The organism is Sphaerisporangium sp. TRM90804, assembly GCF_029846175.1.
Lineage (GTDB): Bacteria > Actinomycetota > Actinomycetes > Streptosporangiales > Streptosporangiaceae > Sphaerisporangium.
The window spans coordinates 1-113,277 of record NZ_JARWAC010000028.1; the positions used below are offsets into that span (position 1 = coordinate 1).

The 113,277-nt window shown below is 73.1% G+C and carries 105 protein-coding genes, 1 tRNA gene and 1 pseudogene (1 of these 107 only partly in view); 45 read left to right on the plus strand and 62 right to left on the minus strand.

Translation table 11 applies throughout. From position 1 onward, the window contains the following. Window positions 1-419 precede the first annotated feature (419 nt). Complete coding sequence (locus PYR91_RS30555; RefSeq protein ID WP_279785441.1) at window positions 420-821, plus strand: hypothetical protein; 402 nt, start codon at window positions 420-422, stop codon at window positions 819-821. Between the two features lie 80 nt (window positions 822-901). Further along, window positions 902-1,093: a hypothetical protein gene (locus PYR91_RS30560; protein WP_279785443.1), complete on the plus strand. Its 192-nt coding sequence runs from the start codon at window positions 902-904 to the stop codon at window positions 1,091-1,093. A gap of 31 nt (window positions 1,094-1,124) precedes the next feature. Here the strand turns inward: PYR91_RS30560 and PYR91_RS30565 are convergent, their stop codons facing one another. Then, window positions 1,125-2,711, minus strand: coding sequence for a bifunctional 3'-5' exonuclease/DNA polymerase (locus PYR91_RS30565; protein WP_279785445.1), 1,587 nt, complete (start codon window positions 2,709-2,711; stop codon window positions 1,125-1,127). Window positions 2,712-2,807: 96 nt separating this feature from the next. On the opposite strand from PYR91_RS30565, the gene PYR91_RS30570 reads away from it, so the two are divergent. Then, complete coding sequence (locus PYR91_RS30570; protein WP_279785447.1) at window positions 2,808-3,623, plus strand: UbiA family prenyltransferase; 816 nt, start codon at window positions 2,808-2,810, stop codon at window positions 3,621-3,623. Window positions 3,624-3,695: 72 nt separating this feature from the next. Here the strand turns inward: PYR91_RS30570 and PYR91_RS30575 are convergent. The 5 genes from PYR91_RS30575 to PYR91_RS30595 form a co-directional block, all read right to left on the minus strand. Next, window positions 3,696-3,769 (minus strand) — tRNA-Met (locus tag PYR91_RS30575). Between the two features lie 107 nt (window positions 3,770-3,876). Continuing rightward, window positions 3,877-6,816 (minus strand): UPF0182 family protein, encoded by a 2,940-nt coding sequence (locus PYR91_RS30580; RefSeq protein WP_279785449.1) that lies wholly within the window; start codon window positions 6,814-6,816, stop codon window positions 3,877-3,879. Between the two features lie 295 nt (window positions 6,817-7,111). Then, complete coding sequence (locus PYR91_RS30585; RefSeq protein ID WP_279785451.1) at window positions 7,112-8,155, minus strand: PDZ domain-containing protein; 1,044 nt, start codon at window positions 8,153-8,155, stop codon at window positions 7,112-7,114. Window positions 8,156-8,237: 82 nt separating this feature from the next. Further along, window positions 8,238-8,663: a molybdenum cofactor biosynthesis protein MoaE gene (locus PYR91_RS30590; RefSeq protein WP_279785453.1), complete on the minus strand. Its 426-nt coding sequence runs from the start codon at window positions 8,661-8,663 to the stop codon at window positions 8,238-8,240. 73 nt (window positions 8,664-8,736) lie between these two features. Next, the gene (locus PYR91_RS30595; RefSeq protein ID WP_279785455.1) at window positions 8,737-9,807 is read right to left on the minus strand and encodes an NAD-dependent epimerase/dehydratase family protein; all 1,071 of its coding nucleotides are present in this window, start codon (window positions 9,805-9,807) and stop codon (window positions 8,737-8,739) included. Window positions 9,808-9,889: 82 nt separating this feature from the next. Here PYR91_RS30595 and PYR91_RS30600 point away from each other — a divergent pair, with 82 nt between their 5' ends. The 3 genes from PYR91_RS30600 (at window position 9,890) to PYR91_RS30610 (ending at window position 12,831) form a co-directional block, all read left to right on the plus strand. Further along, the gene (locus PYR91_RS30600) at window positions 9,890-11,188 is read left to right on the plus strand and encodes a zinc-dependent metalloprotease (RefSeq protein WP_279785457.1); all 1,299 of its coding nucleotides are present in this window, start codon (window positions 9,890-9,892) and stop codon (window positions 11,186-11,188) included. Beyond that, window positions 11,185-11,727 (plus strand): NUDIX domain-containing protein, encoded by a 543-nt coding sequence (locus PYR91_RS30605; RefSeq protein ID WP_279785459.1) that lies wholly within the window; start codon window positions 11,185-11,187, stop codon window positions 11,725-11,727. Before PYR91_RS30600 ends, PYR91_RS30605 begins: the two co-directional genes overlap by 4 nt. 114 nt (window positions 11,728-11,841) lie before the next feature. After that, window positions 11,842-12,831 (plus strand): endonuclease/exonuclease/phosphatase family protein, encoded by a 990-nt coding sequence (locus PYR91_RS30610; protein ID WP_279785461.1) that lies wholly within the window; start codon window positions 11,842-11,844, stop codon window positions 12,829-12,831. Window positions 12,832-12,895: 64 nt separating this feature from the next. Here PYR91_RS30610 and PYR91_RS30615 read toward each other — a convergent pair whose 3' ends face one another. After that, window positions 12,896-13,486: a hypothetical protein gene (locus PYR91_RS30615; RefSeq protein ID WP_279785462.1), complete on the minus strand. Its 591-nt coding sequence runs from the start codon at window positions 13,484-13,486 to the stop codon at window positions 12,896-12,898. Then, on the minus strand, window positions 13,480-13,995 hold the full coding sequence (locus tag PYR91_RS30620) for a M48 family metallopeptidase (protein ID WP_279785464.1): 516 nt from the start codon (window positions 13,993-13,995) through the stop codon (window positions 13,480-13,482). The genes PYR91_RS30615 and PYR91_RS30620 overlap by 7 nt, the downstream gene beginning before the upstream one ends. 323 nt (window positions 13,996-14,318) lie before the next feature. Between PYR91_RS30620 and PYR91_RS30625 the strand changes: the two genes are divergently transcribed. Continuing rightward, window positions 14,319-15,521: a ThiF family adenylyltransferase gene (locus tag PYR91_RS30625; protein WP_279785466.1), complete on the plus strand. Its 1,203-nt coding sequence runs from the start codon at window positions 14,319-14,321 to the stop codon at window positions 15,519-15,521. Next, window positions 15,518-16,861, plus strand: coding sequence for an AarF/ABC1/UbiB kinase family protein (locus PYR91_RS30630; RefSeq protein WP_279785468.1), 1,344 nt, complete (start codon window positions 15,518-15,520; stop codon window positions 16,859-16,861). Before PYR91_RS30625 ends, PYR91_RS30630 begins: the two co-directional genes overlap by 4 nt. 5 nt (window positions 16,862-16,866) lie before the next feature. Here PYR91_RS30630 and PYR91_RS30635 read toward each other — a convergent pair whose 3' ends face one another. The 7 genes from PYR91_RS30635 to PYR91_RS30665 all read right to left on the minus strand — a co-directional run bounded on the left by PYR91_RS30635 (window position 16,867) and on the right by PYR91_RS30665 (window position 22,324). Continuing rightward, window positions 16,867-17,208, minus strand: a complete 342-nt coding sequence (locus PYR91_RS30635; RefSeq protein ID WP_279785470.1) for an AsnC family transcriptional regulator — start codon at window positions 17,206-17,208, stop codon at window positions 16,867-16,869. Window positions 17,209-17,310: 102 nt separating this feature from the next. Continuing rightward, entirely contained in the window at window positions 17,311-18,021 is a 711-nt protein-coding gene (locus PYR91_RS30640) for a hypothetical protein (RefSeq protein WP_279785472.1), read from the minus strand. A gap of 277 nt (window positions 18,022-18,298) precedes the next feature. After that, complete coding sequence (locus PYR91_RS30645; protein ID WP_279785473.1) at window positions 18,299-18,493, minus strand: hypothetical protein; 195 nt, start codon at window positions 18,491-18,493, stop codon at window positions 18,299-18,301. A gap of 43 nt (window positions 18,494-18,536) precedes the next feature. Further along, complete coding sequence (locus tag PYR91_RS30650; RefSeq protein ID WP_279785475.1) at window positions 18,537-18,806, minus strand: WhiB family transcriptional regulator; 270 nt, start codon at window positions 18,804-18,806, stop codon at window positions 18,537-18,539. Window positions 18,807-18,936: 130 nt separating this feature from the next. Continuing rightward, entirely contained in the window at window positions 18,937-19,275 is a 339-nt protein-coding gene (locus PYR91_RS30655) for a hypothetical protein (RefSeq protein WP_279785477.1), read from the minus strand. Window positions 19,276-19,391: 116 nt separating this feature from the next. Then, entirely contained in the window at window positions 19,392-20,264 is an 873-nt protein-coding gene (locus tag PYR91_RS30660; RefSeq protein ID WP_279785479.1) for an acyl-CoA thioesterase II, read from the minus strand. Further along, window positions 20,261-22,324, minus strand: coding sequence for an ATP-dependent DNA helicase UvrD2 (locus PYR91_RS30665; protein ID WP_279785481.1), 2,064 nt, complete (start codon window positions 22,322-22,324; stop codon window positions 20,261-20,263). Before PYR91_RS30665 ends, PYR91_RS30660 begins: the two co-directional genes overlap by 4 nt. A 137-nt stretch (window positions 22,325-22,461) precedes the next feature. On the opposite strand from PYR91_RS30665, the gene PYR91_RS30670 reads away from it, so the two are divergent. After that, complete coding sequence (locus PYR91_RS30670; protein WP_279785483.1) at window positions 22,462-23,466, plus strand: alpha/beta hydrolase; 1,005 nt, start codon at window positions 22,462-22,464, stop codon at window positions 23,464-23,466. Window positions 23,467-23,587: 121 nt separating this feature from the next. Next, window positions 23,588-23,833 (plus strand): mycoredoxin, encoded by a 246-nt coding sequence (locus PYR91_RS30675; protein WP_279785485.1) that lies wholly within the window; start codon window positions 23,588-23,590, stop codon window positions 23,831-23,833. A 67-nt stretch (window positions 23,834-23,900) separates the two neighbouring features. Here PYR91_RS30675 and nudC read toward each other — a convergent pair whose 3' ends face one another. Beyond that, on the minus strand, window positions 23,901-24,986 hold the full coding sequence (nudC, locus tag PYR91_RS30680) for an NAD(+) diphosphatase (protein ID WP_279785487.1): 1,086 nt from the start codon (window positions 24,984-24,986) through the stop codon (window positions 23,901-23,903). Window positions 24,987-25,191: 205 nt separating this feature from the next. Between nudC and PYR91_RS30685 the strand changes: the two genes are divergently transcribed. From PYR91_RS30685 to PYR91_RS30700, 4 genes are read left to right on the plus strand one after another with little or no spacing between them, the layout of a single operon-like run. Continuing rightward, window positions 25,192-26,469 carry an ATP-grasp domain-containing protein gene (locus PYR91_RS30685; RefSeq protein WP_279785489.1) on the plus strand — a complete coding sequence of 426 codons (1,278 nt, stop codon included), beginning with the start codon at window positions 25,192-25,194 and terminating at the stop codon, window positions 26,467-26,469. Then, on the plus strand, window positions 26,466-28,250 hold the full coding sequence (locus PYR91_RS30690; protein WP_279785491.1) for an IucA/IucC family protein: 1,785 nt from the start codon (window positions 26,466-26,468) through the stop codon (window positions 28,248-28,250). The genes PYR91_RS30685 and PYR91_RS30690 overlap by 4 nt, the downstream gene beginning before the upstream one ends. Then, window positions 28,250-29,914 carry an IucA/IucC family protein gene (locus PYR91_RS30695; protein WP_279785492.1) on the plus strand — a complete coding sequence of 555 codons (1,665 nt, stop codon included), beginning with the start codon at window positions 28,250-28,252 and terminating at the stop codon, window positions 29,912-29,914. Before PYR91_RS30690 ends, PYR91_RS30695 begins: the two co-directional genes overlap by 1 nt. After that, window positions 29,911-31,218 (plus strand): type III PLP-dependent enzyme, encoded by a 1,308-nt coding sequence (locus PYR91_RS30700; protein WP_279785494.1) that lies wholly within the window; start codon window positions 29,911-29,913, stop codon window positions 31,216-31,218. Before PYR91_RS30695 ends, PYR91_RS30700 begins: the two co-directional genes overlap by 4 nt. 338 nt (window positions 31,219-31,556) lie before the next feature. On the opposite strand, the gene PYR91_RS30705 is transcribed toward PYR91_RS30700, so the two are convergent. Both PYR91_RS30705 and PYR91_RS30710 read right to left on the minus strand, forming a co-directional pair. Then, window positions 31,557-34,841 (minus strand): UvrD-helicase domain-containing protein, encoded by a 3,285-nt coding sequence (locus PYR91_RS30705; RefSeq protein WP_279785626.1) that lies wholly within the window; start codon window positions 34,839-34,841, stop codon window positions 31,557-31,559. A 331-nt stretch (window positions 34,842-35,172) separates the two neighbouring features. Next, on the minus strand, window positions 35,173-38,373 hold the full coding sequence (locus PYR91_RS30710; protein ID WP_279785496.1) for an ATP-dependent DNA helicase: 3,201 nt from the start codon (window positions 38,371-38,373) through the stop codon (window positions 35,173-35,175). Between the two features lie 257 nt (window positions 38,374-38,630). Between PYR91_RS30710 and PYR91_RS30715 the strand changes: the two genes are divergently transcribed. After that, window positions 38,631-39,587: a DMT family transporter gene (locus PYR91_RS30715; RefSeq protein ID WP_279785499.1), complete on the plus strand. Its 957-nt coding sequence runs from the start codon at window positions 38,631-38,633 to the stop codon at window positions 39,585-39,587. Window positions 39,588-39,793: 206 nt separating this feature from the next. On the opposite strand, the gene PYR91_RS30720 is transcribed toward PYR91_RS30715, so the two are convergent. Then, window positions 39,794-41,251 (minus strand): PLP-dependent aminotransferase family protein, encoded by a 1,458-nt coding sequence (locus PYR91_RS30720; RefSeq protein WP_279785500.1) that lies wholly within the window; start codon window positions 41,249-41,251, stop codon window positions 39,794-39,796. A gap of 231 nt (window positions 41,252-41,482) precedes the next feature. Between PYR91_RS30720 and PYR91_RS30725 the strand changes: the two genes are divergently transcribed. Continuing rightward, window positions 41,483-41,629 (plus strand): hypothetical protein, encoded by a 147-nt coding sequence (locus PYR91_RS30725; protein WP_279785502.1) that lies wholly within the window; start codon window positions 41,483-41,485, stop codon window positions 41,627-41,629. On the opposite strand, the gene PYR91_RS30730 is transcribed toward PYR91_RS30725, so the two are convergent. The 8 genes from PYR91_RS30730 to PYR91_RS30765 form a co-directional block, all read right to left on the minus strand. Then, complete coding sequence (locus tag PYR91_RS30730) at window positions 41,601-42,470, minus strand: GNAT family N-acetyltransferase (protein WP_279785504.1); 870 nt, start codon at window positions 42,468-42,470, stop codon at window positions 41,601-41,603. The genes PYR91_RS30725 and PYR91_RS30730 overlap by 29 nt on opposite strands. A 155-nt stretch (window positions 42,471-42,625) precedes the next feature. After that, window positions 42,626-45,592 (minus strand): CDP-glycerol glycerophosphotransferase family protein, encoded by a 2,967-nt coding sequence (locus PYR91_RS30735; RefSeq protein ID WP_279785505.1) that lies wholly within the window; start codon window positions 45,590-45,592, stop codon window positions 42,626-42,628. Window positions 45,593-45,663: 71 nt separating this feature from the next. Continuing rightward, window positions 45,664-46,002 (minus strand): MGMT family protein, encoded by a 339-nt coding sequence (locus tag PYR91_RS30740; RefSeq protein ID WP_279785628.1) that lies wholly within the window; start codon window positions 46,000-46,002, stop codon window positions 45,664-45,666. Continuing rightward, window positions 45,999-46,361: a hypothetical protein gene (locus PYR91_RS30745; RefSeq protein WP_279785507.1), complete on the minus strand. Its 363-nt coding sequence runs from the start codon at window positions 46,359-46,361 to the stop codon at window positions 45,999-46,001. The genes PYR91_RS30740 and PYR91_RS30745 overlap by 4 nt, the downstream gene beginning before the upstream one ends. 374 nt (window positions 46,362-46,735) lie before the next feature. Continuing rightward, entirely contained in the window at window positions 46,736-47,929 is a 1,194-nt protein-coding gene (locus tag PYR91_RS30750; RefSeq protein ID WP_279785509.1) for a S8 family serine peptidase, read from the minus strand. Next, window positions 47,923-48,798 carry a hypothetical protein gene (locus PYR91_RS30755; RefSeq protein WP_279785511.1) on the minus strand — a complete coding sequence of 292 codons (876 nt, stop codon included), beginning with the start codon at window positions 48,796-48,798 and terminating at the stop codon, window positions 47,923-47,925. The genes PYR91_RS30750 and PYR91_RS30755 overlap by 7 nt, the downstream gene beginning before the upstream one ends. Before the next feature lie 90 nt (window positions 48,799-48,888). Beyond that, on the minus strand, window positions 48,889-50,178 hold the full coding sequence (locus tag PYR91_RS30760; RefSeq protein ID WP_279785513.1) for a S8 family serine peptidase: 1,290 nt from the start codon (window positions 50,176-50,178) through the stop codon (window positions 48,889-48,891). Continuing rightward, window positions 50,172-50,891 (minus strand): hypothetical protein, encoded by a 720-nt coding sequence (locus PYR91_RS30765; RefSeq protein WP_279785514.1) that lies wholly within the window; start codon window positions 50,889-50,891, stop codon window positions 50,172-50,174. Before PYR91_RS30765 ends, PYR91_RS30760 begins: the two co-directional genes overlap by 7 nt. Before the next feature lie 126 nt (window positions 50,892-51,017). Here PYR91_RS30765 and PYR91_RS30770 point away from each other — a divergent pair, with 126 nt between their 5' ends. Next, a complete protein-coding gene (locus PYR91_RS30770; protein ID WP_279785516.1) occupies window positions 51,018-51,515 on the plus strand; it encodes a hypothetical protein in 498 nt (165 codons plus the stop codon). A 41-nt stretch (window positions 51,516-51,556) separates the two neighbouring features. Continuing rightward, window positions 51,557-51,817 (plus strand): transcriptional regulator, encoded by a 261-nt coding sequence (locus PYR91_RS30775; RefSeq protein WP_279785630.1) that lies wholly within the window; start codon window positions 51,557-51,559, stop codon window positions 51,815-51,817. A gap of 84 nt (window positions 51,818-51,901) precedes the next feature. Here PYR91_RS30775 and moeZ read toward each other — a convergent pair whose 3' ends face one another. Continuing rightward, a complete protein-coding gene (gene moeZ, locus PYR91_RS30780) occupies window positions 51,902-53,080 on the minus strand; it encodes an adenylyltransferase/sulfurtransferase MoeZ (RefSeq protein ID WP_279785518.1) in 1,179 nt (392 codons plus the stop codon). Between the two features lie 128 nt (window positions 53,081-53,208). After that, window positions 53,209-54,201 (minus strand): alpha/beta fold hydrolase, encoded by a 993-nt coding sequence (locus PYR91_RS30785; RefSeq protein WP_279785520.1) that lies wholly within the window; start codon window positions 54,199-54,201, stop codon window positions 53,209-53,211. A 315-nt stretch (window positions 54,202-54,516) separates the two neighbouring features. Between PYR91_RS30785 and PYR91_RS30790 the strand changes: the two genes are divergently transcribed. Further along, on the plus strand, window positions 54,517-55,002 hold the full coding sequence (locus PYR91_RS30790; protein ID WP_279785521.1) for a hypothetical protein: 486 nt from the start codon (window positions 54,517-54,519) through the stop codon (window positions 55,000-55,002). A 353-nt stretch (window positions 55,003-55,355) separates the two neighbouring features. On the opposite strand, the gene PYR91_RS30795 is transcribed toward PYR91_RS30790, so the two are convergent. The 3 genes from PYR91_RS30795 to PYR91_RS30805 all read right to left on the minus strand — a co-directional run bounded on the left by PYR91_RS30795 (window position 55,356) and on the right by PYR91_RS30805 (window position 58,195). Next, the gene (locus tag PYR91_RS30795; protein WP_279785523.1) at window positions 55,356-56,105 is read right to left on the minus strand and encodes an SDR family oxidoreductase; all 750 of its coding nucleotides are present in this window, start codon (window positions 56,103-56,105) and stop codon (window positions 55,356-55,358) included. Window positions 56,106-56,324: 219 nt separating this feature from the next. Next, window positions 56,325-57,152 carry a helix-turn-helix transcriptional regulator gene (locus PYR91_RS30800; RefSeq protein WP_279785525.1) on the minus strand — a complete coding sequence of 276 codons (828 nt, stop codon included), beginning with the start codon at window positions 57,150-57,152 and terminating at the stop codon, window positions 56,325-56,327. A gap of 146 nt (window positions 57,153-57,298) precedes the next feature. Continuing rightward, complete coding sequence (locus PYR91_RS30805) at window positions 57,299-58,195, minus strand: Ku protein (RefSeq protein ID WP_279785527.1); 897 nt, start codon at window positions 58,193-58,195, stop codon at window positions 57,299-57,301. A 192-nt stretch (window positions 58,196-58,387) separates the two neighbouring features. Between PYR91_RS30805 and ligD the strand changes: the two genes are divergently transcribed. The 4 genes from ligD (at window position 58,388) to PYR91_RS30825 (ending at window position 60,731) form a co-directional block, all read left to right on the plus strand. Continuing rightward, complete coding sequence (gene ligD / locus PYR91_RS30810; RefSeq protein WP_279785529.1) at window positions 58,388-59,305, plus strand: non-homologous end-joining DNA ligase; 918 nt, start codon at window positions 58,388-58,390, stop codon at window positions 59,303-59,305. A 63-nt stretch (window positions 59,306-59,368) separates the two neighbouring features. Next, entirely contained in the window at window positions 59,369-59,599 is a 231-nt protein-coding gene (locus PYR91_RS30815) for a hypothetical protein (RefSeq protein WP_279785531.1), read from the plus strand. 165 nt (window positions 59,600-59,764) lie between these two features. Beyond that, window positions 59,765-60,385: a TetR/AcrR family transcriptional regulator gene (locus PYR91_RS30820; RefSeq protein WP_279785532.1), complete on the plus strand. Its 621-nt coding sequence runs from the start codon at window positions 59,765-59,767 to the stop codon at window positions 60,383-60,385. A 115-nt stretch (window positions 60,386-60,500) separates the two neighbouring features. Beyond that, window positions 60,501-60,731, plus strand: coding sequence for a DUF3107 domain-containing protein (locus PYR91_RS30825; RefSeq protein ID WP_279785533.1), 231 nt, complete (start codon window positions 60,501-60,503; stop codon window positions 60,729-60,731). A 329-nt stretch (window positions 60,732-61,060) separates the two neighbouring features. On the opposite strand, the gene PYR91_RS30830 is transcribed toward PYR91_RS30825, so the two are convergent. After that, complete coding sequence (locus PYR91_RS30830; protein WP_279785535.1) at window positions 61,061-61,798, minus strand: ferritin-like fold-containing protein; 738 nt, start codon at window positions 61,796-61,798, stop codon at window positions 61,061-61,063. 406 nt (window positions 61,799-62,204) lie between these two features. Here PYR91_RS30830 and PYR91_RS30835 point away from each other — a divergent pair, with 406 nt between their 5' ends. Both PYR91_RS30835 and PYR91_RS30840 read left to right on the plus strand, forming a co-directional pair. Beyond that, window positions 62,205-64,025: a DEAD/DEAH box helicase gene (locus PYR91_RS30835; protein WP_279785538.1), complete on the plus strand. Its 1,821-nt coding sequence runs from the start codon at window positions 62,205-62,207 to the stop codon at window positions 64,023-64,025. A 179-nt stretch (window positions 64,026-64,204) separates the two neighbouring features. Continuing rightward, window positions 64,205-65,083 (plus strand): alpha/beta fold hydrolase, encoded by an 879-nt coding sequence (locus PYR91_RS30840; protein WP_279785540.1) that lies wholly within the window; start codon window positions 64,205-64,207, stop codon window positions 65,081-65,083. Between the two features lie 30 nt (window positions 65,084-65,113). Here the strand turns inward: PYR91_RS30840 and PYR91_RS30845 are convergent, their stop codons facing one another. The 3 genes from PYR91_RS30845 to PYR91_RS30855 form a co-directional block, all read right to left on the minus strand. Next, entirely contained in the window at window positions 65,114-66,106 is a 993-nt protein-coding gene (locus PYR91_RS30845; protein ID WP_279785541.1) for a PD-(D/E)XK nuclease family protein, read from the minus strand. Window positions 66,107-66,245: 139 nt separating this feature from the next. Further along, window positions 66,246-66,962, minus strand: coding sequence for an MBL fold metallo-hydrolase (locus PYR91_RS30850; protein WP_279785543.1), 717 nt, complete (start codon window positions 66,960-66,962; stop codon window positions 66,246-66,248). Between the two features lie 100 nt (window positions 66,963-67,062). Continuing rightward, window positions 67,063-67,698 (minus strand): DUF6758 family protein, encoded by a 636-nt coding sequence (locus tag PYR91_RS30855; RefSeq protein ID WP_279785544.1) that lies wholly within the window; start codon window positions 67,696-67,698, stop codon window positions 67,063-67,065. A gap of 72 nt (window positions 67,699-67,770) precedes the next feature. Between PYR91_RS30855 and PYR91_RS30860 the strand changes: the two genes are divergently transcribed. After that, window positions 67,771-68,172, plus strand: coding sequence for an NUDIX hydrolase (locus tag PYR91_RS30860; protein ID WP_279785546.1), 402 nt, complete (start codon window positions 67,771-67,773; stop codon window positions 68,170-68,172). Window positions 68,173-68,182: 10 nt separating this feature from the next. On the opposite strand, the gene PYR91_RS30865 is transcribed toward PYR91_RS30860, so the two are convergent. Next, complete coding sequence (locus PYR91_RS30865) at window positions 68,183-71,557, minus strand: hypothetical protein (RefSeq protein WP_279785548.1); 3,375 nt, start codon at window positions 71,555-71,557, stop codon at window positions 68,183-68,185. Window positions 71,558-71,827: 270 nt separating this feature from the next. Then, a complete protein-coding gene (locus tag PYR91_RS30870; protein ID WP_279785549.1) occupies window positions 71,828-72,652 on the minus strand; it encodes a type II CAAX endopeptidase family protein in 825 nt (274 codons plus the stop codon). 503 nt (window positions 72,653-73,155) lie between these two features. Here PYR91_RS30870 and PYR91_RS30875 point away from each other — a divergent pair. Together PYR91_RS30875 and PYR91_RS30880 are read left to right on the plus strand one after the other, a co-directional pair. Next, the gene (locus tag PYR91_RS30875; RefSeq protein ID WP_279785551.1) at window positions 73,156-73,854 is read left to right on the plus strand and encodes a hypothetical protein; all 699 of its coding nucleotides are present in this window, start codon (window positions 73,156-73,158) and stop codon (window positions 73,852-73,854) included. Window positions 73,855-73,866: 12 nt separating this feature from the next. Beyond that, window positions 73,867-74,436 (plus strand): DUF6529 family protein, encoded by a 570-nt coding sequence (locus PYR91_RS30880; protein ID WP_279785552.1) that lies wholly within the window; start codon window positions 73,867-73,869, stop codon window positions 74,434-74,436. Window positions 74,437-74,521: 85 nt separating this feature from the next. Here the strand turns inward: PYR91_RS30880 and PYR91_RS30885 are convergent, their stop codons facing one another. Beyond that, complete coding sequence (locus tag PYR91_RS30885) at window positions 74,522-75,460, minus strand: CoA ester lyase (RefSeq protein ID WP_279785553.1); 939 nt, start codon at window positions 75,458-75,460, stop codon at window positions 74,522-74,524. Between the two features lie 150 nt (window positions 75,461-75,610). Here PYR91_RS30885 and PYR91_RS30890 point away from each other — a divergent pair, with 150 nt between their 5' ends. After that, window positions 75,611-76,174 carry a biotin transporter BioY gene (locus PYR91_RS30890; protein ID WP_279785554.1) on the plus strand — a complete coding sequence of 188 codons (564 nt, stop codon included), beginning with the start codon at window positions 75,611-75,613 and terminating at the stop codon, window positions 76,172-76,174. Between the two features lie 352 nt (window positions 76,175-76,526). On the opposite strand, the gene PYR91_RS30895 is transcribed toward PYR91_RS30890, so the two are convergent. Further along, window positions 76,527-77,540, minus strand: a complete 1,014-nt coding sequence (locus PYR91_RS30895; RefSeq protein ID WP_279785555.1) for a DMT family transporter — start codon at window positions 77,538-77,540, stop codon at window positions 76,527-76,529. Window positions 77,541-77,666: 126 nt separating this feature from the next. On the opposite strand from PYR91_RS30895, the gene PYR91_RS30900 reads away from it, so the two are divergent. Continuing rightward, window positions 77,667-78,941 (plus strand): CBS domain-containing protein, encoded by a 1,275-nt coding sequence (locus PYR91_RS30900; protein WP_279785632.1) that lies wholly within the window; start codon window positions 77,667-77,669, stop codon window positions 78,939-78,941. Continuing rightward, complete coding sequence (locus PYR91_RS30905) at window positions 78,931-79,425, plus strand: DUF1003 domain-containing protein (RefSeq protein WP_279785556.1); 495 nt, start codon at window positions 78,931-78,933, stop codon at window positions 79,423-79,425. Before PYR91_RS30900 ends, PYR91_RS30905 begins: the two co-directional genes overlap by 11 nt. 10 nt (window positions 79,426-79,435) lie before the next feature. Here the strand turns inward: PYR91_RS30905 and PYR91_RS30910 are convergent, their stop codons facing one another. Next, window positions 79,436-79,894, minus strand: coding sequence for a MarR family transcriptional regulator (locus PYR91_RS30910; RefSeq protein WP_279785558.1), 459 nt, complete (start codon window positions 79,892-79,894; stop codon window positions 79,436-79,438). Window positions 79,895-79,999: 105 nt separating this feature from the next. Between PYR91_RS30910 and PYR91_RS30915 the strand changes: the two genes are divergently transcribed. Beyond that, the gene (locus PYR91_RS30915) at window positions 80,000-81,148 is read left to right on the plus strand and encodes a P-loop NTPase (protein ID WP_279785560.1); all 1,149 of its coding nucleotides are present in this window, start codon (window positions 80,000-80,002) and stop codon (window positions 81,146-81,148) included. Between the two features lie 91 nt (window positions 81,149-81,239). On the opposite strand, the gene PYR91_RS30920 is transcribed toward PYR91_RS30915, so the two are convergent. From PYR91_RS30920 to sigE, 4 genes are all read right to left on the minus strand, one after another. Further along, window positions 81,240-81,608, minus strand: a complete 369-nt coding sequence (locus PYR91_RS30920; RefSeq protein WP_279785562.1) for a sec-independent translocase — start codon at window positions 81,606-81,608, stop codon at window positions 81,240-81,242. A 120-nt stretch (window positions 81,609-81,728) separates the two neighbouring features. Continuing rightward, window positions 81,729-83,558 (minus strand): trypsin-like peptidase domain-containing protein, encoded by a 1,830-nt coding sequence (locus PYR91_RS30925; protein WP_279785564.1) that lies wholly within the window; start codon window positions 83,556-83,558, stop codon window positions 81,729-81,731. Window positions 83,559-83,706: 148 nt separating this feature from the next. Beyond that, window positions 83,707-84,231: an anti-sigma factor gene (locus PYR91_RS30930; RefSeq protein WP_279785566.1), complete on the minus strand. Its 525-nt coding sequence runs from the start codon at window positions 84,229-84,231 to the stop codon at window positions 83,707-83,709. Continuing rightward, window positions 84,228-84,791, minus strand: a complete 564-nt coding sequence (gene sigE, locus PYR91_RS30935; protein WP_279785634.1) for an RNA polymerase sigma factor SigE — start codon at window positions 84,789-84,791, stop codon at window positions 84,228-84,230. Before sigE ends, PYR91_RS30930 begins: the two co-directional genes overlap by 4 nt. A gap of 289 nt (window positions 84,792-85,080) precedes the next feature. Between sigE and PYR91_RS30940 the strand changes: the two genes are divergently transcribed. Next, on the plus strand, window positions 85,081-85,731 hold the full coding sequence (locus tag PYR91_RS30940) for an O-methyltransferase (RefSeq protein ID WP_279785568.1): 651 nt from the start codon (window positions 85,081-85,083) through the stop codon (window positions 85,729-85,731). Between the two features lie 77 nt (window positions 85,732-85,808). Here the strand turns inward: PYR91_RS30940 and PYR91_RS30945 are convergent, their stop codons facing one another. Both PYR91_RS30945 and PYR91_RS30950 read right to left on the minus strand, forming a co-directional pair. Further along, entirely contained in the window at window positions 85,809-87,239 is a 1,431-nt protein-coding gene (locus PYR91_RS30945; protein ID WP_279785570.1) for a leucyl aminopeptidase, read from the minus strand. Between the two features lie 105 nt (window positions 87,240-87,344). Next, on the minus strand, window positions 87,345-87,512 hold the full coding sequence (locus PYR91_RS30950; RefSeq protein ID WP_114033903.1) for a DUF3117 domain-containing protein: 168 nt from the start codon (window positions 87,510-87,512) through the stop codon (window positions 87,345-87,347). A 418-nt stretch (window positions 87,513-87,930) separates the two neighbouring features. Between PYR91_RS30950 and PYR91_RS30955 the strand changes: the two genes are divergently transcribed. After that, entirely contained in the window at window positions 87,931-88,764 is an 834-nt protein-coding gene (locus PYR91_RS30955; protein WP_279785575.1) for an enoyl-CoA hydratase-related protein, read from the plus strand. Between the two features lie 97 nt (window positions 88,765-88,861). On the opposite strand, the gene PYR91_RS30960 is transcribed toward PYR91_RS30955, so the two are convergent. Next, window positions 88,862-89,449: a DNA-3-methyladenine glycosylase I gene (locus PYR91_RS30960; RefSeq protein WP_279785577.1), complete on the minus strand. Its 588-nt coding sequence runs from the start codon at window positions 89,447-89,449 to the stop codon at window positions 88,862-88,864. Window positions 89,450-89,462: 13 nt separating this feature from the next. After that, window positions 89,463-90,479 carry a hypothetical protein gene (locus PYR91_RS30965; RefSeq protein WP_279785579.1) on the minus strand — a complete coding sequence of 339 codons (1,017 nt, stop codon included), beginning with the start codon at window positions 90,477-90,479 and terminating at the stop codon, window positions 89,463-89,465. A 301-nt stretch (window positions 90,480-90,780) separates the two neighbouring features. Between PYR91_RS30965 and PYR91_RS30970 the strand changes: the two genes are divergently transcribed. Continuing rightward, window positions 90,781-91,065: a hypothetical protein gene (locus PYR91_RS30970; protein WP_279785581.1), complete on the plus strand. Its 285-nt coding sequence runs from the start codon at window positions 90,781-90,783 to the stop codon at window positions 91,063-91,065. Window positions 91,066-91,110: 45 nt separating this feature from the next. On the opposite strand, the gene PYR91_RS30975 is transcribed toward PYR91_RS30970, so the two are convergent. After that, window positions 91,111-91,698 (minus strand): TIGR00730 family Rossman fold protein, encoded by a 588-nt coding sequence (locus PYR91_RS30975; protein WP_279785636.1) that lies wholly within the window; start codon window positions 91,696-91,698, stop codon window positions 91,111-91,113. 225 nt (window positions 91,699-91,923) lie between these two features. On the opposite strand from PYR91_RS30975, the gene PYR91_RS30980 reads away from it, so the two are divergent. Beyond that, complete coding sequence (locus tag PYR91_RS30980) at window positions 91,924-92,763, plus strand: MOSC N-terminal beta barrel domain-containing protein (RefSeq protein WP_279785583.1); 840 nt, start codon at window positions 91,924-91,926, stop codon at window positions 92,761-92,763. A 22-nt stretch (window positions 92,764-92,785) separates the two neighbouring features. On the opposite strand, the gene PYR91_RS30985 is transcribed toward PYR91_RS30980, so the two are convergent. The 3 genes from PYR91_RS30985 to PYR91_RS30995 all read right to left on the minus strand — a co-directional run bounded on the left by PYR91_RS30985 (window position 92,786) and on the right by PYR91_RS30995 (window position 95,768). Beyond that, window positions 92,786-93,685, minus strand: coding sequence for an aldo/keto reductase (locus PYR91_RS30985; protein WP_279785585.1), 900 nt, complete (start codon window positions 93,683-93,685; stop codon window positions 92,786-92,788). A 170-nt stretch (window positions 93,686-93,855) separates the two neighbouring features. Then, window positions 93,856-95,166 (minus strand): aspartate aminotransferase family protein, encoded by a 1,311-nt coding sequence (locus PYR91_RS30990; protein WP_279785586.1) that lies wholly within the window; start codon window positions 95,164-95,166, stop codon window positions 93,856-93,858. 215 nt (window positions 95,167-95,381) lie between these two features. Beyond that, window positions 95,382-95,768: a nuclear transport factor 2 family protein gene (locus PYR91_RS30995; protein WP_279785588.1), complete on the minus strand. Its 387-nt coding sequence runs from the start codon at window positions 95,766-95,768 to the stop codon at window positions 95,382-95,384. Between the two features lie 124 nt (window positions 95,769-95,892). Here PYR91_RS30995 and PYR91_RS31000 point away from each other — a divergent pair, with 124 nt between their 5' ends. Beyond that, window positions 95,893-96,528, plus strand: a complete 636-nt coding sequence (locus PYR91_RS31000) for a helix-turn-helix domain containing protein (protein ID WP_279785590.1) — start codon at window positions 95,893-95,895, stop codon at window positions 96,526-96,528. Between the two features lie 50 nt (window positions 96,529-96,578). Here PYR91_RS31000 and PYR91_RS31005 read toward each other — a convergent pair whose 3' ends face one another. After that, complete coding sequence (locus PYR91_RS31005) at window positions 96,579-97,664, minus strand: hypothetical protein (protein WP_279785592.1); 1,086 nt, start codon at window positions 97,662-97,664, stop codon at window positions 96,579-96,581. 185 nt (window positions 97,665-97,849) lie between these two features. After that, window positions 97,850-98,806 carry a restriction endonuclease gene (locus PYR91_RS31010; RefSeq protein WP_279785594.1) on the minus strand — a complete coding sequence of 319 codons (957 nt, stop codon included), beginning with the start codon at window positions 98,804-98,806 and terminating at the stop codon, window positions 97,850-97,852. Window positions 98,807-98,860: 54 nt separating this feature from the next. Between PYR91_RS31010 and PYR91_RS31015 the strand changes: the two are divergent. Beyond that, window positions 98,861-99,058: pseudogene (locus tag PYR91_RS31015) on the plus strand (transposase); the annotation flags it as partial. A gap of 203 nt (window positions 99,059-99,261) precedes the next feature. Here the strand turns inward: PYR91_RS31015 and PYR91_RS31020 are convergent. Beyond that, window positions 99,262-100,554: a hypothetical protein gene (locus PYR91_RS31020; RefSeq protein WP_279785596.1), complete on the minus strand. Its 1,293-nt coding sequence runs from the start codon at window positions 100,552-100,554 to the stop codon at window positions 99,262-99,264. 451 nt (window positions 100,555-101,005) lie between these two features. On the opposite strand from PYR91_RS31020, the gene PYR91_RS31025 reads away from it, so the two are divergent. Together PYR91_RS31025 and PYR91_RS31030 are read left to right on the plus strand one after the other, a co-directional pair. Continuing rightward, window positions 101,006-101,644 (plus strand): HD domain-containing protein, encoded by a 639-nt coding sequence (locus tag PYR91_RS31025; protein ID WP_279785598.1) that lies wholly within the window; start codon window positions 101,006-101,008, stop codon window positions 101,642-101,644. Window positions 101,645-101,648: 4 nt separating this feature from the next. Further along, complete coding sequence (locus PYR91_RS31030) at window positions 101,649-102,572, plus strand: NADP-dependent oxidoreductase (protein ID WP_279785599.1); 924 nt, start codon at window positions 101,649-101,651, stop codon at window positions 102,570-102,572. 13 nt (window positions 102,573-102,585) lie between these two features. On the opposite strand, the gene PYR91_RS31035 is transcribed toward PYR91_RS31030, so the two are convergent. The 3 genes from PYR91_RS31035 to PYR91_RS31045 form a co-directional block, all read right to left on the minus strand. Further along, window positions 102,586-103,383, minus strand: a complete 798-nt coding sequence (locus PYR91_RS31035) for a TIGR00730 family Rossman fold protein (RefSeq protein ID WP_279785601.1) — start codon at window positions 103,381-103,383, stop codon at window positions 102,586-102,588. A 250-nt stretch (window positions 103,384-103,633) separates the two neighbouring features. Beyond that, window positions 103,634-104,701: a succinyl-diaminopimelate desuccinylase gene (gene dapE / locus PYR91_RS31040; protein ID WP_279785603.1), complete on the minus strand. Its 1,068-nt coding sequence runs from the start codon at window positions 104,699-104,701 to the stop codon at window positions 103,634-103,636. After that, complete coding sequence (locus PYR91_RS31045) at window positions 104,694-105,530, minus strand: 2,3,4,5-tetrahydropyridine-2,6-dicarboxylate N-succinyltransferase (RefSeq protein WP_279785605.1); 837 nt, start codon at window positions 105,528-105,530, stop codon at window positions 104,694-104,696. Before PYR91_RS31045 ends, dapE begins: the two co-directional genes overlap by 8 nt. Before the next feature lie 56 nt (window positions 105,531-105,586). On the opposite strand from PYR91_RS31045, the gene PYR91_RS31050 reads away from it, so the two are divergent. Next, window positions 105,587-106,417: a hypothetical protein gene (locus PYR91_RS31050; RefSeq protein ID WP_279785606.1), complete on the plus strand. Its 831-nt coding sequence runs from the start codon at window positions 105,587-105,589 to the stop codon at window positions 106,415-106,417. 112 nt (window positions 106,418-106,529) lie between these two features. Here the strand turns inward: PYR91_RS31050 and PYR91_RS31055 are convergent, their stop codons facing one another. The 3 genes from PYR91_RS31055 to fdxA all read right to left on the minus strand — a co-directional run bounded on the left by PYR91_RS31055 (window position 106,530) and on the right by fdxA (window position 108,718). After that, entirely contained in the window at window positions 106,530-107,195 is a 666-nt protein-coding gene (locus PYR91_RS31055; RefSeq protein ID WP_279785608.1) for a DUF4178 domain-containing protein, read from the minus strand. 11 nt (window positions 107,196-107,206) lie between these two features. Next, a complete protein-coding gene (gene dapC, locus PYR91_RS31060) occupies window positions 107,207-108,286 on the minus strand; it encodes a succinyldiaminopimelate transaminase (RefSeq protein ID WP_279785638.1) in 1,080 nt (359 codons plus the stop codon). Between the two features lie 105 nt (window positions 108,287-108,391). Then, window positions 108,392-108,718 carry a ferredoxin gene (gene fdxA / locus PYR91_RS31065; protein ID WP_279785640.1) on the minus strand — a complete coding sequence of 109 codons (327 nt, stop codon included), beginning with the start codon at window positions 108,716-108,718 and terminating at the stop codon, window positions 108,392-108,394. A gap of 197 nt (window positions 108,719-108,915) precedes the next feature. Here fdxA and PYR91_RS36435 point away from each other — a divergent pair, with 197 nt between their 5' ends. The 4 genes from PYR91_RS36435 to PYR91_RS31085 form a co-directional block, all read left to right on the plus strand. Further along, a complete protein-coding gene (locus tag PYR91_RS36435) occupies window positions 108,916-109,056 on the plus strand; it encodes a hypothetical protein (RefSeq protein ID WP_347943754.1) in 141 nt (46 codons plus the stop codon). A gap of 77 nt (window positions 109,057-109,133) precedes the next feature. Then, window positions 109,134-110,216 (plus strand): ABC transporter substrate-binding protein, encoded by a 1,083-nt coding sequence (locus PYR91_RS31075; RefSeq protein ID WP_279785612.1) that lies wholly within the window; start codon window positions 109,134-109,136, stop codon window positions 110,214-110,216. A gap of 117 nt (window positions 110,217-110,333) precedes the next feature. Then, the gene (locus tag PYR91_RS31080; protein WP_279785614.1) at window positions 110,334-111,116 is read left to right on the plus strand and encodes a class I SAM-dependent methyltransferase; all 783 of its coding nucleotides are present in this window, start codon (window positions 110,334-110,336) and stop codon (window positions 111,114-111,116) included. Between the two features lie 95 nt (window positions 111,117-111,211). After that, on the plus strand, window positions 111,212-113,277 hold the 5' portion of the coding sequence (locus PYR91_RS31085; protein WP_279785616.1) for a hypothetical protein. Its footprint extends 493 nt past the window's final position; 2,066 of the gene's 2,559 nt are visible here — the first part of the coding sequence; the start codon lies at window positions 111,212-111,214; the stop codon falls past the right edge of the window.

Consider the following 113,277-nt stretch of genomic DNA (forward strand, 5'->3'; position numbering starts at 1 on the left):
CCTGTCAAATCAAGTGATTTGACAACAACCCGGCCAATCCTCGCTCCTACAACACCCCGTCTCCAGGGCAACCCTGCGAGCTTACCAGCCGATCCGGACAGATGCAACATCTGGGGACCAACTAGGACAAGCAGGGCTTCAGGCAGGATCCAGGCACGCCGACAGCTCCCAAGATTCAGGATCTTTGAGGGCTGACGCGGCCCGACAAGGCAAAACTCTAGCAGTCCCCCAGAGTCACACACGCCACTTTGCCAAGCGGTAAACCTTCACCCCCTCTCAGCCATCCCAAACAGCAAGCGGTTTCGTGCCGGCGCAACCCACCGGCAAGTCATCCGCAATCGCGAGACGTTACGAAGAGGGTGCGGGACTCCGCAGGCGCCACCCCGGTGCCCGGAAGCCCGCCCGTGGAGGTGGTCATCATGACGCGCTCGGAGTTCGACGACATCCGTGCTCACATCGCGGCAGAGGAGAGCGACTCAGACGATCTCCTGCAGATCGCTCGTAGCCTGTTGGACGACCTGGAGCAGGCACGCCTGCGCGAGGCGACCCTGCGCGCCTCCTACCTGGGCCTGTTGACGGCCGCGCGGGCCTCGGTGGCCTCGGAGGACGCGGGGGACCCCAACCCGCTGACCTTCGTGCGCCACGAGCTCGACCGGAGGGGCCAGCTCCCCTCCGGCGAGCAGGACGCGCTGCGGATCCTGGCGGACGCCCGCACGGCGGCGCTGCTGATCGCCCACCTTGAGGAGCCATCCCCCGTGCGGCCCCGGCCGAGCGCGCGGATGCGCCGGTGCGTCGGCACCGGCCGCAGGTTGTCGCGCTAGTGACGACGCGGCGGAGTACCTCGCGGATCCAGATCACGGCCTTTGCCGTGACGTGAAAGTCGCCCTGGAAGACTTCCCCCATGTGGGATCGGGGCCTGAACTGGGCCGCTGTCGCGTTGGTCGGCGCGTTCGGACTGCTGTGGCTGGGCGTGGTGCTGTTCGCCGCGACGGCGACCTCGGGATGGCTGCGCGTCGTCCAGACCGTCTTCAGCCTGGGGTTGATCTGCTGGGCGGTCAGGAAATCGCTGACACTGCTCGTCCCGGCGCGCTGAGCCGCCCCGCGCGCCGCAGGCGCCCGCCGGACTACTTGGCGTCGCCGTAACAGGACACCGCCACCGCCTCCATCGGAATGCGTACGGGGGTCTCCCCGAACACCAACCGGGTGGCCTCCTCGGCCGCCCGGCCGACCGCCGCCGAGACCTCCCCGACGAGCTCCTCCGGGCAGTGCACCATCACCTCGTCGTGCTGGAAGAACACCAGCCGGGCCGGGGAGGGCAGCAGCCCTCGCAGTAACGCCATCTGCGTCAGCGCCCATTCGGCCGCCGTCGCCTGGACGACGAAGTTGCGAGTGAACCGCCCGCGGTCGCGGGCCGCCCGCGCGCCCTCCGGCCCCGAGACCAGGGCCAGCCACTGCGCCGAGGGCGGCGGCGAGGTGCGGCCCAGCCACGACCGCACCAGGCGCCCGTCCTCCCCGGCCTTCGCGGCGTCCTCGACGAACGCGTACGCCTGGGGGAAGCGCTGGCGCATGACGGCCAGCAGCTTCGGAGCGTCCCCACTCGTGCCGCCGTACATCGCGGACAGCATGGCGATCTTCGCGCTGTCGCGCGAGCCGCCGAACGGCTGGGCGAGCGCGGCGTAGAGGTCGATCTCGCCCGCGGCGCGGGCCAGGCCGCGGTCGCCGGCCATCGCGGCCAGCACCCGGGGTTCGAGCTGGGCGCCGTCGGCCACGACCAGGCGCCACCCGTCGTCGGCCACGACCACCTGGCGCATGACCTTGGGAATCTGCAGCGCGCCGCCCCCGCTGGTCGCCCAGCGGCCCGACACCACCCCGCCCACGACGTACTCGGGGTGGAACCGGTTGTCGCGCACCCACTGGTGCGCCCATGACCAGCCGTGGAAGCTGTGCAGCCTGGCCAGCTCCTTGTACGCCAGCAGCGGCGCGACGGCCGGGTGCTCCACCTGCTTGAGCACGTGGGACCGCGTCGAGCTCACGGCGAGCCCCGCGGCCTTGAAAGCCCGCACGATCTGCTGCGGGGAGTCGGGGTTGACCGGGGCGCCGAAGGCGGCGCTCACCTGGTCGGCGAGGGCCTGGAGCTTCGCCGGGCGCATTCCGTGGACCGGGCGGGGCCCGAGGATCTCGGTCAGCAGCTGGTCGTGGAGATCCTCCCGCCAGGGCATGCCGTCGTGGCTCATCTCGGCCGCGATGAGGGCTCCGGCCGACTCCGCCGCCACCAGCAGCCGGAACCGGCCCGGATCGTGCGTGGCCTCGACGCGGGCGAGCTGGTCGTCGAGCACCTCGGTGACGTCGACCTCGGCGGGCTCCGGCTCGAACAGGGTGTCCTGGACGGCGTGCGGGCCTGCGGCGTCGCCCGGGACGGGCAGGCCGCGCAGCCGCGCGTACGCCGCCCCGGCCGATCTCGGCTCGCCGTACCGCCCCTCGTGGGCCAGCAGCAGCGCCTCGGTGAGCGTGAGGTCGTGACACCGGGCCACCCGCACGCCCCGCGCGAGCAGGGCGGGGTAGACCGCGCGGGTGTCGGCCCAGACCCACCGGGGGCGCTCGGCCCGCTCATGGTCGCCGACGGCGCGGGCGAGATCGGCCACCCGCCGGGCGCTCTCGCCGAGCGGCCGGAGCGTGCCGCCCCGCGCGTCCGCCGTCACCGCGATCCGCATACCGGCCACGTTATCGGAGGCCGCCGACACACCTCGCTCACAGGTTCGAATCGCCCGGCGTTGCGCGGAGCGGGGCGCGGGGTCGAGGCTGATCACATGGTCATCCTGCTTCGCGCCAGCCACCCCGGCCCCACGGCCGTCGTCACAGCCGCCGGTGTCGCCCTGGCGGTCTCGGCCGGGCGGGGGGCGGGTGGCGCGCTGCTCGTCGGCGCGGCCGTGCTCAGCGGCCAGCTGTCGATCGGCTGGAGCAACGACTGGATCGACCGCGTCCGCGACCGCGCGATCGGCCGGGCCGACAAGCCGCTGGCCGGAGCGGCGGTCGCGCCGCGCACGGTCGCCGTGGCCGCGTTCGCCGCGCTGGCGGCCTGCGTGCCGCTGTCGCTGGCCAGCGGCGTGGCGGCCGGCGCCGTCCACCTGGCGGCGGTCGCCTGCGGATGGCTGTACAACCTGTGGCTCAAGAGCGGCCTCGCCTCGCCGCTGCCGTTCGCGGCGGCGTTCGGCCTGCTGCCGGCGTTCGTCACCCTGGGCCTGCCGGGGCACCCGTGGCCGGCGTGGTGGGCCCCGGCGGCCGGAGCGCTGCTCGGCATGGGCGCCCACTTCGCCAACGTGGTCCCCGACCTGCCCGACGATCTCGCGCTCGGCGTGCGGGGCCTTCCGCAGCGCCTCGGGGCCACCTGGGCCCGGGTGGGCGCCGCGCTGCTGCTGGTGGCGGCGTCGGTGGTGATCGCGCTGGCCCCGGAAGGCGGCGGCGGGCCGGTCGCGGCGGCGGGGCTGGGGGCCGTCGCGCTCGTCCTGCTCGCGGGCCTGGTGTGGGCCCGCCGGTCGGTGCGCCAGGCGGCGTTCGGCGTCACCGTCGCGGCGGCCGTGATCGACCTGACCATGTTCGTCGCCCAGGGCGGCCGCCTGGTGTGAGCGGCGTGGGCCGGAAACGAACGAAGGCCCGGCCTTCGTCTCCGAAGGCCGGGCCTGCGATCTAACTCTTTGTAGCGGGGGCAGGATTTGAACCTGCGACCTCTGGGTTATGAGCCCAGCGAGCTACCGAGCTGCTCCACCCCGCGTCGGCTTGCTTGGTAAAGGCTAGCGAGCCCCGGCCCCGGAGGCAAATCGAGCGCCTCGGGGCCGGTGGCCGGTACGGCCCGGGTGGGCCGTACCGGCGATGGCCGACCTAGGAGCCGGCCGCCTGTGACGGCGGCGTGGACGGCGACGGCGACGGTGCGGGCGTCGCGCCGCCGGACGCCGCCGAGGGCACCGGTGTCGGCGTGGCCGACGGCGACGGCGCCGTGCCGCCCTTCTGCTTGTTCAGCGCCGACTCGATGTCCTTCAGGGCCTGCGAGAGGCGTTTCTGCGCCTCGCCGTAGGCCGCGAAGTCACCCTTCTTGATCGCCTCCTGGCCTTCGTCGTACGCCTTCTGGGCGTTCTCGTAGGCCTTGGTGAGATCGGTGGTGAGCGGCGTCGTGTTCGGCTGGTCGGGCGTGGTGGGGCTCGTCGGCGTGGTGGGTGTGGTCGGCGCCTGTCCCCCCTGGCCGAAGACCTGTTCCAGGGCGTCCTGCAGCGTGGTGCCGATGCCGACGTCGGAGCCGAACATGACCAGCACTCGGGCCAGGGTCGGGTACCGGGCGGAGTTCTGCACCTTGGGCTGCACGTAGACGGGTTCCACGTACAGCAGGCCGCCGCCGAACGGCAGTGTGAGCAGGTTGCCGTTCAGGGTCTCGGTGGTGCCGCCGATGCGCAGGTCGTTCAGCACGCTCGCCGCCTTCGTGTCGAAGGTGTTCTGCGCCTGTTTCGGACCCGGGATCGTCGTGTCGCTCGGAAGCTGCAAGATCTGGATCTTCGTGGTGGCGTCGCCGGTGGCGTCCACGGCCATGAACGCCGCGAGGTTGTCGCGGTTGTTCGGCACCATCGTGGACGTCAGCGAGAAGCGCGGCTCCCGTTCGTTCGGCATCCTGAGCGTCACGTAGTACGGAGGCTGCTTGGTCTTGGAGCTGGCGGGGTCCTCGGGGACCTTCCAGAAGTCCTGACCGCCGTAGAACGCGTCGGCGTCGGTGACGTGGTACTCGCCCAGGATGTCGCGCTGCACCTTGAACAGGTCCTCGGGGAAGCGCAGGTGCTCCATGAGCTGCGGCGGGATGGCGGACTTCGGCTTGATCACGTCGCCGAAGGCCTTCTCCCAGGTGCGCAGCAGCGGGTCCTTCTCGTCCCAGGTGTACAGCTGGACGGTGCCGTCGTAGGCGTCGACCGTGGCCTTGACCGAGTTGCGGATGTAGTTGATGTGGTCGCGCGGCTGCTGGGGCGTGAGCAGCCTGTCGGTCGAGGTGTCGCGGGTCATGTCGCCGAAGCCGCGGCGCTGGGAGTACGGGTAGTCCTCCGACATCGTGTAACCGTCGACGATCCACAGGATGCGCCCGTTGACGATCGCCGGGTACGGGTCGCTGTCGAGCGTGAGGAACGGGGCGATCTGCTGGATGCGGTCGCGCGGGTCACGGTTGTACAGGATGCGGGACTTGCTGTTGACGTCCGAGGACAGCAGCAGGTTGGTCTCGCCGTACTTGGCGGCGTACAGCAGGCGGGTGAAGAAGTTGCCGATCGGCACTCCACCCTTGCCGGTGTAGGTGAAGTTCTCCTGGCCGCTTCCCTGGCCGTTGTTGCTCTGCTCGGGGAAGTCGAGCTCGATCTTCTTGTCGCCGCCGACGATGGAGTACTGCGGGGAGTTCTCCCCGAAGTAGATGCGCGGCTCGAAGGTGCCGAGGCCGTTGGTCGGCGGGATGTCCTTGACGATGAAGTCGGGCTTGCCCTGGGAGTCGGTGCGGCTGCCCGGGCCGGCGACGAAGCCGAAGCCGTGGGTGTAGACCAGGTGGTCGTTGATCCAGTTGCGGTCGGGCGGCTCACCGATCTCGCGGACCGCCACGACGGTGTCGCGCGACTCGCCGTCGATGGTGTAGCGGTCGACGTCGAGCTGCTCGGGGAACTGGTAGTAGCCCTTGATCTGCTGGAGCTGCTGGAACGTCGGCGAGAGCACCGTGGGGTCGAGCAGGCGCACGCCCGGGATGGTGGAGACCTCGCTCTGCAGCTCCTGCTGGGTGCCCTGGGTCTTGGCGCTGTAGGGGATCACTTCAGCGGATGCGACGTTGTAGGCGTCTCGTGTCGCCGTGATGTTCCGCGCGATGTAGTCGCGCTCCTTGCTCTGCTGGTTGGGCTTGACCTGGAACTGCTCGACGAGCGCGGGGTACACCGCGCCGACGAGCACGGCCGACAGGACCATGAGCCCGAAGCCGACGCCGGGCAGCATGCCGCCGGGGCGGACGACTCCGGCGAAGAACAGCAGGGCGCAGATGAGCGCGATGATCGCCAGGATGTTCTTGGCGGGCATGACGGCGTTGACGTCGGTGTAGGACGCGCCGAAGACCTTGCCCCGGGTGGAGAACACCAGCCCGTAGCGGTCGACCCAGTAGGCGACGGCCTTGAACAGGATGAACAGGCCGATCAGCACCGACAGGTGGACGCGGGCCGCCCGGGTGGCGTGCAGCCCCGGCGACTGCAGCCGGAAGCCGCCGTACAGGTAGTGGACGATCGCCGAGACGACGATCGAGATGATGACCGCCGTGAACAGGAAGCCCAGCACCATCCGGATGAACGGATAGGTGAACATGAAGAACGACTTGTCGATGCCGTGCAACGGGTCGACCGAGCCGAAGGGGGTCCTGTTGACGTACAGCAGCCAGGTGCTCCACTGGCCCGCCACCGAGGAGCCGGTGAACAGGCCGAGCACGGCGAGACCCACGATGAAGATCGTCTTGCGGTGCGGGTCGACCGCCGCGCGGTAGCGGTCGGCGCCCTGGGGCCCGTTGAACATGCCTATGCCGAACAGCGGCCGCGTGCGGTAGGCGATCACCATGTTGCCGCCGACGATGCCGCCCATGATGAGCGCCCCGAAGACGAACAGCAGCAGCTGGGTGGAGAGCATGGTCGAGAAGACCGACGTGTAGCCGACGGAGTCGAACCACAACCAGTCGGTGAAGATGCCGGCGAAGACGAAGAAGAAGATCACGAGCACGACCAGCGCGATCGCGACGGGAACGAGAAGCCGCGGCCGGCGGGGCATTCGCATCGCCCGACCCGCGCCGGGGTTCCGGAAGGTCAAGGCCCACCCCTAAGTTTCACGAGTAACGGTCCGTGTGTGTGGCAACCTACACCGGTGACGTGGCGGTCGGGCTCCGAGCCCGGGGCGCGGCGGAGCGGCCGGCCCTGGAAGCTCCTCGGGCGGAGGGCCCGGAAACGGGGTTCGGAGCGCGAACGACGCCAACAGGCAGGGAGCGCGCGTTCACGTGGCCCAACGCCCGGGCGTCCCCGCAGGTTCCCCGCCGCCGCGCCCGGCCGCGATCCGCCCGAGGGCGGCGCCGCGGTCACGTCGCCGGACAGCTCGGCACCTGGCCCGAACCGGTGCGCAGCGCCTCGATGGCCTGCACCGCCTCGTGCATCGTGCTGACCTTCACCAGGCGCAGCCCCTTGGGCACCGCCGGCACGGCGTCGTCGCAGTTGTCGGCCGGCGTCAGGAACACCGTGGCGCCGGCGTTGCGCGCGCCGATCATCTTCTGCTGGATGCCGCCGATGGCGCCCACCTTGCCGTCGGCCGTGATCGTGCCGGTGCCGGCGATCGAACGGCCGGCGGTGAGCGCGCCGGGGGTGAGCTTGTCGAAGATGCCGAGTGAGAACATCAGGCCGGCGCTGGGGCCGCCGACGTCGCCGACGTTGACCGTGACGGTGAACGGGAACTCGAAACGGGTTCCCATCATCACGCCGACGACGCTCCCGGAGTTGCCGGCGACCGTGGCGACCTGCACCTCCGAGGGCTTGGTGTCACGCAGCACCCTGAACCGCACCTGCTCGCCGGGCTTGTGACCGCGCACCAGCTCCGACACCTCTTCGATGGTGTGGACCGGCTTGCCGTCGACGTGGGTGATCTGGTCGCCGGGACGCAGCTTGCCGTCCGCGGGCCTGCCCTTCTGGGTGGTGACGACGGTGACGAGCATCTTGATCGGGATCTTGAGCTCGTTGAGCGCCGCCGCGGTGGCGTCCTGCTGGGAGCCGGTCATCTCCTGGGTGTTCTGCTGCTCGACCTCCTTGACCGACACGGTCTTGGGGAAGATCGTCTCTTCGGGTACGACCGCGACCGTGGGGTCCATCCAGCCGCGCAGCGCGGTGAGCAGGTCGATGCGGGCGGTGGGGCCGCCCTGGTAGGCCACCGTGACCAGGCTGAGCTTGCCCGTGGTCGGGTAGGTCTGGCGTCCGGCGATGGTGATGACGGGCTTGCCCTTGAAGTCGCCCAGGGTGTTCTCCGTGGGTCCCGGGCTGAGCGCGACGTACGGCACGGGAAGCAGGGCGCCGCCGAAGCCGAGCGCGAGCGTGAGCACGCCCGCGACCATCAGCGTCAGAGCTCGTCGGGACATGGGGAAACTCTATGCGCTCGCGCGGGCGGCGCCGGCGCGGACACTCGTCGGGCGGGCGTGGCCGGCGGCCGCGGCCCGGCCGTCAGTCACCGGCTCCGACCCACTCGGTGGAGCCGTCGGTGAACCCCTGGTGCTTCCAGATCGGCACCTCGCGCTTGAGGTCGTCGATCAGGCGCCGCGCGGCCTCGAACGCCTCGCCCCGGTGCGGGGCCGCCACCGCGACGATCACCGCGGCGTCACCGAGCTTCAGGTCGCCGGTGCGGTGGACGGCCGCCAGCGCGGTCACGGGGAAGTCGGCGGCGACCTTCTCGGCGACCCGGCGCAGCTCGGCCTCGGCGCTGGGGTGCGCCGAGTACGACAGCGTGGAGACGGGCTTGCCGTGGTCCTGGTCGCGCACGGTGCCGACGAAGAGCGTGGTGCCGCCGGCGGCGTGGTCACCGATGGCGCCGAGCACTTCCTCCACGGAGAGCGGCGTGTCACGTATGCCCAGCAATCGGATGGCGTTCACCCCACGAGGGTACTCCGAGGTTTACGAGATATCTGGCAGCCCATTTCGCATTTCGCCGGAGAGTCCGGGGCCCCTACGCGCGCCGCTTGCGGCGCGCCGCGCGGACGATGGCCGCGGTGCCGATCACCGCGACGGTGGCGCCCGCGGCGGTGATGGTGGCGTCCTTGCTCGACAGACGGCGGCCGACCACCGCGTGCCTGCCCTCGCGCAGCTCCATGAGCTGCCGCAAGGCGGCCTCGTTGGTCCACGCCGGCTTCCAGCCGGCGGCTCGCAGCGACGCGCAGTCGACCACCCACGGGTACACCACGTAGTGCAGGTCGGTGGCCGGAGCCGGCGTCATGCCGAGCCGGTGCAGGCGCTGGGCGGTGCCGAACGTCACCCCGGCCGGCAGCTCGAAGCGCCGCAGGCCCGACAGCTCCTCGACCTGGTCCATCTCCAGCCACCCGTCGCTGCCGACGGTCACCACGCCCGACACCTGGCCGAGCGCGGCCAGCTCCAGGGCGGACACCAGGTCGTCGACGTGGCAGAACTGCCAGCGCGGCGCCGAGCCCTTGACGGTGAGCAGGCGCGGGGCCTCGAAGTGCCGGGTGATCACGGTGTCCACCTCCGGCCCCACCACGGCGGCCGGGCGCAGCACGGTGACCTCCAGCCCGGGATGGCTGCGCAGGGAGCGGCGCACGAGGGCCTCGATCTCCAGGTGGTCGCCGACGACCCCGGAGTCGGGCTCGGCCGCGACGGGAGAGTCCTCGGGCAGCGGCACCGCGTTGTCGGGCGCGGCGCCGTAGACCATGGCGCTGGTGACCAGGACCACCCTGCGCACCCGCGCGGCGGCGCTGGCGGTCAGCACGGTCTGCGACGCGCGGAGGTTGTAGGCGCGCCGTTCGGCGGGGTCGGCGTCGAGTGCGAAGTCGGAGGCGAGATGCACCAGCACGTCGACGTCGGATATGCGGTTCGCCAAGAGCGGATCCCGGACGTCGAGCACCCGCCAGGTGACGTCGGCGACGTCGCCCCGGTGGTCGTCGATGGCCACGACGCGGCGGAAATCCGCAGACGAGGCCACTCGGGAGAGGAACTCTCTTCCCAGCCCCGAGGCGGCGCCGGTGACGGCGACGACCGGTGGCCGGGGGCGTTTCGAGGTAGGCACGAGGTCCTCACTTTGCACTGATCCGCCCTACGACGGATAACGTGGCGGATGTGGACTCCTCCATCCTGCACGAGGTAGAGCCGTGACTGACCTGCCAGGTCGCGAAAACGACCCCAACGAGAACCCGTTCGCGATGTTCGGCGACCCGGCGCAGATGGCCGCCGCCATGCGACAGTTCGCCGACATGCTGTCGGCCCCACAGGGCTCGGGGCCCGTCAACTGGGACATGGCCAAGAACATCGCGCGCCACGCCGTCGTCGCCGAGGGCGACCCGAGTGTCATGGAGGGTGAGCGCCGTCAGATCGTCGACGCTCTGCGCCTCGCCGACCTGTGGCTGAACGAGGCCACCGCGCTGCCGAGCGGGCTCGCCTCGCCCGAGGCGTGGAGCCGTTCGGAATGGATCGAGAAGACCGTCCCGGTCTGGAAGAAGCTGTGCGACCCGATCGCCGAGCGCATGGTCGAGACCATGAGCGGCAGCCTGGGCGCGATGGGCATGGGCGGCGAGGGCCAGGCGATGGCCGCGCAGCTCGGGCCGCTCATGGGCATGATGCGCCAGATGGGCGGCATGATGGTCGGCAGCCAGATCGGCCAGGCCCTCGGCGCGCTCGCCCCTGAGGTGATCGGCTCGGCCGACATCGGCCTGCCGCTGTCGGAGACCGCGGCCCTGCTGCCCGGCGGCATCGCCGCGTTCAGCCACGGCCTGGAGATCCCGTCCGAGGAGATCCGCCTCTACCTGGCGCTCAGGGAGGCGGCCCACCATCGGCTCTTCCAGCACGTGCCGTGGCTGCGCTCGCAGCTCTTCGGCGCGGTCGAGGAGTACGCCAAGGGCATCACCGTGGACACCAGCGCCCTGGAGGAGCAGATCCGCGGCGTCGACATCAGCAACCCGGAGAAGATCCAGGAGTTGCTGAGCGGCGGCGCGCTGCTCAAGCCCGAGGAGACCGAACGGCAGAAGCTCGCCCTGGCGCGGCTGGAGACCATCCTCGCCCTGGTCGAGGGCTGGGTCGGCACGGTGGCCGACGCCGCGGCCGAGGGCAAGCTGCCCTCGTCGGCCGCGCTGTCGGAGACCATCCGGCGGCGCCGGGCGACCGGCGGGCCCGCCGAACGCACCTTCGCCACCCTCGTCGGGCTGGAGCTTCGGCCCCGCCGCCTGCGCGAGGCCGCGGCGCTGTGGCAGGCGCTCCAGGCCGACCGCGGCGTCGACGGGCGCGACGCCGTCTGGTCGCACCCCGACCTGATGCCGACCGCCACCGATCTCGACGACCCGGCGCGGTTCGTCAGGGGCGACGCGCGGTTCGACCTGTCCGACTTCGAGACCGGCACGACCGACGAGCCCGGCGAGGGCGGGTCCCCCGGTAAGGACGACGACCCCGGCCGATGACACTGCGCGACGACGCTCGGGCGGTGCTGGCCCGCTGGACGGCACCGACCGGGGAGGAGGAGCTGCTGCGTGAGCAGTTCCTCGGTCACCTGGGCGCTCACGATGACGCCATGTGGCGTTCGTGCGCGCCCGGGCATCTCACCGCGACGACCGCCGTGCTGTCGCACGACGCCGCCAAGGTGCTGCTGACCCACCATCCGAAGGCGAAGATGTGGCTGCCGATGGGCGGCCACTGCGAGGTCTCCGACGCGTCGCTGGAAGAGGCGGCGCTGCGCGAGGCCGTGGAGGAGTCGGGCATCGCGGGGCTGCGGCTGTTGTCCGGGCCGCTGGCCCTCGACCGGCACCGGGTCTGGTGCCATCCGCCCTACAGCTGGCATCTGGACGTCGAGTACGGCGCGGTGGCGCCGCCCGGGGCGGAGTTCGTGATCAGCGAGGAGTCGCTGGAGCTGCGCTGGGCGCCGGTGGAGGAGATCCCCGAGCCCACCGACGAGGCCACCCGCCGCCTGGTCCGCCGCGCCCGGGCGCTCCTGCTGGCGTGAGGCGCGGCGGCCCGCGGCCGCTCTTCACGCGCTTCCTACGCAGGCTCGATAGGCTCGATGTCATAGACGCGCGCCAAGGCCGGGGGACGGGTGGACACGAGAACCGATACACCGGTGGGCGGCGACATCGTGATCCCGTCGCGCGTGCCGCTGCTGCGGCGGCGCGTTCCGGGGAAGCTCGCCTGGCTCGCGGTCACGCCCTTCGCGGCCTGGGCCGTCACCCGCCTGGCCGGCCTGGAGCGTGGATCGTTCCCGGCCCAGATCATGACGGCGACGCCGTACGCCGCGGTGGGCTCGTTGCTGCCGCTGCTGCTGGCCGCCCTGTCCCGCCGCAAGGCGGTGAGCGCGGTCGCGGTGGTGACGACCGCCGCGCTCGGGCTCAGCGTGCTCCCGCGCCTGTTCGCCGAGCACGCCGCCCCCGGGGGCAGGCCGTTCACCGTGCTGTCGACGAACCTGCTGTTCGGGAAGGCCGACCTCGCGACGGTGGTCGGTCTCGTGCGCCGGTACCGTCCCGACGTGCTCAGCACCCAGGAGCTCACCCCGTCCGCGGTGACCGAGCTGGACGCGGCGGGGCTCAAGGAACTGATGCCGCACCGGGTGCTGGAGGACGAGTGGAGCGCCTCGGGCAGCGGCCTGTTCTCCAGCCACCCGCTCACGCGGCTCGACGGCCTCTTCCAGGTGATCGGCCACAACATGCCCGCCGCCACGCTGACCCTGCCCGGCGGGGCGAGGGTCGAGGTGGTCGACGTGCACCCGCTGCCGCCGCTGGGGCGCCAGGTCACCGCGTGGGCCGAAGGGCTGCGGGCGCTGCCGTCCGGGCCGTCCTCGGGGCCGTTCCGCATCCTCGCCGGCGACTTCAACGCCAGCCTCGACCACGTCGAGATGCGGCGCCTGCTCGCGCGGGGCTACCGCGACGCCGGCGACGCCACCGGGCGGGGCCTCATCCCGACGTGGCCCGCGAACAAGCGCGTCCCGGCGTTGATCACGATCGACCACGTCCTCGCCGACCTGCGGATGCCGGTGCGCGACTACCGGGTCTTCGACGTCCCCGGCACCGACCACCGGGCCGTCCTCACCACGCTCTCGCTGCCCGAGGGAAACTGATCGCGGGGCGTGCCCGGCCCGCCCGAGGCGTGCCGGGCGCCCGGGAAGGGCACTGAGCCGGAGGTCAGGCGCTGAGGAGGGCGCGGGTGTTCTCCCAGCCCTCAAGCCCCGGATCAAGGCGCGCGATGTCGCCGGGGGCGCGGAGCCGGTGCCAGCCGGGGCCGGTCGCCACCATGCGCCTTCCCGGCGCCTGGCCGCGCAGCCTGCCGGCGACGTCGGCCTCGTCGAGGCCGGCGACGGCCCATTCGGGGAACGGCAGCCGGGCGGCCATCGCCACGGCTCCCCCGCCCTCGGCGGGGCAGACGGCGATCGAGGCCCGGCCGAGCTCACGGAACAGCTTGCCGATCAGCAGCGGCGGCAGGTCGGGCGCGTCACCGCTGATCACCACGGCCTCCTCGCCGTACGGCTGGAGCGCGGCGAACGCCCGGGCCGGCGTGGCGGGCTCGGGCACGCGCAGCACGCGGGTGCCCGGCCAGGCGATGTCGTCGAGGCCGTCGACCCCGGCGGCGAGGATCACCGGCTCGACGAGGTCGAGCCCGGCCACGATCTCGTAGGTGTCCTCGGCCAGGGCGAGCAGGAACTCGTGCCGGTCGACGCCGGGCGGGGCGGCCTCGCCCATGGCGGGCGTGACCAGGACGGCGGCGAGCCTCAACATTCCTCCGTCGCGGAGTGGGCGGCCATGGAGAACCCCTCCAGGAAACCGCGGGCGCGCTCGGACCTGGGATAGCGCTCCACCAGGGCCCAGAACCGGGGGCCGTGGCTGGGGACCAGCAGGTGGACCAGCTCATGCATGATCACGTAGTCGACGACCCAGGCCGGCATGCCGCGCAGGCGGGTGGAGAGCCGGATGGTGCCGTGGTCGGGGGTGCACGAGCCCCACCGGTGCTGCTGGTTGTCGACCCAGCGCACGCTGGTGGGGAAGGCCTTGTCGTCCAGGTAGCGGGCGGCGAGATCTCTGGCCCGTTCCAGGAGGTCGTCGTCGCTCGGGCGGCGCCGCTGCTCCTTGGCTGCGAGCCGGTCGAGCATGCGACGCACCCACTGCTCCTCATCGGTCCGGCTCAGACCGGCAGGCAGGAGCACGATGGTCTTGTCGCCATCGCGGTATGCGGATACGGTTCGCCGCCGTCGTGCACTCCGGCGGACCTCGACTGTCTCGGGGGGCACATATGAACGGTAGCCGAGTGCGCGCGGATTCCACAGGGGGTGAATGACGTTCTCGCTGGTCAATCCCGGGTTCACCGGCTGTTCGGCCTTCCCATCGTTCACTTTGGCCCCATCAGGCGGTGAGGTGGAGGCGCGAGCGCGATATCGGTCCATCTCTGTTCGCCACAGGCGGATGACTTGACGGCGTGGAACACGGTCGTCCACAGGCTGCGTACCCGCTGGGGAGGGTTTGTCCACAGGTGGACGGCCGGTTGCTGTCAGGTTATCCACAGTGCGGACCAACTCGGCCCGCCCCCCGCGGCGCTGTGCCACGCTTCCCGACCGTGACCTCCATCTCCCCGCCCTCCGCCCACGTTCCGCACGACGCGTCCGCCCCCGCCGAGGGCTCGCCGCAGCCGGACGTAGCCGTGCCGTCCGTCCGGGCGAACCTGCGCGGGTGGATGCCCGCCCGCCCCCGGCTGAAGCCGGCGCTGCGGCGTCTCGCCCGCGATGAGCGCACCCTGCAGCTCGGCCTGCACCCGCCGCACGCTGTCATGGTGACCGATCTGGAGCCGCGCGTGCGCGCGTTCGTCGAGAGTCTCGACGGCACCCGCACGCTGCACGAGCTGATCGGCGGCTGCGGCCTGCAGGAGGAGACGGTCCGCCGGGTCGTGAGCCTGCTGGCCGAGCACGGCCTGCTCGACGACGCCGCGGTGCGGCCGGAGCCGCTGCGCGGGCTGAGCACCGCCGAGCGCGACCGGCTCGCCCCCGATCTCGACGCGCTGTCCCTGTCGCCCGCCGACGCCGGCGACGGCGGCCTGTCGGCGCTCGACCGCCGCCGCGGGGCCCACGTCAGGGTCTACGGCGCCGGCAGGGTCGGCGCGCAGATCACCGTGCTGCTGGCCGCGTCGGGGGTCGGGAACGTCTGCGTGATCGACCCCGGCCCGGCGCGCCCCGCCGACGTCGTGCCGGGAGGGCTGTCGTTCGCCGAGGTCGGGCGCAGCCGGGAGGAAGGCGCGGTGGCGGCGGCCCGCCGGGTGGCGCCGGGGGTCAACGCCTGGGCGGGGCGCACGGCCTCGCAGCTCTCCGACCGCGCCCACCGCCCCGATCTCGTGGTGCTGGCGCCCGTGGGCCCCTTCGACGGCGTGCTCGCCGACGAGCTGGTCACCTTGCGGATCCCCCACCTGCTCGTCAGCGCGTGCGAGGGCGTCGGCTCGGTGGGGCCCCTGGTGATCCCCGGCCGCACCCCCTGCCTGCGTTGCCTCGATCTCACGCGCTGCGATCGCGATCCCTCATGGCCACAGATCCGTGCCCGGCTGGGCGGCTTCCCGGCGGGCGAGGTCGCCTGCGGGACGGTGCTGTCAACGCTGGTCGCGGCGCAGGCGGCGGGCCAGGCGCTGGGTTCTGTCGACGGCATCCGACAAAATGTGACAAATGGCACAGTCGACGTAATGCCTGACGGGCGCTGGAAAAAACGGTCGTGGGACCCCCATCCACGCTGCCGTTGTAGTGGAAACCAGTTCAGTCCGCTAACAATGGTCGCGTGAGTGACTTTCCCCGACATGCCGTGACGCGTTCCGCCAAGCTGGCGACGCTCCCATTGGGGTTCGCCGGCCGTACCGCCATCGGGCTGGGCAAGAAGATCGGCGGGAGGTCCGCCGAGCTGGTCTCGCAGGAGATCCAGCAGCGAACCTCCGAGCAGGTGTTCAAGGTGCTCGGCGAGCTCAAGGGCGGCGCGATGAAGCTCGGGCAGGCTCTGTCGATCTTCGAGGCGGCGCTGCCCGCCGAGATCGCCGGGCCCTACCGGGCGACGCTCACGAAACTCCAGGACGCAGCCCCGCCCCTGCCTGCGTCCACCGTGCACGCGGTGCTCGCCGAGCAGCTCGGCGACGACTGGCGCGGGCACTTCCGCTCGTTCGACGACGCGCCGACGGCCGCGGCGTCCATCGGCCAGGTGCACAAGGCCGTGTGGCACGACGGCCGCGAGGTGGCCGTCAAGATCCAGTACCCGGGCGCGGGCAAGGCGCTGCTCGCCGACTTCAACCAGCTCGCTCGGCTGAGCAAGCTGTTCGGCGCGCTGCTTCCCGGGCTCGACGTCAAGGCCGTGCTCGGCGAGCTGAAGGAGCGGGTCACCGAGGAGCTCGACTACCTGAAGGAGGCCGAGGCCCAGCACGCGTTCGCCGTGGCCTACCGGGACGACCCCGACTTCCGCGTCCCGGAGGTGGTGGCGGCCAACGAGCGCATCCTCGTCACCGAGTGGATGGACGGCACCCCGCTGTCCAAAATCATCTCCGGGGGCACCAAGGAGCAGCGCGACCGGGCCGGCCTGCTGTTCGTCCGGTTCCTGTTCAGCTCCCCCGCCCGCGCGGGCATGCTGCACGCCGATCCGCACCCGGGCAACTTCCGCATCACGCCCGACGGGCGCCTGGGGGTGCTCGACTTCGGCGCGGTCAACCGCATGCCCGACGGCTATCCCGAGGTGTTCGGCACGCTCACCCGCATCTTCAACAACGGCGACATGGACACCGTGGTCCAGGGCCTGCGTGACGAGGGGTTCATCCGCCCGCACATCGAGGTCGACACCGGCGCGCTGCGCGCCTTCCTCGCCCCCTACGTCGAGCCGACCCGGGTGGAGGAGTTCACCTTCACCCGCGAGTGGCTCCAGCAGCAGGTGGCCACGGTCACCGACCTGCGGCCGACGAACGTCGTGCGCCAGCTCAACCTGCCGCCGTCGTACGTGCTGATCAACCGCGTGCACGTCGCGGGCATCGGCGTGCTGTGCCAGCTCGGCACCACCGCCCGCTTCCGCGACGAGGTCATCCGCTGGGTCCCCGGCTTCACCGGCGACGACCCCGAGGACAGGGCGACCGCCCTCAACACCTCCTGATCACCTTACGGCTCGGTGCTCGCCAGGCCGGCTTCGCCGGCGAAGGCCGGGCGCACGCCGAAGACGGCGAGCAGCTCGCCGATCTCCCTGTGCTCCTCCGCGGGGTGCCGGAAGCGGCCCACCGCGTTGATCGTGTAGCGGTTGCGCCGCCCGACGCGTTCCCGCCGCAGATAGCCGCCCGCCTCCAGGTCGGCCACGATGGCCTGCGCGGCCCGCTCGGTGATCCCGACGAGCCCCGCGACGTCACGCAACCGGGCATGCGGGTCGCGGGCCAGCGCGAGCAGGACGTGCGCGTGGTTGGTGAGAAACGTCCAGCCCACGGCACGGACCGGACTCGATGTGCTCATACCCCCATTATGCGATGACTGATTCGTGAAACAGAGCACATCCGGACAGCTCCCCCACCGTCACCCGCGATCGGGACCGGCGGTGACGGTGACGGAACCCCCTCAGGTGCGAGCCGGCTTCCTGGGGGCGCCGGATCTGGGCCGGGAGTCACGCGGGATCGCCGGCGGGGTTCGCCGGGCGTCCTTCTCCGGTCGGGGCCAGAGCTCGGCGCGCAGGGTGGCGTCGTCGTACCAGAGGGCGGTGGCGACGGCGTTCGTGCCGGCCTGGAGCTGGACGGTGAAGTCGCAGGCCGGGCCGGGGGTGTCGCGGGGGCAGGCCAGCACGCCGGTTCTGATCATCGAGGCGGCGTGGTAACGGTGGTCGTCCGGCTGGGCGTGGTCCCAGGCGAAGGGCGTGTCGTCGGGGGCGCCGGGGTGCAGTTCCACCCCGTTGGCCAGAACGCGGGCGCCGCACCAGCCGCCGGCGGGCCCCTTGCAACGGATCTCGGCGTTCACCCACACGGTGATCATCGACTGCTCTCCCCTGCGCAGGTGGACGTGCACCCGGCCGCAGTCGAGGTCCGTCCACTCGTTGCCTTTGACGGTCTGCGCGTGGCCGGTGGCGCTGGTCTCGATCTGATGGCCGGCATGCCTCGTCCAGAACCGCCAGCAGCGATCGGCGGGCGCGGCCGCCGGAGGCGGAGGTGAGGGCGTGGGATCACCGTCCTCCGCCGACGCCCGCGCGGGCGCCCCCGGGAACAGCGAGAAAGGCACGGCCACGAGGACGGCGCACACCGTCGTCAGCGCGTGGCCGGCCAGAAGGCGCCCGAACATGTCTCCCCCGAAACAGGCCGATATCGGAGTGCGGAGCAATTCCGCCCCCTTTTTCGGGAACCGCGGACGCCCAGCACCTGCGCAGCGATCATGCCCTTCGGTGAACCGGCGAAACAGCGAAGAAAGCAGCCGGGAAAGCAACCAGATGGGCGTCTGCCCGCGAAACAGACGTAGGCGGCGAGCGGCTTCCAAACCAAAGGAAAGGGGCGGTCCGGATGGCCGGACCGCCCCTTCTCAGTCAGCTGTCAGACGTGTTCCCGTTCAGCGCGGAACAGGCTCAGGCCAGGCGGGCGAGGGCGTGATGCAGGCGCACGGACGCGCGCTCGGCCCGCTTGCGGGCCTTGTGGATTCTCTGCATGCGCAGGATGAGGCGCTGCTCTTCGGCCTCTTGGTGGAGGGTTCGTATTCGGTCACGAACCAGCTCTTCATTCATATATGGCATGTCGGCGCTCCAGGCGGGAAGAAAGCCCATCAGATTTGTTCCTTTTCTGCTCTCGGGGTTTACCGGCGGATTCTCAGGCTGCGACCGGGGTCTTACGGGGACGCCCCCGGGGCCTCTTCTTGGGGACGACGACCCCCCGGAGGACCAGCTCGCCGCCCCAGACGCCCCACGGCTCCTCGCGCTCCAGCGCGCGGGCCAGGCAGGCCTTCTGGATCGGGCACCCTCCGCAGAGGGCCTTGGCGAACTCGACGTCCTCGGGAGACTCGGCGAACCACAGGTCTGGGTCGGTACGACATGGAATCTCGGCTTCGTCGACCAGATCCATGATCGCCTCAACCGCCATCTTCGTCACCTTTCTGTCTGAACCGCTAGGTCTGGTCATTCACCTCGTGGGTGGGCGGATATGGCGGCGAAAAACAAGAAGGCCGCGGATCCTTGGTGCGGATCCGCGGCCTGGAGGCTGTGCCAACCGGTCAGGTTATGACCGGTGGCCTCCAGGGAGGCGGACCCTGCACCCCAGCGTTGGAGGTGCCCGTGGTCGGGATCTTGGCGTCGCCGAACAGACGGCCGAGCATGGCCGAACGGTCGGAGACGGGGACGGTGGTACGGGTGCCGACAGCAGCGGCCGCCTTGCGCATCTGCGCCTGAGTGAAGGCGGTCTTCTCCTGTCGAAGCTTGGCCTCACCATGGACCGTGAGCCCAAGGGCGGCGGTCATGGCGATCGGGGCAGCGCGACGGATGCCGGTGACCGGAACGTCACACGGGAAGGCGACCGACTGCGTCGCGGGCGTGCCGATATAGGTCAGCTTCACAGGGGGTCACCTCCCAAGGTGTTCGATGGGGCCGGACATACGGATCGTCCGACCGGCTTGTGCACGACTCTAAACGGGGAGCCGGGAACCCGGCAACATATTTTCTACCTGCGATTTCACGGATTCGCTACACGGATCATGCACTCCTGCACCACCGAGACCGTCAGGTCACCCGAGGCGGTGAACATCTGCCCGCGGGCGAGCCCCCGGGCGTTGCCCGACCAGGGCGACTCCTGGGCGTACAGCACCCAGTCGTCCACCCGCAGCGGCCGGTGGAACCACATGGCGTGGTCGAGGGAGGCGCCGACGATGTTCGAGGCGCCCCACGCCAGGCCGTGCGACAACAGCACGGTGTCCACCAGGGTGTAGTCGGAGGCGTAGGCGGCCAGCACGACGTGCAGCAGCGGGTCGTCCGGCAGGTCGGCGTCGTAGCGGAACCACACCTGCGTCTCGGAGGTGCGCAGCGAGGGGTCGCCGACGGCCTCCCAGGTGAGCGGGGTGACATAACGCAGGTCGGCCGGGCGGGGCCTGGACAGCCACTCGCGCCACGGCTCGACGTCGCCCACCAGCGCGCGCATGCGGTCGCGGAACAGCGGGATGCTCTCGGGGTCGGGCACCTGCGGCATCGTGGCCGCCTGGTGGGTGACGCCCTCCTCGGCCGCGTGGAAGGACGCGGACATCGTGAAGATGGCCTTGCCGTGCTGGATGGCCACCACCCGGCGGGTCGTGAACGACCGCCCGTCGCGCACCCGCTCGACGTTGTAGACGATCGGGATCGCCGGGTCGCCGGGCCGGATGAAGTAGGCGTGCAGGGAATGGACCCAGCGGTCGGCCGGCACGGTGCGCCCCGCCGCGACCAGCGCCTGGGCGGCCACCTGACCGCCGAAGACCCGCTGGATGCGCTCCTCGGGGCTGCGGCCCCGGAAGATGTCGTTCTCGATCTGCTCCAGATCGAGCAGATCGAGAACCTCCTTGAGCGCCTCGTTCACGTCACTTCCCCTCCGCGGCAGATGCTGAGCACGGCCTCGCCGTACCGCTCGAACTTCACTCGGCCGATGCCGGCGATCGCCAGCAGGTCCTCCTCGGTGATGGGAACCCGTTCGGCCATGGCCTGGAGCGTAACGTCTGTGAACACCACATAGGCGGGCACCTTGCCCTCCTTGGCCGCGGACGTGCGCCAGACCTTGAGGCGTTCGAGCAGGCCCTCGTCGTAGTCGGCGGGACAGGTGGCGCAGCGGCCGAGCTTCTGCTCGGCGGCGGCCGTCAGCGTCTTGGCGCAGACCCGGCAGTGGATGGGCGTCGCGACGCGCACCTGCCCGGCGCGCCGGTCGCGGGAGGGCGCCGCGCGGCCGGCCCCGGAGGCGGCGCCGGTGAGGCCGTCGAGGAAGCGTGACGGCCTGCGCGCCTTGCGCCCGCCCGGCGACCGGGCGAGCGCCCACGACACGTGCAGGTGGACGCGGGCCCGCGTGACGCCGACGTAGAGCAGCCGGCGTTCCTCCTCCACCTGCTCGGGGCTCTCGGCGTAGATGATCGGCAGCATGCCGTCGGTGAGGCCGACCAGGAAGACGGCGTCCCATTCGAGGCCCTTGGCCGCGTGCAGCGAGCCGAGCGTGACGCCGTCGATGGGCGGCGCGTGCTGCTCGGTGGCCCGGCGCTCCAGCTCGGCGACCAGCGCCGGGAGGTCGCCCCCTTCGGCGGCCAGGTCTTCGGCCAGCTCGGCCAGCGCCCGCAGCGACTCCCAGCGCTCGCGGGCCGTGCCCCCGGACGGCGGCTCGGCCGTCAGCCCGATGCCGCCCAGGATGTCGTGCACCGCCTGCGCCAGCGGCTCCTGGTCGTTGGCCGAGCGGGCCGCGCCCCGGAGCAGCACGACGGCCTGCCGCACCTCGGGACGCTCGAAGAACCGCTCGGCGCCGCGCAGAAGGTAGGGGAGGCCGGCCTGGGCGAACGCCTGCTCGTACGCCTCGGACTGGGCGTTGACGCGGTACAGCACCGCGATCTCGCGCGCGGGCACGCCCCGGGAGAGCAGCTCCTTGACCCGCCGGACGACCGTCTGGGCCTCGGCGGCCTCGTCGTCGCACTCGGCGAACACCGGCGCCGGGCCGTCGGGGCGCTGGGCGACCAGCTCCAGCCGGTGCGGCGTGCGCGCCTTGGCCAGCACGTCGTTGGCCAGGCCGACGACCTGCGGGGTGGAACGGTAGTCGCGCACCAGCCGCACGACCGTGGCCGTGGGGTGCTCGACGGCGAAGCCGGTGAGGTAGCGCGGTGTCGCGCCGCTGAAGGAGTAGATCGTCTGGTTGGGGTCGCCGACCACGCACAGGTCGTCACGGCCGCCGAGCCAGGTGTCGAGCAGCAGCTTCTGCAGGGGGTTGACGTCCTGGTACTCGTCGACCACGAAGTAGCGGTACTGCTGGCGGATCTGGTTCGCGACCTCCTGGTGCTCGGTCATCACCGCGGCGGTGAGCTCCAGGATCGTCTCGAAGTCGACGAGGTGGCGCTCGCGCCGGAGCGCCTCGTACCCCTCGAAGAGGCGGCCGACCTCCTCGGCGGGGATGGGAGGGGTGCGGCCGGCCTTGACGGCGAGGGCCGGGTAGTCCTCCGGGGAGACCTGCGTCACCTTGGCCCACTCGATCTCGGCGGCGACGTCGCGCAGCTCGCCGCGGTCGGGGTTGCGCCGGACGGCCCGGGCCGCCTCCACCAGCAGCGGCAGCTTGGACTCCACCACCCGCGGCGGCTCGCCGCCGATGACACGCGGCCAGAAGTAGGTGAGCTGGCGCAGCGCCGCGGCGTGGAAGGTGCGGGCCTGGACGCCGTGGACGCCGAGCCCGCGCAGCCGCTGCTTCAGCTCGCCCGCGGCCCGGGTGGTGAACGTCACCGCGAGCACGCTCTGCGCGTCGACGACGCCGGTGCGGACGGCGTGCGCGACGCGGTGCGTGATGGCCCGGGTCTTGCCGGTGCCGGCCCCGGCGAGCACGCACACCGGCCCCCGCACCGCCTCGGCGACCTCGCGTTGTTCCGGGTCGAGCCCTGCGAGAGCGTCTTCGGGCTCCAACTCGCCTCCTACCGTGCGATGCGGACAGGTGTGCCATCATCCTTCCAGCACCACACCACGAACGTCGCGTCGCGTATGCACCAGGGGTCGGTTTGCCCCACAATGGGGCTCGTGATTCCGGGGAAGGGAACAGATCAGTGAGACGTGCGGCAACGGTGGGTGCGCTCGCGCTGGCCGCCGTCCTTCTCACTCCGGCCGCGGCGATGCCGGCCGGCACCGACACCGACGCGGCGGCACCGGTCCCCGTGGCCTCGCCCACGGCGGCGCCCCCGCCCGACGACCCGCTCGCCTCCACCGTCGTGCGCACGTTCTCCTACGGCAAGAAGACCCGCCAGCGCATGGAGGCGTGGTGGCAGCCCGGCACCGCGCGCAAGCCGGGCGTGTTCGTCCTGCACGGCGGCTGGTGGAGCGGCGGCGACAAGAAGTACATGACCGAGGTCAGCCGCTCGTACGCCCAGCTCGGCTACACGGTCTTCAACCTCAACTACCGCCTCTCGCAGGACGCCGCGTGGCCCGCGCAGCGCAACGACACGCTCGCCGCGATCGCCGCCGCCCGCAGGCACGCCGACTACTTCTCCTTCGACCCCGACCGCTACGTCCTCATCGGGTTCTCGGCCGGCGGCCACATCGCCACCTCCGTCGGCACCTACAAGGACGGCCTGCGCGGCCTGCGGGGCGTCGTCGGCATCTCCCCGGTCGTCTCCCCGCTCACCGCCTACTCCGACGGCGACGACGGCGCCGACCCCGAGCAGCGCAAGCTCCGCCAGGCCGCCGTCGCGCTCGCGGGCGGATGCCGTCCGACCGGCGCCTGCGCGCGTGTCTGGTCGAGCATGGAAGTGCCCTGGCACGCGAGCCGGCGCGACGCGCCGGTGCTGAGCGTGCACTCCGCCGACGAGTTCGTCCCCGCCTACCACAGCGAGCTGCTGAAGAACGAGCTCAATCAGGTGGGGGTGGCCATGAACGTGCGGGTGGTGCCGGGGTTCTACCACAGCTCCCCGCTGTACCGGGAGCCCGGCGTGGCGGCGGGCGTCCAGGAGTGGGTGGCCGCCAAGCTGGCGGCGCCCGCGCCCCAGGCCCGGCAGCCGGAGCGCAAGCCGGCCGGCGCGCATCTGCCGACCCTGCGCAGGGTCGGCACCCTTTAGGTCCCCGGCACGCCGCCCTGGGGGCCCGGGCGCGCGGCGTTCGCGGGGAACACGAGACATTCTCGTAGTGTTTCCACGTAGTGCTATGCCATCCGGAGGACGCGAAGGGATAGATCACGCTATGGCGCTCAAGGTGTACACCACAAGCTGGTGCGGTCCGTGCAGGCGGCTGAAGAGCCAGCTCTCGCGGGAGGGGATCGCCTATGACGAGATCGACATCGAGTCCGACCCCCGCGCCGCCGCGTTCGTGGAAAGCGTCAACGGCGGCAACCAGGTCGTCCCGACCGTGGTGCTGGAGGACGGCACCGCGCTGACCAACCCCTCCGTCATCCGCCTCAAGCAGCTCCTGTCACGCGCCGAGGCGTAGAAGCGGGGAACGGAGACGGCGGGCCACGTGGCGGCCCGCCGTTCGCGTGCCGGGAGACGCCCGCGGGTCACCAGTCGCCGGTGAGCGGGGAGCCGTACCAGGTCTCGATGAGGCGCCGGGCGATGGAGACGCCCGGGGGCAGGCGGATCTCGCCGCTCTCGACGGCGGCGCGCAGCTCTTCGCGGGTCACCCACATCGCCTCGGCGATCTCGTCGCCGTCGAGCGTGATGCGCGTGGACGTCGCCTCGGCGAAGAAGCCGAGCATCAGGCTGCGCGGGAACGGCCAGGGCTGGCTGCCGAGGTAGCGGGTGGCGGCGACGGTGACGCCGACCTCCTCCAGGACCTCTCTGGCGACGGCCTGCTCCAGCGACTCCCCGGACTCCACGAACCCGGCGAGCACCGAGAACCGGCCCTCGGGCCACTGCGGGCCGCGGGCCAGCAGGCAGCGGTCGTCGGCGTCGCGCACCAGCATGATCACCGCCGGGTCGACCCGGGGGAAGTGCTGGCTGCCGTCGTCGGGGCAGACCCGCATGTGGCCGCCGGCGACGACGGTCGTGCGGGCCCCGCACCTCGGGCAGTGCTCGTGGGTGGTGTGCCAGGCCTCCAGGGCCACGGCGTTGACCAGCAGGCCGGCGTCGCGGTCGCCGAGCGCCGCGCCCGCCCTGCGCAGCCCCTCGGCCGCGATGTCGGCCCAGTCGGGGACGTCCTGGACGGCTTCGGCCACCTCGGTCTCGCCCTGCGGCGGCACGACTCCCGCGCCGGCGACGGCAGCGGCGACCCGCGCGTCCGGCGACGCGGCCCGGCCGTCCCGCGCGCCGGGCGCGGCCTCGGCGACCTCGGTGCCGGGCGCGGTGGGGTTCAGCGGGCCGTCCACGGCGACGGCGAAGTAGGCGACGCCCTCGGGGTCGACGCCGAGCAGGTAGCGCTCCCCGGGCGGTGTCTGGTGCGGCGCGAGGAACACGAGCTCGGCGGTGTCGTCGTGCCGCCGGACCAGCGTGTGACCGTCGCCGACGAGCAGGACGCGGGTCGCGGGGTCGGCCCAGGCGGTCTTGAGCCAGGCCTCGTCGGTGCGGTGGACGGCCGAGCGGTCGACGCCGCCGCGCGCCAGGAGCAGGGGACCCAGCAGCCCTTCGCCTCGCCGGCTCTCCGCCACGCGCGCCTCCTCCTCGTTTCGGTCGCCCATCCTATGTCGCGCCGTACGGCGCCCCATACGCCCCTCGGCACCACGCCTGGTAAAGGCGACACCGCCGACAACACGGACTTTCCCCACGATTAGCATCTCAGGCAGCGGGCTGACCTCCCGGCGGCTAGGATTCCACCGGTTAGGTTAGCCTTACCTGATCCGGGGGTGCTCTGGCGTGCGGCTGTACATCACCGCGCTCAACCCGACCGACGCTGTCACCGGAGGGTTCCTGCCCGCGGCCCGGGCGCTCGGCTGCGAGGTCACCCTGCTCACCGACCAGCCCGAGCGCTACCCCGGCACCGAGGCGATCCAGACCGACGTCCGCGACGCCCGCGCGGTGGTCGAGACGATCGCCCGCCACCATCCGCCCGCCGCCGTCTTCTCCAACTCCGACCACCTCCAGCCCGAGACCGCACTGGCCGCCGGCTACTTCGGCCTCCCGGGCAAGGACTGGCGCGCCTGCCTCACCGCGAAGAACAAGGCGCTCACCCGGCGGGCGCTCGCCGCCGCCGGCGTCGAGACGGTACGCTCCGCGCGCCTGGCGCCCGGGGAGCCGGCGCCGCCCGACCTCGCCTACCCCGTCGTGGTGAAGCCGCGCGAGGGCGTGGCCAGCGAGGACGTCACGCTGGCGCGCGACGCCGCCGAGCTCGAACGTGCCGTGGCCGCCGCGCGCGCCCGGCGCCCCGGTGCGGCCCTCGTCGCGGAGGAGTACCTCGAAGGCCCGCTGCACACGCTCGAAACGCTCGGCGACGGCCGGTCCACGCACGTGCTGGGGGGCTTGCGCACCACACTCGGCCCCCTGCCGCACTTCGTGGAGGAACGCCTCGACTGGGACCCGTCGCACCTCCCGTCCGGCCCCGCCCTCTCCCCGGCGCCACCGGACGCCGGCCCCCGCGCGGCCGAACGGCGACCGGCCGGCGCAAGGGAGACCGACGGCCAGCGCTCCCGCGCGCGGGGAAACGACGGCCGGGCGGCCGGGGAGCATGTGCTGCGGGCGCTGGCAGCCGTCGGCGCCGGGTTCGGGGCCTGCCACACCGAGTACGTGATGACCGAACGCGGGCCGCGGATCGTCGAGGTCAACTACCGGCTCATCGGCGACACGTGTGACTTCCTGCTGGCCGAGCTGCTGGGCGTCCCGCTCTTCGAGTGGGTGCTGCGCGTCCACCTGGGCGAGCCGGCCCCGGCCCCTCCCCCGGTGACCGGGCACGGGGCCGCCGTGAGCCTGGTCGCCGACCGTCCGGGCGTGGTCACCCGCGCGCCCGGCGACGTGGCCGAGACGGTCGGCGGCACGCGGGTCAGGCACCGGCCGCTGCGCGCGGTGGGCGACACGATCGAGCTGACCCGCACCAACCGCGACTACCTCGGCGTGGTGCGCGGCGTCGGCCCCGGACGCGACTCCGTCGACAAGGCCATCGAGGACTTCTCCGCCCGCCACCCGTGGACGATCGAGTGACCCGAGACCCCGGCCCCGCGGACCACGCCGTGGCCGCGAAGTCCACCGCGCGCGAAGCCGGGCAGGGCCCGCCGCACGCGGCCGGGGCGGCGTCGGCGCGAGCGGACGAGAGCCCGGCACGCACGGCCGACAACCCGGCGCGAGCGGACGAGAGCCCGGCGCGTGCGGCGGATGTGTCCGACGGGGAGGGACGCCTCGCGCGGCGGGTGCTCGACGCGTTGCTGCGTGAGGACTACGGGGGGCTGGCCGCCCGGGTGACGCGGGCCAAGGAGGGCGTGCGGCTGGTGCTGCCGTCCGGACGCGCGGTCGGGCTCGTGCCCGGCCTCCTGTTCCAGGACTTCGTGGTCGCCCCGCACGAGCCGCTGGCCCTGGCCGAGGTCCTGGCGGCGCTGCGCGCGGTCGCCTCCCCCGCCGACGCCGAGGGCGTGGCGGCGTTCGCCGAGGAGTGCCGCGCGGCGCTGCGCGGGGACGACCTGCACCGGGCGAGCCGGGCGGCCGTCCTCGACCGCCTGCGGCGCGTCGGGCCCGGCCCGACGATCGCGTTCGAGGCGCTGGCCGGGTTCGCCGAGCACCCGGTCTATCCCGCGTCCCGCGCCCGCCAGGGCCTGTCGGACGAGGAGGTCACGGCGTACGCGCCGGAGTTCGCGCCGAGCTTCGCCCTGGAGTGGGTCTCGGTGCCGGCCCGGTGGGTCGTGCGGTCGGGCGAGCCGCCCCGCTGGTGGCCCGGCGACGGCGGGCCCCAGGCGCTGCTCCCGGTGCACCCGCTGACGTACGGCACGGTGCTGCGGATCCCCGGCGTGACCGCCGCCGCCGGGCCGCGCCTGCGGGTGCGGCCCACCCTGTCGATGCGCACGGTCGAGGTCGGCGCCCGCACGCACCTGAAGCTGCCGCTGGCCACCAGCACGCTCGGGGTGCGCAACCGGCGCTCCATCAAGCCGGACACCCTCGCCGACGGCGCGCGGGCCGAGCGGCTGCTGCGCGAGGTGCTGGCGAGGGAGCCCGGCCTCGACGTCCTGCTCGCCGACGAGCAGACCTACGGCCACGCCGGGCACGAGTACCTGGGGTGGATGGTCCGGCGCCTTCCGCCCGGCGAGATCGTCCCGGCGGCCGCGCTGCTCGCCCCCTCCCCGTGGCCGCCGCCCCCCGGCCGCGGCAGGAGGCGCGGCGCCCCGGCGCCCCCCGCCGGCCGCCGGGTGCTGGACGACCTCGCCGCCCGCCACTTCGGCGGCGACGCCCGCGCGCTGCTCACCTGGTACCTGCGCACCTTGATGGCGTGGAACGTCCGGCTGTTCGTGACGTACGGCATCGCGCTGGAGGCGCACCAGCAGAACCTCGCCCTGGTGTTCCGCCGGGGGGCCCGCCCCCGGCTGCTGGTCAAGGACAACGACGGGCTGCTCGCCTCGCCCGACCTGCTGCGCCGCGCGGGGCCGGCCGTGCCCGGCTTCGCCGACCGGCGCATGCTCACCGACGACCCGCACGCCCTGGCCGACGTGTTCGTCACGATCACCCTGCACCTGGCCGCCGCCGCGGTCGCGTTCGGGGCGGGCCACGGCGACCTGGTCGCCGCCGCCCTGGAGGAGGCGCTCGACGGGTACGGCGGCCATCCGATGGCGCGCCTGCTGCGCGCCCGCACCCTGGAGGCGGCGCGGCTCGTCGGCAAGTCGATGGTGAGCGCGGGAACGCTCGCCGACCGGGCGCGCGTCGCCGCCGACGTCAACAAGCACTACGGGACCAGCGGGCCCAACTACCTGCGTCAGCACCTACGCGGAGAGGCGAACTGATGGACCGCGCCGTACTGGACTCCCCTGCCGACATCGCGGAGGACGCGGCGCTGGCGGCCCTGCTGCGCTGCTGTGTGCGCGAGGTGGCCGGGCCGCGTGGGCAGGTGTGGGACGCCGACCCCTACCTGCTGCTGCGCCTCGGCGGGGAGCTCATCCGGGTGCCGGCCTCCGGGGGGCTGGCCCTGCGCTTCGACGGGCCGGCCGAGCGGCTGGAGCGCGGGGCGTGGCTGCCGCTGTCCGTCGAGCGGCTGGTCGGGCTGGTCGAGGCCGAGCCGGGCGTCCGCGGCGACAACGACGAGTTCGCCGGGCAGGTGATCGCCAGCCGCACGGCCATCTCCGACCTGCTGCGCGGCCGGGGCCGGCCGCCCGCGGACGATCCGTGGCTGGCGTCCGAGCAGGCGCTGGTGTTCGGCCACCCGTTCCATCCCTCGCCCAAGGCCGCGGGCCCGGGGTGGCTGCGGTACGCGCCGGAGGCGCACGCCCGCTTCCCGCTGCGGCTGCTCGGCGTGCGGGACGACGTGCTGGCCGCCGAGGGCGACGCTGGGGCGATCGACGGCCTCGGCGCGGCGCCGCCCGGATACACGCTGCTGCCCGCGCACCCGTGGCAGCTCGAACTGCTCGGCGCCGAGCTGGCCGCGCCGTTCGCGGACGGCCTGCTGCTCGACCTCGGGGAGAGCCGCGGCATGGCCGTCCCCACCTCCTCGGTGCGCACGGTGTACGAGCCGCGGATCCGCAAGTGCCTGAAGTTCAGCATCGACGTGCGGATCACCAACTGCGTCCGGAAGAACGCCTGGTACGAGCTGACCGCGGCGGCCGAGCTCAGCGCCCGCCTGGGCCCGGTCTTCGCCGACCTGGCGCGGCGCTTCCCCGGCACCGGCTGGCTGCCCGAGCCCGGGTACCGGTCGGCGGCGCTGGGCACGCGCCTGCTGGAGGGGCTGGGCGTGATCGTCCGCGCCGGCCCGTGGGACGTCACCGGGCCGGGCGTCACGCCGCTGCTCGCCGGAGCGCTGGCCGCCCCGCGACCCGAGGACGACCCCGAACCCCGGCGGGACGCCCGGGGCGCGGCCGAGGAGGCCCTGCGGCGCGACCCCGTGGGCTGGTGGGGGGCGTACGTCGACCGTGTGGCGCCGCCGGTCTTCGACGCCTACTTCCGGCACGGCGTGGTGCTGGAACCCCACCTGCAGAACGTGCTCGTCGGGGTGGACCCCTCGGGCACGCCGGTCGAGGCGGTCTTCCGCGACATGGAGGGCACCAAGCTGGTCGCCGGGCGGCACGACCTCTCCCGCCTGCCCGGCGCGGTCGCCCGTGCGGCGACGTACGACGCCGCGAGGGGGTGGGACCGCGTGGTGTACTGCCTCATGGTGAACCATCTGCCCGAGATCGCGGCCACGGTCGCCGCCGCCGCGGCCCGGGCGACCACGGTCCCGGGGCCGGCCGCCCGGAAGGCGGCGGAGGCCCTGCTCCGCGAGCTGTGGGCGGACGCCCGCGCCCGCGTCGCCCGCTACGCCGGAGAGCACCACCGCCCCCCGCAGCAGCTCCGCGACCTGCTGGCCGGCGCGCCGCTCCCCGCCAAGGCCAACCTGTCGGCCCGCCTGACCCGCTCCCCCGACCGCGACGCCGGCTACGTCCCCGTCGCCAACCCCTTCGCGGCGGTACCCGCATGACCCTCCCGTCCCCCGGCGAGCGCGCCGTGCACCGCGCGGGCCCGGACGCCCCCGGCTCCGGCGGGAGCACCGTCCACCGCCCCGGCGGGAGCGCGGTCGCCTCCGGCGCCGGTGAGCACGCCACGCACCGCACCGGCACGAGCGCGGTCGTCCCCGCCACCGGTGAGCACGCCACGCACCGCGCCGGTGCGCGGGTGGTCGTGCCCGATCGGGTGCGGGAACGCGCGCTCGGCCTCGGCGGCGGGCTGCCCGCCTACCTGTACGACCTTCCCGGCCTCGACCGGCACGCGGCGGAGGTGCGGGAGGCGCTGGCGGGCGTGGAGCTGTACTACGCGGTCAAGGCCAACCCCGACGCCCGCCTGCTCCGCGTGCTCGCCCCGTACGTCGACGGGTTCGAGGTCTCCTCGGGCGGCGAGGTGGCGCATGTGCGCTCGGTGCTGCCCGGCGCCCGGCTCGCCTTCGGCGGGCCCGGCAAGACCGACGCCGAGCTCGCCCTGGACGTCCACCGCCTGCACGTGGAGAGCCCCGGCGAACTGCGCCGCGTCCTCGCCACCGGCCGCCCGGTGGACGCGCTGCTCCGCGTGAACCTGGACGTCCCCGTCGAAGGGGCGTCCCTCACGATGGGCGGCGGCGCGACCCCGTTCGGCATGGACCCCGAAGGCGTCCACGAGTGCCTGCGCCTGCTCCGGGACCAGCCCGGCGGCGTACGGTTGCGTGGTTTTCACGCGCATCTGGCCAGCGGGCTGGGGGCCGCCGCGCTGCTCGGGCTCGCCGAGGCCGTCCTGGGCCACAGCCGCGAGCTGGGGGCCGTGGAGACCAACCTGGGCGGCGGCATGGCCGTGTCCTACGCGGACCCGGAGGACCGTTTCGACTGGGCCGCCTACGGCAAGGGCCTCGCGGCCCTGCGCGCGCCGGGCGAGACCCTGCGCGTGGAGCCCGGCCGGGCGGTGACCGCGTACTGCGGCTGGTACCTGACCCGGGTGCTCGACGTGAAGCGGGTGCACGGGGAGGTCTTCGCGGTCCTCACCGGCGGCACCCACCACCTGCGCACCCCGGCGGCCAAGGGCCACGACCACCCCTTCGCCGTCCTGCCCACCGGCCGCCCCGGCTCGGGCGTGACCGACACCCCCGTCACCCTGGCCGGCCAGCTCTGCACCCCCAAGGACGTCCTGGCCCGCCGCGTCGTCACCTCGGTGAACGTCGGCGACACCGTCGCCTTCCCCATGGCCGGCGCCTACGCCTGGACGATCTCCCACCACGACTTCCTCATGCACCCCAAGCCCGCCTTCCACTACCTCACCTGACCACCCGACCGGCCCACCGCACCCGGCGCCGACGTCGGGGGGCCCTCGGTCCTCTTCGTCCACACCGCCGGGTGCGTGAGTGCGCGGCGAAGTGGCGGCGGTCCCGCGCTGGGGGGCACCCGCGCGACGGCACGGGTGGGCCGGGTGAGGGTCGCCCTTGACAAGGCCGCGCCGAAGGCATTCGAGCGGCGACCAGGTTGGTCTCCAGGCGGTCCCGCGCCGGGTTCCGGGGCGGGCCGACGAGGGTTCCGCCAGCCCGGCAGGACGAGTCACACCCCCGCGTCGCCGGGCGTCGACGAGTGGTACCCGCGTCGCCGGGTCGCGGTGGTGCGGCGCCGTCAGCGGTCCTGGGGGATGGACTCGATCAGGGCTATCAGGCCCGCGGCGTCGAGGAGGTCGACCGGGCGGACGGTCTGGTTGGAGCGGACGTAGTGGAAGGCGGCGCCGACCTTGGTCAGGGGGACGGATGCCAAATGGGACCAGGCCAGGCGGTAGGCGGCCAGCTGGACGGCCGCGGCCTTGGCGGCGGGGCCCCTCGGGCGTTCGCCGGTCTTCCAGTCGACGACGACGTAGCCGTCGCCGTCGGTGAAGACGGCGTCCATGCGGCCGCGTACCAGGCGGTCGGCGATCATGGTCTCGAAGGGGACCTCCAGGTCGACCGGCTCCTGGGACGCCCAGGGGCTCTCCTCGAAGCGGGCCTGCAGCTCGGCGAGGCGGACGTCGACGTCGGAGACGTCGTCGGCGGCGCCGGGCAGCTCCAGGTCGTCGATGAGCCGCTGCTGGCCCCAGCGGCCCTCCAGCCAGCGGTGGAAGGCGGTGCCGCGCCGGGCGAGCGGGGCGGGGCGGTGCGGGAGCGGGCGGCGGATCTGGCGGGCCAGGGCCGCGGGGTCGGACGCCAGGGTGACCAGCGAGGAGACGGTCAGGTGGGCGGGCAGCTCCACGACCTCGCCGCCGCGCCGCCGGTGCTGGTCGCGCTCGCGTAGCAGCAGCTCGGTGTCGCGCGCCCAGGCGCGCGCCCGGTCGCGTTCCCACTCGCGCAGGGGGGTGTCCGGCTCGGCCGGGTCGGGCGTCGCGGTGCCGTTGATGGCCTCCATGACCATGTCGGCGCCGCCGCGGACCGCCTCGTGCCGCTGACCGCCGGGCGGCGCCGGCCACTCCGCCGCCGGGGGCTCCACCAGCAGCGGGTTGACGGCCCCCTCCTCGGGCTCGGGGGCCCAGAAGGCGGCCTGCCCGGAGGCGTCCCTGATCTCCACCAGGAAGTCGGACGGGTCGAGCGGCCTGGCGGCGCTCCCCCACCGGTAGCCCGACGCGATCAGCAGGTAGTGCGCGCGCGTGACCGCGACGTAGGCGAGGCGCCGCTCCTCCATCAGGTCGCGCTCGCGGCAGCGCTCCTCGAACGCGGCGAGGTCGTCCTTCTCCAGCCCGGCCAGCACCGGCAGGTCGGCGCGGTCGCCGCGCAACGAGTAGGGCAGCTTGCGCGGGTTCTCCGTCCACCGCGAGTTGGTCACCGGCGTGGCCGGGAACACGCTGCCCTTCGCCAGGGCGCCCTTCTGGGTGGTGACCTGCGAGAGGCCGGGCACCACGACGACGGGCCACTCCAGCCCCTTGGAGGCGTGCACGGTCATCAGCTTGACGCTGTTGGTCTCGCCGACCCGCCCGGCCTCCAGGCCGAACTCCTCCGACTCCGCGGCCTTGAGATAGGCCAGGAAGGCGCCCAGCGTCGGGTCCTCGGAGTCCCCGGCGAACCGTGACGCGGCGTCCAGGAAGGCGTCGAGGTCGGCGCGCGCGGTGAGCGGCCCGCCGCCCCTGGCGGCCACCTCGACGTCCAGGCCCATGCGCCGCTCGATCTCGGCGATCAGGTCGGGCAGCGGCTGGCCCGCGTGCGCCCGCAGGGTGCGCAGTTCGTGCGCGAGGCGCGGCAGGCGGGCGCGGGCGAGCGGGGAGAAGTGCTCCAGCCACTGGGGGCGGTCGGGCAGCTCGTCCAGGGCGTCGACCAGGCTGCCGCGCTCCTCGGCCATGTCGGCGACGACCTGTTCGAGCGGGTCGTCGGCCGCCGGGCCGCCGCGGTTGCCCACGGTGAGCTCCCGGGCCCGGTCGCCGAGCACCTTCATGTCGGCGGGCCCGATGCGCCAGCGCGGCCCGGCCATCAGCCGCACGAGGGCGTCGCCCGCCGTGGGCTCGTACAGCACGCGCAGCGTCGCCACCAGGTCGGCGACCTCCGGGACGGTGAGCAGGCCGCCCAGGCCGACGACCTCCACCGGGATGTCGCGGGCCTCCAGCGCCCGCCGCAGGGCGGGGAACTGGGCCCGCCTGCGCGCCAGGACGGCGATGTCCTGCGGCTGCAGAGCCGTGACGCCGCCCCAGATGCCCGCACGCACCTTCTCGCGCAGCTTGTCGCGCTCGCCGTCGGTCCAGGGCAGGCCGTCGGGCGCCGTCTCCCTGCCCAGCATTCGAGCCACGCCGTCGGCGATCCAGGCGGCCTCGTCGTCGGCGGTCTCGTGGAAGGCGGTCACCACCCGGCCGCGCGCCACGCGGGTGCCGCCCGGGACGAGCACGGGCACCTCGCGCGCCTCCTCGCGCAGCGGCACCTGCACGCGGGCCGCGACGTCCAGGATCTTCTCGCCGTTGCGGAAGCTGACCGACAGCCGTCGGACGGCCGCGGGCTCGCCCGCGGCGCGCGGGAAGTCGCTGACGAAGCGCTTGAGGTTGCCCGAGGACGCCCCCCGCCAGCCGTAGATCGACTGGCACGGGTCGCCCACGGCGGTCACCGGGTGGCCCCCGCCGAACAGGGCGCGCAGCAGCACGAGCTGGGCGTGGCTGGTGTCCTGGTACTCGTCGAGCAGGACCACGGAGAACCTGCCGCGCTCGATGGCGCCGACCTCGGGATGCCGGTCGGCGATGCGGGCGGCCAGCGCCATCTGGTCGCCGTGGTCGACGGTCTCGCGACTCCGCTTGAGCCGCTCGTACGCCTCCACAAGGGGCAGGAGCTGCTCGCGCACCGCCTGGACGCGGCCGGGCTTGCGCTGGGCGAGCGTCGGCCTGCCCGGGAGCCGGGCGAGGCGCTCGCCGAGCCAGTGGCCCACCTCGCGCACCTCGCCGGGCGTGCGCAGGTGCTCCGACAGCTCACCCGCGAGGTCGAGCACGGCGGCGGTCACCGAGGGCGGGGCGAGGTCGACGTGGTCCATCGGCCCGTCGTACCGGCCGACGACACGAGCGGCCATCTGCCAGGCCACGGCCGGGCTGACCAGCCGCATGGTCGGCTCCATCGCCTCGCGCAGCGCGTGGTCGGTGACCAGCCGCGCCGCGTACGCGTGGTAGGTGGACACGGTGGGCTCGGCCTCCAGCAGCCCGGCCGGGGCCAGCCCGACCTCGGCGAGCCGGGTGAGCCGCTTGCGCACGCGGGCGGCCAGCTCGGCGGCGGCCTTGCGGGTGAACGTCAGGCCGAGCACGCGGTCGGGCGCGACCAGGCCGTTGGCCACCAGCCACACGACGCGGCCCGCCATGGTCTCGCTCTTGCCCGAGCCCGCGCCCGCCACCACGACCATCGGCTGCAGCGGCGCCTCGATGACGGCGGCCTGCTCCGGGGTGGGGGGCGGGATGCCGAGCTTGCCGGCCAGCTCCATGGGCCCGAGCAGCGCGGGCCCCGACCCGCCCGAGCCGGGAGCCGCGGGCCCCGGCGTACGCGGCCCTAGCACGCCACGCCCCGCCCGGCCCCGGACGCCCGCGGCGCGACACGCGCACCCCGCCGGCCGGCGGGGCACGATGGGCCGTGCCCCCGCCGGGCCGGTCGCGCACAGACCGCTCCGGCAGCGAAGGCACCGTGAGGCCGCGTTCGCCCCCGCGCGCCGATCGCCGGCACGCCCGCGAGGCGCACGGCGTCGCGCTCCGGGCGCCGGGCGGAGCTGGGGAGGGTTGTGCGGGCCGTGCCCGAGGGAGGGCCGGTGGGGGGCGGGGCTAGCAAACCTGGCCCCCGCTGTCGTTGACGGGACAGCTCGCCTTGGCGGCGCAGGTGCGGCAGCCGTCGTTGACGCGGGCGGTGAAGACGCCGGCGGCCATGCCGGTGGCGACGTTGTCGACCATCTCGCGCGCCCACCCGGGCTGGGCGTCGTCGCCGAGCGCGCCCTGCCGCTGCTCCCTGGCCTCCTTGCCGGCCGCCTTGCCGACCTGGACGAGCGCGGCGCCGCCGGGCTCGGTGAGGCCGTGCCGCTCGAAGGCGCCGAGCAGCGTCGCGAGCTGGTAGACGCCGAGCTGCGGGTGGCGGTCGAGCTCCGCGTCCGGCGGCTTGGTGGTGCCGGTCTTGAGGTCGATGATGACCGCGCGACCGTCGCCGTCACGCTCGACGCGGTCGACCCGGCCGCGGATCTGCACGCCGTCGGACAGCTCGGCGGTGAACGACTCCTCCACCGCGACCAGCTCGCGCAGGTTGCCCTCGTGCCAGCCGAGGAACCGGGACACCATCTGCTCGGCCACCACCCGCTGCTTGCGGTTGAACCACACGCCGCCGAAGTCGAGCTCGTCCCACACCTCGTCGAGCCGCTTGCCCAGGGTCTCGCCCCCCTGGCCGCCGACGGCGAGCGCGGCGATGGCGTGGATGACGCTTCCGAGGCTGCGGGACATGTCGGTGCCTGACGCGCCCACCGCCGTCTCCAGCAGCCAGCGCAGCCCGCACTTGCTGAAGTTCTCCACCGCCGACGGCGACACCCGGACGATGTTGTCGGGCCAGCTCAGCGGGCGGTCGTCGGACAGCGGCGTGAGCGCGTACCACTCGTCGGGATGCGCGCCGGGGACGCCCGACCTGGCCAGCCGGGCCAGGTGGCCCGCGGCGGCCCTGCGCAGGGGCTCGGGCCGGGTGGAGTCGCACACCGCCGCGCGAAGGTCGGCGACGAGCGCGGACATGCTGAGCCAGCGCGCCCGGTCGTCGACGGACGCCTCCTGCGCCTCGCCGGGCAGCAGCTCCGACAGGAACCGCGACGGCCGCTCGTCGGTGTCCTCCCCGCCCACGGCGGTGACGACCAGGCGGCGGCGCGCGCGGGTGGCCGCGACGTAGAACAGCCGGCGCTCCTCGGCGAGCAGCTTGGAGGCCAGCGCGGCCGACGCGGCGTCGGCGGCGTCCAGCACCGCCCCGCCGGCCAGCTCCACGAGCTCCTGCACGCCCAGCAGCGACCCGCGCAGGCGAAGGTCGGGCCAGACGCCCTCCTGCACGCCCGCGACCACCACGACGTCCCATTCGAGGCCCTTGGAGCGGTGGGCGGTCAGCACGCGCACGGCGTCGCCGTCGGGGGCGTGCTCGGCCAGGGTGTCGCCGGGGATCTCCTGGGACAGCAGGTCGTCCAGGAAGACCTCGGGGCCGGCGTGCGGAAGGCGGTCGACGAAGCGGGCGGCGTGGTCGAACAGCGACACCACGGCGTCGAGGTTGCGGTCGGCCTGGGCTCCGCGGGACCCGCCCGCCAGGCTGGCGTCGGCCCAGCGCTCGGACAGGCCGGACGCCTGCCAGACCGCCCACAGGGCCTCCTCGGCGGTGTCCCCGCGCTCCACCGCCTGGCGCGCGACGGCGATGAGGTCGGCCAGGCGCTTGGCGCAGGCGCCCACGTGGGGCTCCACGGGGATCAGCTCGCGGGCGTCGCGGACGGCGGCCACCAGCAGCTCGTCGGACGAGCGCGCGGGCGGGCGCGCGGCGCCGCCCTCGGCGACGGCCGTCGCGGCGTCCAGCTCGGCCGTGCGCAGCGCGCGGCGCAGGCGGCGCACGCCGATGGTGTCGGTGCCGCCGAGCGGGCCGGTGAGCAGCTCCTCGGCGGTGGCGACGTCGAGCGCGGCGGGACGCACGGCCACCGTGAGCAGCGTCACCAGCGGGCGCACCCCGGGCTCCTGGGTGACCGGCAGCTCGTCGCCCGCGACCACGACCGGAACACCGGCGGTGAGCAGGGCGCGGCGCAGCATGGGCACCTGGCGGCCCGCCGAGCGGACCAGCACGGCCATGCGCGACCACGGCACGCCGTCGAGCAGGTGCGCCCGGCGCAGAGCGTCGGCGACGACGGCGGCCTCCTGCGTCTCGCTGTCGGCCAGCAGGACGCGCACCTCGCCGGGCTCGGCGCCGGGCAGGGAGGCCAGCATGCGGTGGCCGTCGCCGCGCGAACGCGCCCCCGGCGGCACGGGCAGGCGGTCGGCGACCCGGCGGGACGCGGCCAGCAGCTCGGGGCCGCTCCTGCGGCACACGCGCAGGGCGACGACGGGCGCCTCCTGGCCGTCGGCCGAGCGGAAGCGCTGCGGGAAGTCGAGGATGCCGCGCACGTCGGCGCCGCGGAAGGCGTAGATCGACTGGTCGGGGTCGCCGACGGCGATCAGGTCGCGGCCGTCGCCGGCGAGCTGCTGGAGCAGCAGCTCCTGCGCGGGGTCGGTGTCCTGGTACTCGTCCACGAACACGGCGTCGTAGGCGGCACGCTCGCGCCGGCGCACCTCGGGGTCGCACAGCAGGGCGGCGGCGGCGCGGATCAGCTCGGCGTAGTCGAGCGTGGGGGTGGGGTCGAGGTCGAACCGGTCGGCGTAGCGGTGGGCGAAGCGGCCGGCGGCCTCCCAGTCGAACCGGCCGTGCTCGCGGCCGAGCACGATGAGGTCGTCGCCGTCGAGGCCCCGCTCGGCCCCGCGGGCGAGGAAGTCGCGCAGCTCCTCGGCGAACCCGCGGGTCTTCAGCGGCTCGCGCATGCTCGACGGCCACTCGCGCGCACCGTCCTCCAGCTCGCCGTGCAGCAGGCGCCGGATCTCCAGGAGCTGCTCGGGGCCGGTCAGCAGGCGGGGCGGCTGCTCGCCGGCCAGGACGGCCTCGCGGCGCAGCAGGGCGTAGGCGTAGCTGTGGAAGGTGAGCGCCAGCGGTGATCGCGTGGTGCGGCGCATGCGGCCGGTGATACGCTCGCGCAATTCTTCGGCCGCCTTGCGGCTGAAGGTGAGCACCAGCACCCGCTCGGGGTCGACGCCGCGCCGCTCCACGCGATCGACGACGCTCTCGACGATCGTGGTGGTCTTGCCGGTGCCGGGGCCCGCGAGCACCAGCAGCGGGCCGCTCCCGTGCTGCACGACAGCCCTTTGGCGCTCATCGAGAACAACAGGCGTTCCCCGCCCCGCCACTCCCCGGCGCACCAGGCGGTAGGTCTGACCACTCACAGCACGCTATTCCACCAGACCACACCGGTAGATCGTGCCGACTCCACCGGTCCGGCTCGTGCATGAGTCTGCGATCGGGGTGGCAAATCACGGTATCGGCGAGCGCCCGCGCCCGTGGAGACGACACGCCCCGTATCCCGAAATCCCGGTCACGTACGTGGCAGGGGTCCGCTTCTCCGCCCATTGGACCTGTCTGCGGCCCGGCTCTGCTGCCACGATGACGTGCGGGCGGAGACGGAAAGGACGCGGAGCGAAAATTGGCGGGGAATCGCGCGGGCGCGCCCGGTCACGGGCGTGAGGCCGCCGACCGGCGGCGGGGGGCGGTGGAGGCGGCCACGGCGATGTTCTGCATGGGCTCGCTGCCGGCCGTGTCGCTCGTGCTGCACCAGTACCCGGTCTACGGCGGGCAGGCGGTGCGGTACGCGGTCGCGGCGCTGCTGCTGGCGGCGTTCATGCGCCTGCGGGGCCTGCCGCACCTGCGGCTCGCCCGTCGCGAGCTCGTGCTGATCCTGCTGCTCGCCGCCACCGGGCTCGCCGCGTTCAACGTGTTCGTCATCGAGTCGACGCGGCACGCCCACCCGACGACGGTCGGCACGATCGTGGCGACGGTGCCCATCGTGCTGGCCGTGCTCGCGCCGCTGCTGGCCGGGCGGCGGCCCACCCCGCACGTGGTGGTGGCGGCCACGGTGGTCGCCGCCGGGGCGGGCGTCGTCACCGGCTTCGGCCGGGCCTCGCCGCTCGGGGTGCTGCTGGCGGGGGGCGCGCTGGCGTGCGAGGTGCTGTTCTCGCTGCTGGCCGTGCCGCTGCTGCCGCGCCTGGGCGCGATCCGCGTTTCCGCGTACACCACGGCGGCGGCGGTTCCGATCCTGCTGGTCACCGGGCTGGCGACCCAGGGCGCCGGCGCGCTGCGCGTGCCGGACGCCGCGGAGGCGGTGGCGCTGGGCTACCAGGCGCTGGTGGTGACGGCGTTCGCGTTCTTCTGCTGGTACGACGCGCTGCCCCGGCTCGGGCCTGAGCGGGCGGGCCTGTTCTCGGGTTTCCTGCCGGTCGGCACCATCGTGTCGGGCCTGCTGCTCGGGAGCGGCCGCCCCGGCGCGCACGACCTGCTGGGGGTGGCGCTGGTCGTCGTGGGCCTGCTGCTCGGTCTGCGTCCCGCCCGGGGGGAACGGGCGGGACGCGAGCCGGAGCCCAGCGCCCCCGTCGTCCCGCCCTGACGCGCCCCGGGCCCGCGCGCGGGCAGGCGGGACGGCGTCCGCGCCGGAAGGCGGCGCGGGCGACCGGGACGGCGGCACCCCCGACCGGACGCTTTGCGACGGCAGCACCCGCGACCGGCCGCCCTCGGGACGGCGGCACCCCCGACCGGACGCTTCGCGACGGCGGCACCCCCGACCGGTCGCCCTGGGGACGGCGGCTCCGGCGGTCAGACGATGACGCGCGTGGGGCCGGTGTCGACGGGGCCGTGGCGTTCGAACTCCGCCCAGGCGAACACCAGCCGGTCGACCAGGAGGTCGATGAGTTCGGGCGAGAAGGTGAAGGGAACCCGGATGAACCGCCGGTGCCCGCCCGCCGGGTCGGTGGTCGCACCGGGCACCACCTCGACGCCGTGCCGCAGGGCCACCTGGGCGAAGTCGGTGGCGTCGACGCCGGGCAGCTCGATCCACAGGCCGCTGCCGCCGTCCGGGCGCCGCCACCGCCAGCCGGGCAGCCGCTCGCGCAGCAGCTTCTCCATGTGGTCGAGCCGGCACTCGCGCTCGGGCGCGCGGGCCGCCTGGATGCGGTCGATGCGCGGGATCAGCCGGGCCGCGAGCTTCTGGTCCAAAACGGCGCTGCCGAGGTCGGCCAGGGCCTTGCGCCTGGCCAGCCGCTGGATGATCTCCGACGGGCCGCGCACCCAGCCGATGCGCAGCCCGGCCCACACCACCTTGGCGAGCGACCCCACCGACAGCACCTCGGCTCCGCGCGGGGCGTAGGCGGCGACCGGGGCGGGGCGGTCGCCCATGCCGGTCTCGGCGGTGTAGGCGTTGTCCTCCAGCACCGGGACGTCGTACCGGGCCGCGACCTCGGCGAGCCTGCGGCGGCGCGCCGCCGACATCAGGACGCCCGTGGGGTTGTGGTAGGTCGGCATCACGAAGATCAGGCCGGGCCGGTCGGCGTCCAGCGTGGCCGCCACCGCGCCGACGTCGACGCCCTCGGCGTCCATGGGGGCGGTGAGGATGCGCGTGCCGCGTGAGCGGAACACGTCCAGGCAGCCCGGCCAGCTCGGCGACTCGGTGAGCACCGCGCGGCCCGGGCCGAGGTAGAGCTCGGTGACCAGGACGAGCGCCTGGTGGGCGCCGGTCGTGATGAGGATCTGCTCAGGGACCGTCGGCAGTCCGGTCGCGGTCATGTGCGCGGCGACGGCCTCGCGCAGCTCGGGCAGGCCGGACGGGTGGTACCCGGGGTCCTCCAGCAGGTCGCTCAGGTCGCCGGCGGCGAGGTCGCGAAGGGTCTCCGCCAGCTCAGGGACGGCCCCCTCCGCGGCGCAGGCCAGCGAGATGACGCCGTCCGACCGGTTGAGCAGGTGCTGGAACAGCGCCGTGGCCGTGCCGCCGGGGACACGGCCGTCCACGCCCGCCGGGACGCGCAGGTCGCCGGCGATGCGGGTGCCGCTCCCCCGGCGGCTCTCGATCACGCCCGCGTCGCGCAGGGCCTCGTACGCGGCGACGACGGTGGTGCGGCTGACCCGCAGCGCGGTGGCGAGCTGCCGCTCGGCGGGGATCCGCTCGCCGGGCAGCAGCAGCCCGTTCTCGGCGGCGGCGCGGATGCCGTCGGCCAGGCGGCGGTAGAGCGGCCCCGTACCGGTCGCCCACCCGGCGAAGGAGGCGATGACCTCGCTCACAGGGCGCGACTCCCCGGTGCGCGGCGGGACGGTGCGCGGCGGGGCGGTGTGGGACGGACCAGTGTGGAACGGACCGGCCGGACGTGTGGCGGGCATGCGTGACGTAGCCACTTTCCCCCTCATTGGCCCTGGATACTCGGGTCCACTTTGCCAAGGATGGAGGTAGTTGGACAGCTCTTTTCGGAAATTGGACCGAAAAAGTGGACTGCTCCGTAGAGAAGGAGGCCGCTCATGATCGTCATGCTCATCGCCCTCGTCGTCCTGGCCCTCGCCGCGCCGTTCCTCGGCGTGGACACCCGGGACGGGCGTGACTGGACGTCCACGCTGCCGGGAATCCCCGGTCGCGGGCTCAGCCGAGGGCGACCATCACGGGGGTGAAAAGGCGGTCGCGGCGGCCGGGGAGCGGGCCGCCGTGCACCATGAGCGCGGTGGAGAACGCCGGGGCGACCCCGCGCCCGACGGCCCAGGCGGTCAGGTCGGCGTGCCGGTCGTCCAGGTCGAGGCGCACGGGCCCGTGCACGCCCGCCGCGAGGTGGGAGACCAGCCCGACGGCCATGGCGGTGCTCTCGGCGACCACGGGGCCGATCACCACGTTGTCGACGTTGCGCCAGGCCGCGCCGAAGCCGACCACCGCCCCGTCTCGCTCCACCACACGCACGCGCTCGGCGAAGGCCGGCAGGCGGGAGACCAGCTCCGCGCGTGGGGCTCCGGAGGCCTCGGCGTCCAGGCGGACCATCGCCTCCACGTCGTCCGGGCGGGCCGGCCGGATGCCCTCGCAGGCCAGGTCCGCGGGAAGGGGCGCCAGGGGGCCGGTGTGCGTGACGACCGTGCCGATCTCGGTGAACCCCACCCGCTCGTACAGCGTCCGGCCGTACTCGGTTGCGGTGAGGAAGAGCGTCGCGCCGGCCGCCCGTTCGATCACGTGGAGCATGAGCCGTCGCCCCAGGCCCTTGCGGCCGTGGCGGGCTGCCACCAGCACCATGCTCACCGCGGCCAGGCCGGGCCCGTACCGGGCCACGACCGCCGTCCCGGCCAGCCCGCCGGCGGGGTCGTCGACGCCGTACACCTCGCCGATGTCGAACAGCAGGCGCCACTTCGCCTCTTCGGGGAGCCAGCGGCGGTCGACGGCCAGGAGCAGGCAGTCCCGCAGGTCGCCGAGGTCGAGCGCGCGGATGGGCACGTCGTTGACGCTCATCCCCTCGATGGACGTCGAAGTCATCCCCACCCCGTTCCCGGCGCCATGCCGTCTCACCGGCATCATCACGCACGTTCTGGCGACATATCCAATCATTTCCGGACAGACGGAACGGAACGCCTGCCGCCGGGGACGGCCGCCGCCGGTACGGAGACGCGGGCGCGCTACTACCGGACGGGCTACGACCGGGCGGGATCGGCGAAGACGTGGTCGACCAGGCGGGCGGTGGCCTTGCCGTCGTCGCGGGAGACGTAGGTGTTCACGAAGGCGTCGTAGCGGTCGGTGTAGTCGCCCGAGAGCGCGTCGATGAGCCGCACCGCCTCGATGACGTCGGGACCCTCCGCCAGCAGGGGGCCGGGCGCCTGGGTGCGCATGTCGAGGTACAGGCCGCGGGTGTTGCGGTAACGCTCCAAGTCATGGCCGAAGAAGACCATCGGGCGGCGCGTCACCGCGAAGTCGTACATCACCGACGAGTAGTCGGTGATCAGCACGTCGGCGACCAGCAGAAGGTCGGCCATGTCGGGGTAGGTGGTGACGTCGATGGCGAACGGGTGCTCGCGGCTCATCGGCCCCGGCCGCACCAGCGAGACCGGGCTGGGCACCGCCAGGCCGGGCACCACCGGAGTCGCCTGCATCGCGTGGCCGCGGACCAGCATCACGTGGTCGCGGCCGAGCACCCGCCTGGCCTCGGCGAGGTCGAGCTTGACGGTGCTGTTCTTGCGGTCGTAGTCGCGCCAGGTCGGCGCGTACAGCACCACCCGCTTGCCCGCGGGCACGCCCAGGTTGCGCCGGATGGCCGCCGCGAGGTCGGCGCGGTCGGGATAGGCCAGAACGTCGTTGCGCGGGTAGCCCGACTCCAGGATCTCCCCGCCGTACCCGAACGCGCGCCGCAGCACCTCCGACGCCCACGGGCTCTGCGTCACCAGCAGGTCCCAGTTGGCGACCTCGACGGCCTGGCGGTACCACGCGGCCGGCCTGGGGTCGCGCGCCATGTGGCGCTGGTCGCCGCCGACGCGCTTGAGCGGCGAGCCGTGCCAGGTCTGGACGCAGATCTGGTCCTCACGGGCGCGGAACCACTGCGGCAGCAGCGTGTTGGTGACGATGTGGCGCGAGCGGGCCATCGCGGTGTAGTGCTCGCGGCTCCCCTCGCGCACCACCGTGGGCACGATGCCCGGCCCGAGCCCCAGCTCGGCCGAGCCGGGCGGCACGAAGCCGCCGTCGCGCACCACCCAGATGTGCTCGCGGTCGTCGCCACGGCGCAGCCGCTCCTCGTACACCGCGCGGGCGTTGTCGGAGTAGGACCTGCCGTCGGAGGAGGCGTACACCGTCGCGTCGCGCAGCTCGCGACGCCGCTCGTCGGGGTAGTGCACCCTGCGCAGCGCCCACAGGCCCCGCGCGCCCCTCTCGTCCTCCGGCTGGTGCTCGGCGGCGACCAGGACGGGCACGTCGAACCGCGTGGCCACCAGGCGGTAGGTGCGGCCCCCGGTGACGTGGACGCCTTCGTCGAGGGTCTCCAGCAGCTCGTGGCCGACGCGCAGCGGGGCGGTGGTGCCCTTGCCGCCGGCCACCGCCAGGCTCCAGACGCCCGACGAGAGCGGCGCGGTGTCGCCGAACCTCGGCATGGCGCCCGGCGCCAGCCGCACGGAGAAGCCGGCCCCGGCGCGCGTGACGGGCACGCGGTGAGTCACGCCCGCGCGCTGGCGCAGCACCAGCTCGCGCGGGCCGGGGTCGGGGTCGGGGTAGGTGCCGCCCAGGGTCAGCGAGCCGTCGTCCTCCCAGGTGGCCGAGGTGATCACCGGCCACACCCGGTGCGCGGAGACCACCACGCGGTCGCGCCGGTCGCGCAGCACCGTGACCTCGCTGCGGTCGAGGCCGACACGGGCCTCGCCGTCGGCCTCCATCATGACCGGCGCCGCGGGGTCGCCCTTGGGCTCGATCCACAGCCGCCGGGCGTCACGCTCCTTCATCAGCGCCGGGACGGCCAGCGCCACGGTGAACGTGGTGCCGCCCTCGCCGGGGGTGAAGTCGGCCGCCATGCGGTGGCCGCCGAGGCGCGCCCTGCCCTTGGTGACGGTCGCGCCCGGCAGGAAGCCCGTCAGCTCGATCTGGTCGCCGTGGTGGGCGGTGCCGGTGAGCACCGCCCTGGTGGGCTGGAGCACCACCTGCAGGGCGCGGTCGGACGTCCAGGCCGGGCGCACCCACCAGCCGGGACGGACGCGCAGCCCGGCCGGGCGCTCGGTGCGCCCGAGGGCGGGATTGCGCACGGCCCCGATGGCGCGCGCGCCCCGGCTCCAGATGACGATGTCGGCGCGCCAGGTGGTGGTGTCGGGCACGGCGGTGCGCCCGCGCGCCATGCGCTCGGCGCGGTGCACGGCCGCGCGGATCGCCGCGCGCCAGCGCAGCGACCACGGCCGGATCTCGGCCTCGAAGCCGGCCCAGTCGTAGTTGCAGCCCGGCTCGGCCGCCTGGTGGGTGGCCTCGGGCTTGTGGACCCGGCGGGTGCGGGCCGAGATCGGCGGCACCCACCGGGGGCCGCGCAGCACCAGGGTGGCGCGGTTGAGGCGGCGGCTGCGGACCGACAGCCCGGCGAGGTAGGCGTGGCCGGTGACACGCAGCCGGCCGTCGCGCCAGGAGACGTCGTCGACCTCGGTGACCGGCACGAGGTCGGACCTGCGCAGCCGGAACAGCGGGGCGGGCGCCTGGACGGGGAGCCGGGCGTACCAGGCCAGGCCCTTGCGCACCCGCTTGGACGGCTCCGCCGCGGCGGCGACGAGGTTGGCCAGCTCGTCGCCCACCGCCAGCTCGGCGGGGTCGCGGTGCTCGACGAGGTGGAACGCCAGCCGCCGGGCGACCGGGAGGCGACGCTTGACCGAGGAGTCGACCCCCGAGAGGTAGTCGCGCAGGAGGTCGACGGCCTGGCGCAGCCGGGTGGCGTCCCTGCGCGCGACGGCCTCCAGGCGCAGGGCCAGCGGGCCGTCGAGCGCCGCGGCGTGCAGCCGGCGGCGCTCGGCGCGGGTGAGGCCTCTGGAGTGGACGGCCGCGATCAGCGCGTCGAGCGGCTCTCCCCGGTCATAGAGGTCCTGGGCGGCTCGCAGGCGTTCGGCGACGGCGTCGCCGGCGGGCGCGGGCGTGGCACCGGTGGCCATCGGGGAGGCACCGCCTTTCCAGTCGACCGCAAGGGGCGTCTGCTGGAATGGTAATGCGAGTTACTGGGAAATCACTGATGATCACCGTGCCAGCGCGCGTGGCGCATGTCGGCGCGGTCGCCGCGCATGGGCGTTCCCTCCTCGCGCCAGCGGGCCGCGCACCGGCTCTCGTGGCCAGGCGGCGGCGTCCCGTCGGCGTGCACCACCCGCCACCACGGCACACCGCCGCCCCAGGTGGACATCACCCGGCCGACCTGCCGGGGGCCCGCCTCGGCGAGGTACTCGGAGACGTCGCCGTAGGACATCACCCGGCCGGGCGGGATGCGCTCGACCAGGTCGAGCACCCGCTCGGCGAAGGGGGTCGGGTCTCCCGCGCGCTCGGCGGGGCGGCCCTCCCGGCCCGACCTCAGGTGTCCCACCGGGCCGGCCCGGTGGCGATGATGTCGTCGACCTTGCCGAACTCGTACGGCGAGGCGCCGCCGGCCTGCTCCAGGACGCCGTCGCGGACGCCGTAGGTCTCGCCGTCCTCGCCGACCAGGCCGGCTCCCAGCGCCCCGGCGAGGCGGGCCAGGTGCGCGACCTCCCAGTCGGAGGCCGGCTTACCGTAGAGACGGCCCTGCCAGACGGCGACGGCGTATTCGGCGTCACCGTGCCGCGCGACCACCTCGCCGGACTCCGGCGTCCCGCGCAGCGAAAGGCCCGTGCCCGCCGCGGACGTCACCCGTGCCAGCTCGGCATAGGCGAGCGGCGATTCGCGCTGTACACGCAACTCGTATCCCACGAGATCGGAACCATAGCGAACCTTTACCGCCCTCAGGTACGGAAAAGACCGACTTCTGGCACGTCATGTCCGGAACAGCACCCCTCGGCCGCCGGGAAGCGCCTTTCGCGCCGCCCGGAACCCGGCTCGCGGGCCGCCCTCTTCCCCGGACGGCGCCTCCGGCCGGCCTCGCCCGGGCCGGCGCGGGCCGCGCGGGGGCTGCCCCAGAGCAGGGCGTCCTCGTCCCCGGCGGGCCCGGCGGGTGCCTGCGCGGGCCGAACGGGGGGCTGCCCCGTGATCACTTCGTTCCGGCGTCACGCTCGCCCGCGGGCCGCGCGTTCATCGTGGCCGGGGGCTGTGCCGTGCGCCCGCCGGCCGGGCGGTCATCGGCGCTCGGACCGCCGCGTCAGCACGACCACCCCCGTGCCGAACCCGGCCAGGCCGAGGACCAGCCCGGCCCCGTAGATCCACAGCTTCACGGGGTCGGGGCCCGGAGGCGCGGCCGGTGGCGCCGTGGCGCCCTTGCCGAAGCGCAGGCCGTCCTTGACCGGTACCGCGCTGCGGTAGGCGGTGAGCCGCCCGGCGCCGGCGAGCGCGGCGGCGGCGTCCACCACGCCGAACCCCACCTTGTCGTCGTAGCGGGCGACGGGCTTGCCGCGGGTCGTGGACGCCAGGGCGCGGGCCACGAGCTCGGGCCGCAGCTCGGGGTACTTCGCCTTGATGAGCGCCGCCGCCCCGGCGACCAGGGCGGTGGACGCGCTGCTGCCCTCCAGCAGGCCGTAGCCCTCTGGGGTCGCGGCGGGCACGCCGACGCCCGGCGCCGCCACCAGCACCGACAGGTTGTCGCTGCTGAAGGGGGCGATCTTGCCGGCCCTGTCGACGGCGCCGACGCCGATGACGCCTGAGTAGCCGGCGGGGAAGCTCCAGAAGGAGGTGCCCAGCCGCTGGGCCGCCCTGCTGTCGCCGTCGTTGCCCACGGCCGCCACCAGGACCACGCCGCGCGACAGCGCGTACGTGACGGCCTGCCGGTCGGCGCGCTCGGCGGCGTACTCCCCGAGCGACATGCTGATGACCTTGGCGCCGTTGTCGGTCGCGTACCGCAGGGCCTTGGCCAGCGGGCTGTCGCCGGGCATGCCCATGCCGTCGTCGGGCGGGACGAGGTTCTCCCCCTCCTCGTCGTCCTCGGAGAGCACCGGCACCGACAGGACGCGCGCCTCCGGGGCGATGCCGATCAGCCCGCCGTCGCGCCCCGAGCCGGCGATCAGCGACGCCATCGCCGTGCCGTGCGCCCCGGTGGGCGCCGCGACGCCCTCGATGGCGCCGGCCCGCATGTCGGGGCCGATGGTCACCCTGTCCTTGAGCACGGGCACGCCGGCGTCCACGGCGCTGTCGATCACGGCGACGGTCACGCCCGCGCCCCGGGTGACCTTCCAGGCCTCCTCGGCGTTGACGGCGTCGAGCACCCACTGCTGCCGGTCGCGGACGTCCTCGGCGGCCACGGGGCCCGCCGCGACGCCCGCGACCGCGAGCGCCGCCGCGAGCGCGCCGAGCCTGCGCATGGTTCTGGTGGTCAGCACACGTTTCCCTGGGTGCAGCGGGGGATGGCGGGGGGTTCGGCCAGGATGCGGGCGACCCGGCCCGCGACGGACTGCGCCACGGGCCACAGCTCGCTGTGGGTGATCTCCTCCAGCGGGACGGCGTCGCGCGTGCGGCCGTCGGCGTAGCCGGCGGTGGAGAAGACGATGTACGGGCCCGCGCCCACCCAGCCGGTGCGCTGGCGCTGTGCGGCGCCGAACGACTCGGTCACCGTGCCGGGGAAGGACACCGGCCGCACGCCCACGCGGTCGTCCACGGGGAGATCGGCGGCGGTGGCCACGCGGCTCTCCTCGTCGGCCAGCACCGCGACGCCCACGGTGATCACGAAGGTGGACGTCTGGTCGACGTAGGTGGCGCGCAGCAGCGTGCGGCAGCCGTGCTGCCGCAGCACGCCGCCGACGGGGGCGTCCACGACCGACGCGCACGGCGCCTCGGCGGCGATGCCCACCCGGCGGGCGTACTGCTCGGCGCGGGCGAGGCCGACGTACTCGATCTCGGACGGGAAGACGGTGTCGGCCCGCCAGGTGTGCCAGCGGCGGGCGATGTCCTGCTCGGCGTAACGGGCGCGCTCGGCGACCGTGAGGGGCCGGGAACGGGTCTCCTGCACGACACCGACCACGCCGAGCAGCACGTCGGTCGCCGCGACCGCCAGGATCGTCCCCATGATCAGCAGGAACAGGGTGCGGTAGCGGATGCCGCGCTCGAGCTCGGCCCGCTCCAGCGCCGCCCTGGCGCCCGCGGCGCGCGCCTTGGCGCCGCTCCAGGACCGCGCGCCCCGCAGCCCTGTGCCGCGGCCCGGAGCCCCCGGGCCGGAGAGGCGGGGCGGGCCGGAGGAGCCGCCGCCGGACAAGGGCGTGCCAGAGCCCTTCTCACCTCTCGCACGCGCTGGCCAGGGTGTCCCCGGCCGCGCCCGTGGCTCCTCAGGCGACATACAACGATGCTACGTCGGCGCCCGCTGGCGCCGGTCCGCCAGTGGCTCGTGGATCTCCACGTGTTCCCTCCGGCGCCTCGCCCGCCTCAGCAGCACCACCAGCGCGGTCAGGGCCGCCGCCGCGCAGCCGGACGCCGCCAGCGCGACGCCGCCGTAGAGGCTGATCGCGCCGGTGTCGCGGTGAACCACCCGCACCGGCGGCGGCGGCCCGGCCTCGGCCGCCACGGGGAGGTCGGGATCCTGGACGCCGGCGCCGGTGGCGGTGTGCCGGTGGGAGGCCAGCCGGCCCGCCTCGGCGAGGGCCCTTCCCGCGTTGACGACCCCGAAGCCGGTGCCGGGGTCGTAGGCGCCGGAGGCGCGGCGCGTGGCCCCGGCGGCGAGCGCCTGTGCGACCATCGCGGGCGACATGCGCGGGTGGCGGGACTTGATGAGCGCGGCCACGCCGGAGACCAGCGCCGCCGCCTGGGAGGTGCCCCTGCCCAGCCAGTACTGGTCGCCGGGGCCCGCGCCGAGGATGTCCACGCCGGGGGCCGCGACCAGCACCAGCGAGTTGCGGTTGGAGAAGGACGCCTTGCGCAGGCCACGGTCGGCCGCCGCCACGGAGATCACCCCGGGCAGCGAGGCGGGGTAGGAGTACGGGCCGTCCCTGCGGCCCGCCCCGTCGTTGCCGGCCGCCGCCACCAGGACGACGCCCTTGGAGATGGCGTAGCGGATGGCCGCGCGCTCGCGCCGCGTCGGGCGGTCCTTGGAGATCGACATGTTGACGACGTCGGCCCCCCGGTCGACGGCGTGCCGGATGCCGCGGGCCAGGACGTCCTCGTACCGGGCCTCGGAGTTGAAGGCGCGGAACCCGGGCTCGTCGTCCTCCAGGATGACGCGCACCGAGAGGATCCTGGCGGCGGGCGCCACGCCGATCACGCCTTCGGAGCGGCCGGGCCCGTGCCCGTGCCCGGCGATCAGCGAGGCCATGTACGTGCCGTGCAGCCGTCGCGGCGCGACGCCGCGCGGGTTGGCGCCGGCGGTGTAGTCGGGCCCGGTGACCACCGACCCGGCCAGGTCGTGGTGGCGGGGGTCGACCCCGGAGTCGAGCACCGCGACCGTGGCCCCGGCGCCCCGGGTGACCCGCCACGCGGCGTCCACGCCCAGGGTGCGCAGCACGCGGCTCTGGCTGCCGCGAACCTGGTCGGCGAGCGCGGGGGCCGCCACCGGCCCGGCGACGGCCGTGAGCGCCGTCAGCGCCGCCACCAGGCCCGTCGCGGCACGTGCCCGCGTCAGGCGTGCCGGTGGCCGGATCAGCACTGCCAGTCCTTGCCCGCGCAGTCGGGGCGGGCGGGCTTGACCAGCCGGGCGAGGACGCGCTCCTCCAGGTCGGAGACGAAGGCGAAGATCGTGGCGCGCTGGCGGCCCACCGAGCGCGCCGGGCGCCCGTCGACCTGGCCCGCCGTCGTGAGCACCAGGTAGGGCCCGGCCTGGGCGAGGGAGGACGACTGACGGGCGGCGGCGGTGAACCGGTCGGCGACGGTGCGCGGGAAGGCGAGCGCGCGCAGGCCCGGCGACGGCGAGCCCCCGGACGGGAACGCCTCCCTCGCGGCCAGCGCGGACGCCTGGTCGGGAAAGGCGGCGACGCCCATGGTCACCACCACCCCCTGGAGCGCGTCCAGGTAGGTCGCGCGCAGCACGGCCCGGCAGCCGGCGGCCTTCAGCGCCGTGCGCAGCGCGGCGTCCACGGCGGAGGGGCAGTCGGTGCGGGAGGAGATGCCGACCCGGCGCGCGCCCTCCTGGCCGCCCTGCTCGGCGGAGTACGGCAGCGTGGCGGGGAAGATCTCGCCGGCCGGCCAGGCCCGCCAGCGACGGGCCACCTCGTCGGCGGAGGCCTTGCGCAGCTCCTCGCGGCTCGGGCCGCGGGTGAGCTCGGCGCCCGCGGCGCCCCCCGCCAGGCCCGCCGCCACCGCGCAGGCCAGGGTGAGCGCTGCCGCCACCACCAGGGACGGCCAGGGACGCGACTCACTCACGAGCCTGACCTTAACGCCCAGGACGGATGGGCATCTGCCGTTCCATCCGCATAGATCCCTTCGGAAAGTACTTGACGCATTGGAAAGTGGAAAGTACTTTCCAAATAGGAAAGTGAAGGAGCGCCAGTGAACACCTCCCCCGGAGACGCCCCGTCCATCACCCCCGAGGAGGCCGCGCGCAGCCTGGCCGTCATGCGGGCCTCGCAGGCACGGATCATCCGGGGCCGGCCCTGGTTCCCCGGCTGGTACACCACCGGTGTCGCGCTCCACGTCACGGGCATCCAGTTCCTCACCGAGCCGGGCACCTCCCGAGCCGTCACGGTGACGGGCGTGATCGCGCTGACGGCGGCCCTGGGCGGGTTGGTGGTCGCCCTGGCGGTGTCGCGCCGGCAGCGTCCGCACCGCAGCCTGGTGACCCCCGGGATCCTCGCGGTCTTCACGGCGTGGGTCCTGCTGTCCATGGCCGTCTGCTGGGTGCTCGCCCTCGGCCTCACCTTCGCCGAGGTGCCCTACGCCCGCACCTACGCGGCCCTGGCCATGACGGCGTTCATGGCCGCGACCGGCCCGATCGTGGCCCGCCGGATCACCGGGCACATGGCCGCCCGCATCGAGGCGGGCCGGTGACGGGGCTCGACCCGGCCATCCACGCCCCGGTCAGGCTGCGCATGGTGGCCCTGCTGGCCGCCGTGGAGGAGGCGGAGTTCGCCCACGTCCGCGACGAGATCGAGGTGAGCGACTCCGTGCTGTCCAAACACGCCGGCGCCCTGGAGGCCACCGGCTACGTGGAGATCCGCAAGGGCCACGTGGGCAAGCGCCCGAGGACCTGGCTCAGGCTCACCCCCCGGGGCCGCAGCGCCTACAAGGCGCACGTCGCCGCCCTGCAGGAGATCGTCGCGGGATCGGGCCTGTCGCTCACCCGCGACTAGCCCTACCGCCGTGCCGGCCCGCGCGAGACGCCGCGGCCCGCCCCCTCGCGGGAGAGGGCGGGCCGCGGCGTCGCGTGCGTCGGATCAGTACGTGGGCTGGGAGGGGTCGACGGTCTTGACCCAGCTCAGCACCCCGCCGCCCACGTGGACGGCGTCGGCGAAGCCGGCGTTCTTCACCACGGCCAGGGCCTCGGCGGAGCGGGCGCCCGACTTGCAGTGCAGGACGATCTTCTTGTCGTGCGGGAGCAGCTCAAGGGCGGTGCCCCGCAGGAACTCGCCCTTGGGGATCAGGACGGCGCCGGGGATGTTGACGATCTCCCACTCGTTCTGCTCGCGGACGTCCACCAGGAAGATGTCCTCCCCGCGGTCCTGCATGTCCTTGAGCTCCTGGGCGGTGATCGTGGAGCCGGTCGCGGCCTGCTGGGCCTCGTCGGAGATCGAGCCGCAGAACGCCTCGTAGTCGATCAGCTCGGTGATCGTGGGGTTCTTGCCGCACAGCGGGCACTCGGGGTCCTTGCGGACCTTGACGTCCCGGTACTTCATCTCCAGGGCGTCGTAGATCATCAAGCGGCCGACCAGCGGCTCGCCGATGCCGGTGAGCACCTTGATCGCCTCGTTGACCTGAACCGAGCCGATGGAGGCGCACAGCACGCCGAGGACGCCGCCCTCGGCGCAGGAGGGCACCATGCCGGGGGGCGGGGGCTCGGGGTACAGGCAGCGGTAGCAGGGGCCGTGCTCGGCCCAGAACACGCTCGCCTGGCCGTCGAAGCGGTAGATCGAGCCCCAGATGTAGGGCTTGCCGAGCAGGACGGCCGCGTCGTTGACCATGTAGCGGGTCGCGAAGTTGTCGGTGCCGTCGACGATCAGGTCGTACGCCGCGAAGATGTCCATCACGTTGTCGGTCGTCAGCGCGACGTTGTGGATGATCACGTTCACGTACGGGTTGATCTCGCGGACGCTCGCGGCGGCGCTCTCGGCCTTCAGGCGGCCGACGTCCGACTGCCCGTGGATGATCTGGCGCTGGAGGTTGGACTCGTCGACGACGTCGAAGTCGACGACGCCGAGGGTGCCGACTCCGGCCGCGGCGAGGTACATGAGGGCGGGGGAACCGAGGCCGCCCGCGCCCACACAGAGCACCTTGGCGTTCTTCAGCCGCTTCTGCCCTGCCATGCCCACATCGGGGATGATCAGGTGGCGAGAGTAGCGGCGCACCTCGTCAACGGTCAGCTCGTCGGCCGGCTCGACCAGCGGTGGCAACGACACAGTTCTACGCTCCCGTTTCGGGGGATCTTCCCAGGGATTCACCAATCGGCGGCTCGCCCGTCAGGCTACGTGCCCCGCCGTCTTCCTCAACCTAACCCGGTCTCCCCCGCATTCCCGAATCAACGATCTTACCGGACAGAGGCCGCGTTCTCCGCGTTCTTCGTGCCGGGCGCGTCTTCGGTTTCACCGCCGCGCGGGGAGACTCCGGCGCCGGGGCTCAGCTCCGTGAGCCGGGCGCCCTCGCGCATCAGCGCGCGTATGTGGCGGGCGACCAGCAGCGGGTACTCCATCTGCGCGACGTGGCCCGCGTGCGGCAGCAGCACCAGCCGCACGTCGGGGAAGGTGCGCCCGGCGCGCGCCGCCATGCGCGGGTCGACCAGGCGGTCGCGCCGCCCGTGGATCACCATCGTGGGCGCCGTCACCCGGGCGGCCTGCCGCCAGAGGTTGTCCTCGCCCCTGCGGAAGTACTCGTTGACCAGCGCGCGGGCCGACGCCACGAGCGCCAGTCCGGCGTAGGGCAGATCGTCGCGGCGGCGCAGCTCGGTGATGGCGTCCTCGACGCGGGTGGGGTGCACCCGCCCGGCGTCGGCGTAGCACATGGCCATCGTGGCCTGGATGCGCCGCTCGGGCGGCATCCACCGCATGCGGGAGGCGGCCCACTCGCCGATGCGCGGGGTGGCCGACACCGCGACCCGCGCGGGGCCGTAGCGCGGGAGCAGGTCGGGCAGCGCCGGGGAGATGAGCGTGAGCGTGCGGACGAGCTGGGGGTGCGTGGCCGCCACCCGGACGGCGACCGCGCCGCCCAGCGAGTTGCCGACCAGGTGCACCGGGCCACCGACGTGCTCGACCAGCGCGGTGACGGCCGAGGCGTAGGCGTCGACGGAGTAGTCGGCGCCGGGCGGGGCCGGGGAGAAGCCGGCCCCGGGAAGGTCGAGGGCGTACCCGCGCACCTCGCCGCTCAGCTCGCCCATGACGTCGGTCCAGTTGGTGGCCGACCCGGCCAGCCCGTGCACGAACACGGCCCGCTCCTCGGGCCCGGCGGGCGTCGAGCGGACGTGCAGCGTCGTCTCGCCGAGCGCGACCAGCTCCCCCGGCCAGTGTGGAATCGGCTCCTGCGGCATCGCTCCCCCTTCGGTCCAACCTCCGGTTTCGACGATAACCCGGCGCCGCCACCGCCCGTTCACCACCACACCGGGCTGAGGAAGCGTCCGGACAGGACCGAAGATCATTTGAAAAATCGGGCAAATCGGGAAATATCGAACTGAAAGACATAAGGGCAGGTTAAGGAGCTGCCAAGACGCAGTGATCCTCGTTTGTCGTATGGGTCCCCCGGATAACAACACAAGTGGGAACGCTCTTAACGAGCACCCAGCATTTACCGAGAAACGCGTAAATGCGTCTGCTGGGCAACCCGATGCGTCAAGGGGGAAAACGCAATGCCCGTGAAGAAATATGCCGCAATTCTCACCGTCACCGCGGCACTCACCGGTGGTCTCGCCGGCCTGGGAGCGACCAGTGCCAACGCGTCCACCGCGATCGGCACCAACGTCGGCTGGGGCGATGACTTCGGCGGCTACGGCGGCGGCTTCGACGGCGGCGGCGGCGGTTACGGCGGCGGCCACCACTGCCACCACGGCCACCATGGCCACCACGGCCACCACGGCGACCACGGCGGCTACTACGGTGACGACGACGGCGACTGGGGCGGCAAGGGCTACAAGAAGCACCACCGTCACCACCGCAAGCACGGCGGACACCACCGCAACTGCTACTTCAAGATCGTCGAGGCGCGCTTCTTCCGTGCGATCATCGGCCACAACAACCACCACGGCGGCGGCCACGACTACTGGCGCGACGACAAGCGCTGGGCCCCGCCGCACCACCACCACAAGAAGTGGAAGCACGGCAAGCACGACCGTTGATCGACGCCCGGCCTGAGCGGCCTCGCCGAGGGACGGTAGCGAACCCGGCGGAAGCACCGGCCGCGTAGGAGTAGATGGCGGTACAGCACGAAGACGGGCCCCGGAGCCTTTCTGGCTCCGGGGCCCTTCCGCCATTCCTCCCGCGTATCCATAAACGCCCCCGCCGCGATTTCGGGTTCTCCGTCACGCGGCGGTGGTTCCCGTGTTCTCCGTTTCGCGAGGCGGCGAAGGAGTACCGATTTCGCCGCCCCATTCGACGCCGGAACGCGGCTTTCCGAGGCGGGCGCGCCGCGCCGCCGTCCCGGACCTCCCGTGGCACGCGGCGCGTCCGATTCCGGAAGGCGCGGGCCGGTTCAGGTGAGGGCGGTGGGCCGGACGAGCAGTTCGTTGACGTCGACCTCGGCGGGCTGGGCGATGGCGTACGCGATGGCGGAGGCGACGGACGACGCCGGGATGTTGAACCGCCGGGCGGCCCCGGCCACGACCGCCCGCACCTCCTCGTCAGCGCCGTGGCGGGTGAGCTCCGACTCGGTGAAGCCGGGGCTGACCAAGGTCACGCGGATGTCGGTGCTCTCCTGACGCAGCCCCTCCGAGAGCGCCCGCACGGCGAACTTGGTGGCGCAGTAGACGGCGCTCGTCGCGTCGACCTCGTACGCCGTCGTCGAGCCGATGTTGACGATGTGGCCGGCGCCCCGGGCCCGCATCAGCGGCAGAACGGCCGCGATGCCGTACAGGGTGCCACGCAGGTTCACGTCGATCATCTGGTCCCACTCGTCGACGAGCCCCTTGTCCAGCCGCGACAGGGCCATCACGCCCGCGTTGTTGACCATCACGTCGACGCGGCCGTGCCGTTCGTGGGCGGCGTCGGCGAAGGCGCGCACGCTGTCCAGGCTCGTCACGTCGAGCTCCTGGTGATCGGCCCGGCCGCCTGCCGCGTGGATCTCGTCGGAGACGGCCTTGAGGCGGTCGGCGCGCCGGGCGCCGAGCACCACGTGGTGGCCGTCGGCGGCCAGCCGGCGGGCGGTGGCCTCGCCGATGCCGCTGCTGGCGCCGGTGATGAGAACGATCTTGCTGTCGGAAGCGGGCGTGGTCGTGCTGCTCATGTGGACTCCAGGGAGGGTCGGTCACGGGGTGCGGAGCCCCGTGCCACCAAGCCTGGGCCCGGAGCCCGGGATGGAGAAGGACGTGTCTTCCTGGGGGCGCCACACCCAGGAAGACCCGCCCTTCCGTGCGCCCGCGCCCGCGTGGAGCAATGCATCAGGAACATGGTGAAAGCCGGGAATGCCGGGAAAGCCGGAAGGGGGACGGTGGCCGGGGGACGGCTACGACGCGGCGTGGGCCGATCCCAGGTACGCGACGGCGTCGGCGCTGCGGCTGTCCGGCTCCGGCGTGCCGACGAGCAACTGCTGGCCGGGCGTGTCATGGACGTCGAAGATCTGGTAGTTCAGCTCGACGCGGCCGGCCCGCGGGTGGACGAAGGTCTTGACCATCCGCTTCAGCCCGCTCACGTTCTGCCGCTCCCACAGCCCGCGGAACGCGGGAGTGGTCTCCACCAGCTCGTCCGCGAGAGCCCGGATCTCCGGCTCGTGCGGGAAGGCGGTCGCGTTGAGGCGCAGGGCGTACACGACGGCCTCCGCCACGACGGGCCAGTCGGCGAAGACGGCCTCGGCCTCCGGATGCAGGAACAGCACGCGCACCATGTTCCTCATGCCGTCGAACGGCGAGAGCAGCGCGTCCGCGACGGCGTTGGCGGCGAGGACGTCGAAGGACGGGCCCACCACGTACGCCGCCGCCGCGGGAAAGGAGTCGAGCAGGCGCCGCAGATCGGGGTGGACCAGGTCGGGCGTACCGTCCGGCGACGGCCTCGGGTTCAGCCCGGCGAGCCGGAAGACGTGGCCGCGCGCGTCCGCGTCGAGCCGGAGCGCCCGCCCGATCGCGTCCACGACCTGCGGCGACGGGTTGCGTTCCCGGCCCTGCTCCAACCGGGCGTAGTAGTCGGCGCTCACCCCCGCCAGCACCGCGACCTCCTCACGGCGCAGCCCGTGCACCCGGCGGCCGCCGCCGCCGCGCAGCCCCACGTCGGCGGGGTCGACACGGGCGCGCTGGGCGCGCAGGAACTCACCGAGCGGAGTACCGGGTCTGTCGGGCACGGCCGTCAGCCTACGCGCCCGGCCGGATGCCCTCTCCCCGGCGATCTCCACCCACGGCTCCACGTGGCGGGCGTCCCGGGAGCGCCCCGGCCGGCCGCCGGGTGCCTCACCGGAAGGCGAACGCGGCGACCTGATCGGGGACGCGCTCAGGCGGTCTTGCGGGCGCGGCGCTTCGGCGCCTGCTTCTTGGCGTCCTTCTCCTCATCGGCCGCCTTCGCGGCCTTCGCCGCGGGCCTCTTCTTGGCGGGGGCCTTCTCACCGGCGCCCTCGCGCTCCTTCTTGGCCGCGTCGACGCTGGCCCGCAGCGCCGCCATCAGGTCGACGGCGGGACCGGCCTCCTCCGCCGCCTCGGGCCGGACGATCTCCTTGCCCTCCACCTTGGCCTCGATCATCGTCTGGAGCGCCTCCCGGTAGGCGTCGTGGTAGTCGGCGGGGTCGAACTCCCCGGCCATGGTCTGGATGAGGGACTCCGCCATCTGCAGTTCCTGCGGGCGGACCTCGACGTCCTCGTCCTGGAAGGCGAACCCCGCCTCGCGGACCTCGTCGGGCCACAGCATGGTCTCCAGCACGAACACGCCCTCGCGGATGCGCAGGGCCGCGAGCGACTCGCGCTGACGCAGCGCGATCTTCACGATCGCCACCTGCCCGGTGCGCTCCAGCGCGTCGCGCAGCAGCACGTACGGCTTCACGCCCGCGGGCTCGGGCTCCACGTAGTACGACTTGTTGAACAGGATGGGATCCAGCTGCTCGGCCGGCGTGAACTGCAGCACGTCGATGCGGCGCGACGTCGTCAGGGGCAGCTCGGCGAAGTCCTCGTCGGTGAGCACCACCATCTCGCCGCCGGGCAGCTCGTACCCCTTGGCGATGTCGGCGTACGGGATCTCCTCGCCGTCGACGCTGCACACGCGCTTGTACTTGATGCGACCGGCGTCCTCGCGGTGCACCTGGTGGAAGGTGACGTCCTTCTGTTCGGTCGCCGAATAGAGTTTCACCGGGATCGTGACGAGCCCGAACGAGACGGCACCCTTCCAGATGCTACGCATGACTTCTCCTCACCTCGGACCCACTGTCGAACAGGCGTTCGGTAGTGGCAAGGGCGCAAAGCAGTATCCAAATGGGCAGTACCCACTGTGGATGGCCGTATCCGGCGAAGTCACTGCCCGCCGGGGGCGGAATAGGGGTCGGCCGTCGCATCGGACGTCCCCGACCATGGGACGCGACAGGAAGGGGCCGGCGTGGCCGACAAGGTCCGGGTCAAGGTGGGCGATCGCGAGCTGACGATCGGCAACCTGCAGAAGGTGCTGTACCCGGAGGCGGGGTTCACCAAGGCCGAGGTGATCGACTACTACAGCCGGGTCGCCCCCGTGATGCTGCCGCACCTGCGGGGCCGGCCGCTCACCGTCAAGCGCTACCCCAACGGTGTGGGCGGCACGTTCTTCTTCGAGAAGAACCGCCCGGCCCACACCCCCGACTGGGTGCGCACGGCGCGCCTGCCCGTCCCGGGCAGCACCAAGGACCGCGACACCATCGACTTCGCCGTCGTCGACGACCTGCCGACCCTGGTGTACTTCGCCGCGCTCGCCGCGCTGGAGTTCCACACGCCCATGTGGCGGGTGGACGACGACGGCGAGGCCCTGCCGCCCGACGTCATGGTCTTCGACCTCGACCCCGGCGCGCCCGCGAGCATCGTCGAGTGCTGCCGGGTGGCCTCCCGGCTGCGCGACGTGCTGCGCGAGGACGACCTGCCGGCGTGCCCCAAGACGAGCGGCAACAAGGGCATGCAGGTCTACGTCCCGTGGGCCGGCCGCTCGGACGACGCCTCCGAGTACGCCAAGGCCGTCGCCCAGCGCCTGGAGGGGGAGAGCCCCGGCGAGGTCGTGAGCAAGATGGCGAGGAAACTGCGTCCGGGGAAGGTGTTCATCGACTGGAGCCAGAACAACCCGGCCAAGACCACCGTCACGCCGTACTCGCTGCGCGCCAACCCGCGGCCGACCGCCTCCACCCCGCTCACCTGGGAGGAGGTCGAGGGCTGCTCCTCGGCCGAGGAGCTGGTCTTCACCGCGGGCGACGTCCTGGCCAGGGTGGAGGAGCACGGCGACCTCATGGCGCCGCTGGTGACGCCGGAGCCCGGACGGGCTCGGGGCGGGCCTTAGGCTGGACCCATCGGGCACGGACACGGCGGCGAGCCACACCGGCCCGCGATGGAGGGACCGATGATGTCCGAGATGGATCAGGGCGGCGACGAGTCGGCGCTGGACGCGCTCGACCCCCTCGACGACGTGGCCGACGAGCTTGACACCGAGGTCCCGGAGGCCGACGCCATCGAGCAGCGCCTGACCCTCCGCACCGAACAGCGGGAATGGCCTCTGGAGATTCCCTACGACGTCGACCCGGCCGACGCCGCCGACCAGGAGCGTGTGGTCGACCTCGACGAGGACTACCGCTGACGACACCGGATCCGCACCCGCGCGTAGGATGTGAAGCCCGAACCCGATCAACGGGCGTGAGGCACAGGCGAGCGCCTGACCGGCGGGGGTTCCGAGCCTCGACAACACGAAACCGGATCTGATCACCGAGCGCGTGACGCGTGAACCGTCCCCAAGGAGTGTCCCGTGACCGCTACCCCGGACGCCAAGCCCCGGGGCACCCGGCTGCCCCGCATGGCCCGCCGACGCCAGCTTCTCAGCGCGGCGCAGGAGGTCTTCGTGGAGAACGGGTACCACGCGGCGGCCATGGACGAGATCGCGGAACGGGCCGGGGTCAGCAAGCCGGTGCTCTACCAGCACTTCCCCGGCAAGCTGGAGCTCTACCTCGCCCTGCTCGACCTGCACGTCGAGGACATGACCAACCGGTGCCGCGAGGCCCTGGCGTCGACGACCGACAACAAGCAACGGGTGCAGGCGGCCATCGGGGCCTTCTTCGACTTCGTCTCCACCCAGGGCGAGGCGTTCCGCCTGGTCTTCGAGTCCGACCTCCGCAACGTGGCGCCGGTGCGCCAGCGCATGGAGCGCTCGCTGCGCGACTGCTCCGAGATGATCAGCCAGGTGATCCAGGAGGACACCGGCTGTTCGAGCGACGAGGCGCACCTGCTCGGCGTCGGCCTGGTGGGCATGGCCGAGGTCAGCGCCCGCTACTGGCTGGCCTCACACGGATCCATCCCCAAGGACGTCGCGACCCAGCTCATGGCGCGCCTGGCATGGCGCGGCATCGGCGGGTTCCCCCGCACCGCCTGACCCCGCGCGATCTCGCCGCCGGGAGATCCCGTGTTCGCTTGACGCGATCAGATGGGGTCACCCCGGGCGGAGGGCGTCACGATGGGACCACAGACTCCCGTCGAAAGGCAGCAATATGGAACTCAAGATCGCCGTGCGCTCCGTACACCGGGAGATCATCGTCGAGACCGACCTCAGCGCCGACCAGGTGGAGGAGGAGCTGCGCAAGTCGCTGGCGTCCGACCGCGGCGTCTTCTCGATCACCGACGTCAAGGGACGCCGCGTGATCATCCCCGTCAAGTCGCTCGGCTTCGTCGAGATCGGCGAGGACGAGACGCGTCCGGTGGGCTTCGGCGGCACCCTCTAGACCGGCGTCTCGGGGGGGGCTCACCCGCCCCCTCGGGCTCACGCCGTCCGAGCGTTCACGGCCCCGCGCACGTGCCGCGGGAGCCGAGGGAGCACCCGCACGGGCGGCGGAGCCGCTGGACGTCGTCGCGCCCGTGCCCGATGGCCGGGCAGTGCGCGCTTTCCCTCCGTAACACCGGGCGCGAGGCCCAGCGATCGGGTCCACATCTCATCAGGGAGCTGCCGTAGCGGCGCAAGGCCCTCATTCTTCGAACGCTACAACCGCCGGGGCCGTTCGCGCCGCCCGAACCGCGCATGGATTCACCCGGATGTCCGGCATCCGGGGTGTGGTCAGGGGCCGGGCACCAGACCGAGCGCCGCCATGCGCCTGCCGTGCTGCTCGGTGAGCCGCGCGAACATCCTGCCGATCTCCACGAGGTCGGCGTCCGCCGTGCCGCCCCTCCCCCTGGCCACGGCCTGCTCCCGCACCGCCGCCTCCCGCCCCTGGGCCGCGTCGCCGGGCAGGGCGCCGGAGACCAGCAGGACGGCGAGCTCCGGGCGGGCGGCCGCGAGCCGGTGGGCCTGGCTGAGCGCCTCGCCCACCATGCGCCGCGCCCACAGCGCCAGACGGCCGGCGTTCGCCGGGTTCTCGGCGAGCGCGGCGCGCACCCGCTCGACGGCGAACTCCGACCGGGGCTCCTCGGCCAGCACCTCGTTCACCAGCTTGCGCGTCTCGGGCTCCACGTGGCGGGCGGCCTCGCGGTAGAAGTCCCCCGCGATGCCCGTGCCGACGTAGGCTTTGACCAGTGTCTCGAGCCAGTCGCCCGGGCGGGTCTGCGCGTGCCAGTCGTCGATCGCGGCCACGAACGGCGCCATGGCCTCCTCGGGGTCGACGCCGAGCCACGAGAGCCGGTCGCGCAGCAGCCGGAAGTGCGCGTACTCCGACGCCGCCAGCTCGCTGAGGGCGGCGCGGTCGTTCAAGGTGGGGGACAGTGTGGCCGCGTCCTCGGCCATCCTGAGGAACGCGGTCAGCTCGGCGTAGGCGAGCACGCCGAGCAGGTCGACCACACCGGGAGGGGAATCGCTCATGGATGCAGCGTACGAGTTCCGCCCCCCGCGGCCGACCCCGTCGACCCCTCCCGCCCCCCGCGCCGCGGGGCGGCCCACCTCCTTGAACATGAAGAAATCGGTTCGCACTTGTGGTATCGAGTACACTGCCGTGTAAGAGTGCGACCGCTGTACGTCAATCAGGGCGATCACCGCCTGACAGCCCCCTCGCGAGCTATTTCCCGCGGCGGTCGCCGAGACGAGATGAGGGTTGGCCTTTCCGCGCGGATCCGGCACGAGAACATCGGTGCCAGGAGTCCCGGAGGCCCGCCTTCGCAGGAGACCTAGGCAGGCCGAGCTGACCACGTTCCGAGACCTTGGAGTCATACCCGAGATCGCCGATGCCCTCGAGACCGAAGGCATCGTCTCTCCGTTCCCCATTCAGGAGATGGCCCTCCCCCTCGCGATCAGCGGGAACGATGTCATCGGGCAGGCGCGCACGGGCACCGGCAAGACCTACGCCTTCGGCGTGGCCATGCTGCAGCGCGTCGGCAAGCCCCGTAAGAACCGCAAGAAGCCCCGCGGGCTCGTGGTCGTGCCGACCCGCGAGCTGGCACTCCAGGTCACCGAAGACCTGGTCGTCGCCGGCGGCAAGCTGGGCTCGCGCATCCTGACCGTGTACGGCGGGCGCGCCTACGAGCCGCAGATCGAGTCGCTCAAGCAGGGCGTCGACGTCGTCGTGGGCACCCCCGGCCGTCTGCTCGACCTGGTGAGCCAGAAGCACCTCGACCTGAGCCAGATCTCCATGCTGGTGCTCGACGAGGCCGATCGCATGCTCGACCTGGGCTTCCTGCCCGACATCGAGCGCATCATGAAGCTCATCCCGGCCGACCGGCAGACCATGCTGTTCTCGGCGACGATGCCGGGTGAGATCGTCACCCTGTCGCGCCGTTACCTGTCCCGGCCGACCCACGTGCGCGCCGAGAACGCCGACGCCGACAGCGACAGCCCGTCCAAGACCGTCCAGCACGTCTTCCGGGTCCACCGCATGGACAAGATCGAGATCGTGGCGCGTGTCCTCCAGTGCGAGGGCCGCGGGCTCACGATGGTGTTCTGCGAGACCAAGCGGGCCTGCGACATGGTGTCCGAGCAGCTCAAGGAGCGCGGGTTCGCCGCGGCGGCCGTCCACGGCGACCTCGGCCAGGGCCAGCGCGAGCAGGCGCTGCGCGCGTTCCGCAACGGCAAGGTCGACGTGCTGGTGGCCACCGACGTGGCGGCGCGCGGCATCGACATCGACGACGTCACGCACGTCATCAACTACGACTGCCCGCAGGACGAGAAGGCCTACGTCCACCGCATCGGCCGCACCGGCCGGGCGGGGCGCACCGGCGTCGCCCTGACCTTCGTCGAGTGGGAGGACCTCACCCGCTGGAAGGTCATCAACAACGCCCTGGGCCTCGACTTCGCCGAGCCGGTCGAGAGCTACTCCACCTCCCCGCACATCTTCGCCGCCCTCGGCATCCCCGCCGGCACCAAGGGCGTGCTGCCCAGGGCGCAGCGGTCCCGGGCCGGGCTTGCGGCCGAGCAGGTCGAGGACGTCGGCGAGACCGGCCGTCACCGCTCCTCGGTCCGCCGCGACCGCGAGGAGGAGCGCGACCGCGCCGAGCGCAGGGAGCGCCCGGCCCGCAACCGCCAGCGCCGCCGCACCCGCGGCGGGCGCACGCCCGAGTCCGCCGAGTTCGAGACCGTGCCCGCCGTCACCGAGACGGTGGAGCCGCTCGGCACGGTGGCGGCCCCCGAGCCCGAGGCGGCCGTACCGGCCGTCTCCGAGGAGATCGTGAAGCCTTTGTACAGCGAGGTCGCGCAGGGCGACATCCTGACCTCCGAGCCCGAGGCCCCGGCGCCCCGGCGCTCCCGCAGGGGAGCCGGCAAGGCGGCGCCGTCCGGCGCGCCCGCCGAGGTCGCGCCCGTGGCCGTGCGGGCCGAGCCCAGGCTTGAGGCCGTGGCGCCCGCGCCCGTGGCCCAGGAGCCGCTGGTCGACGCCGACGAGGTGCGCGCCCCGAGGCGGGCCCCGGCCCAGCCGCGGTTCCAGCCCGAGCCCGACGACGAGCCGCTGGAGCCCGAGCGCATCATCCCGGCCTCCCCGTTCTCGGTGATCTTCCGCTCGCCCGACCTCGCCTCGGTGGACGACGAGGTGGCGCCCTCGGCGGCCACCGAGCGCGTCCAGCGCAGGCGGCCGGCCTTCCAGCGAACCCCCCGGAAGGGCTGAACAGGCGCGCATGATGAACCGCGGCCGCTACGGCCACGGCGGTGACGACGGCGGGACGCCTCCCAGGCGGCCCGCCCCGCCGTATGCCTGCCCAGGTGGGACGGCGAACGCCGGCCACACAACCGACGTCCGGGGTTTGGCGGTGTCGCCGCGATGAACCCTCGGTATCGTGGTGCCACGTGAGCACGCCGCGTTTCCTCAGCCTGCCCCCCGGCGTCCGCGAACAGCGGATCGAGACGCCCGTGGGCAGCTTCGCGGCCCTTGAGGCGGTGCCCGTCCGCGGCCTCCCGGAACGCTGGCCCGCCCTGCTCGTACCGGGCTACACCGGCAGCAAAGAGGACTTCATCGCGATCTTCGAGACCCTCGCCCAGGCGGGGCGCCGGATCATCGCCATCGACATGCGGGGCCAGTACGAGACCGACGGCCCCGACCACCCCGGCGCCTACAGCTGCGAGGCCCTGGGTGAGGACATCGACGCCGTGGCCACGGTCGTCGGCGGCGGCGAGCCGGTGCACCTCGTGGGCCACTCCTTCGGCGGCCTGGTCACGCGCGAGACCGTGATCGGCGGGGCCACGAGGCTGGCGTCCTACACGCTGATGAGCTCCGGGCCGTCCGGCATCGTCGGGTCGCGCGAGAAGGCCGCCAGGGCCATGCTGCGCGAGCTTCCCGAGGTCGGGCTGGAGCACCTGTGGGCGCACCGCCTGGAGCCCGAGGCGCTCGTCAAAGGCGTGCCCGACGACATCGTGGCCTTCCTGCGCAAGCGGCTCTTCTCCAACTCCGCCGCCGGCCTGGTGGCCATGGCCGAGGAGGTGCTCGCCGCCCGCGACCGGGTCGACGACCTGAAGCAGGCGGGGGTCGCCACGCTCGTGCTGTACGGCGAGCACGATGACGGCTGGCCGCCGGCGCTGCAGGCCGAGATGGCGCACCGCCTGGAGGCCGACTGCGTCGTGGTGCCGGGGGCGCTGCACTCCCCCGCGGTCGAGGCCCCCGAGACCACCGCGCACGCGCTCACCCGCTTCTGGAACCAGGCCGAACAGCGCCTGCTCCACTCCGCCTGATCCCGGGCGTGCCCGGCGGCGCCCGAAGCGTCAGGCGCCGGTGTCCGCCTCTGCGGGGCCGGGGGAGTCGACGACGCCGTCCCAGGGGCGGGCGGCCGGGCCTGCGGCCTGGCCCTCGGGGCAGTGGTCGCGGTAGTCGCACCAGGGGCAGATCGGGCCCGGCCGCGGCGGGAACGTCTTGTCGATCTCCGGCGGCACCGAGACCTGCCCGGTGCCGGGCGGCGACGGGGCGAAGGCCGTGCGGATGGCGCTCTCCGTCGGCGACGCCGCCTGCCGCGCCTCGGGTTCGGCGGGGGCCGCGGGGGCCGTCTTGGGCCGGGGCCGGTGCTTGACGGCGTCGGCGCGCCAGGCGCGGTAGCGCTCGTCGGCCTCGGAGGCCTCGACCGCCATGTCCTCGGCACGGCCGATGTGACGGCGCAGGGACGCGTCGGTGTGCTCCCAGACGGCGACCGAGGCCGTGGGCAGGTGGTGGAGCTCCACGCGGTGGCAGGGCCGGTGCAGGACCCGCGACGAGGCCACCGCGTAGATCGCCAGCGCGAGCGAGGAGCGGGCGTCGTCCTCGGTGAGGGGACGCCTGCCGGTCTTGTAGTCGACGATCACCAGCTCGTCGCCGCGCCTGTCGATGCGGTCGACCCGCCCGGACACCGCGATGACCGGTGTGCGCGTGGCCACGGTGCGCTCGACGCCCACCGGCTCGTCGGACGGGTCGAGCGTGCCGGTGTAGTCGGTGACCATGGCGCGGGCGCGGCCGAGCCACAGGGCCGACTGCTCGGGGTCGCGGTACCCCTCGGTGATCCACCCCTTGGTGACCAGCAGGGCGGCCATGACGGGCGTCCTGCGGTCGTACGGCTCGCGCCACCACGCGGCGAGCGCGTTGTGCACGGAGGCTCCCAGGCTGTTGTGCGCCCAGGAGTGGCCCCTCTTGGGTGCGGGCCGGTCGAGGTAGGTGAAGCGGTACCGCCGGGGGCAGTCGAGCCAGGTGTTCAACCGGGACGGCGTACAGGAGTACAGCCGCTTGGGCATGCCTTCAAGGGGGAGTTGCCCCACTGCCAGCCTCTTCCCTCACCCCAGGGCGCCCGGACGTGCGGACGCCTGGATCGGCCCGGCCGCGCGAGGGCACGACCGGGTGGCGCCTGGCCCGCCCGGGGGCGGGCCGCCGAGGTCAGTCGCCGTTGAGGTTGAGCCTGATGCCGGCCGCCCGGGTGCCGTCGGCGAGCGGGCCCTCCTCGGCCGGGGTGTCGCCCCCGCCGGTCAGCCCGCCCGACAGCCAGTCGTCGAAGTGGGGCTCCAGATCGCCGATGGTGGTCTCCTCGCCGTGCGCGGGCAGGACCCGGGTGTCGTGCGGCAGGGTGAAGAGCCGCTCGCCGATCGCCGTGAGCTGGTCGGCCAGCGCGGGATACTCCCCGCCGATCTTGCCGGGGCCGTCGGCCAGCAGCGTCTTGCCCGTGAACACCGCACCCATGGCCTCGACGTAGAGGCAGACGCCGCCCAGGGTGATGCCCGGCGTGGTCATCACCTCCAGTTCGACGTCGGCGACCCCGAAGAGGCCTTCGTCCTCCATGTCGATGTCGGGGTAGGTGTCCTGCCAGGTCTCGCGCCAGAGTTGGCGGTCCTTGCGGTTGAGGGCGACGACGGCCTCGTCGCGGGCCGCGACCTCGATGGCGCCGCCCACGTGGTCGGGCAGGCCATGGGTGCAGATCACCGCGAGCACCTCGCGCTCGCCCACACTGGAGAGGATCGCCTCCGCGTCGCGCGCGGGGTCGATGACGATCACCTCCGAATCGTCGCCGATGATCCAGGTGTTGTTCTCGACCTTGTGCTCGGCGCCGTCGACGGTCACGACGCCCTCGGTCACCACTCGCTCGATACGCGCTGTCACGGCCACGACCTTACCGAACACTGGAAGCCGTCTCGATAAGCAATCGGCATGGGTTGTGGGCGAAACGCGGCCGGAGCCGCCCCGGACGGCGGCCCGGGGGTCAGGGGCCGACCTCCAGACGCGGGCAGACCGCGCCGTAGGGCAGGTCGAACTCCTGCTCGTCGTCGGTCAGGTCGCGCAGGGACAGCTCGGTGAGCGCCACCATGCACCCCGCCTCGGCCGGCCACGCGATCATCCACAGCCAGTGGCCCATGGCCTCGCCGACGTACACCGCCCGGTCGGGCAGGCTCTCCACCCACCACAGCGCCGTGGGGTGCCCGACCGCCTCGGCCTTGGCGTTCGGCGGGCCGGCGTCGAACCCCGGCCCGGGGTCGGGGCCGTCGATGCCGGCGAACGCCGCGCCGAGCCCGACGCCCGGCTCCTCGGCGACGATGAGCAGGTCGGCGGGCCCGTAGGTCACCGAGGGGCCCGACAGGGCCACCACGCCCGCGTGGACGCCCGCGCCGGAGTCGCGCACGTCGCCGAAGCCGGTCACGAGCCAGCCGGTCGGCAGTGGCCAGGGCAGCCAGAACGGGACGCGCGAGTCGGCTCTGAGCAGGTCGAGCGTCTCGCTGGAAGGCCCCCTGGAGGTGAAGGGCAGGACGGCGCCGTGGACGCCGCACCGCCATTCGGTGGACCATTCGCTCGGCGGACGCAGCGGTCCGAAGCACCGAGGGCAGATTGGCGCGGCTCTCACAGTTATCCACGGTGCTTCGGCCCGTGCGGTGAAGTCAAGGGCCGATTCGTTATCCCGGCGTAATCTTGGCGTATGCGTGTGAGGTGCGTGGGCGGCATCGTGCTCGACGGCGACGGCAGGCTGCTGCTGATCCGGCGCGGGCGTCCGCCCGGCGAGGGGCTGTGGTCTCTCCCGGGCGGCCGGGTGGAGCCCGGTGAGTCCGACGCGCAGGCCCTGCGGCGCGAGCTGCTGGAGGAGACCGGCCTGAAGGTCGCGGTGGGAGCCCTGGCCGGCACCGTCGACCGTCCCGGCCCCGGCGGCGTCGTCTACGAGATCTACGACTACCTCGCCGTGATGGTGAAGGGCACCCCCCGCCCCGGCGACGACGCCGCCGAGGTGGGCTGGTTCGCACCCGAGACCCTGGCGGCCCTGCCCCTGACCTCCGGGCTGATCGACGCCCTGAACCTGTGGCGCGTCCTGCCGCCGGCCCGCTGAGCGCCGCGGCTCACCGGCTGAACGTCGTGCGCCACAGGGTGAGGTGGTCGGAGGTGTAGGTGGTGGAGCGGCCCACGGCCACGACCCTGTCGTCGACGACCGCTATGGCGCCCAGCCACTGGGCGCCGTCGCCGGTCATGCCGTCGCCGGTGAGGGCGTGGCGCTGCCATTCGCGGCCGTCCTCGGAGGTCCAGACCGTGCTGTCGCCGGTCGCGGGGGCGCCGTAGGAGCCCACGGCGACCAGGCCGGAGGCCGAGGAGGTCATGTCGAGCACGGTGGCCGGGGCGCCGGCGGGGAGCCAGGAGTACTGCCAGGTGACGCCCTCGTCGCCGGAGACGGCGGCGAACGGCTGCTCGACGCCCTTGTCGGTCAGGGCGGTGCCCACGGCGACCACCTCGTCGTCGCGCACGGACACCCTGCGCAGCGCGGCCGACCGCGCCCCCTCGGGGATCACCCGCTTGTGCGCCGTCCACTTCAGGCCGTCCCGCGACACCCAGACCACGCCGCTCGTGCGGCCCGCGGTCCCCGAGCCGCCGACGGCCAGGTAGCCCTCGGGGGTGGCGGTGATGTCCTCGATGCGCACGTCGGCGCCGCCGGCGGGCAGGCCCTGCGGCGCGGCCCTGGCGTAGCGGCGCAGGTCGGCGGTGAACCACAGCGCGGCCACGACGCCGCCGGGGCCGCTGTCGTCCCCGGCCAGCACGTAGCCCTCGGGGCCGGCCGCGACCACGCGGGGGACGACCGCGTACCGGCCGGCGGCGTTCAGGGCGGGAGAGTCCGGCGGGGGCCGCCACGAGCGCCCGTCGGTGGAGGCGACGAGCAGCGGCTTGACGAACGCCGAGTCGGCCGTGGTGCTGCCGACGGCCAGCCAGCCCCGGGGGCCGTGCGCGACGTCGTTGAGCGACTGGCGCCCGGCGCCGCCGAGGGCCGAGGAGTCCACGGGCTTCCAGTTCTGCCCGGCCGGGCTGGTCCAGATTCCCGCGTCGCCCTTGACCGAGCCGACGGCGACGAAGGAGTCCCCCGCCGCGACCAGCGCGGTGGTGTCGCGCGCCGAGCGGGTGAGGCCGCTGATGTCGGCGAGCGGCACCGGGGCCGCGGCCTTGCCCTTGGCCGCCGTCATCAGCACCGCGAGGTTGTCCAGGCCGCCCGCCCGCTGGTCGCCTGCGGCGACCAGCGTGCCCTTGTCGGTGATCGCGAGGCCGCGCAGGGTGCCGGGGATCTGCCCGAGGTCGGTGCTCTCGGTCCAGTTCTTGCCGTCGGCGCTGGTGAAGACGGCGTACCGCTCCCAGCCCGCCTCCGCGACCGCGGCCACGCCCGCCGAGGAGGAGGCCAGCCCGCGCACGCCGGTCGCCTCGCGCCCGAGGCCGTCGATCACGCCGCACTGGCGCCACGCGTCGCCGAGGTCGGAGCAGTACACCCGGACGTCACCCGCCGTGGACTTCTGCAGCGTGGGGACGAGCAGGAAGCCCTTCTCTGCCACGGCGAGGGCGCCCGGCTCTGGCCGCACGCCCGGCAGCGCGGCGGCCGTGCGCAGCCACGTCCTGCCGCCGTCCGGGGAGCGGAGGATCACCGAGGTGGTGTCCCCCTTGCCGGGGTCGGCGAGCGCGACCACGGCGTCGCCCTTGGCGACCACCGCGCGGATCGCGCGCACCTTGTCGGTGGTGCCGATCTCGCGGGTGTCCACACGGCTCCAGCTCTGCCCGTCGGGGGACACCCAGGCCACGGGGCCGTACCCGCCGTTTTGGAGGGTGGTGGAGCCGACGGCGACGAAGCCGCTCGCCGTCCGCGCCAGGTCGGTGATGCGGTCGCCGCTCCAGAACGCCGTGAGCCGCGCCGGGTCGACCGCCGTCCAGGAACGGCCGTCGGTGCTGGTCCACATGCCCCTGGCCGCCGGTCCGGCGGTGCCGGGCGCCTCGGTGCCGGCGGCGAGCCAGCGTCCGCCGCCCCCGGTGACGCGCCCCGCCGAGCCGGCGGGCTGGTAGCCGGCGGGCACGGCGACCCTGCCGAGCTCCCAGGACCGCCCGGCGTCGGTCGAGACCAGGAAGAGCGGCCGGGGCACGGGGCTGGTGGTGTCGCTGCCGACCGCGACGACGGTGGAGCCGACGGAGGTGACCGCGTTGAGCACCTGGCTGGAGCCGTTGCCGCTGATGCCGGGCGGGGCGACGAACGCCCGGTCGCCCGAGCCGCCGTCGCCGGCCGCGAGGCGCAGGCCGGAGCTGACCGGGGAGTTCACCCAGTTGACGATCGCCAGGCCGAGCCCGGCAGCGGCGAGCAGCGCCACGATGACGACCACGGGGGTGAGCAGGCCGCGCGGGGAGGCGCGGCGCGGCGGCGCGGCGGGCCTGCGCGGCGGAACCGGCCGCGGGCGGGCGGGCCTTCGCTGCGCGCGGGCGGCGGCCTGGTCGCGGTGGTGGCGTCCGCGCCCGCCGCCGCGAGGCCTGGCCGGGCCCGAGGCCACGAGGATGTCGGGCCGTGCGGGGGGCGCGCCCTCGTGCGGGTCGTGGTCGCCGGGCGGACGGCCGTCGTCGTACTCGTCGTACTCGTCGCCGTACTCGCCGCCGTCCCGGCCCGGCGCGGGGCCGGCCGGGTCCCTGGGGGAGGGATGGCCCGGCGGCCCGCTGGTGGCGAGGCCGGCCCCGGGGCGTCGCCCGTGCGCCGCTTCGGGCTCGGCGGGGATGCGCGGGTGCACCCGGATCCCCGAGTCGCCGGCGGGAGGCGCGGGCGTGCGCGGCGGGCCGGAGGCGACCAGCTTGTCGGGCCGGTCCACCAGGCGGCGCGGCGGCGGGGACGGGTCGGTGGACTCGGCCGGGGGCTCGGACCGCCCGGCCTGGCGCGCCCCCCAGGCGGGAGGCTCCTCCCACACCGGCTCGGCGGCGGCCCGGGGGTCCCACTCCGGCTCCGGCGCGGCGCGCGGGTCCCAGTCGTCGGGCGAGCCGGGGGAACGCCACTCAGGGGACGACTCAGAGCCCCACGCGGGGGTTCCCTGGAATCGCCAGTCGGCGGAGGGGTCGGCGGTCCACTCCCCCGGCGCGGGGTCCTCGTCGTGGTCCGGCGGTGTGCGGCCGGCGCTGTGGCGGGGTTCGGCGGGCGGGCCGCCGGCGGGGCGGGCGTAGGGATGGCGCCCGACGGTCGGGCGCGGGGGCTCGGCGGGATCCTCCGCGCCGGGCGAGCCGTCGTTCTCGGTGGGGGCGCCGAAGGGCGGCAGCGCCCACGGCGAGTCGAGCGGGAGCCCGCGCGAGCCTTCGCCGGAGGGGCCCGGCGGGAAGTGGTGAAGGGTCGGCGGTGATGTCTGAGCCGGGTGGGACCCGGATCGGCGTGACGTGCTCCCGTGGTCGGCGTCGTCCGCCGACCACCATGACGAGCGCGGGTCGTGAGGGCCCGAGGCCACGCTCAGCACCTCCTCGTCGGCAGCCTAACGCAGTCTGATAGCCGTGATTTAGGACCGTTCCACCGAAGTTCCGGACATGCATTGATATGCCCGCGGATCAAGCTCGATCCTACTGATACCCGCCCACCGGCGGTGATCACCTGAACGTTCGGATCCACGGCCGCCCTCGCCCTCGCCGCCAGCGCGCACCTCCTCGGACCGACTGCCGGCCCGCACAGCTTCCAGAGCAACACGTGGAGGGCACTCCTGGCGAGACCTCTCTAGTCAGATTTATCTAGAGAGTGAGGGAATTGCCCGTTTTTGGGCGATTATTATCACGGCAACCGTGAAGAAGCCGAGCTGCACGACGGTCCCCGCGAGCGACTGCCAGGGCACCGCGCCCTGACGCAAGGCGTCCGCCAGATCCCCGGCCGCGGCGGCGGGGACGAAGCTGACGACGTTGTTGACGACGTGCAGCGCGATCGGCGCCTCCAGGCCGCCGGTGCGCACGGCCAGCCAGCCCATCAGCGCGCCGAACGCGAAGACGTCGACGATGCCCCAGTCGGTGTACGCGTGCAGCGCGGTGAACGCCGCGGCGCCGAGCAGGATGCCCGGCCACGGCGTGCGGAAGTAGGCGCCGAACGCCTGGAGCAGCCAGCCGCGGAAGACGTACTCCTCGGCCGCCGCCTGGAAGGGCACCAGCAGCGCGATCACCACCAGCCCCGGCAGGAAGCGGTCCCAGCCCGTCCACCCGAAGAGGTCTCCGACGTCCTCGCCGGTCAGCGCGAGCGTCGCCACCAGCGCCGCCTGCCCGAACAGGAGCGACAGCACGGCCAGGCCCGTGCACGTGAGCAACCACCTCCAGCGCAGCCGCCCGAGCACCGACGACAGCGTGCCGGGCGGGCGCCGCTGGATCAGCCAGGCGGCGCCGAACACCAGGGGCAGCACCGCCGCGATCGACAGCAGCATGACGGCCAGGTCGTAGACCGGCTCGCCGAACAGCCGGCCGTCCTCCATGAGCACCGGGATGCCGGTGAGCTGCGCGACCAGGACGCCCGCCGAGATCACCACCACCCCGGTCACCAGGTAGGCCAGGGCGACGGCGACCGTCCCCACCAGCGGTCGCCACCACCGGTGCAGCGGCGTGCGCGCCAGGTGGTCGTACCGGGTGCCCGGCGGCGGCGGGACGACGCGCGGCGCGGGCGCCGGCGGCCTCTGCCACGGACCGGCCCCCGGGTAGTACGAAGCGGGCGCGGGCGAAGCCCCGTACCCCGGCTGGGGCGGCGGAGGCGGAGCGCCGTACCCCGGCTGAGGGGCCGGAGGCGGGGCGCCGTACCCCGGCTGAGGCTGCCCTGGGCCCCATCCCGGCTGAGGCGGTGAGGGCCGCCACTCCGGGGACGGCTGAGGTCCGTCTCCCGAGGGCGGCGGCTGGGGCCCGTGCGACGGATCGTGCATCACCCCATTCTCCTCACCGCGTCATCACCCCGCGCGACGCGGGTCGCTTCCGCGCGAACCATCGTCCGCGCCGTGGATCGGGCCGCTGTGCGCAATTCTCCACAGACAGGACCACCGCCAGGCCTCAGACTGCGATCAGCATCCACAATCTCCAGGGGGAGATCATGAAACCGCAGGGGCCGTTTCTGACACTGGTCTCCGGACTGGTCCTCACCGCCGTCTTGGGCGTGCTGAGCGTCAGCACCGCGCCGGAGGCCGACACCGTGGCCGTCGCCGAGGGCGAGCCGGCCGCCGCCGCGCGCACCGGCGCGGCCGTGCCCGGCCCGACGGTCACGGCGCAGACCGTGCCCGGGCCGACGGGGACCGCCGAGGCCGAGCCCGCCGACACCACTCCCAAGCGCGCCGACTACGCGGGGGTGGCGCAGGGCAACGGGGGCCTGGTGGCCGTCTCGATCAAGAACGGCAAGGCCGTCGCCTACTTCTGCGACGGGCGCGTCGAGGCGTGGCTCAAGGGCACGGCCGAGAACAACACCGTCACGCTGACCGGCAAGAACGACTCGCTGATCACCGCGGCGCTCGGCGACGGCAAGGCGCAGGGCAAGCTGCAGGTGGGCAAGGGCAAGTGGCGGTTCACCGCCCCGCTGGTCAAGAAGCCGTCCGGCCTGTACCGGGCCGTGGCCACGGTACGCGGCGCCCGGCTGGTCGGCGGATGGATCGTGCTGCCGAGCGGGCGGCAGGTGGGCCTGGTCGCCGCCGACGGGTCCTCCTCGCGCGCCCCCGAGCTGACCCCCGGCTCCCCCGTCACGGTCGACGGCGCCGAGCTGCGGCCCGAGGACACCGACGCCTTCATCGACCGATTCTGACGAGGACATCTCATGACGATCCCCCAGCCCGCCATGCCCGCCGCCGAGAAGCGCGGCGCCGCTCCCTGGCTCGTGCCGCTGCTCGCCGGCGGCTTCGTGGCCGTCGTGCTCGGCGTGTACGGCCGCGCCCACACACCTACCGGCTTCGCCGTGGGTCTGTCCGGCTTCTCCGGCGCCCAGGCCATGAAGTCGTGGCTCGCGACCGGCACGTTCCTGCTCGCCATCGTGCAGGTCGTCTCCGCGATGGCGATGTACGGCAAGCTCCGCGGGGTGCGGGCGCCGTCCTGGACCGCCACCCTGCACCGGTGGTCGGGGCGCACGGCCTTCCTGCTGTCGGTCCCGGTCGCCTTCCACTGCCTGTACGCGCTGGGCGCGCAGTTCGACGTCCCGCGTGTGCTGGTGCACTCGCTGCTCGGAACCTTCTTCTACGGCGTGTTCGTGGCCAAGATGCTCTCGCTGCCCAAGCGGGACCTGCCGGGCTGGACGCTGCCGGTCCTCGGCGGCCTGCTGTTCACCACGCTCACCGGCCTGTGGCTGACGTCGTCCTTCTGGTTCTTCACGACGTTCGGCATCGCGCTCTGACGCCCCGGCCAGGAGCGCCCCGGACCCGGGGTCAGAACGAGCCGGGCGCGTCCGGCCCAGGCGGGGACGGGCCGGACGCGTCCGCTCAGGCGGGCGGCTCGAAAGCGCTGGTGCGCGACATCCCCGCCGCGCGGCCCTTGGCGGCGACGACCAGCGCCATCTTGCGCGACGCCTCGTCGATCATCTCCTCGCCCAGCATGACCGCGCCGCGCCGGTCGACCGTCGTGGCGTGCTCGTAGGCGTCCAGGATCAGCTCGGCGTGGTCGTAGTCCTCCTGGGACGGCGAGAAGATCTCGTTGGCCGCCTCGATCTGCGAGGGGTGCAGCACCCACTTGCCGTCGAACCCGAGCGCCGCCGACCTGCGCGCCGTCAGGTCGAACCCCTCGGCGTCGCGCACGGCCAGATACGGCCCGTCGACGGCCTGGAGGCCGTGCGCGCGCGCGGCCATGAGGATGCGCATCAGCACGTAGTGGTAGGCGTCGCCCTCGGTGTACCCCGCGGGCTGGCGGCCGACCACCAGGCCGCGCATGTTGATCGACGCCATGAAGTCGGCGGGGCCGAACACCAGGGCCTCCAGCCGCGGCGACGCCGCGGCGATCGTGTCGACCTCGACGAGGCCGCGCGCGCTCTCGATCTGCGCCTCGACCCCGATGCGCCCGACCGGCAGCCCGTTGGCCTTCTCGACCTGCGTGAGCAGGAGGTCGAGCCAGGCCACGTGGACGGCGTCCTCCACCTTGGGCAGCATCAGGCAGTCGAGGGAGTCGCCGGCCCCCTCCACGACCTCGATCACGTCGCGGTACGTCCACGGCGTCGACAGGTCGTTGACGCGGACGACCCGTGTCCTGCCCGTCCAGTCGCCGGTGCGCAGGGCCTCGACGACGTTCTTCCTGGCCTGCTCCTTGGCCTGGGGTGCGACCGAGTCCTCCAGGTCGAGGAAGACCTCGTCGGCCGGCAGCCCCTGCGCCTTCTCCAGGAAGCGGGGGTTGCTGCCGGGCACCGCCAGACACGATCGACGAGAGCGCATGGGGTCACCGTAGCCGCCGCCCCGCGCCACCCCCGCATGTGGGCGCGTCACAAAGGGGACTCCCCGTTGTTGGCGCGGATCTCCCACCGATTCTCCAGCGGACCTCCCGACAATGGACACCACACCTTCGGTACAAGGAGCGCAAGAACGATGAACGACGCCTACGCGGCCCATCCGGCCGTCCTGTCCGATCTCATCCCTAAAAGCCTGGTGCGCGACGCCGCCCTGGTGATCGGCGCGGCCGGCCTGACCGGCGTGGCCGCGCAGGTCAGCATCCCGCTGCCGGGCACGCCCGTGCCGTTCACGCTCCAGACCTTCGCGGTCCTGCTGGCGGGCGCGGCGCTCGGCCTGCCGCGCGCCTTCCTCGGGATGGCGCTGTACCTGGCGCTCGGGCAGCTCGGGGTGCCGTGGTTCGCCTCCTCGGGCGGCAACGCGACGCTCGGCTACGTGGTCGGCTTCGTGCTCGCCGCGTCGGTCGTCGGCGCGCTGGCGAGCCGCGGCGGCGACCGCACGGCTCCGCGCACCTTCGCCACGATGCTCTTCGGCACGCTGCTGATCTACGCCGTGGGCGTGCCCTGGCTGATGGTCGCCACGGGCCTCAGCCTGCCCGCCGCCTTCGCCGCAGGCGTCGTGCCGTTCCTGATCGGCGACGCGGTCAAGGTGCTGGTCGCCACCGGCCTGCTGCCCGCGGCGTGGAAGCTCACCCGCCGCTGACCGGCGCCCCGCCCGCCGGACGGCCCCCCTCGCCGCGCCCGTCCGGCACCGCCGCCCGCGCGCGGGGACCCGCGGGCCGTGCCCGGAGGGCCGCCGGGCCGTACATTGCTGGTGTGAGCCACTCGCTGATCGAAGAGGGCGCCAAGAAGTCGAGCGTCCTGTGGATCTCCCTGTCCGGACGTGACCGGCTCGCCTGGCACGTCTGGCACGAGGGCGCCGTCTACGTGGTGACCGGCGGCGGCGAGCAGCCGCTGCCCGGCCTCACGAGCGCCTCACGGGTCCGGGTGACCCTGCGCAGCAAGGACAACGGCGCCGAGCTCGTCCGGTTCGACGCCGACGTCGAGGTGGTCGATCAGCGCTCGTCCTCGGCGGCCGGGGCGGTCGCCGTCCTGGCGAAGGAGCGCCTCAACGCCGTCGACGCCGAGGGCCTCACCGAGCGCTGGGCCTCCGGCTCGGAGGTCGTCCGGCTGGTGCCGGTGGTGGCCGCCTGAGCCAGCAGGGCTCCGGCCAGCACCACGGCCCCGCCGATGATCTGCGCCGCGCCGAGGCGCTCGCCCACCAGGAACCACGCGATCACCGCGCCGGCGACCACCTCCAGTGAGGCGACGGTGGCGCCCACCGCGGCCGTCAGGCGGCGGACGGCGACGACGCCGGTGAAGTACGCCAGCACGGTGGCGATCGCGACCAGCCAGAGCGCGGCGGCGAGCACGGGAAGGGTGTTGCCGCCCAGGGTGGCCTGCGTCGTGAACGCCCCCCAGGGGATCTCCCACGGCCGCGACAGCGGGGCCAGCACGACGGCGGCCCCCGCCAGGCCCCAGACGATCAGCCCGAGCGGCTCGACGTCGTCGCCGAAGCCGTCGCTCATCAGGAAGTACCCCGCGCAGCACGCCGCCGCGGCCAGGCCCAGCAGGAGGCCGATGCCGTCCAGCGCCAGCCCGCGCCACGCCTCGACGACCACCCCGAGGCCGATCACAACGATGACCGCCCCGGCGTAGGCCGAGCGCGCCAGCCGCACCCGCCTGACGAAGCGCACCCACAGCACCACCACGACGGGCGAGGTGAACTCCAGCAGCAGAACCACGCCGACCGGCAGGCGCGTGATGGCGGTGAAGAACAACGCCTGGACGCCGGCCACGGCGATCAGCCCGTACGCGGCGAAGAACCCCAGCCTGCCGGGCGGGATGCGCAGCGCCTTCGGCCGGAACACCGCCAGGAGCAGGACGAGCAGCAGGGCCGCGCCGGCCATGCGCACCCACACCGCCTGCAGGGGGGTCAGCCCGCCGGCGCCGAGGAACTTGGCCATCGGGCCGGAGAAGCCGAAGCACAAGGACGACGTGACCGCCACCGCGAGAGCAGTGCCCTTCATCACGCACCTCCTGTCAGTAGTGTTCAATGCGTTTGATGCTGTCACAACCGAATGCGCGTTGGAAAGGCTTTTAAAGGGGGCCGACAGGGCGAACCCCCGCTGACCTCGTACGCTGCGAGAGTGAGGATCTTCATCGCCAGGCTGGCGGGGACCGCGGTGTTCGATCCCACCGGGGACCGCATCGGCCGGGTACGCGACGTCGTGGTGGCCCTGCGCGCCAACGACCCGCCCCGCGTGCACGGCCTCGTGGTCGAGGTACAGCGGCGCCAGGTCTTCCTGCCCATCACCCGCGTCCGCGGCATCGAGGCCGACGCCGTGATCTTCACCGGCAGCATCAACATGCGCCGCTTCGAGAAGCACACGACCGAGTCCCTGGCCATCGGGGAGCTGCTGGACCTGACCGTCGAGGCCGGCGGCCAGAGCGCCACGGTGCTCGACCTCGCCATGGAGGCCGGCAGGACCGGCGAGTGGCTGATCACCAAGGTGGCGGTGCTGCGCGGCGCCGGGCGGGGCCTGCGGCGGCGGCGCGGCGAGACGCTGGTCGTCGACTGGGCGGAGGTCTCCGGGTTCGGCGCGGTGCAGGCCGACCAGGGCGCGGCCAACCTGCTCGCCGCCTTCGAGGAGACCCGCCCCGCCGACCTGGCCAACGCGCTGCGCCACCTGCCCGTCAAGCGGCGGGCGGAGGTGGCGGCCGCCCTGCAGGACGAGCGGCTCGCCGACGTGCTTGAGGAGCTGCCGGAACGCGACCAGATCGGCATCCTCAACCGCCTGGACGCCGAGCGCGCCGCCGACGTGCTCGCGGCCATGGACCCCGACGACGCCGCCGACCTGCTGCAGGACCTGGCGCCCCCGCAGGCCCAGGCGCTGCTCGCCCGCATGGAGCCGCGCGAGGCCGCGCCGGTGCTGCGGCTGATGACGTACGCCGAGAACACGGCCGGCGGCATGATGACCAGCCAGCCCATCATCCTGCCGCCGCACGCGACCATCGCCGAGGCCCTGGCCGAGATACGACGCCAGGACATCACGCCGCCGGTCGCCGCCCAGGTGTACGTCACCCGGCCGCCCGTCGAGACCCCGACCGGGAGATACCTGGGCGTGGCCCACTTCCAGGCGCTGCTGCGCGTGCCGCCGTCCTCGCTGCTCGGCGGGGCCATCGACCGCAGCATCGACCCCATACGCCCGGACCTGCCGCTGGCGGGGGTGACCTCGTACCTGGCCGCCTACAACCTGGTGGCGGCCCCGGTGGTGGACGAGAACGGCCGGCTCGTGGGGGCCGTCACGGTCGACGACGTGCTGGACCACCTGCTGCCGCCGGGCTGGCGCGAGCGCGACGAGCAGACCGCGCCCGACGGCGACGCCGCGCCCGCCCTGGGCGGGCCGGAGGTGCCCGGTGGCGGTTGAGCGGCTGGACCAGCCCCGGGAGCTGCGCCGCGGCCTGCGCCCGCACTACGACCCCGAGGCGTTCGGGCGGGTGTCCGAGCGGTTCGCCCGCTTCCTCGGCACGGCGCGGTTCCTGGTCTACATGACCGGGGTCATCGCGATCTGGGTGGTCTGGAACATCGTGGCGCCCGCGCCGCTGGTGTTCGACCCCTACCCGTTCATCTTCCTGACCCTGATGCTCTCGCTTCAGGCCTCGTACGCCGCCCCGCTGATCCTGCTGGCCCAGAACCGGCAGGCCGACCGCGACCGCGTCCAGACCGAGCAGGACCGGGTGGCCACCGAGCGCAACCAGGCGGAGGTGGAGTACCTGACCAGGGAGATCGCGGGACTGCGGCTCGCGCTCGGCGAGCTGGCCACCCGCGACTACATCAGGGGAGAGCTGGAGCGGCTGCTCGGCGAGGGGCGCGACGGGTTCGACCGGGCCGACCCGCGCGACCGGCGGTGACCCGGCCCGGTCAGCGGGCGCCGGTGGCGAAGAGCTTGGCGAGCATCGCGGCGCACTGCCGCAGCTCCTCCTCCCCGAGCACGTCCAGGAACTCCCGCTGGATGGCGCGCAGGTAGGTGGGGGTGGCCTCGGAGAGACGGTTCTCGCCCGAATCGGTAAGCACCGCGAACAGCCCCCGGGCATCGCTCGGGCAGGCCGCGCGCTCCACCAGGCCCTCGCGCTGGAGCCGGTCGATCAGCCGCGTCAGCCCGCTGCGGGACAGCAGGACGCGGTCGGCGAGGTCGTTCATGCGCAGCCGGCGGTCGGGGCTCCCCGCCAGTGTCTGCAGGACGTCGTAGGCGGCGGGGGCCAGGTCGTGCCCGCTCAGCAGGTCGGTCTCCAGACCGCGGGTGATCTGTGCCTGTGCCCGCTGCAACATGCGCCAGACGACGAGCTGCCGCGGACTGATCTCCGCCATGCTGGAGGTCACGCGGTCATCCTAGAAGGTTGCATAAGCGCACACACCTCTACATTGCGCTCTCTTGGCGGGCCGCGAAGAGCTCACGGTTCGTCGGATCGCCCCCGGGTTCGTAGCATGGATCCCATGGCACCAACCCCAGACCTGGTGACGGCCGCGCTCGCGACGGTCAACGACCCGGAGATCCGCAGGCCGATCACCGAGCTCGGCATGGTCAAGAGCATCGACATCTCCCCCGACGGGGCGGTGCGGGTCGGCGTCTTCCTCACCGTCGCCGGCTGCCCCATGCGCGACACCATCACCCGAGACATCACCGCCGCCGTCACCAAGATCGGCGGTGTCACCGGCGTCCAGGTCGAGATGGACGTCATGAGCGCCGACCAGCGCAAGGAGCTCCAGACCAGGCTGCGCGGCGACCGCGGGCCCGAGAAGGAGATCCCCTTCGCCAAGCCCGGCTCCCTCACCCGCGTCTTCGCGGTCGCGAGCGGCAAGGGAGGGGTCGGCAAGTCGTCGGTCACCGTCAACCTGGCGGCGGCGATGGCCGCGTCCGACCTGAAGGTCGGGGTCGTGGACGCCGACATCTACGGGCACTCGGTGCCCCGCATGCTCGGTGTCACCGACCGGCCCACCAAGGTCGAAGACATGATCATGCCGCCGGTGGCGCACGACATCAAGGTCATCTCCGTCGGCATGTTCAAGCCCCCGGGCAACAGCCCCGTGGTGTGGCGCGGCCCGATGCTCGACCGCGCGCTGCACCAGTTCCTCGCCGACGTCTACTGGGGTGATCTCGACATCCTGCTGATGGACCTTCCGCCCGGCACCGGCGACATCGCGATCTCGGTGGCCCAGCGGATGCCCAGCGCCGAGATCCTGGTCGTGACCACCCCCCAGCAGGCCGCCGCCGAGGTCGCCGAGCGCGCCGGGTCGATCGCCGTGCAGACCCACCAGCAGATCGCCGGTGTCATCGAGAACATGGCGTGGCTGCCCTGCCCGCACTGCGACGAGCGGGTCGCGGTGTTCGGCGAGGGCGGCGGGCAGGCCGTCGCCGACGGGCTCAGCCGCACGCTGGGCACGCGGGTGCCGATGCTCGGCCAGGTGCCCATCGACCTGCGACTGCGCGAGGGCGGCGACAACGGCAAGCCGCTCGTGCTCAGCGACCCCGACTCCCCCGCCGCGGCGGAGCTGCGGCGCATCGCCGCGGGCCTGAGCAAGAAGTCGACCAGCCTCAAGGGCCTCCACCTCAACCTCTCGCCGTCGGGCCGCTGACCGGCGGCCACGGGCCCGTCGACACGGAAGGGCCCGCCCCTCGGGGGGCGGGCCCTTCTCCGTTCAGCGGGTCACGGCGCCCCAGGCGCCCTCAGGTGGCCTCGGAGTCGTACGGCGGGACCTCGCCGTAGCCCAGCTCGTCGAGCACCGCCACCGGCGTGTACGGCTCCGGCGGGAGCGGGGTGTGCTCCGGCAGCGGCCCTTTGTCCCAGTCTTTCTCGACGTCCTCCAGCAGGTGCTTCCTGACGAAGTTCTTCGGATGGAGGTCGGCGGGATCGAAGTTGGTGAACTCCGGGCCGAGGTTGTCCTGCAGGTCGCTCTTGGCGTTGTTGGCCATCTGCCGCAGCTGCCGCAGCGCCCTGCCCGCCTGTGAGGCGGCCTGGGGGAGCTTCTCCGGCCCGAGGACCAGGAGGGCGATGACGATCAGTGCCAAGACCTCAGGCCAGCCGAGTCCGAACACTGTGCACTCCTACCGTTCTCCGGCACCGGCGCGTGCCGGCGACCCAGGCCGTGAGACAGCGGCCCTGGCTTTCCCCAGACTAATGCCCCGGCCGGGCGAAGGACGCCCGGCCCCGGCGGATCAGGAAGGCTGCGGGGTCGGCACCGGGCCGGCGTCGATGGTGACGACGGTCGTCTTCTCCTCGCCGTCACGCTGGTACTTGATGGTCACCTTGTCGCCGGGCGCCCTGCTGCGGATCGAGACGATCAGCTCGGACGGCTGCCCCACCGGGTTGCCGTTGACCTCCATGATCACGTCGCCCGCGCGCAGGCCCGCCTTGTCGGCCGGACCGCCGGCGATCACCGGCTCCTGCCCCTGCTGCGGGCTGGTGGCGATGCGGACGCCGTCCCCCTCGTAGTTCTCGTCGAGGTGGACGCCGATGCGCGACCTCTTGGCCGTGCCCGTGGTGATGAGCTCCTCGGCGATCCGGCGCACGTGGTTGATCGGGATGGAGAAGCCCAGCCCGATGCTGCCGCTCTGCCCGCCGAACGCGCCGCTGCCCAGCGTCGCGATGGCGGAGTTCACCCCGATCACCTCGCCGGCGCCGTTCACCAGCGGGCCGCCGGAGTTGCCGGGGTTGATCGCGGCGTCGGTCTGGATGGCGTTGATGTAGGACGACTCGGCCCCGCTGTCGCCGCCCGCGGTGACGGGGCGGTTGAGCGAGCTGACGATGCCGGTGGTGACGGTGCCGCTGAGCCCGAGGGGCGAGCCGATCGCGATGACGGGGTCGCCGACGACCACCCGGTCGGAGTTGCCGATCAGCACCTCGGCGGCGCCGAAGGTGTTGTCGGGCTTGACGACCGCGATGTCGGAGCTGGGGTCGCGCCCGACGATGCGCGCGTTGCTCGACTTCTTGTTGTCGAACAGCACCTTGATGGCGCCGGTCTGCGCCGCGGCGGCCACCACGTGGTTGTTCGTGACGACGTACCCGCCCTTGATCACGAACCCGGAGCCGGTGCCGGCCTCGCTGCCGCCCTTGACGTCGAGCGAGACCACGCTCGGCAGGACCTTCGAGGCGACGCCCGCCACGGAGTCGGGCGGGCGGTTGACGATCGCGCCGGTGGGCGTGCCCAGGCTGTAGGAGGGGTCGACGCCGGAGGAGTCGGACCGCGTGAGCAGGTAGGTGCCGAGGCTGCCCGCCGTGGACGCCAGCAGGGCGATCACCACGGCCAGGACGGCGAGCACGCCGGTGCGCTGACCCCGCGGCCCGGGGGCGCCTGGCTCCCCGTGCCCCGCGCCGGGCGGCGGCGCCCAGCCGGGGCCCATGCCGTACGGGTTGCGCGGCGGAGGCGGCCCGTAGGGGCCGCCGGGCGAGGGCGGAACCGGCCCGCCGGACGGGTTGCCCCAGCCGGACGGCCCTGAGCGGTCGTCGGGCCGGTCGCCGTGGCCCTCGGACGCGAAATCGTGCCGCGTGGAGTCGTCGTCGAACGGGATCAGGCCCGTGTCGTCACGGCCGCGGGACCCCGCGGCGGCGCCCTCGCGGGAGTACGGGCTGACGGGCTCGCCGCCGTAGGAGCCGGCGCCCTCGCGGCCGTAGGGCCCGGTGGCGTCGCGGCCGTAGGACCCGGTGGCGTCGCCGTACCGGCCCGCGTCACGGCCGTACTGGCCTGCGGCCTCACCGCCGTACGCGCCGGCGCCCTCACGGCCGTAGGCGCCGGGGGCCGGGCGGCCGTAGGCGCCCCCCTCGCGGGGGAAGGGGGCGGTGCCCCCGAGGTCGGGGCCGAAGGGCCCGGGCCCGGTGTAGGGGTCGGGGCCGCCGGACGCCTGCGGCGCCCGGAACTGGGGTCTGGAACGGCCTTCACCGGACGCGCCGGGACGCCCTTCGCCGGGCGCCTGCGCCGGATCGTCCCACGTGCGCTGAGATGGACTGGGCACGTCCCCGTCGTCGAAGGTACGTGTCTCGTCGCTCATCGAAACGCTCACTCCCGGGGCCAGGTCGACGTCGGCTACGTCGGATTGTCCTTACGACCGCATACGCGCGAAGTAAAGCTGCCCCGACAGGGGTCCATCCGATCGTATGCCCGCTTCGGCGTGAACGGGCCCCGTGTCCGGCTACGGCTCACGGAACCTGTGAGGGGGTGCGCACCGGATGCCGCACGACCTGGCCGCCCGGCGTGGTGGAGCGCGGCTGGTTGGCGAACATCTCGACCGGCGGGGCCGAGGGCCGGTTCTCGGCGCCGCCGACCATGAACAGCGTGCCGAGCGCGACGGCCGCCGAGGCGACGCCGACGGCGACGTACCCGGCGCGGCGGCCGGGACCCGAGCGCCCGGGCCCGGCGAAGCCGCCGCCGCGGCGCGGCCTGGTGTCGGCCGGGGCGCCGTTCAGTGAATAGGAGTTCGGAAAGGGCCGCATCCGTGGCGGGAGCGGACCACCCGGCTCCGACATGCGCAGCAGGGACATCGTCAGGTCGGCCGGAACGGCCGGCGCGTCCAGGGACCGCAGGCGGCTCTTGAGCGCCCGGATGGACTCCAGCTCGGCGCGGCAGTCGGCGCAGAAAGTCAGGTGCGCCAGTGCGCGCTCACGCTCGGCGTGACCGAGTTCACCGTCTATGAGCGCTGAGGCGCGCTCCGCGAGATGGCTCATGCTCCCTCCCTTGTAACGGTCGGGGGGAGTTCGTCGCGACGGGGTGCCCGGTGCTCGAGTGCCTCCCGCAACTGGCTGCGACCGCGGTGGATGCGGCTGCGTACGGTGCCCAGCTTGACGCCGAGCGTCGCCGCGATCTCCTCGTACGACAGGCCCTCGATGTCGCACAGCACGACGGCCGCGCGGAACTCCGGGGCGAGCGAGTCGAGCGCCGCCTGGATGTCCGGCTCCATCTGCGCGTCGTCGAACACCTGGGCCGGGGAAGGCTCGCGGCCGCGCAGGCGCTCCGCGGCGTCGTCGCCCAGCCCCTCGAACCGGATGCGCTGCCTGCGCCGCGCCATGTCGAGGAAGAGGTTCGTCGTGATGCGGTGGAGCCAGCCCTCGAAGGTGCCCGGCGTGTAGCTGGACAGGGACCTGAACACGCGGACGAAGACCTCCTGGGTGAGGTCTTCGGCGTCGTGGACGTTGCCGGTGAGGCGGTAGGCCAGGCGGTAGACGCGCGCGGAGTGCTCGCGGACGACCTCCTCCCACGTCGGAGGCGTCCAGTTCGCGTCCGGCATCCGGGGGTCGCCCCCCGGGAACGCGCTGTCGGGAGTATCGGCCTGGTGGTGATCCACCAGCACTCCTCTCTCCGGGACCGCTGCTACAGCCATAGTGCCTGCTTTCGTCCCTTCCTGCGTACTCATGGGGCGGCCCGATGGGGCCGTGTTCCGCGTTCTCCTCGACCGTCCTTGAACAAAGGTCGTTCAAAGCGTGCAACGTACCCGTTGTGGCGTGAGTTCCCGTTCGGCCCCGACTCCCCTAGGCTGCGACCAATACGTGCACGGCGAACGCGGGGAGGAGAGGGCGATGGCCCCGACGCCGACGACTCCGGTGGAGGCCACGCTGGCCTACGCCGAGGAGTTCCATCCCGAGGACGAGGTCCTGAGCGCCGCCCGGCGCCGGGGGGCCGAGGCCGGGGCGGTCCCCATCCTGCCCGGAGGCGGCGCCGCGCTGTGCTTCCTGGCCACCGCGATCAGCGCCCGGTCGGTGGTCGAGGTGGGCACGGGGTGCGGGGTCTCCGGGCTGTGGCTGCTACGCGGCATGCGGCCCGACGGCACGCTGACCAGCGTGGACGTCGAGCCTGAGCACCAGCGGATGGCGCGCCACGCGTTCGCCGAGGCCGGGTTCTCCGGCAGCAGGATCCGCCTGATCACCGGGCGCGCCCTGGACGTCCTGCCCCGCCTCGCCGACGGCGGCTACGACCTGGTCTTCTGCGACGCCGCCAAGCACGAGTACGGCGACTACCTGGCCGAGGCCGTGCGCCTGCTGCGCACGGGCGGCATCGTCGCCTTCGACAACGCGCTGTGGCACAACCGCGTGGCCGACCCCGCGCAGCGCGACCCCGAGACCGTGGTCGTCCGCGAGCTGGGCAAGCTGGTGCGTGAGGACGACCGGCTGCGCCCGCTGATGATCCCGCTCGGCGACGGCCTCCTGGCCGCGATCAAGATCTCCGACTAGCCGGCTCCGCGCGCGGAGCCTCGGCGACCGTCGCCGCCGGGCGCGCGGAGGCCGATGCGGCCGCCGCGCGCCGGCCCTCAGCCCGTGAGCCACTCCAGCAGCAGGCGGGTGCCGAAGCCGGTGGCGCCCTTGGTCTGGACGCCGTCGTCGGCCGTGCTGCGGGCCACTCCGGCGATGTCGAGGTGGGCCCAGCGGCGACCGCCGGTGAACTCCCGCAGGAACAGCGCCGCGGTGACCGCCCCGCCGCCGAACCTGCCCTCGGAGTCGATGTTGGACAGGTCGGCCACGTTCGAGTCGAGCGCGGGACGGTACTCCTGGACGAGCGGCATGCGCCACAGCGGGTCGCCACTGGTGGCCCCGGCGCTCACCAGCTCCTCGGCGAGGTCGTCGCTGGAGGAGAAGACGGCCCCCAGCTCGCGGCCCAGCGCGATGCCGATCGCGCCGGTGAGCGTGGCGATGTCGACGACGGTGTCGGGCTCCAGCACGTCGTCGGCGTAGGCCAGGGCGTCGGCGAGCACCAGCCGGCCCTCGGCGTCGGTGTTCAGCACCTCGACCGTCGTGCCGCCGTAGTGCGTGATCACGTCGCCCGGCCGCTGCGCCGTGCCCGACGGCATGTTCTCGGCCGCGGCGACCAGGCCGGTCACGCGGGTGCGCACCCCGAGGTCGCGCAGCGCCCCGAGCACCGAGATGACGACCGCGCCGCCCGCCATGTCGGTCTTCATGGCCTTCATGCCCTCGTTGGGCTTGAGGGACAGGCCGCCGCTGTCGAAGGTGATGCCCTTGCCCACCAGCACGACGTGGGAGCCGTCGGCGTCGGCGGGCTCGTACGACAGCTCGATCATGCGGGGCGGGCTCACCGAGCCGCGCCCGACCGCCAGGATGCCGCCGAAGCCGCGTTCGGCCAGTTCGTCGGGGGCCCAGATCTTCGCCGACACGCCCGACCGCTCCGCCACCTCGACGGCGCGCTCGGCCAGCCAGGCGGGGTTCTTCTCCGACGACGGGGTGTTGGCCAGGTCGCGGGCGAGGGCCGTGGCGTGGGCGAGCACCTCGGCACGCTCCACGGCGGCACGGGCCTCCTCGGGCCCCGACAGGCGGATCTCCCCGACGGCCTTGCCGCGGCTCGCGCCGATCTTGAAGGTGTAGGAGGCGAGCAGGGCTCCCTCGGCGAACGCCGACCAGCCGGAGGCCCCGGCGTCCTTCGGGAGCGTGACATCGACCGCGGGGCGCCCCTTGGCGCGCCGCGCGACCGTCGCGCCGGCCTTGCGAAGGGCGCGGGGGGTGGCGTCGCCGACGCCGTAGAGCAGCACCCTGCGAACCTCGTCGCCGTGGGCCACCGGGATCTCGACGACCTCCCCGGCCTCGCCCTTGGCCTCGTGGTGGGCGAGAAGCGCCCGCACCGGGACGGGGAGCTCGACGTCGGCGGTGAGGTCGCCGTCGAAGGGGACGGCGAGCAGGTCGGCGTCGCCGGCCGAGGGGCCGGTGAATCGAAGCGCGGTCTCGATGGGCATTGGTGGCCCTCCTGTGTGCAAACGCGACGGCCCCGGCGTGGGGCGCGCGGCCCGGCCGCCGGGGCCGTCAAGTCGCCTGTGTCGGTGGGTTGTGTCAGGGGTATGTCAGCCGACGACGTTCTTCAGAGCGTCGCCAAGGGCTCGCGCCTCATCGGGTGAGAGCTCGACGACAAGCCGGCCGCCACCCTCGAGAGGGACCCGCATGACAATGCCCCGTCCTTCCTTGGTGACCTCCAGCGGACCGTCGCCAGTCCGCGGCTTCATCGCCGCCATGCGTGTATCCCTTCCTGCCTCGGCCTGCGCGATGCCGGAGCGCGCCTTTCCGCACTCGGCCGCCCGCCGCTTTCACGTCTTCTGTGACGTCCTATTATCCCGCCTCGCGAGCGCGCATGGGTAACGATCTCCTCCCAGAATGCGTTGGGCGGTGCCCGTGGGACGGCTGGACCGGACGATGTCAACGGCCGCGCCGCGCTTTCCGGGCGCCAGGGAGATCTCTGCGGAACCTCCCCACCCGTGCCCCCGCGACCGCTCACGGCCGGTCACCGACCCCCCGGAAGCAGCCACCGGCACCCCCGGCCGCAACCCTGGACGTGGAACGGCCCGCGACCGTTCGCGGCCGGCCGCCGGCCCCGTCGGAAGCCGCCGACGCCCCCGGCCGCAACCTGGACAAGCTGGACAAAGGAGTCCACTGATGGATCAGGCCATCCCCTCCGCCCCCACGGGCCCCACCGGCCCGCTCGGCCACGACCACGTGCTTTACGCCGTGCGCGACGGCGTCGCCACGATCACGCTGAACCGTCCCGAAGCGATGAACTCGCTCACGACCGTGATGAAGGCCGCCCTGCTGGAGGCGCTGGAGCGGGCGCGCGACGACGCCGAGGTGCGGGCCGTGCTGCTGACCGGCGCCGGCCGCGGCTTCTGCACCGGGCAGGACCTGCGCGAGCACGCCGCCAACCTGGAGGCCGGGGTCGGCCTAGACAACACCGTCCGTGCGCACTACAACCCGATCATCCTGACGGTGGCCGGCATGGGCAAGCCGGTGGTCGCCGCGGTCAACGGCATCGCGGCCGGTGCCGGCGCGTCGCTGGCCTTCGCCTGCGACTTCCGGGTCGTGTCCGAGGACGCGAAGTTCGCCATGGCGTTCGGCGGCATCGGCCTGGCCCCCGACTCCGGCGCCTCCTGGACGCTCCCCCGGCTCGTCGGCCCGGCGAAGGCGCGCGAGCTGCTGATCCTCGGCGACACCGTCACCGCCGCCCGGGCCCGGGAGCTCGGCCTCGCGACGTCCGTGGTGCCCGCCGCCTCGCTGGCGGACAGCGCCCACGAGCTGGCGGTGCGCCTGGCGCAGGGCCCCACGCTCGCCTACGGGGCGATCAAGCAGGCCCTCGACCACTCCGCCGCCCACTCCCTGGCCGACTCCCTGGAGGTCGAGGCCGACCTCCAGGACTCCTGCGCCAAGAGCGAGGACCACCACAACGCCACCCGCGCCTTCCTGGCCAAGCAACCCCCCACCTTCCACGGCCGCTGACCGCCAACGCCCAGCCCCACCCGGCCGACGGTCCCTCCGCACGGTCCTTCGGCGGCTGAGGACTAAGGCATCGCCGCCTCGGCTCCCGGCTCGGGCTTCAGGTGCTGGGGGTGCGGGTCCAGCAGGCGGCGAGGTGGTCGTTCACCAGGCCGATGGCCTGCATCATCGCGTAGGCGGTGGTGGGGCCGACGAACCGGAAGCCGTTCCGCTTGAGCTCCTTGGCCAGGGCGGCGGAGGCCGGAGTCGACGCGGGCACCTCGGCGGGGGTCGCCGGCGCCGGGGCGTCCGGGGAGGCGTACCGCCAGACCAGCTCCGACAGCCCGCCGGGCAGCTCGGCGGCGGCCCGGGCGTTTGCCACGGCCGCCTCGATCTTGGCCCGGTTGCGGACGATGCCGGAGTCGGCGAGCAGGCGGGCGACGTCCGCGTCACCGTACGCGGCGACGGCCGCGATCGAGAACCCGTCGAAGGCCGCGCGGAAGCCGCCGCGCTTGCGCAGGATCGTGATCCACGAGAGCCCCGACTGGAAGGCCTCCAGCGTGAGCCGCTCGTACACGGCGTCGTCCCCGTGGACCGGGCGGCCCCACTCCTCGTCGTGATAGCGGATGTACTCGGGCGCGGAGGGCACCCACCCGCACCGCACGAGCCCGTCGCCCCCGGACGCGAGCGCTCCCGGGTCGGAGGTCATCGGACGGCCTCAGTCATGATCGCGGAGGACGTCGCGTCTCCTCCGGCTCGGAACCGTCGCCGGCCGGGACGTCGAGGCCGTTGGAGGCCGGACGCCGGCCACGCGAGCCCTCGGCGGGTTCGAACGGATCGCGCCGCCCGCCGGAGCCCTCGGGCACCTCACGCTCGTCCCCCGCGGGCTCGAACGCGCCGCGAGCCGGCGCGCCGTGCGCGCCCGCCGGGTCGAAGGGGTCCCGGGGATACGGCGAGACGGCCGCCGCGCCCCCCTCACCCGCGACCGGCTGGAACGACTCGCGAGAAGAGGCGGAGGAGTCGCGTTCGTCCCCACCGGTTTCAGACGATGCGGCGGAGGCGTCCGCCCGGCGCCCGGACCCGTCGGAGTCACCGTCGCGGCGCGAGAACGCCCCGGGATCACCCTCCCGGCGCGCGAACCCGTCGCGCTCACCGTCCCGGCGCGAGGAGGACTCCGGGTCACCCTCCCGCTGCGCGAACCCGCCGGGCTCACCGTCGCGGTGCGAGGAGGACCCGGGGTCGGCTTCACCGCGCGTGAACGACTCGCGGTCGTCCTCATGGCTCGGGAAGGGGGTCGGTTCGACGGCCTCGAAGGAGCTGCGGGCCGGGCCCGCGACCCGCTCCGCCCCGGGGACGCCGGGCGGCGTGTCGTCCTCGGCCGCGGCGGCCGGGGCGGACCCGGCCCAGGACGGGCGGATGTACGACTCCTGGCGCGCCTGGAACCGCCCGGCCATCAGCTCGGCGAGGCGCTGCTCCAGCACCGCGATGTGGGTGTCGCGCTCGCCGATCGCCGCGGCCGCCCGCTGCAGCGTCTCGTCGACGCTCGGGGTGTGGTAGCCCACCAGGCTCACCGGAAGCTGCACGGCCATGAAGTCGACGGCGGTGAGCTGCCCGGGCTCGGGAAGGTCCAGCGGAGGCACGTCGGGGGCGAACTCCACCAGCTCCCCGCCACGTCCCTGCGAGACGATCACCACGCAGTAGAGGACGGCGAGCGCGGCGACCGCGAGTAGGACCAGCACATACGAATCGTGCCACATCGACGCCTTAGAGCGCGCGTTCTTGCCTTTCAGCCCGGCAGACCCGCACCGTCCTCCTCCCTCCCACGCCGGAACCGGGAGACGGCGTCCGCTCCCTCGCCTTTCGTCGCGGTGAAACTTACAAGCCGGCGTGCCAGGCCGACACCCGGCGCCCTTGCCTTCTCCGCGCGCTGGAACCGGAGAGCGGGCATGCGGCCCCCGTCCGGCGCCCTCGCCTTGCTACGCGATGGATCCGGGAAGCCGGGCGTGCCGGGTCCGCGTCCGGCTGTGACACGATCTGAGCATGACCCCCGTGCTGGTGACCGGCCTCGACCAGCCCATCGATACAGCGTGGGTCGAGGCCCACTCCCCCGCCGAGGTGGAGCGACACGCCGCCGCCGGCCGCACCGTCGTCGTCACCCTGCACGGCGACGAGCCCACCCAGCTCGCCACTGCCTCGATCTACGCGTGGCTGGGAGCCAGGGTCTTCCGCACCGACCTCCCCTCCCAGGTCACCGCCGCCGTGACCATGACAGAGTCCCTGGCGGGCAGACGCCCCCCCACCCTCACCCGCCGCGGCCTCGCCTGACCCACCGCTCCCCCGCCGTGCCCGGCGCCGGCCTCACCGGCGGCGTCAGCTGGGAGTGGTTTCGCCGAGTTCTTCGGGGGACGGGCTCAGGGGGTGGGTGGGCTTCTCCAGGTAGTCGAGGGCTTCGGCGAGGTCTTTGGTCCAGTGGATGGCGTCGAAGACGTTCGGGCGGGTGAAGCCCTCGTCGTACATGCCGGAGACCAGGGCGCGAAGGGGGTCGTACAGGCCCCAGGGGTCGAGGATGACCAGCGGCTTGTCGTGGATGCCGATGACCCGGGCGGTCCAGATCTCGAAGAGCTCCTCCAGCGTGCCGATGCCGCCGGGCAGGACGAGGAAGCCGTCGGAGCGGGCGTCCATGAGGCCCTTGCGCTCGCGCATGTCGGAGGTGATGACCAGCTCGTCGGAGTCGGTGTCGGCGATCTCCAGGTCGACCAGCACCTGGGGCATGACACCGATGGTGCGGCCTCCGGCCGCGCGCGCGGCGCGGGTGACGGCGCCCATGCAGGAGACCACGGCTCCCCCGCTGACGAGGGTGTGGCCCCGGCGGGCGAGTTCCGTGCCGACCTCCGTGGCGAGGCGCAGATAACGGTCGTCGATCTTCTGGCTGGACGAGCAGAAGACGCAGATGGCCATAGTCACCACGTAACCCTACACAGGGGCATGTTCCACGCCGAGGAGCCGCTCGGATGTCAGCGGAGTCCCGTGGTTCGGCGTCGGAACGGTTCTGGTTTTCGCCTTGATGCATGGGTGAAGTAGCGAACCTCACACGTTGACGTCAGATAGGGCCGTCACCTCTGGTGTGGCGTTCGGAGTCCCCATAGTGTCGCGGGTCCCAGGCGACGCTACGGGGAAGAGACGATGACGGCGGTGATCAGCGAGCTGATCTCGTATCCGGTCAAGGGCTGCGCGGGTGTGTGGCTGAGCGAGACGGGGTTGGGCTACGCGGGGCTGGCTCACGACCGCGGTTTCCTGGTGGTCGACGAGAACGGGACGTTCCGTAGCCAGCGCCGGGACCCCCGGCTGGCGCTCATCCGGCCGGCCATCGACACCTGCGGCGAACGGCTCACTCTGCGGGCGCCTGGATTCGACGACCTGCGCATCGCGGTCGATCTGGCCTCCCCCCGCCGGGAGGTGGATCTGTTCGGCCAGAGGTACCGGGGAATCGATCAAGGTGATGCGCCCGCCGAGTGGTTGTCGTCGGTGCTGGGCAAAGCGAGCAGGCTGGTGCGGGTTCCGCCGGAACACGACAGGGTCACCGACGGGCGGACGCCCGGGACCTCCGGCTACGCCGACAGCAGCGCCGTGCACGTCATCTCCCGGGCGTCGCTGGACGAACTGAACCGGCGCCTGAACGGGCCCCCGATACCGATGTCCAGGTTCCGCCCGAACATCGTGATCGACGGGTGGGACGAGCCTCATCTGGAGGACCGCGTCCATCGCATGGTCGTCGGCGACGCGGAGCTCGGATACGCCAAGCTCGCGATCCGGTGCGCCGTCACGCTGGTCGACCAGCGGTCCGGCGGCAAGTCCGGTCCCGAGCCGCTCCGCACCCTCGCCACCTATCGCCGGGCCGCCGCGGGCGGCGTGGCGTTCGGCGCCAAGTTCTCGGTCCTGCGTCCCGGCACACTCGCCGTCGGCGACGCACCGACCGTCCCCATCTGGGCCGACTCCCAGCTCAGCGAGAACGTGCCCGGCTAGCGGCTCCGTCTCGCCGATGACATCACTCGTCCACCTGAACGGAGTCGATCAGGGCCACCTCCTCCTCCGACAGCCGCAGTGCTCCGGCGGCGATGTTGGCGACAAGGTGATCGGGATTGCCGGTGCCCGGGATGGCCAGCATGTGGGGCCCCTGTCGCATCGTCCACGCCAACCGCACCTGGGCCGGTGTCGCCCCGTGCGCGCGGGCGACGGCGAGCACCTCATGGGGGTCGGTGCCGCCGGCGCCCGCCTCACGTCCGGCGCCGGCGATCGCGAAGAACGGCACGAACGCCACCCCCTGCTCACCGCACTGCCGCGCGAATGCCCGGCGGTGCCGGGCCGCGCCGACGCCGTAACGGTTCTGCACAGCCACCACCGGCGCGATCTCCCGGGCCTCGGCGAGCTGGTCGGGTCTGATGCTGGACAGGCCCAGGTGGCGGATCAGCCCGTCGTCACGCAACCGGGCCAGCGCGCCGAAGTGCTCGGCGATCGAACCGGGCCGCATGGCGCGCAGATACACCAGGTCCAGGTGGTCGCGGCCCAGCTGGCGCAGGTTCTCCTCGACCTGGCCGCGTAGTCGCTCGGGCGTGGGCCACGGCAACCACTCCCCCGAGGCGTCCCGCACCGGCCCGACCTTGGTGGCGATGACGAGGTCGTCCGGATAGGGGGCCAGCGCACTGTTGATCAGCTCGTTGGCCGAGCGTAGGGCGGAGAAGTAGAACGCCGCGGTGTCGATGTGGTTGACGCCCAGATCGACGGCGCGCCGCAGGACGCTGAGAGCCCGGCCGCGATCGCTCGGAGCGCCCAGATCGAAGGCGGCGCTGCCGGTCAGGCGCATCGCGCCCAGACCGATCCGGTTGACGTTCAGATCGCCGAGGTTCCAGGTGCCCGCCACATCCGCGGTAATCGTCTCCGAAGTCACCGCGGAAGTGTGCCATACCGTCCCGATCAGGGCGCTCGTGGTTTCGCACTCGGGAGCGATCCTCCGCGCTCATCGGATCACGACCGTTTCCTCCACGCTCGCCCGGCTCACCGGTGGCGCACGGCACCGTCCGCCACCGGTTACCCGCCGAACGAGTGCCGGCGACGGCCCTAGACGAACTGGGGCGCGACGTCGCCGATGGCCGCGTCCAGGATCTCCAGGCCCAGGTCCAGCTCGGCGAAGGTGGCGGTGAGCGGCGGCGCGATCCGGAACACCCCGCCCATGCCGGGGAGCTGGACGACGTTCATGTGCAGGCCCAGCTCCAGGCAGCGCCGGGTGACCGCCGCGCCCAGCGCGTCCGAGCCCTCCTTGGTCTCGCGGTCCAGGACGAGCTCCAGGCCGACCAGCAGGCCGCGGCCGCGGACGTCACCGATCACCTCGTGCCGCTTCGCCATCGTGGTCAGGCCGTGGCGCAGGTGCGCGCCCAGTTCCGCGGCCCGCCGGTCCAGCCCGTCGCGTTCCAGGACGTCCAGGACGGTGTTGCCGACCGCGGCGACCAGCGGGTCGGAGACGTGCGTGGTGAAGAAGAGGAACCCACGCTCATGCGCGGTGCGCTCGATCTCCTCGCTGGTGACCACCGCGGCGAGCGGCAGCCCGGCGCCGAGCGTCTTGGACAGTGTGATCATGTCAGGGACGACGCCGTCACGCTGGAACGCGTACCAGTCGCCGGTGCGGCACAGGCCGGTCTGCGCCTCGTCCAGAATGAGCAGCATGCCGCGTTCGTGGCATTTGTCGCGCAGCGCGGCCAGGTAGCCGGGCGGCAGGTCGAGCAGGCCGCCCGAGCTGAGGATCGGCTCGACGATGCAGGCGGCCAGGCTTCCCACCGACTGCGCGTCGACCAGACCGAACGAGTAGTCCAGCTGCCGCCGCCAGTCCAGTTCGCCGTCGGCGGTGGTGAAGTCGGGCCGGTACGGGTTGGGCGTGGGGATCGCGATGTTGCCGGGCGCGGCCGGGCCGTACCCCTTACGGCCGGAGCTGTAGGTGGCGTTCGCCGCCGCCTGCGTCATCCCGTGCCACGAACGGGTGAACGAGACGATCTCGTGCCCGCCGGTGACCAGCTTGGCCATGCGGATCGCCGCCTCGTTCGCCTCGGCGCCGGTGGTGAGCAGCAGCACCTTGCTCAAGGGGTCGGGCAGCGAGCCGGCGAGGCGGCGGGCGAGGTCGACGACGGGACGGCTGAGCATGCCGCTGAACAGGTGGTCGAGCGTGGCGGCCTGGCGCTGGACGGTGGCGACGATGTCGGGGTGCGCGTGCCCGAGGATCGCGCTCATCTGCCCGGAGGTGAAGTCCAGGAGGCGACGACCGCCGGCGGTGGTCACGAAGCTGCCTTCGGCGCTTTCGATGATCTCCGGTACGAAGCGGCCGGCGCCGGAATAGCGGACGAGGTGGCGGTCGACGTCCGACCAGAAGGTGTCACTCATGCGCCCACGGTAGGGAGCCCCTGAACGTCACGTCCATGGGGGTCCCGCCCGCGCCCCGGCAGGGCACGCGCCCCCGCGCACGCCCGTACCGGCTGGTGGAGCGGAACCCTTCCGTCGAACCGTCGGCCGACAGGACGCCCGCCCGGCCCCGCGGACCGCCCGCCGACGGCCGCGAAACCGGCCGGCGCTTTCCTCAGTCCGCCGTACCGGCAGGCTCACCCGGCGAGCAGTTCCTCAGGACTGTTCGAGTGCGGGAACCCCGTACTGGCCCCCCAGATCTCCGCGAACCGGCCGTCTTCGAAGCGGAAGATCTCGAACAGCACGGGCTTCGCGTCGCCGTCCGCGGCCGAGAGCCCCTCGACGGTCGAGCGGACGGCAGCTCTGTCGCCGTCGACCAGGATGTCCTGGGCGACGACACGCATGCCGGGATACCGGGCGACGAGCGTGCGCCAAGCGGCCTTGCCCGCCTCGAACCCCGTGGTGCCGAGCGGATGGCTGAAGAAGCCTGGGGTGTGCAGGTCGGCGGCCTCGTCGAACCGCCGGCTGTTGAAGCACTCCTGCATCCGCCGCACCAGGGCGCTCGCGTCCTCGCGTGTGGTCATCGGTGTGGGCTCCTCGTGGCTGAGGGATCGGGACGTGAATCGGCGGCGCGGGCTCTAACCGGTGCGCCGCCCCGTTTATGCCCCCCACTATACGGTGCGACGCACCGGTTATGCTGATCCCGACATGCCCAGCCAGCCTCCTGAGCCGACCCCGGCGACCCCGGCGACCCCGGCGCACCCGGCGGCAGCTCACGGAAGCGACCGCGAGCTGCGAGCCGACGCGCGGCGCAATCGTGAGCGGGTCCTGCGGACCGCGCAGCGGTTGTTCGCCACGGAGGGGCTCGGCGTCTCGCTCGACGAGATCGCCCGCCGCGCGGGAGTCGGCCCCGGCACCGTCCACCGGCACTTCCCGGCGAAGGAAGCGCTGTATCTCGCCGTCGCGACCGACCAGTTCAGACGGCTGGTGGCGGAGGCGGAGGCACTCACCGCGACCGGTGATCCCGCGGCCCTGTTCACGCTGCTGTCGGAGATGATGGCCACCGGCGCCGAGAACGTGGCCGTGAAGAGCGCGCTGGCGGCCGCCGAGTACGACCTGCGCACCTCCGCCCCGGATGTCGCGGCCGATCTCACCCGCCATGTCGCGGCCCTGCTGGATCGCGCGCACGCCGCCGGCGCCGTGCGCCCCGACCTCACCGTCGACGAGGTGATGGCACTGGTCGCCGGCGCCTTCGCCGCCATCCGCCACGCCGGCGCGGAGACCAGCCGCGAACGCTCAGCCCACATCGCCCAGCTCATCCTCGACGGCCTACGCCCCCGGTGAGCGGCGCGCCATCCGCGCTTTACCGCGCATCAGTCAAGGGCCTGTTCTCGTCAGGCGCTTCGCGTGGGCTCCACGGCCAGAAGCTCGCGGAACTCGGCGACGGAGGGGCGGTCCTGTTGGCCACGGGGCACCGCGCGTAGCACCATGCGCCCGGTCTCGATGATGTGCCGGCTGCGATAGGCAGGGGCGAGCGCGTCGATGACGGACGCCGCTTGGCGCATGCCCTGATCGATACCGCCCTGGACGACAGTGCAGAGAGCTCCATGAAGATGGACGTTCGACTGGTACTGGTAAGTGCGGGCGAGATGCAGAACATTTTCCCTGGCGGTGTCTGCTGCTATCTCATCGCCTGCCCCAGCATGGACCCAGCTTTCGGCGAAGTGGATCTGGTCTGCCTTCCAGAAGCCCAGCGGGTCCGAAGCGCCGCCCTGCTCCACAGCATCTTGAAGATCGTTTAGTGCCGTCCGAGCTTCCCTGTGCCTGCCGAGCAGCGACAGCGCCTTGGCCTCGGCGGTCAACAGTGTGAGATAGGGCTTCTTCATGATCTGGTGAGCATTGTGCACTAGGCGCAGAACCGCTTCCGGGTCACGCTGGCCGTACAGGCCATGTCCCGCTTCCTCACCCCGGACCATCAATCGAAGCACCAGGTCACCTGAGGCGTCGGCTGCCTGACGTGCCGTATGCCACCAGCGAATGGCGGCACCATGATCCCCGACCCGGGTCAGCGCGTTAGCCATGACGCAGGAAAGCGCCGACAGTACCCGCTGAAGTTCTGTCGCGTCGGAGGGAGTGGAGGTGTCGAGCTGGCGCCGTATGGCGAACAGGTCGATGAGCAGATCGGAAGCAACCTTCGCGGGAGGGCGAGTGCGCAGAGCGTGCAGGTGGTCGGCGCAGGCCGGCTCCCAGTCTTCGATCGGTCGGTGGACATGGCCGAGGGACAGATCGAGGAGCTGCCGCAGCGGTTCGCCGGAGATACCGAGTGTGCCGAGTCCGGCGAGGAACTGGAGGGCGGCCCGGCGTTCCATATCGTCGTCTCCATTGCGATATGCGGGGATTTCTGCATACGTACCCGCGCGGAGCCGGTCCGACTCGGCGGCGGCGTTGAGCCGTATCAGCGTGGCGTAGAGCGCGGTCAAGATGCCCTGCGCGCCATACACCTGATCCAGACGGGAGATCAGCTCGGCCGGTGGGGTGCGCTCACCGCGTTCCCATTTCGCCAGGTTCGAGTAAGCACGGTGATTTCGCCGATTACGTCGAGAGCTGATAACCGTCGAGGGAGGCCTCGTGAGGCGCCTGAACCACGAGATCCGGGTCGGCGCTGTTAGATATCCTGGAAGAAACCGGTGTCCACGCTTATGTCCTCCACCTGCCGGATCGCCGTGCTGACGCCGAGTTCGTGCTCTCGGAGCAATTCGCACAGACGCCGGCCGTCGATCAGGTCGATCGGCTTGGCACCGGGTCGTTTGGCCTCGTTCTTCGCTCCTGGGGTGAAGTGGCTCGTCGTGATCAGCAGGCCTCTTTCGCCTCGCCCGTCCAACGCACCACGGAAGTCACGCACCAGTTCCGGACCCACAGGTTTGGTGTAGCGCTTGCACTGGACGTATACGCGGAAGCTGGTCAGCTTATACCAGGTGGTGCCGAAGCCGTCGATGCCTCCGTCGCCCGTTCGCCCGGTGACCTCTACATCGTCATAGCCCGCTCTGAGCAGTAGGCGCCCGGCGAGCCTTTCGAAGGCGTCGGTGGGCATCTCCATAAGGGCGTCGAGAAGAATCTCCTGCCAGTCCCGCTCAGGTGGCATGGCGAGAGGAAGCCGCTCCGGATCGAGCGTCTCGTCACCTGCGGCATCAGCGTCCGCCGACGTATCGATCTCGGTCCCATCATCAACCGGGGTTCCATACGACAGTGCACCGGACAAGGCGGCTTGACCTTCAGACGTACGCGAATGCCGTGGCCGACGGCTCGTATAAGTCTTATGAAGCGGCTCTATATCCGCCTCGTCCGCGCTCTTGCCCTCAGGCGTCAAAGACCAGGAACCCCGGCTGCTGTTCGCCAGCAGGCCCATGCCCTTTAAATAACTTCGAGCCCACGCCGTCCGATACTCGATCTCACTGCGCGGCCCGTTCCCGTGCGGCACCGACCGCTGTTCCTCGGTGAAACCGCACTGGTGTTGCACCTCGGCGTCGATTTCGGTTATGGACGCCGAGCCACCGAGTTCGCGTACGGCTTCGAGAGTCGGCCACAACAGTTCTTTGTAGGTAGGAAGGTCAGATTCGCTCACGTCGACATGGTGGCAGCCCGGGCCGACATTTCGCGAGCTGTGACAAGCCTTTGCATCATCCCGCGCATCGCCCGCCGCGGGATCGAGTCCAGCCAGCGGCTGGGACGACATCGCTGGATGGTGGAGCGGACCTTCTCCTGGCTAGCCGGCCGCCGACGACCACACCGCCGCTACGAGCGCCGGGCCGACCACTTCGCGTCCTTCGTCGCCGTCGCCGCAGCCCTCATCTGCCACCGCCGCCTTACCAAATGAGTCGCGTCTCAGCTGGCAACGAGCAACTACGACTCCTTGCACCCGGTCTGGCCGAACACGAGTCAGAATCACTCGCGTGGCCGAGTGGGTCTTGGACCGACAGGAGTCGACCTCGACGGCGACCCCACGGTGTCGCCGTACCGCGAGCACGTGCCGCGCACCCGGCCGTCCTGGCGTTCGCCGGCCCTCGCCCGTACGACCCGTCAGCCGGTCACGATGGCGATTCCCGGGAAGGCGGCGACCGCGTTGCTCCACGGCGAGTAGTACAGCCGCCAGGAGCAGACCCTGCCGGAGGTGACGTAGCCGGTGCAGGTCGCCGGCGCGCTGGTGTCGATGAAGGAGATGGTCCCCAGCATGTTCTGCCGCGAGGTGTCGGTCGGGCTGGGGCTCTCCACCGGGCCGCCGCTGTCGCCCTGGCCGGCCACGTTCTTGCGCTCGGTGTGCTCCGCGAGGACCATTCCGGTCAGCACGGCGCTCCCCGTGTAGATCGTGATGTTGATCGCCCGCACCTGGCAGAGGCAGACGGTGCCCGAGTATGCGCCGGAGGTGCAGACGTACATGCCCGGGTAGGAGCCGGTCGCGCCGGCTACGGGGTTGCCCCATTCCGGCGGTGTGGCGGCGAAGTCGTTGTTGTAGACCCGGGCCCCGGCGTTGGTGGTGATCAGCATCAGGTCGCGGTTGGCGTTGACGTAGCTGATCGCGCCGATCACCTCGTTGGTCGGGTCGGTGGCCACCTGTCCCGGGGTGCCGCAGTGACCGGCGGACAACATCCTGGTGGCTCCGCCCAGGGTGACGGCGAAGCCCGTCGAGCAGCCGATGGTCTGGGTGCTGCCGGCGACGCGCCAGGCCGCGCCGCCCCACCAGGGCGCGCTGTCGTTCCAGCGACTGTAGGCCGGAGCCGGAGTGACGCCCCCCTCCACGGTGACCGGCACCGCCGAGTCGGCGACCTTGGTGCGAGCCAGGCCGCGGTCGGCGCCTGAGACCGTGAGTCCCGAGCCGTCGGCGTTCGGCGTGATCGAGGTGAGCGCGCCACCGGATGTACGGATGAGGCGCTTCGTCTCGCGTTCCAGTTCGCGCGCTGAATAGGCGGCGGGCAGGACACGGACGGGGACGTCCCGGCGCAGCAGGCCGACCAGGTCGGCGATGCTTCCAGGAGTGTCTCCCTTCCAGTAGACACGCAGCTCGCGGTTCTCCGGCGCCGCGACGATGCCGGCGAATCCGGTGCCGTCCTGCGCCTTGACGGCGGCGGTGACGCGGTCGGCGGCTTCGACCAGCTTGTCCTGGGTGAGCAGCAGGTCCTTCCAGGAGGCGAACCCACCGGGGACCTCGCCGGCCGGCTCGACGGCCCGCGGGGCGGAGTCCTTGGCAGGGCCGGGAGTGGGGGCCGCGGTGGCGGGGGCGGGGCCCAGCCCGACCACGGCGAGGACTACTCCCAGCGCCACGGCGAGACGGCGGGGGGATCCGGGGGCGCGTGCGGTGCTCAGGGGGGAACGCATGACGATGCTCCTCGGCGGGGTGTGTGCGGTGATGAATCCGGTATTACATGGACCTATCGGTCAATCAATGCCTTGACGCTTTATCAATTGCTTGGTAAAGCGGATAGTCGGATGGCCGATAGGCGAGATTCCGGCTTCGTGTTTATCGGTGCGCGGGAGGGGCCCGGTGGTCGTCACCTGGGGGTGCCGGACTTCGTGACATGCGCGATCCCGGCCGTCGGCACCGTCGCTCCATGTCCTTATCCGGACACCGGTCGGTCAACGTGCGGCACATCAGCGGTATTTCACCGTGAAGCCAACCTGACACCTCAGGTGGACTCCCTTAGACCGTGACTCACTTAAGGATCGATCCTCGGATCGCTCGTGGATGTGGCCGCACGCCGTCCGGCGGGGAGGATGAAAGTCGGACACACTGCTAACAGCCCGGCATATTTTCGGAGGGTCAGAGGTCATGCCTAAGGTCATCGCGGGGCTGGAGATTCCCGAGACGGCGGCGGTCGCCGAGGCGACCAGGCGCATCCAGGAGACGACCAGCCCTCTCATCTACCACCATTCCCGGCGAGTCTTCTTCTTCGGCCTCATCCACGCGCGCAGGCTCGGCGTCGAACCGGACCCGGAGCTGCTCTACCTGGCGGCCGTGTTCCACGACAGCGGCCTCCTGACGCCGTTCTCGCAAGTCGAGCAGCGCTTCGAGGTGGACGGCGCCGACCACGCGCGCGAATTCCTCCTGGAGAGGGGTTTCTCGACGGCCGCCGCCGACACCGTCTGGACGGCGATCGCGTTGCACACCACGCCGGGCATCCCCGGCCGCATGGGCCCGGAGATCGCGGCCACGCACCTCGGCGTCCTGACCGACGTGCTCGGCTTGGGCCTGGACGAACTGGAACCCGGCCGGCTTGGCGAGATCCTCGCCGCCCATCCGCGAGGGGACTTCAAGAACGAGTTTCTGCGAACCTACGTCGACGGGCTCAAAGACCGTCCCGAGACCACGAACGGCACGGTGAACTCCGACGTGCTCGAACACTTCGTTCCCGGCTTCCAGCGCACGACGACGGTCGAGCGCATCGTCGGCTCCCCCTGGCCGAGCTGACCTCATGCGAGCGATCATCGCGCGAGACCGTGACGCGGGTGTCGCCGGTCTCACCCTGACCGACATGCCGTACCCCCACGCCGCGGAGAACGACGTCGTCGTGCGCGTGCACGCCGCGGGCTTCACCCCCGGAGAGCTCGACTGGCCGGGAACGTGGACCGACCGCGCCGGCCGCGACCGGACGCCGAGCATCCCCGGGCACGAGCTGTCCGGGGTCGTGGTGGAACTCGGCTACGGAACCACCGGCCTCACCGTGGGCCAGCGGGTGTTCGGGCTGGCCGACTGGGCCCGTGACGGATCCCTGGCCGAGTACACCGCGGTGGAGGCTCGCAACCTCGCCCCCCTCGCGGCCGACATCGGCCACACCGTGGCCGCCGCGCTGCCCATCTCCGGGCTGACCGCGTGGCAGGGACTGTTCGACCACGCCCGCCTCACGACCGGCCAGACCGTCCTCGTCCACGGCGCCGCGGGCGGCGTCGGCTCGATCGCCGTCCAGCTCGCGCGAGAGGTGGGCGCCCGCGTGATCGGCACCGGCCGCGCCGGCGACCGTGACGTCGCGCTCGGCCTCGGCGCGCACGCCTTCCTCGACCTGGACGCCGACGATCTGCGGGACGCCGACGAGGTGGACGTGGTGTTCGACGTCATCGGCGGCGACGTCCTGCGGCGGTCGGCCGAACTGGTGCGCCCGGGCGGCACCCTCGTCACCATCGCCATGCCGCCCACCGTGCGGCCCAAGGACGGGCGAGCCGTCTTCTTCGTCGTCGAACCCGACCGCGCACGGCTGACCGACCTCGCCCAGCGCCTTCGCGCCGGACGGCTCACCCCCGTCGTAGGCGCCGTGCGGCCGCTGTCCGAAACGGTCTCCGCGTTCGCCCGCCACCCCCGCACGCCCGGCAAGACGATCATTCGGGTCACGGAGGAGGACTAGCCGAGACCTGGAGTCACGACTCCAGTCTTTCCGCGGTCGCGGCCTGGACGCGGGCCTCGATGGCCTGTTGTTCGGCCTGGCCCTGGCTTTCGACGATGTAGCGGACGGCCTCGTGGGGGTCGTCGGTGACGTGGAGCAGCTGGGGGTCGTCGGGGGAGACCATGCCGCTGGTCAGCAGGGTTCCGTTGATCCAGTCGAGCAGGGGGCGCCAGAACTCCGTTCCCATGAGCACGATCGGGAACTTGGTGATCTTGCCGGTCTGGACGAGGGTGGTCGCCTCGAACAGCTCGTCGAGGGTGCCGAAGCCGCCGGGCAGGACGACGAACGCCTCGGAGTACTTCACGAACATGGTCTTGCGGACGAAGAAGTACCGGAACTCTATGCCGAGGTCGACGTAGTCGTTCAGCTTCTGCTCGAAGGGCAGCTCGATGCCGAGGCCCACCGACACGCCGCCGGCCTCGCGCGCGCCCTTGTTGGCCGCCTCCATGCAGCCAGGGCCGCCGCCGGTGATCACGGCGTATCCGGCCTCCGACAGGGCGCCGCCGAGCTTGACCCCGAGCTCGTACTCGGCCGCGCCGGCGGGGGTGCGCGCGGAGCCGAAGACCGTTACGGCGCGCGGCAGCTCCGCCAGTTGGCCGAAGCCCTCGACGAACTCGGCCTGGATGCGCAGGACCCGCCATGGGTCGCTGTGCACCCACTCCGCCGAACCCCGGTGGTCCAGAAGCCGCTCGTCGTAGGTGGACTGCGGAAGGAACTTCCCCCTGACCAGTGACGGCCCCTGCCTGCGCTCCTCGCGTGATGCTTTGCTCATGCATGTCACGCTAACGGCACCGGCGGCCACTCCGGCCATACTCTGCGCCGCACCCCCGGGAAAGAATCTTGAACAATCTGCGACCGACGGCGGAACCGTTTGTTCACGAGGCTGCGTCTAAGAGCCGAGGGTGCTGCTCGGGACTGAAAGTGGCTTTCCCCGCCAAATGGCCGGCGAGGAAAGCCACTTTCTTTTGTGCCCACCCCCAGGCCCCGCCGCCGGAAGCCGGCCGCGGCCGGGCCTGGCGGCCTCAGGAGAGCCAGCCGAGCATCCTGCGCTCACACTCGACGATCTTGGTCAGCGAGGCGTACTCGCCCTGCTGGTGCGCCAGGTTCGGGTCCCCGGGGCCGTAGTTGACCGCCGGGACGCCGAGCCGGGAGAACAGCGAAACGTCGGTCCAGCCGAGCTTCGCCCTGGGCGTGCCGCCGATCGCGGCGGCGAACGCGGCGGCGGCCGGGTGCGTCAGGCCCGGGCGGGCGCCCGGGGCGCCGTCGGTGAACCGCACCTCGTACCCGGCGAACACCTCGCGCACGTGCTCCTGGGCCTGCTCCAGCGAGCGGTCGGGCGCGAAGCGGTGGTTGACGGTCACCACGCAGGCGTCGGGGATGACGTTCCCTGCCACCCCGCCCGCGATGCCGACGGCGTTGAGCCCCTCGTGGTAGGCGAGGCCGTCCACCACCGGCTCGCGCGCCTGGTAGGCCGACAGCCGGGCGAGCACGGGCTCGGCGCCGTGGATGGCGTTCACCCCGAACCAGGAGCGGGCGCTGTGCGAGCGCCGCCCGGTGACGGTGACGTCCGCGCGCAGCGTGCCCTGGCAGCCGCCCTCGATCTCGCCGTCGGTGGGCTCCATGAGCACGGCGAAGTCGCCGGCGAGCAGCTCGGGGCGGGTGCGGCCGAGCCTGGCCAGCCCGTTGCGCGCGGCCTCGATCTCCTCGCACTCGTAGAACACGTACGTGACGTCCCGGGTGGGGCGGGCCACGGCGGCGGCCAGCTTCAGCGCCACGGCCACGCCGCTCTTCATGTCGGAGGTGCCGCAGCCGTACAGCAGGTCGCCCTCGACGCGCGAGGGGAGGTTGGCTGCGACGGGCACGGTGTCGATGTGCCCGGCGATCACCACGCGCTCGGCGTGGCCGAGGTCGGTGCGGGCGATCACGGCGTCGCCGTCGCGGACGACGGTGAGGTGCGGCAGCGGGGCCAGCGCCGCCTCGATGGCGGCGGCGATCGCCTGTTCCTCACCGCTCACCGAGGGGATGTCGACGAGCGCGGCCGTGAGCGCCCGGACGTCGCCGTGCGGGTCGAGCACCGGCATGTCAGGCATTGACGCCGTGCTGGCGCAGGACGTCGTTCAGCTCGGCCTTGTCGTGGCGCTTGCCGGCCTCCAGCCGCTTGAGCACCAGGACGCAGGGCAGGCCGAAGGAGCCGCCGGGGAACTTCTTGTCGCGCGTTCCGCCGACCGCCACGCACCAGTCGGGAACCTGGCCGCGGCTGATCTCCTCGCCGGTCTCGACGTCGATCACCGGCATGGACGCCGACAGGATCGTTCCCGCGCCCACCACGGCGCCGGTGCCGACCCGGGCGCCCTCGACGATCATCGAACGGCTGCCGATCAGGGCCTCGTCGCCGATGATCACCGGGACGGCGTTGGGCGGCTCCAGCACGCCGCCGATGCCCACGCCGCCCGACAGGTGGACGTTCCTGCCGATCTGCGCGCACGAGCCCACCGTGGCCCAGGTGTCCACCATCGTGCCGCTGTCGACGTAGGCCCCGATGTTGGTGTACGAGGGCATCAGCACGACGCCGGGGGCCAGGTAGGACCCCCAGCGGGCGATGGCGCCCGGCACCACGCGCACGCCCTCCAGCGAGGTCTTCAACGGGATGCGGTCGTTGTGGTGGAAGTCGCCCACCTGGCTCCTGACCATGCCGAGCACGCGGAAGCTGAGCAGGATGGCGCGCTTGGCGCGCTCGTCCACGATCACCTCGCCGGAGGGGGCGTCGACGAAGGCGACCCGGGCCTTGCCGGTGTCCAGCATGTCGACGGCGCCGACGACGACGCCGCGCGCGTCGGAATCGTCGGGCGACAGCTCGGCGCGGCGCTCCCACAGCTCGTCGACGGCCGGGGGCAACGGGCTTTCAAAGGTCTCGCTCATGCAAGGGGAGCTTAGTGCCGCTCCACCACCACGGCCGGGCCGGTAGGTTCATCTTCGTGGCACGGCGACTCTCCAAAGCGGTTCTGACGATCATCGTCATCGTTGTCGTCCTGGCCGCAGCCATCTTTTTCGCGGTTTATCACTTTCTGAACCGGGCGCAGCCGTTCGCGCTGGGTGAGCACTGCGAGGTGAAGACCTCCGCGGGCACGCTCGACCTCGAGATCGAGCAGGCGCAGGTCGCGGCCACGATCGCCGCGGTGGCGACCCGCCGCAAGCTGCCCCTGCGCGCCCTGGAGATCGCCTACGCCACCGCGATCCAGGAGTCCAAGCTGCTGAACCTCCCCTTCGGCGACCGCGACTCGGTGGGGGTGTTCCAGCAGCGGCCGTCGCAGGGCTGGGGCACCGTCGAGCAGCTTCAGGACCCCGTGTACGCGACGCAGCGGTTCTTCGCCGCCCTGGTGAAGATCAAGCGCTACCAGAAGCTGCCGCTGCACGAGGCCGCGCAGGCAGTACAACGCTCCGCCGACGGCTCCGCCTACGCCCAGCACGAGGTGGACGCCCAGATCCTCTCCGAGGCGTTCACCGGCCGGGTGCCCAAGGCCGTGCACTGCTGGTACCCGACGGCCGAGAAGCCGGTCGCCTACCAGGCCGCCAAGGCTCGCAAGGAGCTCGTCCGGGCGCTCGGGACGACGGCCTCCTCCGGCAACCAGATCGGCGCGGCCTCGGCGAGGCGGGGGTGGCTGATCGCCACCTGGTCGGTCGCCCACGCCCAGAAGTTCGGCCTGCACCAGGTGCGTTTCGCCGGCGCCCGGTGGCGGGCGGAGACCGGCCACGACGGCTGGCTGGCCGACGCCAAGGCGCCCGCGCGCGAGGTGGAGCTGACCTGAGGGCACGGCGGGCCGTGAACCGGCCTGAGGGCACGGCGGGCGGTGTGCTGACCTTGAGGCGTGACCGAGGCCCCGACGGGCCGTGGAGGCTACCTGAGAGGGCCCTGGCGGGCTACAGCATGCGCTCCACGTGGATCGAGCCCGGCGACAGCGGCTCGGCGTAGGCGGCGGTCCACTGCTGGCCCTGGACGCGGTTGAAGCTCAGCAGGCGCCCGTCGGCGGCGCGGTAGTCGGCGAAGTCCACCAGCCCGCGGTCGGGGTAGCCGGTGGTGCCCTCGGAGCGGAAGGCGGCCCGCCCGCGCTGGACCGGCGAGAACTCCACGCCCTCCATGATCAGCATCCGCTTGGCCGGCACCATGCCCTCGGTGGGCACCGGAGTCAGCAGGTAGACCTCCAGGTGCGGCGGGTCGTCGGGCGTCGCGCCCTCGCGCTCGCGGACCGACAGCCACTGGTAGTGGCGGCTGCCCTGCTCCAGCAGGTACTCGGTCCACTGGTTGCCCTGCCACGCCAGGTGCAGGGCGCCCAGGACACGCGAACGCGTGCCCTGGCGGTCGATGGTGTCGGCCACCTTGATCGTCCGCGGGTCGAGGTGCTCGGGGTCCAGCACGACCGGCCGCGCCAAACCCGGGTGCGTCGTGGACGACGGGTCGGGCGCGGGCTCCGGCGGCCGCTTGGGGGCCGGCCGAGCCGTGCGCTCGGACCGCCGCGTGCCGAGGAACGCGCCCAGCACGACGACGAAGATGGCTGCGCTCACTGCGAGCACGACCGCAACGGTCATGCCGCGGGATCCTACTGGAGCCGGAGCACCGCCGCATTGATGCGTTCGTCACTCGCTGTCATGGCGATTCGGATATGTGACCCGCCGGCAGTTCCGTAGAAATCCCCCGGAGCGACCAGAATCCCCATTTCGGCCAGCGCCTGTACCTGCTCCCAGCAGCCGCGGTCGTCCGTCGCCCACAGGTAGAGCCCGGCCGTGGAGTGCTCGACCCGCCAGCCGGCCTTCTCGAGCGCGGGGCGCAGCAGGGCGCGCCGGGCGGCGTACCGCTCGCGCTGCTCCTCGGCGTGCGTGTCGTCGTCCAGGGCGGCGGCCATGGCCGCCTGGACCGGGCCCGGCATGATCATGCCCGCGTGCTTGCGCACCTCAAGCAGCCGCGCGACCAAGCCGGGATCGCCGGTGACGAACCCGGCGCGGTACCCGGCCAGGTTGGAGCGCTTGGACAGCGAGTGGACGGCCAGCAGGCCCTCGTGGGAGCCGCCGCAGACGTCGGGGCGCAGGATCGAGACGGGGGTCTGCTCCCAGCCGAGCTCGATGTAACACTCGTCGGACGCCACGACCGCGCCGCGCTCGCGGGCCCACTCAACGACCTTGCGCAGGTGCTCGGCGGGCAGCACCTGGCCCGTGGGGTTGGACGGGGAGTTCACCCAGACCAGCGGCACCCGCTCGGGGCCGAGCCCGAGCAGCCCGTCGGTGGGGTGGGGGGTGGCCCCCGCCAGCCGCGCGCCGACGTCGTAGGTCGGGTAGGCCAGGGACGGCAGCACGACGCGGTCGCCGGGGCCCACGCCGAGCAGCGTGGGCAGCCAGGCGACGAGCTCCTTGGAGCCGATCGTCGGCAGGATGTCGGCGGGGTCGACCGTGACGCCGTGGCGGCGGGCCAGCCACCCGGCGGCCGACCGGCGCACCTGTTCGGTGCCGTGGGTGAGGGGGTAACCCGGACCGCCGGACGCGCCGGCGAGGGCCTCGCGCGCGACGGCGGGCACCGGGTCGACGGGCGTGCCGACCGAGAGGTCGACGATGCCGCCGGCGTGTTCCGCCGCCCGTCGCTTGTAGGGCACCAGCCGGTCCCACGGGAAGTCGGGCAGCCCGATCACCGCGTCACCCCCAGAAGTTCGCACCTGACCCACGACACACGGACGCGGGGCACCGCGACCAAGCGGTCACGGTACCCCGCGGCGTCGGTGACCGCGAACGGAAGGTCAGTGCTCGGAGGCCTGCGGTGGGAGCGCCGCCACGAGTGGGTGGTCCCGCTCGATCTTGCCCACCTTCGACGCGCCGCCGGGCGAGCCGAGCTCGTCGAAGAACTCGACGTTGGCCTTGTAGAAGTCCTTCCACTGGTCAGGCGTGTCGTCCTCGTAGAAGATCGCCTCGACCGGGCAGACGGGCTCGCATGCCCCGCAGTCGACACACTCGTCAGGGTGGATGTACAGCATGCGGTTACCCTCGTAGATGCAATCGACGGGGCACTCTTCGATGCACGCCTTGTCCAGGACATCCACGCAAGGCTGCGCGATGACGTAGGTCACCTTGGACTCCTTCTTTCCGCGCCAGGGCACGACTCGACCGCGGGTTGCTAGACCTAGTATTGCCGTGCCGACCAGGTGTCCGGAACGCGAGGGGGGGAAAGCTGGTGGCCCCTCAGTTCGGCGGCCGCTTCGTTGTGGCCGTCTCAGCCTCTGACGTGGGACGACGCGTCACGGTCCGTCGCAGGGACTCCGATGGCATGCGTGACACCGTAGGGGTCCTCGAATCGTGGGCCAACGGTGTTCTACGGGTTCGCAGACGCGACGGCGCCGTGGTGGAGATCTCCGAGGAGACCGTCGTGGCCGCCAAGGTCGTCCCCGAGCGCCCGCCCGGCCGTTAGCGGCCCCGCGCCAAGGTCGGTCCAATGATCCGCGTGCCTCCTCGACGCGCGCGGACGTTACGCTCAGTATGCGTGAGGTGACCTCACGTGCCGTCGTCGCAGCAGCGCTTCTCGCCACCGCCGTGGCCGGGTGCTCCTCCGCCACGACCGAACCCAAGAAGCCCACTCCGGTGAACCCCACGGCCGCGGGCCTCGCCGCGGGGTTCGGCACCATGGACCGCCTGGTGGAGGCCGCGCGGCGTGAAGGCGCGCTGAACCTCGTCGGCGTCCCGCGCGACTGGGTGAACTTCGGAGCCGTCATCGACCGCTTCGCCGGCGAGTACGGCATCCGCGTCAACGTGGCCGAGCCCGGAGCCAGCAGCCAGCGCGAGATCGACTTCGCCAGGAAGGCGCCGCCCCAGCAGGCGCCCGACGTGTTCGACCTCAGCGTGGAGGTCGCGGCGGCCAACACCCAGCGGTTCGCGCCGTACAAGGTGACCACGTGGCAGGACATCCCCGACCAGGTCAAGGACCCCACGGGCCTCTGGTACGCCGGCTACGGCGGCTACATGTCGATCGGGTACGACCCGCGGAAGGTGCCGGCGCCCAAGGGCTTCGCCGACCTGCTCAAGCCGGGATACTCCGTGGCGCTGCCCGGCGACCCGCTCAGCACGGCCTCCGCCTTCAACGGCGTGATGGCGGCCTCGCTCAGGTCGGGCCGGCCCGAGGCCAGGCGCGGCCTGGAGTTCTTCACCAAGCTGCGGGGCTCGGGCCGCTACAGCGCGCCGTCCAAGGCCAACACGCTGGTCGACTGGGACTACGTGAACGCCGCAAAGGCGGCCGAGACCGCGAGCGACGACAAGCCGTCCTGGAAGGTGGTCGTCCCCTCCGACGCGGTGCTCGCGTCCTACTACGTACAGGCCGTGAGCAAGAAGGCGCCGCACCCGGCAGCGGCCCGGCTGTGGCAGGAGTTCCTGTTCAGCGACGAGGCCCAGAACCTCTTCCTCAAGGGATTCGCCCGCCCGGCCCGCATGGAGGCGCTGGAGATGAAGGGCACGCTCGACACCCAGGCGGCGTCCCACCTGCCGCGGGCGTCCGGCACGCCGGTCTTCCTCACCATCGCCCAGGCCGACGAGGCCAAGAGCTTTCTGAAGGCCAACTGGGCGGCGTCCATGAAGTGACGCCGGGGCGGCGGGCGGCGCCGGGCAGACCCGCCGACCGATGTGTCGCGCCGACATCGAGGCTCTAAAGTGTCTTTACCTACGGACACGGAAAGCGATGTCTGAGAATGCGAGCTGATGGCCTTGCGATACGACACGCCGAGCCTGATGCGGTGGAACGCTCGCGCCTATGACAGCTCGTTCGGCTACGTCTCGGCGCAGGGAACGCCGCTGATCGAACTGCTGGACCCACAGCCGGGCGAGCGCATCCTCGACCTCGGGTGCGGCACCGGCGTGCTCACCGGCGAGATCGCCGCCAGGGGCACCACCGTGCTCGGCCTGGACGGCTCGGCGGCCATGATCGAGGTCGCGGTGGCCCAGCACCCCGGGCTGGAGTTCATGATCGGCGACGGGGGGAACTTCCACCTGCACCGGCCCTGCGACGCGGTGTTCTCCAACGCGGCGCTGCACTGGATGGTCCGCGACCCGGACGCCGTGATCCGCTGCGTGCGCGCGGCGCTCAACCCCGGCGGGCGCTTCGTCGCCGAGCTGGGCGGCGCCGGAAACTGCGCGGCGCTGACCTCCGCGATGCTCACGGCCTGGCGCGAGTACGGCCTGCGCGAGCCCGAGCTGCCGTGGTACTTCCCGAGCCCCGCCGAGTACGCGACGCGTCTTGAGCAGGCCGGCTTCACCGTGCGGCTCCTGGAGTACTTCGACCGGCCCACGCCGCTCGACGAGTGCCCGGACGGCGCCGCCGACTGGGTGCGCATGTTCGCCGGCTCCCTGCTCGACGACGTGCCGCCCGGCACGGTCGAGCCGCTGCTGCGCCGGGTGAACGAGCTCGCCGCACCGGCGCTGCGCCGGGAGTCGGGCTGGGTGGCCGACTATGTCCGTCTTCGTTTCGCCGCCGTGCGGGCCTAAGCGACGCCTACGATCGTGCGATTTGCCAGACTATGGTCTCTGGTCAACGGAATCACCGGAGAGGGAACGGGATGAACTTCTGCCTGAGTGATCTCGTGCCTCCGCTTCGCTGGAGTGACGCGACGGGGTTCTCGCAGCTCCGCGACCTCCCCGGCCTGCCGGACGCGTGGTGGCGCGCGACCCCCGTCACGCGGGTCTTCGCCGTGCTCGGCCCCGATGCGCTCGGTGAGCTGCTGACGGAGCTGGCACTGGAACACTGGCCGGCCGCCTCGGTGGGCGACGTCCTGCCCGCCCTGCACGTGATGGACCCCGACGAGGCCGACGAGCCGCAGGTGTCGATCGCGCTCGACCGGGCCGGCTCCTGGCACGGCCTGCTGGCGCTGACCGGGCGCGAGCTGTCCGACCAGCCGTTCATCCGGGTCCGCCCGGTGCTGACGGCCCTGTTCACGGCCGTGTTCGTCCGGCTGGCCCCGGCGGGCGCCGCGGCCCAGCCGGCGGACGCCGCGGCGCGGCAGGCGCGCAGGGCGTCCGCCGAGGCCGGGCAGGCGTCCCGCCAGGCGGCCCAGCCGGAGCAGGCGGCCCACGGCATGGTGCCCGAGCCCGCGCGTGCCCCCGACGAGGCTTCGCGCCAGGCGGCGCGCGCGCACGCCGCCTCCCCGGCCCAGGGCTCCCCGGAGGCCGACCGGCTCCCGGTGCGGCCCCTGCCCCCGCTTCCGAAGCGCCAGCCGGCCTCGGCCGACTACGCCGACCCGCTCGGCCTGGCCGCGGCCCGCATGGCCGAGGCGGCGCTGGAGAACGTCTCCCGGGGGTTCGCCGGGCGCGAGGGCGACGCCGGGCCGTCACGGACCTCCATGTTCACCCCGCCGCCGCGCCCCGAGCGCCCCCCGGCCGCCCCCGGCTTCGGCCTCGACCCGCGCCCGTTCGTGCCCGGTCCCGCGCCGGAGCCGTTCGACCCCGGGCCGGTCGCGTTCGGCTCGCCGCCCGCACCGTTCGCCGCCGGCTCCGACCCGTTCGGCCCGGGGCCGGGCGGTTTCGGCGCCGTGTCCGGCCCGTCCGGCGAATCCAGCCCGTACGGGCCCGAGCGCGCCGACACCGGCCCCCAGGCCCGGGAAGCCGGCGACCGGTCGCACGACGCCGCGCACGACCACGACGGCGACCCCGAGGACACCGGGCCGGCGGAGCACGCCGAGGCCCCTGAGGCCCACGCGTCCGAGGCCCACGCGTCCGAGGCGCACGACCCCGGCGCCTCGCCGGAGCCCTCCGACGCGCGGGCCCTCGATGAGGCCGAAGCGGATTCCGGAGCCCACCCGCAGGACGAGGCGTCCCAGCCGCTGGAGAACCCCGAGGTCCCCGACGTCCTCGACGCCGGGCAGCCCGAGGACGCTGAGCACGCGGAGCACGAGGCCGCCGAGCACCACGAGGAGGCGCCGGCCGCCGAGCGCGGCGCGGGCACCACCACGGGCGACCTCGGCACCGGCGCCCCCCGCGGCGGCGACGCCGAGCCCGACATCCCCGGGCTCATCGACGCCGCGTTCTCCGGCCTGGACGACAAGACGTGGGCGGTCGCGCAGAACCACGTCTTCACCGACTCCCCCGCCGCCCCCGAGGAGCTCGCCAAGCTGTTCGCCGTCCCCGCCGAGGAGATCCTCACCCTGGAGGACGACCTGCGCCTGCGCCTGGCCGACTGGCTCGACAGCGACGAGGCGGCGCCCTACGCCCGGCATCTGGAGAAGCTCTCGGGCACCCTCGGCGTCGCCGCGCCCAAGGCGCGCCTGGTCGGCGCCGCCCCCTGGCACACCCGGGAGCTGCGCTCCCTGGACGTCCCGGCCTGGCAGTTCGTGCTCGCCACGCTGCCGGGTTACACCGTGCAGGAGGAGTGGGTGGTCAGCGGCGATCTCGCCGAGCTGCGCGAGCGCACCTGCGCGCTCATCCTGGACGCCGACCGCCCGCCGACCGTCGCCCGCGCGCTGGAGCTGGTCTCGGGTCTCGGCGTGCATCCCGAGGTCGCCAAGGAGTGGCTGGAGAACGTCCCCCAGCTGCGCATACAGAGCACCAAGAAGGGCGGCAAGCCCGCCGCCAAGGACACCGGGCGGGCCGGCGAGCCCAAGCAGGCGGCCTCCGCGCCGCCGGGCCAGCTCAAGGACGTCTCGATGACCCGCCG

Excerpts from the sequence above, each read along its gene's own strand:
- PYR91_RS30785 (WP_279785520.1), bottom strand. The coding sequence starts at position 54,201 with ATGCCGCAGGAGCCGATTCCACACTGGCCGGGGGAGCTGGTCGCGCTC.
- PYR91_RS30645 (WP_279785473.1), bottom strand. The coding sequence starts at position 18,493 with ATGGGCTTTCTTCCCGCCTGGAGCGCCGACATGCCATATATGAATGAA.
- PYR91_RS31080 (WP_279785614.1), top strand. The coding sequence starts at position 110,334 with ATGGCCTTGCGATACGACACGCCGAGCCTGATGCGGTGGAACGCTCGC.
- PYR91_RS30990 (WP_279785586.1), bottom strand. The coding sequence starts at position 95,166 with ATGAGTGACACCTTCTGGTCGGACGTCGACCGCCACCTCGTCCGCTAT.
- PYR91_RS31030 (WP_279785599.1), top strand. The coding sequence starts at position 101,649 with ATGCGAGCGATCATCGCGCGAGACCGTGACGCGGGTGTCGCCGGTCTC.
- PYR91_RS30795 (WP_279785523.1), bottom strand. The coding sequence starts at position 56,105 with ATGAGCAGCACGACCACGCCCGCTTCCGACAGCAAGATCGTTCTCATC.
- PYR91_RS30980 (WP_279785583.1), top strand. The coding sequence starts at position 91,924 with ATGACGGCGGTGATCAGCGAGCTGATCTCGTATCCGGTCAAGGGCTGC.
- PYR91_RS30830 (WP_279785535.1), bottom strand. The coding sequence starts at position 61,798 with ATGAGCGATTCCCCTCCCGGTGTGGTCGACCTGCTCGGCGTGCTCGCC.
- PYR91_RS30565 (WP_279785445.1), bottom strand. The coding sequence starts at position 2,711 with ATGCGGATCGCGGTGACGGCGGACGCGCGGGGCGGCACGCTCCGGCCG.
- sigE (WP_279785634.1), bottom strand. The coding sequence starts at position 84,791 with ATGCCGGACGCGAACTGGACGCCTCCGACGTGGGAGGAGGTCGTCCGC.
- PYR91_RS31035 (WP_279785601.1), bottom strand. The coding sequence starts at position 103,383 with ATGAGCAAAGCATCACGCGAGGAGCGCAGGCAGGGGCCGTCACTGGTC.
- PYR91_RS30650 (WP_279785475.1), bottom strand. The coding sequence starts at position 18,806 with ATGGCGGTTGAGGCGATCATGGATCTGGTCGACGAAGCCGAGATTCCA.
- PYR91_RS30845 (WP_279785541.1), bottom strand. The coding sequence starts at position 66,106 with ATGCCCAAGCGGCTGTACTCCTGTACGCCGTCCCGGTTGAACACCTGG.
- PYR91_RS30640 (WP_279785472.1), bottom strand. The coding sequence starts at position 18,021 with ATGTTCGGGCGCCTTCTGGCCGGCCACGCGCTGACGACGGTGTGCGCC.
- PYR91_RS30945 (WP_279785570.1), bottom strand. The coding sequence starts at position 87,239 with ATGCCCATCGAGACCGCGCTTCGATTCACCGGCCCCTCGGCCGGCGAC.
- PYR91_RS30560 (WP_279785443.1), top strand. The coding sequence starts at position 902 with ATGTGGGATCGGGGCCTGAACTGGGCCGCTGTCGCGTTGGTCGGCGCG.
- PYR91_RS30955 (WP_279785575.1), top strand. The coding sequence starts at position 87,931 with ATGGATCAGGCCATCCCCTCCGCCCCCACGGGCCCCACCGGCCCGCTC.
- dapE (WP_279785603.1), bottom strand. The coding sequence starts at position 104,701 with ATGCCTGACATGCCGGTGCTCGACCCGCACGGCGACGTCCGGGCGCTC.
- PYR91_RS31025 (WP_279785598.1), top strand. The coding sequence starts at position 101,006 with ATGCCTAAGGTCATCGCGGGGCTGGAGATTCCCGAGACGGCGGCGGTC.
- PYR91_RS30970 (WP_279785581.1), top strand. The coding sequence starts at position 90,781 with ATGACCCCCGTGCTGGTGACCGGCCTCGACCAGCCCATCGATACAGCG.
- PYR91_RS30825 (WP_279785533.1), top strand. The coding sequence starts at position 60,501 with ATGGAACTCAAGATCGCCGTGCGCTCCGTACACCGGGAGATCATCGTC.
- PYR91_RS30815 (WP_279785531.1), top strand. The coding sequence starts at position 59,369 with ATGTCCGAGATGGATCAGGGCGGCGACGAGTCGGCGCTGGACGCGCTC.
- PYR91_RS36435 (WP_347943754.1), top strand. The coding sequence starts at position 108,916 with ATGCGTGACACCGTAGGGGTCCTCGAATCGTGGGCCAACGGTGTTCTA.
- PYR91_RS30925 (WP_279785564.1), bottom strand. The coding sequence starts at position 83,558 with ATGAGCGACGAGACACGTACCTTCGACGACGGGGACGTGCCCAGTCCA.
- PYR91_RS30705 (WP_279785626.1), bottom strand. The coding sequence starts at position 34,841 with ATGGAGCTGGCCGGCAAGCTCGGCATCCCGCCCCCCACCCCGGAGCAG.
- PYR91_RS31045 (WP_279785605.1), bottom strand. The coding sequence starts at position 105,530 with ATGAGCGAGACCTTTGAAAGCCCGTTGCCCCCGGCCGTCGACGAGCTG.
- PYR91_RS30895 (WP_279785555.1), bottom strand. The coding sequence starts at position 77,540 with ATGAAGGGCACTGCTCTCGCGGTGGCGGTCACGTCGTCCTTGTGCTTC.
- PYR91_RS30675 (WP_279785485.1), top strand. The coding sequence starts at position 23,588 with ATGGCGCTCAAGGTGTACACCACAAGCTGGTGCGGTCCGTGCAGGCGG.
- PYR91_RS30555 (WP_279785441.1), top strand. The coding sequence starts at position 420 with ATGACGCGCTCGGAGTTCGACGACATCCGTGCTCACATCGCGGCAGAG.
- PYR91_RS30915 (WP_279785560.1), top strand. The coding sequence starts at position 80,000 with ATGGATCCCATGGCACCAACCCCAGACCTGGTGACGGCCGCGCTCGCG.
- PYR91_RS30735 (WP_279785505.1), bottom strand. The coding sequence starts at position 45,592 with ATGGCCACCGGTGCCACGCCCGCGCCCGCCGGCGACGCCGTCGCCGAA.
- PYR91_RS30960 (WP_279785577.1), bottom strand. The coding sequence starts at position 89,449 with ATGACCTCCGACCCGGGAGCGCTCGCGTCCGGGGGCGACGGGCTCGTG.
- PYR91_RS31055 (WP_279785608.1), bottom strand. The coding sequence starts at position 107,195 with ATGACCGTTGCGGTCGTGCTCGCAGTGAGCGCAGCCATCTTCGTCGTC.
- PYR91_RS30860 (WP_279785546.1), top strand. The coding sequence starts at position 67,771 with ATGCGTGTGAGGTGCGTGGGCGGCATCGTGCTCGACGGCGACGGCAGG.
- PYR91_RS30995 (WP_279785588.1), bottom strand. The coding sequence starts at position 95,768 with ATGACCACACGCGAGGACGCGAGCGCCCTGGTGCGGCGGATGCAGGAG.
- PYR91_RS30695 (WP_279785492.1), top strand. The coding sequence starts at position 28,250 with ATGGACCGCGCCGTACTGGACTCCCCTGCCGACATCGCGGAGGACGCG.
- PYR91_RS30615 (WP_279785462.1), bottom strand. The coding sequence starts at position 13,486 with ATGTTGAGGCTCGCCGCCGTCCTGGTCACGCCCGCCATGGGCGAGGCC.
- PYR91_RS30890 (WP_279785554.1), top strand. The coding sequence starts at position 75,611 with ATGAACGACGCCTACGCGGCCCATCCGGCCGTCCTGTCCGATCTCATC.
- PYR91_RS31000 (WP_279785590.1), top strand. The coding sequence starts at position 95,893 with ATGCCCAGCCAGCCTCCTGAGCCGACCCCGGCGACCCCGGCGACCCCG.
- PYR91_RS31020 (WP_279785596.1), bottom strand. The coding sequence starts at position 100,554 with ATGCGTTCCCCCCTGAGCACCGCACGCGCCCCCGGATCCCCCCGCCGT.
- PYR91_RS30875 (WP_279785551.1), top strand. The coding sequence starts at position 73,156 with ATGAAACCGCAGGGGCCGTTTCTGACACTGGTCTCCGGACTGGTCCTC.
- PYR91_RS30950 (WP_114033903.1), bottom strand. The coding sequence starts at position 87,512 with ATGGCGGCGATGAAGCCGCGGACTGGCGACGGTCCGCTGGAGGTCACC.
- PYR91_RS30605 (WP_279785459.1), top strand. The coding sequence starts at position 11,185 with ATGACACTGCGCGACGACGCTCGGGCGGTGCTGGCCCGCTGGACGGCA.
- PYR91_RS30835 (WP_279785538.1), top strand. The coding sequence starts at position 62,205 with ATGGCCCTCCCCCTCGCGATCAGCGGGAACGATGTCATCGGGCAGGCG.
- PYR91_RS30700 (WP_279785494.1), top strand. The coding sequence starts at position 29,911 with ATGACCCTCCCGTCCCCCGGCGAGCGCGCCGTGCACCGCGCGGGCCCG.
- PYR91_RS30975 (WP_279785636.1), bottom strand. The coding sequence starts at position 91,698 with ATGGCCATCTGCGTCTTCTGCTCGTCCAGCCAGAAGATCGACGACCGT.
- PYR91_RS30880 (WP_279785552.1), top strand. The coding sequence starts at position 73,867 with ATGACGATCCCCCAGCCCGCCATGCCCGCCGCCGAGAAGCGCGGCGCC.
- PYR91_RS30940 (WP_279785568.1), top strand. The coding sequence starts at position 85,081 with ATGGCCCCGACGCCGACGACTCCGGTGGAGGCCACGCTGGCCTACGCC.
- PYR91_RS30775 (WP_279785630.1), top strand. The coding sequence starts at position 51,557 with ATGGTGGCCCTGCTGGCCGCCGTGGAGGAGGCGGAGTTCGCCCACGTC.
- PYR91_RS30805 (WP_279785527.1), bottom strand. The coding sequence starts at position 58,195 with ATGCGTAGCATCTGGAAGGGTGCCGTCTCGTTCGGGCTCGTCACGATC.
- PYR91_RS30635 (WP_279785470.1), bottom strand. The coding sequence starts at position 17,208 with ATGAGCACATCGAGTCCGGTCCGTGCCGTGGGCTGGACGTTTCTCACC.
- PYR91_RS30580 (WP_279785449.1), bottom strand. The coding sequence starts at position 6,816 with ATGCGAATGCCCCGCCGGCCGCGGCTTCTCGTTCCCGTCGCGATCGCG.
- PYR91_RS30730 (WP_279785504.1), bottom strand. The coding sequence starts at position 42,470 with ATGACTTCGACGTCCATCGAGGGGATGAGCGTCAACGACGTGCCCATC.
- PYR91_RS30790 (WP_279785521.1), top strand. The coding sequence starts at position 54,517 with ATGCCCGTGAAGAAATATGCCGCAATTCTCACCGTCACCGCGGCACTC.
- PYR91_RS30885 (WP_279785553.1), bottom strand. The coding sequence starts at position 75,460 with ATGCGCTCTCGTCGATCGTGTCTGGCGGTGCCCGGCAGCAACCCCCGC.
- PYR91_RS30725 (WP_279785502.1), top strand. The coding sequence starts at position 41,483 with ATGATCGTCATGCTCATCGCCCTCGTCGTCCTGGCCCTCGCCGCGCCG.
- PYR91_RS30930 (WP_279785566.1), bottom strand. The coding sequence starts at position 84,231 with ATGAGCCATCTCGCGGAGCGCGCCTCAGCGCTCATAGACGGTGAACTC.
- PYR91_RS30585 (WP_279785451.1), bottom strand. The coding sequence starts at position 8,155 with ATGTCCCGACGAGCTCTGACGCTGATGGTCGCGGGCGTGCTCACGCTC.
- PYR91_RS30570 (WP_279785447.1), top strand. The coding sequence starts at position 2,808 with ATGGTCATCCTGCTTCGCGCCAGCCACCCCGGCCCCACGGCCGTCGTC.